The sequence below is a fragment of the Mycobacterium ostraviense genome, from assembly GCF_002705925.1.
Taxonomy (GTDB): domain Bacteria; phylum Actinomycetota; class Actinomycetes; order Mycobacteriales; family Mycobacteriaceae; genus Mycobacterium; species Mycobacterium ostraviense.
The window spans coordinates 2,201,960-2,312,185 of record NZ_NKRE01000001.1; the positions used below are offsets into that span (position 1 = coordinate 2,201,960).

Here is a 110,226-nt window from a genome sequence, read left to right on the forward strand (position 1 = left end):
GGTCACCGCTGTCGTCGGCGACGTGGTCACCGGCGTTGTCGGCGGCGTGGTGGGTGGAGTCGTCGGCGGCGTCGTGGGCGGCGTCGTCGGCAGGGTTGTCGGCGGCGTCGTCACTCCAGGTGACCAACCCGGCCAGGGCGGAATGATGACCGGAACCGGAAGCGGGATGGGTGCGGGCACGACACCGGGAGGCGCCGGGGCAGGTGCAACCGGCTCCCCGCCCGTCGCGGGCGGCGGCTGCTGCCGAGGAACCACCCCCTGGACGGCGGGGACGGTGCCTCCCTGGAAGCCTGCGGTGGGGTTGTCGGCAGGTGGCGGTGGGACCGGTGCCTGCTGTTCCGTCGGCAACAGTGGCATGAACTTGCCCGGCTGCGCGTTCTGGTAACCCTGGACCGGCTGCGACGCCGCGGTCGGCCGGATCGCGACCGCCACCGCCACCGCCAGCGAGGCGAATCCGATGATCATGAATGCCACCACGGCATTGCTGATCAGCAACGACCGGGAGTTGAGCCGCGGACGGCCCGCGGCGGCCGCCTCGTCGTCGCCATACTCGGCGTAATCGTCATAGTCGTCCGCATAGTCGTCCGCGTAGTCGTCATAGTCACCCGCTTCGGAGTACGCGAGCTGGGCGTCTGCTGTCTCACCCGCTGGCACCGCGGCCGGCGGCAGAAAAGTCGTCGCGTCCGCGGCCACGGCCGGCTGCGCCATCGTCGAACCCGACGCGCCCGCTGCCGCCCCGGCAACCAACGCCGCGCCGCGGGCCAGGGCGAACGTCGGATCGTCGGCAACCTGCACCCGCATCGTCGAGGCGGCCCGGATCTGGTCGGCCAGCACCGAGGTCTGCTCGGTAGAGCCACCCACCAGCAAAACCTCACCGGGAGCACCTGACTGCTTGTCGAGCCGGGCCATCAGCGTGTCGAATGTAGCCGTGGCATCACCCTCCACCGGCGCGGCAGCCAGCAGGGTCGGCGGCGCGTCGCCGGCACCCGCGACCGACAAGCTCGCCGTCTGGTCGCCGACCAGCAACACAGCCGAGTCCGAGCCCTGCGCGCCCAACAGCGCCGTGGCAGCCTCGGACTCCGATAACACCTCCACGTCGTGGACACCGGAATCGACCAAGGCCTGCCGCAGTTCGTCGGCCTTGCCGTGATCCGGCCAGCACAGCCGGGTGGCGACCAGCCGGTGGCCCTCGTCGGCCAGCAACCGGTCCGTGCCGGCCACCGTCTCGGTCAACACCGAGATCGGCTCTTCGGCCACATCGACCGAGGATTGGTCGATCACGGCGGCGCCCCCGGAGCCCGCCCCGACAAGCGCCAACCGCGCGACCGGACCCGCGACCGCGACCCCCAACACGACGTCCATTTACGGTCTCCTTCGGCTGGCGACCCCACGGCCAGCAATGTCCGGCATCATTAGACTGCGATACGGTCGGCAGTATTCATCTTTTCAGGCGACAAACGCAGCGTAACTGGATTCCCGAAGGGCTGGGTCACACCCGAAACCCCGCCACCTGCCGCGTCGTCCGAATGGAGGATACGTTCGCAATCCAACAACGCCGAGTGCCCGGCAGGGGGTTCCCTCGCCGCCGCGCCGACCCCGAGGCGCAACCGATCTCGATCCCAGGGAGGCATCGTGAGCCTGAGCAGCGACGACACGCCTACCGGCCCGATCATGGGTGCGCGGCCGCCGGCCCCGCCCGGGCAGGCCCGGGACTCGATACGAAGGTGGAATACCGCCCGGGACCTGACCGCCGGTGTGCTGGTGATCAGCGCGCTGTTCTTCCCATGGAATCTGTATTTCGGCTTCCGAATTCCGGGCAGCAGCAAAATTTTGTTCGGGGTACTGCTGCTGGTGACGCTGCTGTCGTTGACGGCGGCCGTCGTGCCGTATCTGGGTAAACCCGATCCTGGCCGGGCAGGCCGGATGCGTCTGGGCCTCAACATCCCGTATCTGCTGCTGGTGTTGGCGTTCGTCGTCTACGACGCGTTCCAAACAATCCGGTTCGGGGGCACCGTCAACGTGCCCGGCGGTGTCGGGCCGGGCGCCTGGCTGGGAACCGCCGGCGCGGTGCTCAGCGCGCAACCGTCGATCACCGGCGCGGTCGCCGACGACGACAAGCACCGCAACTGGCTGCTGGCCGCCCGAATCGTCGGCTATGCGTCGATGTTCGGCGCCGCCCTCAGCGCCGGTTTCAACCTTGTCTGGCGGGTGCGATATGCGTTGCATCCCGCGGGCGCCGCCTCCGGGTTCGGCAAGCAGAACATTGTGGTGATCGACACGGCGGTGGTCTACGGCATTGTCGCGCTCGTCGCGGTCCTGGTTGCCTCCCGGTGGATGCTGAAGGGCACCGAAGACTACCGACTGTCCACGATTGCGCTGGGAGCCTCGGCGCTGGTCGCCGGAGTCATCGTGTGGATCTTGCCGGCCGGCCGCGAAATCGACGCATTCCACGGCATCGCGCAGAACACCTCGACGGCCGGGGTCGGATACGAGGGGTTTCTCGCGTGGGCGGCCGGCGCCGCCATCTTCGCGCCGCTGACCTTGATGCGATCCCAGGGCGGCCGGCCGATAGCCAAGGCCGTCTGGCGTGCGGCGGCCCGAAACGGCTTGCTGCTCATCGCCGCGTGGTGCCTGGGTTCGGTGGTGATGAGGCTGACCGACCTCACCACGGCGGTGATGCTGGATTACCCCTACTCACGCTATGACACCATGACCCTGGCGGGCTTCGACCTGGTCACCGCGGTGCTCGCGATCTGGCTTCGGCTCAACCTGACAACCGGTGCGCTGCCCGGCCGGCTGATCTCGTCGCTGTCCGGATTCCTGTTCGCACTCAGCGTTTCTCGCGTCATCCTCGGCGTCGTCCTGGCGCCACGCTTTGCCAGCCCTCCCGGCGCCCCGGGCAACCCGGTCTATGGCAACAATCTGGCCCAGCAGATCAGCAGCGTCTTCGACGTGACGCTGTGCGGCCTGGCCCTGGGCATTCTCGCCGCCATCCTGATCGCCCGGCGGCAGCGCCCGCCGCGGCGAATGCGGCCACATCCGCGACGCCCCCGGTCCGATCGGCGCCGCACCCCACCGGACGGGCGGCCCGCGCTGCCGTCGGAAGCGGAGACGGCCCAGTTCCGGACATCGGACGCGGGCCATGACGCACCCACCATCGTCCTGTCCGGGCCGGGACCGTCCCCCCGGATCTTCCGGTCAGCCGAGACGACCGGGCCGGTGCGCCCGAAGATCTACCGTCCGCCGGGCGAATCGCGGTAATAGTCAGCGAAGGGCCGCGAACGCGAACTCACGCAGCCCCTCGCCCGGTGCCACGGCCGCACGGAAACCCAAAACCTCGGCGGCCCGGGTGGGGTCGGCGACGATGTGGCGCACATCGCCGCTGCGGTACTGCCCGGTGATGACCGGAGACATCGAATCGCCCCGGGCCTCGCACAACACGGTGGCCACCTCCAGGATCGAGATCGGCCGCCCCGAACAGACGTTGGCGGCGGTGAACCCGCCGCGGTCCGCCGCGGTCAGATCCGCGGCGGCCAGGTTGGCCGCGGCGACGTCGTCGACGTGGACGAAGTCACGCATCTGACCGCCGTCTTCGAAAACCCTTGGCGGCTCTTCCTTTTCCAGCGACGAGCGGAAGATCGCCGCCACCCCGGAATACGGGGTGTCGCGCGGCATGCCGGGACCGTAGACGTTGTGGTAGCGCAGGGCCACGACCGAGCCGCCCGTCGACTCCGACCACGCCAGCGCGTAGTGCTCCTGGGCCGCCTTGCTGGCCGCGTACAGGCTGCGCGGGCGCACCGCGGCGGATTCGTCCACCAGCCGCCACCTGACCGGATCCCCGCAGACCGGGCAGCGGTGCTCGAAGATACCGGCGTCCAGATCGGCCCGCCGCCGCGGCAGCGGGTCGACCAATCCGTGCCGGCCACAGTGGTAGCGGCCCTGCCCATAGACCACCATCGACGACGCCAGCACCAGGCGGCGTACCCCGGCGGCGAACATCTGGGCCAGCAGCACCGTGGTGGCCAGGTCGTTATGGGCGCCGTATTCGGGCGCGTCGGCGGCGTCTACCCCGGCACCCACCATCGCCGCCTGGTGACACACCAGGTCCACCCCGGCCAACAGCGGCGCCAGGGCATCGCCATCACGGACGTCCACTCGGTGACACCCCGGCGGTAACTGAGCGTCGGGCCCGTGCGCGGCCGGCAGCAGGGCGTCGACGCCGACCACCTCATGCCCGGCAGCGTTCAACGCGACGGCCACCCGGGATCCGATGAAACCGGCCGCACCGGTCAACAGCACCTTCACGGCAACTCGAACGGCAACGCGACACCGGCATGCAGCAGACACCGGGTGCAGGTGCGCTCCGCGGCGACCCGGCCGATCGCCGCCCGCACCAGCGCCTTGAGCATCTCGATGTTCTCTCCGAAGCTGGCGAACACGTCAGCCGCTTTCACACCCTCCCCGACATCGACACCCGCGTCGACATCGGTCACTAAAGCGATTGCCGCATAGCATAATTCGAGCTCACGAGCGAGGATGGCCTCCGGATAGCCGGTCATGTTGACCAGGTTGAACCCCGCGGCGGCAAACCACTGGCTTTCCGCGCGAGTGGAAAACCGCGGGCCCTGGATCACCACCAGCGTGCCGCCGTCGACCACATTGGGTAGCCCGGTGACCGCGCCGCGCAGCGTCGGACAGTACGGATCGGCAAAGGTGGCATGCACCCCGCCGGAGTCGAAGTAGGTATCGGCCCGGCCGCGGGTGCGATCGACCAACTGGTCGGGCACCACCACCGCGCCGGGCCCGAGCCGGGAAGTCAGGCTACCCACGGCGCACGGGGCGAACACCCGGCGCACCCCGAGGGCACGCAGCGCCCACATGTTGGCCCGGTAGGGCACGGTGTGCGCCGAGTACTGGTGGTGGAGGCCGTGCCGGGGCAGAAACGCGACGTCGTGGTCTCCGACGGTGCCGATGGTGATCGCGCCGCTGGGCCGACCGTAGGGGGTCTCCGGTTCGACGGTGCGCGCATCGGGACCGAAGAAGGTGTAGAAGCCGCTGCCGCCGATCACTCCGAGCATCCGCTCATTGTGGTCTATGCGTCGTGTATGCCCGGAAGTTGATCGCGGGTGCGGGACACCGGCAGGATGCCTTCGTGGCCAGTTTCACGCAGTGGATCGCCGGCGCTCGCCCGCGCACGCTGCCCAACGCGGTGGCGCCCGTCGTCGCGGGCACCGGCGCCGCAGCCTGGCTGCACGCTGCCGTGTGGTGGAAAGCGCTGCTGGCGCTGGTGGTCGCCGTTGCGCTGACCGTCGGTGTCAACTACGCCAACGACTATTCCGACGGCATCCGCGGTACCGACGACCAGCGCGCCGGCCCGGTGCGGCTGGTCGGCTCACGGTTGGCGGCCCCCCGTTCGGTGCTGACGGCGGCGCTGGTGAGCCTGACGGTCGCCGCGCTGGCCGGGTTGGTGCTGGCGCTGGTGAGCCAGCCGTGGCTGATCGCGGTCGGCGCCGCCTGCATCGCCGGGGCGTGGTTGTACACCGGCGGCGCGAAACCCTACGGCTACTCCGGTTTCGGCGAGGTCGCGGTGTTCGTGTTCTTCGGCCTGATCGCGGTGCTCGGCACCCAGTACACCCAGGCCTTACGGGTCGACTGGGTGGGGGTGGTGCTGGCCGTGGCGACGGGAGCGCTGTCGTCGTCGGTGCTGGTGGCCAACAACCTGCGCGACATCCCGACCGACACGGTGGCGAACAAGATCACCCTGGCAGTGCGTCTGGGCGATGCCCGCACCCGAGTCCTCTACCAGGGGCTGCTCGTCACGGCGGGGGCGCTGACGCTGCTGTTGACGATCGCGACGCCGTGGTGTGCCGTGGGTCTGGCGGCCACGCCGCTGGCCCTGCGTGCGGCAGCGCCGGTACGATCAGGCCGCCGCGGGCCCGCGCTGATCCCGGTGCTGCGTGATACCGGACTGGCGATGCTGGTGTGGGCGGTTGCGGTGGCCGCGGCGTTGGCGGTGGCCGCGTGAGCGTGCGCGCCGGGCCTGCCGGCATTCAGGCCGGGCATTTAGGGCGGGCGCTGTTGGCGCGGCGTGACCCTGGGCGCACACTCGACATGTGGATAACAGCTACCGAGGACGGGTATGACGGAGATCGCCACAGCCAGCGGGACCACGAGCGTCGGATTGCTCAGCGTCGGGGCGTACCGCCCCACGCGGGTGGTCACCAACGACGAGATTTGCCAGAACATCGACTCATCCGATGAATGGATCTACACCCGAACCGGGATCAAGACCCGCCGGTTCGCCGCCGCCGAGGAATCCGCCGCATCAATGGCGATCGAAGCCAGTAGGCAAGCGATCGCCGGTGCCGGCCTCGAGGGCAGCGACATCGACGGCGTGATCGTCGCCACCAGCACCCACTTTCTGCAGACCCCGGCATGTGCCCCGATCGTCGCCGCGGCGTTGGGCACCCAAGACGTTCCGGCATTCGACATCTCAGCCGGATGCGCCGGATTCGGATACGCGGTGGGTGTCGCGGCCGACATGATCCGGGGCGGCAGCGCCGGGACGGTGCTGGTGATCGGCACCGAGAAACTGTCACCCACGGTTGACATGCAGGACCGGAGCAACTGCTTCATCTTCGCCGACGGCGCCGCCGCGGTGGTGGTCGGGCAGACACCGACGCAAGGCATCGGACCGACCGTCTGGGGCAGTGACGGCGAACAGGCCACGGCGATACGGCAGGACATCGACTGGATCACCCACGCGGAGAACCCAACCGGACCACGCCCGTTCCTGCGCTTGGAAGGTACCGCCGTCTTTCGGTGGGCCGCATTCGAGATGGGCAAAGTCGGTCAGCGGGCGCTGGACGCGGCTGGGGTGAAACCCGACGAGATCGATGTGTTCATCCCGCATCAAGCCAATAGCCGGATCAACGAACTGCTCGCCAAGACCCTGCAACTGCGGCCGGATGCGGTGGTGGCCAACGACATCGAGCACACCGGGAACACCTCGGCGGCGTCCATACCGCTGGCGATGGCCGAACTGCTGGCGACCGGGACCGCCAAGCCGGGCGACCTGGCGTTGCTGATCGGTTACGGCGCCGGCCTCAGCTATGCCGCGCAAGTGGTCCGAATGCCTAAGGCGCCATAGTCATAGGGATAAGCGGGATTTCAGCTTTCGCCGGCCCGCTGGCCGGAGTTCGGATCGTCGGGATTCTCGCCCCGCAGCCGGGCCCGCAGCCGTTCGCGTTCGGCGCGCCTGCGCTCCCCCGCCACCGCCAGGGCGGCGGTGGCCCGCCGGCGCAGCGGAGTGAACATCCACATACCCAACGGCATCGCAATGGTCAGCCCGAACAGCGCGGCGACGACAACCGGGAATTCGGCGATGCCGGCCAGCCGCGCCACCCCGTAGATCGCCGCGGTGACCACGACCGCGAGCAGCAACCGGGCCGTAGCGTAGAGCGCCACGTCGACGACGCCGCGGTGCTCGGAGGTTTTCCCGGCGCTGTTGCCGTTAGGCGCTGCTGACACAGCCTGAGCCTACGGCGCGGGTATATTCGCTCACAGGAGGTGTCGAGTGCTTTACCTGCTCGTCGTTCTGGTATTGGGGACGCTGATCTACATCGGCTGGCGTGCGGCACGGTCGCAGACAACCCGGCCCAAGACTCGCGTTATCGGACCCGACGACGACCCAGAGTTCTTGCGCCGGTTGGGACAAGGCTGACTGCTGCCAGGCCGACCTAGATGAACGCCGGGTTGGTTCGCCGCTGATCGTTGGGAAACCCGTCGGCGACAACGGCGGCCAACTCCATCAACGCCTCGCGAGTCTCCCGCTTCAACCGCTCGAAGCGGATCTCGGCGCCCTCTTCGAGATGCGGGTCGAACGGCACCAGCCGCACGGCGCGGCACCGCCGCGCGAAGTGATCGACCACCTTCTGCATGTCGACCTTGCCGGACCGCGGCCGGACGGCGTTGATCACCGCGATCGATCCGCGTACCAGCTCGTCGTACCCGTGTGCATCCAGCCAGTCCAGCGTTGCCGAGGCGCTGCGGGCGCCATCGATGGATGCCGAGCTGACCACGATCAGCACGTCGGCCTTGGCCAACACCGCCGACATCGCCGAATGCAGCAACCCGGTGCCGCAGTCGGTGAGCACCAGGCCATAGAACCGCTCGAGGATCTCGAGGGTGCGAGCATAATCGTCGGCGCTGAACGCCTCCGACACCGCCGGATCGGTTTCCGACGCCAGCACTTCCAGCCTGCTGGGGCCCACCGAGGTGTAGCTGCGGACATCGCTGTAGCGCTCGATGCCGTCGGCGTCGCGCAGCAGATGGCGCACCGTGGCCGACGTCTCCACCGGCACCTTCTGGCTCAACGTTCCGCGGTCCGGGTTGGCGTCGACCGCCACCACCCGGTCACCGCGGATCGAGGCGAAGGTACCGCCCAGGGTGGCGGTGATGGTGGTCTTGCCGACGCCGCCCTTCAGTGACAGCAGCGCGATCCGATAGCAACCGCGCAACGGCCGGTTGACCGCAACCACCAGGTCGTTGTACCGGTTGACCCGCGGGCTTTCCCCCACGTTGATCAGCTTGCCGGACACCATGTAGAGCCAGCGGCGCCAACCCTCCGACGGCGGCGGTTTGACCTGCCGCAACAGCGTACTGGTGGACAGTTCCGGATACCGTGACGACGGCGGGCCCGCCGGCCGCTGCGCAGTCTCCGCCGGCGAGTCGGCCGGCTGGCCGCCCAAATATCCGTAGGGCTGCGCATCAGGAATCGGCGGCAACCCCTTGGCCGGCGTGGTGGCCGCCCACGCGAGCGGTTCGGCGCGGATCGGCGGCGGAGGCACGGCGTGTGTCTCCGATTCGGAGAAGCGTCGCCCGGTGCGGAACCCGGCGAAGGCCCGGGTCGGCGCCTCGCTGGATTCGCCGCCCATCTCGCCGGCCGGCAACTGTGTCGTCGGGCGATCCGGGTCTTGGCGTTCCTGTCCCAGTGGCGCCCCCACGCCCTCCGTCGGCTGGTCAGACACGTGCACATCCCCTCGTCGCGTTACTCGGTATTTGTACCCGCTGCCTGGTCACCCCACACCAGCATAGGAATGCAAACCGACGGTAACCAGGTTAACGAAGAACAGGTTGAAGACCATGGCCACGAACCCGGCGACGTTGACCCAGGCCGCCTTCCGGTCCCGCCAACCCGCGGTTGACCTGGCATGGAGGTAGGCCGCGTAGACCACCCACGCGACGAAGGACACCGTCTCCTTGGGGTCCCAGCCCCAGTAGCGGCCCCAGGCTTCCTCGGCCCAGATGGCGCCGAAGATGACGCCGAAGCCGAACACCGGGAAGGCGAAGATCGTGGTCCGGTAGGCGATCCGGTCCAGCGTCGAAGCATCGGGGAACCGCTGCACGAGACGCGCCAACGCCCCTTCGGTTTCGGGCTCACCCAGCCGCGAGGTCCGCAGTAAAAACAGGATGCTGGCGATGCCGGCGACCAGGAACACCCCCGAACCGAGACTGACCACCGAGACGTGAATGGGCAGCCAGTAGGACTGCAGTGCCGGCATCACCGGGGCGGCATTAGCGTACAGCCAGCGTCCGGACACCGTCAGCAGGATCAGCACCGGGACCAGCAGGAAGACCCACAGCGGCCGGTTCTGCGGGCGGCGCAGCATCACCGCGCCGGCGACCAGCCCGGACATGCAGGTCAGGTTGATGAACTCGTACATGTTTCCCCACGGCACCCGCATGGTGGCCAGGCCCCGCAGCACGATGCAGGCGCCCAGCAGCCCGATGCCGAGGTAGAGCACGGCCAGCCCGGCTCGCCCGACGCGTTCGTCGAACGGCCGCCGCGGACCGTCGGCCACGATGCCCGGGGTGGTGCTGTCGACGGCGACCGATCCGGCGGCCACCGCGACCGGTTCGAGTTTGCGGCCGCGGACGTAGGCCAGCTCGAAGGCCAGCAGCAGCAACGCCACCACCAGGGCCACCACGGCTGAGGTGAACGCCCAGTCGGAGTAGCGGGCCAGGCCGATGTTGATGTGCGCGGTGTTCATCTGACGTGCACCTGAGGGCTCCTTCGGGATGCTGCGGGCATCGGGGCCGCCGATTCGCCGAACCCGGCCAGCAATCGCTCGGTCAGCCGCTCGAACTCGTCACCCCAGCCGGAGTTGTCGGTCCGTGCCAGGCCGCCCAGCTCGACGTTCACCGTACCGGGGGTATCGGTGGCCGGCGTAAGCCGGACCCAGACCCGGCGCCGGCGCACCAGCAGCGATACCAGCAGCCCGGCCATCATCGTGACGGCGAACACCAGCACCCAGGTTTGGCCGGGGTCGTGCGAGACCTGCAGGTTGACGAAGGGCACGGCGCCGTCGAAGCGGACGGTGGTGCCGTCTTGATCGAGGCGCACCTGTTCGCCGGCGCGCAGGTTGACCCGCTTTTCCTTGGTGAGCCGGCCCTGTTCGATCAGCCGGGGATCCAGGCTGAACAGCGACTGCGGTCGCCCGATGTCCAGCCCGGTGTCGCCGCGGTAGATGTCGATGGCCACCGCGGGGGCGTCCAGCGCCGGGAAACGCGACGACAACAGGGTGCCGTCGAGCTGCTCGGTCGGTGCCAGCAGGCCCTGGATCGCGATTTGGTGCCGACGGCGTTCTTCGGCGGTGGGATAGCTGCCGGCCGGCGGGTCGATGCGCACCACCCCCGACGACAGCAGGGTCTGCGGGTTGTCGGGTCGCCATTGCACGGTCGACGTGCGGGTCTGGCCGTCGGGGAAGGTCACGGTGAAGCTGGGCGCGTAGCCGTGGCCCTGCAGATACACCCGGTCCCCGCCGACCCGCAGCGGATGGTTGACCTCCAGCCGGTAGGGCCGCCAGGTGTTGGCCGACGGGTCGTGGCTGCCCGGGTCGGCCTGGTAGTCGATGTCGGCGGCAAACGAGGTGGCCTGCCCGGACGGCAGGTAGTGGGCCGCGAAGTCGTTGACCCGGATGCAGATCGGGTGCAGCGACGTGCCGTCGACGGTGTTGCCGGCGCGGAACGAGTCGAACGCCGCCGGCGAGGCCGAGCAGAAGCCGGGACCGCCGTCGGCGATGACGATGACGTTGCCCTCGTAGCCGAAGAGTTTGCCGACGGCCACCGCGACCAGCAGACCCAGCAACGAGAAATGGAAGACGATGTTGCCGAATTCGCGCAGGTAGCCCTTCTCGGCGGCGACCTCGTAGCTGCCGTCTGTGTGCCGGACGATTCGGCGCCAGCCGCGCAGCCTCGCCGCGATCGTGCTGGCCAGCGTGTCCAGGTCGGCGGAGTCGGTGAGCCGGGCCTGGATGCTGGTGTGCTTGGGCAACCGGGCCAGGTTGCGCGGTGCGGCGACCGGGGTGGCGCGCAAGCTGCGGGCGTGCTCGATCATCCGCGGGGTCAGGCAGCCCACCAGGGACACGAACAGCAGCACGTAGATGGCGGTGAACCAGAAGCTGGAGAACACGTCGAAAGCCTGCAGCTCGTTTAGCCACGGGCCGATCGCGGGGTGGGTGCGCAGGTAGTCGTCGACCTTGCCGGCGTTGAGGCTGCGCTGCGGCAGCAGCGCTCCCGGTATCGCCCCCAGCGCGAGCAGAAACAGCAGCACCAGCGCGGTGCCCATCGACGTCAACGACCGCCAGGTGTTGCGCGCTTTGCCCGCGAGCAGACGCAGAATCGCACCAAACCGCTTGGTTTGGTGCGATTCTGCGTCTGCTCGCGCCGCTGCTCGTGCCGTCAAATCGGCAGCCTCACGTCGGACACCACCGCGTCACGCAGCCAGGCGACCACGTCGTTCCAGACGCCGGTGACCAGCGCCAACCCGACGGCGATCAGCAGTACGCCGCCGAAGACCTGAATGGCCCTGGTGTGCCGGCGCAGCCAGCCCAGGCCCGCGACCGCCCCCGCCGAACCGAACGCCAGCAACACGAACGGGATGCCCAGCCCCAGGCAGTAGGCGATCACCAGCACGATCCCGCGCGCCACGCTGGCGCCGTCGGTGGCCGAGGCGACGGTGATCACCCCGGTCAGCGTCGGCCCCAGGCACGGCGTCCACCCGAGCGCGAACACCGCGCCGAGCAGCGGTGCCCCGGCCGCCGTCGTCAACAGCCGCGGGCTGAACTTGACCTGACGCTGCAGGGCCGGGATCAGGCCCACGAACACCAACCCCATCACCACGGTCAGCACCCCGCCGGCCCGCTGCAGCAGCACCTGGTTGCTGATCAGCGTGGTCGTCATGCCCAGCACCGCGACCGTGCCCAGGACGAACACCGTGGTGAACCCGGCGACGAACAGCGCCGCCGACCCCGCAACCCGCCACCGGGCCGCGGGCTGCGTCCGTGGCTCCTCGTTGACGCCGACCACGCCCGCCAGATAGGACAGGTAGCCCGGCACCAACGGCACCACACAGGGGGAAGCGAACGAGACCAGCCCGGCCAGCATGCACACGCCCAGCGCCAGCAGCAGCGGGCCGGCGGCGGCGATCTCGGTGAAACCCGTCATTGCCGTCCCCGCGGGCTCACCGGTTCCTCGGCCGCTACCCGCTGCACCACCGGCTGCAGATCCTCGGCCAGCAACTCGCGCAGGAACACCGCCGCGACCCGATGCTGGCGATCGAGCACCAGCGTGGACGGAATGACGGTGGTGGGGTATTTGCCGCCGAACGCGATCAGGGTGCGCATCGCCGGGTCGTAGATGGACGGGAACGTGACGTGCCGGTCGTTGACGAAATCCAGTGCGGCGTCGCGACTGTTGTCGCGCACGTCGAGGCCGAGGAAGGACACCCCGGATCCGTGGGTGGCGTCGTACACCCGCTGCAGTTGGCTGACCTCGGCCCGGCAGGGTCCGCACCACTGGCCCCAGACGTTGACGACGACGACCTGCCCGGCGAAATCGTCGAGGGACAGCGTGCGCGCCGGGTCGCGCAGGTCCGGCCCGGACAGCGGCCCCGGACGGCCGCGGCTGGCCGGCGGGTCGTAGAAGATGTCGGTCTTGCCGCCGGGGGAGACGAATTCGAAGGTGCCGCCCTGGGCGACGGCATCGCGCCCGGAACAGCCGGTCAGCACGGCTGCCACCACCAGAGCAAGAGCGAGCCGGCGCATGCTCAGCAGCCTGCCGGTTCGGAGTACACCACGTCGACCAGGCGGTCGCCGTCATAGACCAGGGAGGTCACCGACGCCAGCGAGCATTCGCGGCGCCGCGGGTCGTGCCACAGCCGCCTACCGGTCACGTGCAGCCGCAGCGTCCACACCGGCAGTTGGTGGCTGACGCACACCACCTCGTGGCCGGCGGCGCGCGCCCGCGCCTTGTCCACCGCGGTCGACATCCGTTGGGCGATCTGGGTGTACGGCTCGCCCCACGACGGCGTGAACGGGTTACGCAGCTGCCACCACACCCGCAGGTCGCGCCACTGGCCGTCTCCGAGGCCGACACGCCGGCCCTCGAAGAAGTTCGCCGATTCGATCAGGTCATGGTCGGTGTCCACCGGCAGCTCGTGACGGGCGGCGATGGGCGCGGCGGTCTCCTGAGCGCGTTGCAGCGGCGAGGCGATCACCGCGACGACGTCGCGGCCCGCCAGGAAGTCGGCGACCGCGACCGCCTGCGCTCGGCCGGCATCCGACAGCTGGAAGCCGGGCAACCGGCCGTAGAGCACCCCGCTGGGGTTGTGCACCTCGCCGTGGCGCACCACGTGCACCCGGGTTTCTTCGGCCATCAGGCTCTGTCCTCTCGGGCGGCGTGGGAGGCCCGGCGGGCCGCAATAGGCAGCGCGTCGGCGATCCGCTCGAACGCGGCGTCGTCGAGGGCGGCCGAGACGAACCACGCCTCGAACGCACTGCACGGCGGGTAGACGCCTGCGTCCAGCAGGGCGTGAAAGAACGGGGCATAACGCCACGTCTGGCTGGCTCGTGCCGACGCGAAGTCGGTGACCGGCCGGTCGGTGAAGAACACGCTGAGCATGTTGCCGGCCCGGGGAATCTGGTGCGGCACCCCGGCGTCCGTCAGCGCCTCGGTCAGCAGCGCTGCCAATCGGTCGGCATTGGCGTCCAGCGCCGCGTACACCGCGTGGTCGGCCGCCCGCAGTGTGGCCAGCCCGGCCGCCATCGCGACCGGGTTGCCCGACAACGTGCCGGCTTGATACACCGGGCCCAGTGGCGCCAGCCGTTCCATCACCTCGGCCCGGCCGCCGAACGCGGCGGCGGGCAGCCCGCCGCTCATCACCTTGCCGAAGGTGAACAGGTCGGCGGCCACCGGATCCAGGCCGTACCAGCCACTTCGGCTGACCCGAAATCCCGTCATCACCTCGTCGACGATCAGCAGCGCGCCGTGTTCGGCGGTGATCGAGCGCAGCGCGGCGTTGTAGCCGGGCTTGGGCGGGACGACGCCCATATTGCCCGGGCTGGCCTCGGTGATCACCGCGGCGATCTGCTCGCCGTAACGGGCAAAGCTCTCCCGGACGGCGTCGACGTCGTTGTAGGGCAACACGATGGTGTCGGCCGCGGCGGCGCCGGTGACCCCCGGCGAGGACGGCAGGCCGAGGGTGGCCACGCCCGAGCCCGCGTCGGCCAGCAGCGCGTCGACGTGGCCGTGGTAGCAGCCGGCGAACTTGATGACCTTGGCCCGGCCGGTGTACCCGCGCGCCAGCCGGACCGCGCTCATGGTGGCCTCGGTGCCGGAATTCACCAGCCGGATCCGCTCGACGGGCGCCACCCGCCCGAGGATCTCGGCGGCCAGCTCGGTCTCAGCCGGTGTCGGCGCCCCGAACGACAGGCCGTTGGCGGCGGCCTTGGCGACGGCGTCGACGACGGCCGGGTGGGCATGACCGAGGATCATCGGCCCCCACGAGCAGACCAGGTCGACGTAGCGGTTGCCGTCGGCGTCGGTGAGCCGGCAGCCGTGCGCTTCGGTGATGAACCGCGGGGTGCCACCGACGGCCGTGAACGCGCGCACCGGGGAGTTCACCCCGCCGGGGATGACCGTGCAGGCGTCGGCGAACAGCTGCGCGGAGACGTGCGTCCGCGCGGTCGCCTGGTCTGTGCTGCCCATGACGACTAGTGTCCCAGCCGCGGCGCCCCGTTCAACTACAGGGTGTAAGAGTTCTACCCGCCGCGGGCGTAAGCACGCCGATGGCGGGGAAAGCATCCCCCATGGGCGTATGCAACCCGACCAGACTGGGCGCGGCATCCGTGGGCCTGGTGATGGCCGTGCTGGCCGGCGGCTGCGGCAGCGACAACCCGGTCATCGACTCGTCGAACCGCGGCTCGAACTCCCACACCACGACACGACGGTGCAGAACGCCTACATCGTGCCCCGCTTTCAACCAGGGTCGTGTGCGAGACAGGTGGGTGACGCCGCGCGCTCGCTTTCACGGCCACCAACAGTCGCAGCACCGAATCGGAACGCCTGCTCGCGATCGGCACCGACGCGACCGAGGCCGTCCACATCTCTCCCGCCGCGCCGCTGGAAATCCCCCCGCAGTCGTCGATCGCCGCCGGGCAACCGATCGAACAGGTCGGTAAGGGCGCTGCCGGCCAACCGTTCGCCGTCAGCGTGGACGGCCTGCGGGAATCCGCCAGGCCGGGTACGTCGGTGGATGTGACCCTTGTATTCGACTGTGTTCGACAACTACGGCGGCCTGACCGTGCGGGTGCCCATCGAGGCGTGTCCCAGCCAGCAGTAGCCCAAGGTCGAAAAACGATGGCATTTCATCCGGATTCGGCGCAGCGTGCATACGACCACCCGGCACGGGGTAACCCTGTGACGACAGACAGTGAAGCATTCGAGAGGGATGAGACTCATGACCGACCCCGCCGGGGAACGCACGACATCGAGCACCGGACAACGGCTGGTCGCATCGTTTGACAGTTACGACGCGGCTCAGGAGCTGGTCGATCGCATGTCCGACGGCGGATTCCCCGTCGAGCACGTTCGCATCGTCGGCGACGGCCTGCGCACCGTCGAACGAGTCACCGGCCGCATGACCAAGGGCAAGGCCGCGCTCGCGGGTGCGGCCAGTGGCGCCTGGATCGGTGCGCTGATCGGTCTGCTGTTCTTGCTCTTTGCCGTCGGCCCGTTATGGCTGTGGGTATGGGTGCTGTTGCTGCCGATTGCCTTCGGCGCACTCTGGGGCGCTATCTTCGGCTTCGCGGCACACGCGTCGACGGGTGGGAAGCGGGACTTCACCAGCGAGCAGACCCTGCTGGCGCGCCGTTACCACGTCTATGTCACCGCCGAGTACGCCGACCACGCCGCACGCTTTCTGCCGGCAGCGCAGAGCGCGGCTCGCTGAAGCCTGAGGTTGGCAGAGCCGCGTCGGCGCGGTGTACTACCTCTATGAGGAATCCCGGCCGGCTGTCGACGGGCGCGACGATTCCCGCACAAGAGCTGGAAACCATCACCGGCCAGCCCGTGGCGGTGCCGGCACCCCGCGGGCGTACCCATCTGCAGTTTCGCCGGTTTGCCGGGTGCCCGATCTGCAGTCTGCATCTGCACAGCTTCGCCGACCGCCACCAGCAGCTCAGCGACGCCGGCATCACCGAAGTGGTGTTCTTTCACTCGCCGGCCGACGCGCTGCGCGGATATCAGACCGTGCTGCCGTTCGCCGTGGTCGCCGACCCCGACAAGGTGCACTACCGCCGGTTCGGGGTGGAGCGGAGCTGGCGCTCCCTGGCCAGTCCCCGCGCTTGGTCAGCAGCTGTCCGCGGCTACCGCGCCGCGCGCCGGCACCGCCGTGACCCGGCCTACGCCGGCGTCGGATCTACCGACGGCACAACGCATTTGGGGCTGCCCGCGGACTTTCTCATCGATCCGGACGGCAGCCTGGTCGCGGTGCATTACGGGCGTCACGCCGACGACCAATGGTCGGTAGACGAGCTGCTGAGTATCGATCGGTCACTGGGGTAACGGCATGGCCAGCGAAGTGGTGGTGTACTGGCGTCCGGGCTGCCCGTTCTGTTGGCGGCTGCGCAGGGCGCTACGGCGGCGCCGGCTGCCCACCCGGGAGGTGAACATCTGGACCGATCCGGAGGCGGCCGCGGTGGTCCGCTCCATTGCCGACGGCAACGAGACCGTGCCCACCGTCGTCGTCGGCGATATCGCCATGGTCAACCCGACGGCCGGTCAGGTCATCGCCGCCGTCCGCAGCCGGGCTCCGGAGCTTCTCGACCAGGCGGCCGCGGCCGCCCGTTGGCGAACCATCTTCCGGAGTCCAAGCCGTTAGCCCGGCTCGCCCTCGATGCTCACGCCCCGCCAGAACGCCACGTGGTTCTTGATGTCACTGGCCCGCGGGCTGGGGTCCGGGTAATACCAGGCGGCATCGGGGTTGGTCTGGCCGTCCACCACGACGGTGTAGTAGTTGGCCACCCCCTTCCACGGGCAGATCGACGTGGTGGGGCTGTCGATCAAATACTCGCGGTGCACCGATTCCGGCGGGAAGTAGTGATTGCCCTCCACTGTGACGGTCTGCGGCACTTCCGCGAGCACGGTCCCGTTCCACACGGCGCGAATCATTCGCCCACCTCCCTGTCGGCTTCGATAGTGCACGGTTTCCGGAGCCGGCGCGACCGATTGCCCGCCTTGAGATGTGGCCCCGCACATGAGTTGGATAGTGGCATGCAACTTCCGCAACGGCTCGCCCGGTTCAACCGCCATGTCACCAACCCGATTCAGCGGATGTGGGCCGGCTGGCTACCTCCGTTCGCGACCATCGAGCATGTCGGACGACGATCGGGCAAGCCGTACCGCACCCCGGTCAACGCCTTCGAGGCGACCGTCGACGGCAAACCCGCGGTGGCTGTTGTGCTGACCTACGGCCCGGACCGGGACTGGCTGAAGAACCTCAGGGCGGCCGGTGGCGGGCGAATGCGGCGGCGCGCCAGGACTTTCGGCATCACCGATCCGCGGGTGGTGAGCATGGCCGAGGCGGCGCCGCAGGTCACTGCCGGCTGGCGGCCGATTTTCGCGCGGCTGCCGTTCGAGACCGCGGTGCTGTTTACCCGGACCTCCTGAGACCGGGAGATGCGGGTCACCGCGATCCGGGAGCGACCGGTCGCACTATACGGCAGTCCGGCCAACGCGGTCGTCAACTTCGCACAGCACACGGTCTCACTGGTGGCGGTGGTCAGCGATGTCGTCCGGAACGGAAAACCGGTGACCGGAGTGGCTTTCGACTCGATCGGACGATTCGCCCAGAGCGGGATCCTGCGCGACCGGATGATCCCTCGCGTCCTGTCCGCGGCGCCGGACGACCTGATTCGTGCCGGGCAAATCGACCCGGCCGCCGTCTTGGCATGCGCCCTGGCCGACGAGAAACCCGGCGGGCACGGTGATCGGGCGGCCGCGGCCGCCGCCCTGGAACTGGCGTGCTGGGACCTCAACGCCAAACTCGACGACGAACCCGCCTACGCGACCATCGCACGTCACTTCGGGCGAACACCGGCGCACGCGGTCGAGGTGTATGCCGCCGGCGGCTACTACCACTTGGGGCGCGGCCTGGCCGAGTTGCGCGACGAGATGCGCGGCTATCTCGACCAGGGCTACACCGCGGTCAAGATGAAGATCGGCGGCGCCGCGTTGGCCGACGACCTCGCCCGCATCGAGGCGGTGATCGACGTCGTCGGCGCCGGGCGGGTCGCCGTCGACGCGAACGGCAGATTCGACCGCAGTACCGCGACACAGTGGGCCACCGCGCTGGCGCCGTACGGCCTGCGCTGGTTCGAAGAGCCCGGTGATCCACTCGATTTCGAGCTGAACCGCGAGGTGACCTCCTGCTACAACGGCGCGGTAGCCACCGGGGAAAACCTGTTCTCGGTGCCCGATGTGACCAACCTGGTCCGCTACGGCGGCATGCGGTCGGGCCGCGACGTCTTCCAGATGGATGCCGGTCTGAGCTACGGGCTGGGCGAGTATGCCCGGATGCTCGAGGTGATCGAGGCGCACGGCTTCGATCGCCGGTTCGCCTTCCCCCACGGCGGCCACCTGATCAACCTGCACATCGCGGCGGCCCTGGGACTGGGCGGCTGCGAGTCCTACCAGGGAGTGTTCCAGCCCTTCGGCGGATATCCCGACGGGTGCGCGGTAACCGAGGGCCGGATCTCGCCGACGGACACGCCGGGCTTCGGGCTCGAGCAGAAACCCGGTCTTGCCGAACTGATCACCGAGCTGACGGCGTAGGAGCACCCGGATGAAAATCGCGATAATAGGTTGCGGCGCAATGGGTTCTATCTACGCCGCCAAGCTGGCCGCCGCGGGCAACGACGTCATGGTCATCGATCAGCAGCAGGCCGGCGTCGAGCAGATCGTCCGGCACGGGCTGCGGGTCACCGGGCCCGGCTACGAGCACCTGGTGCCGCTGCGGGCCGCCACCACGGCACCGGCCGAGGCGATGGACCTGATCGTGCTGGCGGTCAAGGCCGCCGACGTGCGAACCGCTGCGCGGGAAGCTCTTGCGATGCTGGGCGCCGATACCCCGGTCCTGACCATCCAGAACGGTCTGGGGTCGGCGGAGACCGTCGCCGACATCGTCGGGGACCGGCGGGTCGCGGTCGGGATCGCAAGCGGGTTCGGTGGGGCGCGGATCGCGCCCGGACACGTGCACCACAACGCCATGCGCGCCATGCGTTTCGGCGCGTATTCGTCGCTGCCTTTTGCGACGGTCCAGGCGATCGCGCGGGTCTGGACCGAAGCCGGCTTCGACGCCGCCGCGGTCACCGACATCGCCGCCATGCAATGGGAGAAGCTGATCTGCAACGTGGCCTACAGCGCGCCCTGCGCATTGACCGGGATGACCGTCGGCCAAGTGCTGGACGACGCCGAAATGGGCCCGGTCAGCCGCGCGGCCGCGACCGAGGCGTGGGAGGTGGCGCGGGCATCGGGTATCGCGGTGGCCGTCACCGACCCGGTCGCTCATGTCCGGGCCTTCGGCGCCGCGATGCCCGACGCCAAGCCGTCGGCGCTGCTAGACCACGAAGCGCGCCGGGTCAGCGAGATCGACGTCATCAACGGCGCGGTCCCGCGGTACGGCGCCCGCGTCGGGGTGGCTGCGCCGGTGAATGAGACCTTGACGGCGGTGGCCAAGTCGGTGGAAAGGCAATGGGGCGGCCCCTGATTCGCTACGTAGCGTCCCAGCGACTACGCGCACGGGAACAGCGCGGCCGCCTGGGCGGCCTGCGCCCACTGCTCGGCGAATAGCCGGCTTACCGCGTCCAGTGCCGGGGTCAGCGGTTCGATGGTCCGCGACACCAGGGCCCGCTCGTCGGTGGCGGCCACCGGATGCCAGTACACGCCATCGGCGGTGACCGTCACCTCCGGAACCAGCGATTCGCGGCGCAGCGACAACCCTTCGGACGCAACGCCTTCCAAGGCGATCGGCCGCACCAGCTGATCCTCGGCTGCGATGCCGATTGTGTCGAGGAACTCGTGAAAAGCGGCCAGTTCGCCGGGTGCGGGGGCGGCGACCGTCGCGGCCACCCGCACCCGGAAGCCCAGCGACAACGCGAAACGGATTCCGGCGACCGCCTTTTCCCACGAACCGGCGCCGCGGTGCGCGTCGTGCAGGTCCGGCGTGGCCGAGTCCAGGCTGATCTGCAGGGCGAGCCCATCCCGGGGCAGGGATTCCAGCGCCCGGCGCGCCCGGCCTTTGAACACCATCGCGTTGGTGAGGACGGTGGTGGGCAGCGTCTGCACACAGGCCGAGATGATCGTGGCGATGTCGGGCAGCAGGAACGGCTCACCGCCGGTGAGGAACAATTCCCGCACCCCCCACCGTGCGGCTTCACCGACAATGCGGCCGATGCGCTCGGCTCCGAGTTCGCGGTGCGGGGCCTGCGGCGACGACGAGACACAGCAGTAGTCGCAGGACAGATTGCAGTGAAAGTTGGTGTAGAGCCACAGCCGGACCCCGGGCAGCCGGTCGGCGCCCAGCACCTCGGCGGGATCGGGTGGATGACCGCGCCGCACTATCACCGTACCGGCTCCCGCCTCGTCCAGGTCCGCGCGAACCAGAGTGTTTCCGGTTCGGGCGCACCACTTTTCGGCGAGCTCTCGGTCGCGGTGACTGCTGACGGCAACTTCGGCGGTGGCGCCCTGCGCAAGCCCGCCCACCTGGCGCATCAAGTGCAGGATCACCATCGCGGGTCGATACCCTGCTCCTTGACGGCCTCGAACAACGGCTGGTATCCGTCCAGGTGCGGCGGCACCCAGCGGCGTAACCCCTCGAGTTCCAATATCTTTCGGTGCTCGGGGTTATCCCAGCTCATCGCCAGCAACCGGTCCAGCCATGGTCGGTACCGCTCGGCGGCCAAGGTGTCCAACGCGGTGAACATGCAGTGGCAGTAGCCGTCGGTGCGCCACACTTCGGTCAGCGATTCCCCCATCAGCTCCGCGGCACCCATAGCCGCCCACGTCGAGCTGCCGATGGCCGCCACGTCGGCCTCCCCGGCCAGCACGGCGTCCACCGCGTCCAGCTCGCTGCGGCCGGTGTCGCCGTGTTTGCCGATGTCGGTGTTGAATCGGGTGACGTGCAAGTCCGTCTCGGCGATGCCGGCGCGCCGTAGGTAATACAGCGGCAGGATCGCCGCGTGCGCGGAGTCGGCGGACCCGAGCGCAAGACGTTTTCCGGCAATGTCGCCCGCGCCGTGCACTCCACCTCCGGCGCGCGCCACGAAGACGGTGGTGTAGTCCACGTCGGTGTCCCGCTGGGCCAGCGCGGTGCAGTGCCCGCCCGTTTGCAGCACGGTGCGCACATAGGCGAGGTTGGTGTTCCAGGCGATGTCGATGTGGCCGGCGATCAGCGAGTCGACCAACCGCCCGTAGTTGGAGTAGAGCACGAAATCCATTTCGGTGTCCGGGTTTTGAGAGTCCCGAAAGTAACTTCGGATGCCCTCCCAGATCGGGACCACATTGGGCGTGTATGCCACAGCCCCGACAACCAGCGGTTCGGCTGACATATCCCTCCCTAGAACAGCGGCAGCCCGGTGACGGCCCGGCCGTAGAAGTCGTACAGCGCGTCGGCGGTCGGTGCCATCACCGCCCCGGCGCGAGCGTCGCGGAACGCCCGTTCGATAGGCAGATGCTTGGAGAACGCGGCACCGCCACACACCCGCATCGCCGACTCGGTGATGGTCAGCGCGGCGTCGTTGACCGACGCTTTGACTCCCAGCACATGCGTCAGTGTGGTGCCGTCGGGTGAACTCACCCGGTCGGCGACCTGCGCCAGATACGCCTCCTGCGCCGCCAGCCCGGTGCCCATCCGGGCGATCTGGGCGCGGATCGTCGGCAGCTCGGCCAAGCTGCCGCCGAGGTGTTCCAGCCGGGCGCTGGTCACGTGCTTGACCGCAGCGCTGGTGGCCGCGGTCGCCAAACCCAGGGACACGGCCGCATTTCCGAGGTTGAACCACGGCAGGACCGTTTGCATCATCATGCCGAACCCGCCGCCCGGCGGGCCCACGCGATAGGAACTCGGGACGCGAATGTCGACCGACATCGGCGCCGAGGCATTGCCGCGCAGACCCATACCGGTGAAGGTGCCGGTCACCCGCAGGCCCGGGGTGTCCGCCGGAACAGCGTAGAGATCGACGTCTCCGGCGACGCCGCTGACCGAACCGGTGGAGACGACGTAGACGTCGGCGAACCCCGCGGACGTCACCCAGCTTTTATCGGCCCGCACGACGACGTCGTCCCCGTCGACCGTCGAGGTGGACACCGGCGCCCAGAAGTGGGACCGAGAGCCCTTCTCGCTGAACGCCAACGTGCCCAGTCTTTTCCCGGAAGCCATGTCCGCCAACAGATCCGGCAAGCCGGGCGGGGGCGCTGCGGCGACGGCGACGGCCGCGGCCACATGCATCAGATAGATCATGGCGGTCGATCCGCAGGCAGCCGACAGCTGCGCCACTACCTGGGTGAATTGCCTTGGGCTGGCAGCCATTCCACCGACATCGGCTGGTAGCACCAGACCAAGGAGGCCGCTGGCCCGCAGGGCATCCACCGACTCCACCGGAAAGGAACAGTCGGCGTCCACTCGCTCGGCATGCTCAGCGGCGACGGCAACGACTTCCGGCACAACCCCCGGTGCGGTCATCACGCCCCTTTCGTCCGTCCCAATTTCGGCCCGGTTGCCATACTCACCACCGCCGCGCAGACGAAAACCACTGCGGTGGTGTTGGTTCCACCGAGCCACACCGAAGTCCCGGCTACCTGGACGTAGATGGAGGCTGCGGCCAGCGCTGCCACCGCGGCGGCCGCGATGGTGATGAGGCGCTGGCCGAGCTTAGCCGCTGCCAGCATCGCCAGTGCGACCGCGATCAGCACCACGGCTCCGCGCAGGTTGTATTCGCCGAGTGAGAATTCAAGCGGTCGTATGCCGACGTAAGCGGGCCAATGGCCGGCAAGACCGCGCCACACGGCGATCAGCCCGATCAGCAACAGCACGGTTGCCCAACCAGCCAGCAACCGCTGCGCTCTCAACACGACCGCCGATGGCGTGGTCGCGGCGCGCACCGCGTCGACGGCGGCGTACCGGGTCGACGCCACGAACAGCAAGACGACGTGGATCCCGAGCAGCATCGTGTACGCCCACGGCCATTCCCCGGGCGACTCGGCGACCGAGAGGCCGATCGCTAGTGACTGTCCGATGCCGATCAGGGCGGCCAGCCGCACCGCAGTCCCGGTCAGCAGCAACACCGCCAGCGCGGACTCGGCGACCAGCACCGCCCAACCGAAGGCGGTGAAGTACGGCAGCACCAGGTGCTCGACGGCCCAGCTGAACGGTGTGAACACCGGATGTTCGATCGCCAGATGGGTGAAGTGATACAGCCCGCTGTTGCTGCGCTGCCCGAAGTCCGGCGGCAGCTTCCAGACCACGTTGTAGAGCCAGATCAACCCGGCAAGCAGCCGCAGACCGGCCAGAGCGACCAGGCCGCCGGTCGGCGGCGGCGCTGCGGGTGAAAACAAGAAATCGGTTCCGCGACGCACGCCTGCCGTCCTCATGCGATGCAGTATCACACGCGGCGCAAGGGTCTGCGCGTCGCCACCCTTGCGACGAAGTACACCGCGACCACCACCAACCAGGACAGCAGGCTGAGCCACAGCTGGGTGCGCGCGGTGCGGTCGAACGCCATTTGCACCAGCACGGCGAGGATTCCGGCGGCCGTGAGAATCGACAGCGCCGGGAAGAACCACATCTTCACCCTCAGCTTCTCGGCGGATGTGCGGCTACGCAGCACAATTTGCGACAGCGCAATGAGCAGGTAGACGAACAAGATCACCGCACCCGAGGAGTTGAGCAGGAAGAGGAACACCGTGCCGGGCGCGAGCCACGCCATGACGACGCCACCGAACCCCACTGCCGACGAGCACAGGATGGCGAGGTGCGGTACCCCGCGCCGGCTGACCCTGACCAGCCGTGCCGGCGCCTCGCGCCGGTCAGCAAGCACGAACAGCATCCGCGACGCGGTATACAGGCCGGAGTTGAGGCAGGACAGCACCGCGGTGAGCACCACCGCGTTCATGAGCTGGTCCGCGCCCGCAAGTCCCATGTGCTTGAGGGCGGCGACATACGGCGAGGCGCCGAGTTCCACTGAATTCCAAGGTAATATCACGACCACCAGGAAAACCGAGCCGACGAAGAAGATCGCGATCCGCGCGACCACCGAGTTGGTCGCTCGTTGTACCGCGCGCTGCGGATCCCGGCTTTCGGCGGCGGCGATGGTGACCACCTCGGCGCCGACCATGGAAAAGATCACCACCACGATGGCCGCGAATACGGCGCCGACACCCTTGGGAAAAAACCCGCCATGCGCGCTGAGGTTGGCGAAATCCATGCCGTGGCCCGGCAGGAAGCCGAGCGCGAACACCGTGCCGACCCCGAGAAAGATCACGATGGTCGCGACTTTGATTCCGGCGAACCAGAATTCGAACTCCCCGAAGGACGACACCGAGAACAGGTTGGTCGCGGTCATCAGCACCATCAGGCACAGCGACAACAGCCACAGCGGCGCAGGAAACCAGTAGTTGAGGACTTTACCGCCGGCCACTGCCTCGAACCCGACGACGATCACCCAGAAGTACCAATACAGCCAGCCCACCGAAAACCCGGCCCAGCCCCCCAGGGCGGTGGCGGCGTAGTCGGCGAACGACCCGGTGGACGGGTTCGCGGTGGCCATCTCCCCGAGCATCCGCATCACCAGCACGATCAGCACCCCGCACATGGCGTAGGTCAGGAACGCCGCGGGCCCGGTCGCCTGGATCACCACGCCGGAGCCGACGAACAAGCCGGCGCCGATCACCCCGCCGAGCGCGATCATGTTCAGCTGACGCTGCGACAGTCCTTGGCGCAGTTGGGAAGTGGTACTCGAAGCCGGGCGGGCCGGCCCGCTCTCGATATCCGTGCGAGCCACCCGATGCGCTCGGTTCTGCGTCCGCCGCATTACCGGACGCTAGCAGTAGTTGTCAGCGACCGCCGCCAGTTGGCACGGCGCCTCGTGAGCAATCGTGTTCTCATGTGCGGTGCGCGCCGCGGCCCCTGCGCAGCAGCTTGTCGGCGGCCACGACGAGGGTGACAACCGTGGCGACGGCAAAGATCCGCATCCAGGCGGGCGCCCCGATCGGTGCCGTACCGAACACCGTGTTCATCGCGGGAAGATAGGTGATCGCAAGTTGAGCGACGGCCTGTACGGTCACGCCCACGATGATCCAGCGGTTGGAGAAGACGCCGATCCGCAAGGCCGAGTGGGTCAGCGACCGGCAGCTGAACAGGTAAAAGGCCTCAACCACCACAAAGAGGTTCAGCGCCGCGGTCCGGGCTGCTTCGACGCTGGCGCCTTTGCCGATTTCCCATTCGAACAGCCACCAGGCAGTGGCGACCAGCATGGTGGCGACGAGCAGAATCCGCGCCACCAGCCCGCGGGTCAGCAGCGGCTGGTCGGGATCGCGCGGCGGACGAGCCATGATGCCGGCTTCCTTGGGCTCGAACGCGAGCATCAGGCCGAGCGCGATCGCGGTGGTCATGTTGATCCACAGAATCTGGGTCGGCAGTATCGGCAGGGTGGCGCCGGCTGCGATCGCAACCAGGATCACCAGTCCCTCCCCGATGTTGGTGGGCAGCGTCCAGGTGATGAACTTCGTCAGATTGTCGAAGACCCCGCGGCCCTCTTCGACCGCGGCCTCGATGGTGGCGAAGTCGTCGTCGGTCAACACCATGTCGGCGGCGTCCTTGGCGACCTCGGTGCCGCCGAGGCCCATCGCAACGCCGATGTTGGCCTGCCGCAAGGCCGGTGCGTCGTTGACGCCGTCGCCGGTCATGGCAACCACATGACCCCTGGCCTGCAACGCCTGCACCAGCCGCAGCTTCTGCTCCGGCGAGACCCTGGCGAACAGCTTGGCCCGGTCCACGGCGTCGGGATACTCGTCGCTACTCAGCGCAGCCAACTCAGCACCGGTGAGCACCGCGCCTGCCGTCGGTTCTTCGTCGTCGAGCAATCCGACCTTGGCCGCGATCGCGGTGGCGGTACCGGCATGGTCACCGGTGATCATCTTGACCGCGATACCGGCGGTGTGACAGGCCGCCACGGCGGATGAGGCCGCGGCCCGGGGAGGGTCAAGCATTGCCTGCAGCCCGGTGAACGCCAGCGTGCCCGGTAGCGCATCGTCGTCGAACTCGCCGGGGTCGCTTCCGGCGCGGACGGCGGTGGCCAGTACCCGTAGACCCCGGGCACTGAGTTGGTCGGCGGCCCGCAACACCATCGCGCGGTCCAGCGGACTCAACGCGCCGTCGGCGCCCAGCTGCGTGCTGCTCAACTCGAGCATCCGCTCCACCGCGCCCTTGGCCAGCACCACGTGGTCAACACCGTCACGATGCAGGGTGGCCATGTACTGGCGCTCGGAGCTGAACGGGATGGCCGCCACCCGCGGCATGCCCGCGGCGACGCGCTCCACATTGAGACCAGCCTTGGCGGCAGCGACCAGCATCGCGCCCTCGGTCGGGTCACCGATAACGCTCCAGTGCCCATCGTCGTGGCTGAGCGCCGCGTCGTTGCAGCGCGCACCGGCGATCAGTGACCAGCGCAGTGCCGCATGGGCATCCACCGACACAGGTGCGCCGTCCGGGTCTTGCAGGACACCGTCGGGCGCATAGCCAGTGCCGGTCACCTCGACCATGCCGTCGGGAGTCCAGATCGCCTGGACGGTCATCTGGTTCTCGGTCAGCGTTCCGGTCTTGTCGCTGCAGATGACGGTGGTGCTACCCAGCGTCTCCACCGCCGGCAGCCGGCGAATCACCGCGCGGCGCTTGGCCATTCGGGCCACACCGATAGCCAGCGTGATGGTGACGGCGGCCGGCAGGCCTTCGGGGATGGCCCCGACCGCGAGGGCGATTGCGGCGGTGAAGGTTTCGACGGCATCCTGGCGGCGCAGCAATCCCGCGGCGAAGGTGGCCGCCGCCAGTGCGAGGATGGCGATGGTCAGGACCTTGCTGAACCAGGCGAGCTTCGCGGTCAGCGGCGTCATCAGGGTTTCCGCGGCACCGACCAGCCGATGAATTTCACCCAGTTCCGTTTCGGCGCCGGTCGCGACGGCGATGCCGGCGCCGCGGCCGGCGGTCACCAGGGTGCCGGAGTAGACCATATTGCAGCGATCCGCGACCGGAGTGGCCTCCGGTAGTGCGACCGCGTCCTTGTGGACCGGCACCGACTCTCCGGTGAGCGCTGATTCGTTGACGTGCAGTTCGGTTACCCTTACCAGCCGCAGGTCGGCCGGCACTTTGTCGCCGCTCTCCAGCAGCACCAGGTCCCCGGGAACCAGGTCCTCCGACGCCACGGTGTGCTCGTGGCCGCCACGAACCACCTTGGCTTGGGTGCGCACCATCGACCGCAATCCCTCCAGCGCGGCCTCGGCCTTGGATTCTTGGATGAAACCCACGATGGCATTGACGACAACCACGCCGAAGATCACCGCGGAATCGACGTATTCCCGCAGTCCCGCGGTAATCAGCCCCGCCGCGAGCAGAACGTAGATGAGCGGATGGTGAAACTGCCGCAGAATGCGCACCAACAAGCCGCCCCGCGCAGCCACCGGCAAGCTGTTGGGTCCAAAGCGTTCTAATCGCTCCGCCGCTTCGCCGCAGGACAGCCCGCGGTGCGGATCGGTCTCCAACAGCAGCACCACTTCGTGCGCTGCCAAACCGTGATGAGCCGCGGATTCCGGCACTCACCTCACCCCTTGCTACCCCTTGCGACCCTTGCGCGACCCTTGCGCGACCCTTGCGACCCTTGCGCCCCTTGCGCACTGACCAACCACGTGTTCGTTTCACATTGCCGACGCTGGCCGCCGAACCGCCGACGGGCCGGGCCGGCCGATCATGATACGGAGGCGACCTCCCACCCGCCCGGGACGACCATCACCGGTCGATGGGAGTGGTGCACGGTTCCCACGGCTACGCTGCCCAGCACCACGTCCCGCGCACCGGAACATCCCCGGGAGCCGACCACCACCAGAGCCGCACCGTGGTCGTCGGCGGCCGCCACCAGTGCTTCCGAGACGGCACGAGCGCGGAACCCGTGACCGCGGTTGACAGTCAACCGGAGAACGTCTGCGGCTGCCGCTCCCGAGGAATCGACCGGCGGTGCGGGCGCTGGGCCATCGCCGACTGATATCAGCAACACATCTCGCTGCGGGCACAGCCGCTTGGCCGCGGCCAACGCCGTAGCGGCACCGCTCGAGCCGTCCCAGCCGACGAGGATCGGCCCGTCGGCGAGCGCTTCGTACTCGGCCGACAGCATCGGATGCGGCACCACGACCACCGGCTTGGGGCAGTAATTCAGCACCATGTCGGATACGCTGCCCAGCACCGCTTGGGTCCCTCCGAGCCCGCGAGCCCCGACAACCACCAGGTCCGCCTGCACATCCTCGACCGCTTGCGCGATTCGCAGCCCCTCCGGACCCCAGGTCCGCTTCAGCAGCGGCTCGGCATGCCACCCGGCGGCGCGAGCCAGCGTCACGCCCATCCCGACTATTCGCTGGGCCTCGCACTCACCCTCGCGCTCGACCATTTCAGCCAGCTCGTTCGCGTCACGAGCCATGGGGCGCAGCCGCCGGCGCACCTTGTCACTGGCGAACGGCGGAACCCACAGATAGGTGATCCACCCGTGCGCCCCGGGAAACAACAATGCACCAGCAGCTATCGCGGCACTTGCCCCCGGCGAACCGTCGTATCCCACAATCGCATCCACCGGCACCGGTGCACCTCCTCGCCACGACGTTAGGCAGACGTCGGCCCCGGTGTCAGGAGGCGTTGGTCCCTAATCGTGTGGTCGCCGGTCACACGTCGGTCACGCAGCGGCCGTCGGCGCACCTCGTCCTGGCCGGCGGTGACACGAAAACCGTTGGACTCATGAGGGTTTGGCGACAATGTGCACCCGGTGGTCCTGCAGCAGCGGCTGCAGCACGTTCAGCTGGGTGGCGTCGGCCACCTGGAAGTCGACTGTGACGCCGGCGCGTTCCGCATTGCGCCTGGCTCGCTCGATGGCCGAGGGCGATCCGTCAATCCCGGTCACCGAAAACCCTTGTGAAGCATAGTGAATCGCGTGGAATCCGGGACCCGTGCCCGGGTCGAGCACCTCGCCGCGGATGCCGCCAAAGGCGACCAGTTGCTCGACGACCGGCTGCGGGCCGCCGATGTCCCACGGGAGCAATCCGTCGGTCAGTTCCGCGTCGCCGTACAACGGCTCGAAACCGGCAACGTTGGCCTCGGTTGTCATGGGATTCTCGCTTCCTTGTCGACGGGGGAACGCACGTCCACTTTGTATACGGTTGCGTTCACTAAAATCCCTCCATAGCCAACCTGTGTAATGAACGCAATCGTCTACAACAAGGTGACCTGGGGATGCCGCTGCCGATCGCGGGTCAGCGCGCTGACCGTGTGCCGGTTGGCCCGCCAAATATCGTGGCGGGCAAGGCAATCGGAGACCGGCTAATGCGCCGAGACAACCGCCAACGGCACCGGGGCCGGTGGCGACTGACCGTCGGGGCGCGTCCACAGCCCCCTGCGCTCGAGCAGCGGCAGCACGCCTTCACCGAACCAGTAGGCCTCTTCGAGGTGCGGATATCCCGACAGCACGAAGTGGGTGATGCCCAACTGCGCATACTCGGCCAGCCGGTCGGCGACCTCGTCATGGGACCCGACCAGCGCGGTGCCCGCCCCGCCGCGCACCAGGCCGACCCCGGCCCACAGGTTGGGCGCGATCACCAGTCGGTCGTTGTTGCCGCCGCGCAGCTCGACCATGCGGCGCTGTCCCTCCGACTCGCTGCGCGCCAGGTTGGCCTGCATCCGGGCGACGTCCGCCGGGTCGATACCTTCGAGCAGCCGATCGGCCTCCGCCCACGCCTGCGCGGAGGTGTCCCGGCTGATCACGTGAATCCGTAAGCCGTACTGCAGGGTTCGGCCGTGCTCGGCCGCCAGCCCGCCAATCCAGTCCAGCTTCTGCCCGACCGCCGCCAACGGCTCGCCCCAGGTGAGGTACACGTCGGAATACTTCGCCGCGACCGGCCCGGCGGGGCCCGACGATCCGCCGAAGAACACCCCGGGAACCGGGTCGGGCCGGTTGTTCAGCGCCGCGCCTTCGACACGGATGTGGTCGCCGGTGAAGGTCACCGGCTCACTTGAACTCCACAGTTGCCGCACCACCTGCAGGAACTCGCCGGTGCGGGCATACCGCGACTGTTTGTCCAAGAAGTCCCCGTAGGCGCGCTGCTCGTGCGGTTCACCGCCGGTGACGACGTTGAGCAGCAGCCGGCCACCGGACTGGCGTTGGAAGGTGCTGGCCATCTGGGCGGCCAGGGTGGGACTGGTCAGGCCGGGACGCAGGGCGACCAGAAACTTCAGCGTCTCGGTGCGCTCGACCAGCATCGCCGTCGTCAGCCAGGCGTCCTCGCACCACAACCCGGTGGGGGTAAGCACCGCCTCGAAACCGTTGGTTTCGGCGGCCGCACAGATCTGGTGCAGGTATTTCAGCGTCGCGGGCCGGTCGCCACGCATCGCGGTACCGTGCCCACCCGCAACCAGATTGCGTGAATCGCCGTACGTCGGCAGAAACCAATGAAAAGCCAGGCTCATCCGGGTCCTCTTTCTGCTACCAAGGTCAACGGCCGATCGTGCCCAACGACGCCGGGCCGCGCGGGTCGCTGACATTGAGCCGCCTTGAGCTGCCCTGGTCATCTCCGCTGCCCGACCGGGTGCTTTCCATGATTGAGGCCACACCACCGCCGCCCAAGGGCGAAAACCTCCCCAATCCGGGCGACGGGTGGTGCAAGAGTGTGCATTTGCCGCGTGACGACCCCGGGAATCCACGCAGGCCCGGTCCAGCGTCACGATTGGGCGACCGACCCGGCGTGGCTCGCCGGGAAAAACCCTGTGGGGGCGGCATTATGGCCCCGTGGCTGACCTGACCCGTCGCGCGGTGCTGCGGATGGGCGCTGGAGCCAGCGCAGGAGCCGCTGGCGTGTGGGCTCTGAGCGCCCTGCTGGATCCGCTCAAACCCCAGGCGGCGCCACCGCAGGCGCCCGCCCCGTTCGAGCCGCCGGCCGCCGGCAGCAGCTTGCCGACCAAGCTGTCCGGCTCATTCATCTCGGCAGCCCGCGGCGGTATCCAGACGAACTGGGTGATCGCCCTGCCGCCGGGCCAGACCAGGTTGTTGCGGCCGGTCATCGCCCTGCACGGCAAGGACGGCAACGCCGCCATGATGCTCGACCTCGGTGTCGAAGAGGGGTTGGCCCAACTGGTCAAGGCGGGCAAGCCGCCGTTCGCGGTGGTCGGTGTCGACGGCGGCAACACCTACTGGCACCGCAGGGCATCCGGCACCGACTCCGGCGCGATGGTGCTCGACGAGCTGCTGCCGCTACTGGCCTCGATGGGGATGGACACCACCCGGGTGGGGTTCCTGGGCTGGTCCATGGGTGGATACGGCGCGCTGCTGCTGGGTGCTCGGCTGGGCCCGGCGCGGACGGCCGGAATCTGCGCGATCAGCCCGGCCTTGTACACCTCGTTCACCGGCAGCGCACCGGGCGCGTTCGACAGCTACGACGACTGGGTGGCCCACAGTGTCATGGGTCTGCCGGCGCTGAACCAGATTCCGTTGCGGGTGGACTGCGGCATCGGGGATCGGTTCTACTTCGCCACGCGTCAGTTCGTCAGCCAACTGAAGACGGCCCCGGCGGGCAGCTTCTCCGCCGGCGGGCACGACGCGGAGTATTGGCGCGGACAACTGCCCGGCGAGCTGGCCTGGATGGCGTCCTGAAGCAAGCCAGATGACAGCTTCCCAGAAAGACTCAGCCGGCCCGCTCCGTTCAGCAGGGCGGCCCGATCGGGGGATCGGTTTCCGCCCGGACATCGAGGGCTTGCGCGCGGTCGCCGTGGTCGCCGTCGTGCTCTACCACGCCGGCATCCCGGCCGTTGTCGGCGGCTACATCGGTGTGGACGTCTTCTTCGTCATCTCCGGCTTCCTCATCACCGGCTTGCTGTGGCGCGAGGTGACCACCACCCGTACCGTCCGGCTGGGCCGCTTCTACGCCGCGCGGGCGCGTCGGCTGCTCCCCGCCGCGGCTACCGTCGGCGTGGCCACTGCGGTCGGCGCCGCCGCTCTGCTGCCGCCCCTGCAAGCGCGACGGGTCTTCGTCGACGGCATTGCCAGCGCGTTGTATGTCGGCAACTACCGGTTCGCCGGGCAAGGCACCGATTACCTGTCCGCCGACCAGCCGCCGTCGCCCTTCCAGCACTACTGGTCACTGGGCGTCGAGGAACAGTTCTACCTGGTGTGGCCGGCGCTGATCATCGGCACCGGGTGGCTGGTCCGACGTGTCGGTCGCGGCACCGGGTCGCGGGCCATGCCGTATGCCGGCGCCCTGGGTTTGGTGGCGGCGGCGTCGCTGGCAGCGGCGGCGATCTGGACTCGCACGTCGCCGTCGTGGGCGTTCTTCTCGCTGCCCACCCGCGCCTGGGAGCTGGCCGTCGGCGGGTTGGTGGCCCTCTCGATCGGTCATTGGCGGCGGCTGCCGCTGGCGCCCGCGGCCGTCGTCGGCTGGGGCGGTCTGGCTCTGATCCTGCTGACCTGCACCCAGCTGGGCCCGGGCACTCCCTATCCCGGCACCGCGGCGCTGCTGCCGGTGCTGGGCACCGCGCTGGTGATCGGCAGCGGTTGTGTCACCGGCGCGATGGGAGTCGGTCGGGTGCTGTGCCGCCCGGCCATGCGGGCGATCGGTCGGGTGTCGTACTCGTGGTACCTCTGGCACTGGCCGGTGCTGCTCCTGATGCCGCCGCTGCTCGGCGATTCCGCAGGACTGCCGGCCAGGCTGGCGGCCACCATCGTCTCGGTCGGGCTCGCGGTGATCACGCTGCATCTGGTGGAAAATCCCGGCCGGTTCGCCGCGGCGTTCCGCCGATCCGCCAAGGCGAGCCTGGCACTGGCCGGTGCGGCCAGTGGCGTCGCGGCGTGCGCATCCGCGGTACTGCTGACCGCGATACCGGTGCCGGCCGGCCACGGAGCGGCCGCCTCCGAGGCCAAGATTGCCGCGCTACCGTCGGCGGCCGCGAGCGCCAGCGCCCCGAGCCCGCAGGAGGCGGCAGTCCGGAGTCTCTTCGCCCAGGTGCGCGACGCCGTCGCAGCCGCCGCGGACCTGCGGGCGGTGCCGACGAATCTGAACCCGCCGCTGGCTGTGGCGCCCGGCGACAAGGCCCCCGTCTTCGTCAACGGCTGTTTGCGGTCCTGGCGTGACGTCGGTCAGCGCGAGTGCGCTTCGGCCGACACCGCGTCGGCGACGACCATCGCGCTGGTCGGCGACTCGCATGCCGCCATGTGGGACCCGGCTCTGCAGCAGGCCGCCGAGCAGCGGCACTGGCGGCTGGAGACGTTGGCCAAAGTGACCTGCCCGCTGCTGGACCTGCCGATCGTCAGCCCGTACCTGGGCCGCAGGTACACCGAGTGCGAGCAGTGGCGCGCCGAGATACTCGACCGGCTGCGGGCCGAGCGGCCGCGCCTGGTGGTGCTGGGCATGAGCCGCCGCTACCACGCGGACTTCAGCTTCGCGTCCTACGACCCGGCGTGGATCGATGCGCTGTTCCGGACGGTGGCCCAGCTGCGCAGCAACGGTTCGGCGGTGCTGGTGCTGGGCCCGGTCGCCGATCCGCAGTCTTCGGTGCCGACGTGCCTTTCCGCGCATCTGGACGACGCCCGCGGCTGCGCGCCCCGTCGGTCGGTGGCGGCCAACGGTGACGGCATCGCCGCCGAGCAGGCGGCCACCGCAGCCGCCGGCGGCCACTATGCGGATCTGACCGACCTTTTCTGCGGCACCGACCGGTGCCCGGTGATCGTGGGCAACACCCTGGTGTTCCGCGACGACAACCACGTGACGACCGAGTACTCGCAGCTGCTGACATCGGTTATCGGTGCGCTGGCCGATCGCGCCCTGGCCGCAGGGTGAAGTTGGTTTACGACACGGATGAATATCTTTGCGAATGAACCACATAACCGCGCAGAACGTGTTATCACTGAAAGAGTCTTGGAGGTTTCGAGATGAGTCCGTTGATCGTGATATTTATGACGGCGCTCACGCCAGTCGCCGGGCTCGGTCTTGTGCAATTGCAAGCGCGCCTTGAGCGTTGGGACTACGAAAGGCACGCAGAAGACTGAACGGCGACACTCAACACCTTGTGCGGCTGACGGTTTGGACGAAATCAGCCCGCTCATCGAAGTAACTGCGCCCGAATGAGCGGTGCGATCTTGTCCGCCAGATATTGATGCCCGGCATCAGTGGGGTGCACGCCGTCAGCGCCGATCAACTCGGGCCTGTCCACAAACCAGCCGTCGCCGATCGGATCGACGAATGCTGCTCCCGCGGCGTGCGCCGCGGCGTTCAGCACATCACGAATCTGCAGCACCGAATCGGGGACCTCGGCGGTGGGCCACGGCGGCCCGATCACCAGCAACCTCGCCGACGGCGCCACGCGGCGTGCCAGATCAAAAGTCCCGCCGGCCTTTCCGGCCAGCAGCTGCGGCTCGACGCCCTCATCGTTGCGCGAGCCGAAGAACACCACCAGCACATCGTCGGGCTTGACGGCCCTGGCGGTCAGATCCTCGAACACGCTGCCATGGTCACCGGACACCGCGTAACCGGCTCTGCCCTCGGCTGCCACATCGGCGGCAATCCGCTCACCGGTCCGAGCCAGCGCCTGCCAGGCGCGCGCCGTCCACGACGTGGAGCCCAGGCCTCCCTCGTCGGTGCCGGCGGTATAGGAGTCACCGATCACCGCGAGGTGGGTGAGCCGGAAATCCATGGTCAACGGGCGGTAGCCGGGGGTTGCCGGGGTTGCGCCGGCCATCAGAGTCAGACCAACGATGAACATGGCCACCCGACTCACTACCAACCTCCGCTGGGATACGGCGTCGTCATCGTACGGGGAATCTAGGCGAACCCGCCGTCGACGCGCTGCAACCGTCACACCGCGCGGGCCGAAACCGCTTCCCGCGCACCGTCGATCGGATGAAGCGTGGCGCTTGCCGACTCAGCGGATTCGCTTTTCCGGGGCACTGCCCTTACATCTACCATCCTGCGCATCCAGCAGCGCGCGGGCTCCTCGACGAAGTGATACAGCAAGATCGAGGCACCCACGGCGATCGCGAGCAGGCCGATGATGTTCCATTTCCACGGGTTGTCCTGCGGCGTCAGATCGAATTGAAGAACGGCCCAACCCCACCCGGTGTGCACCAGCTCATGCACCATGTACAGGCAAAATGAGATTTGCCCGCCATAAACCATCAGTCGCGTCGACAGCAGTCCCGGCAGGCTGCCCAGGCCGACCGCCAGCGTGATCACCAGCGGGACAAACAGCACGTCGACCACGCCGCCGCTGTCCACGACTCCGGTGATGGGATGCGCGTCCAGCCAGTACATGACGGCCACCATGACCGCAATCAGCAGCAGCGAAAGGTATCCGGCCACCCGGCGAGCACGATCGGACAGCCGCAACCGGCGCACCGCGGCGCAGGCCAGCGCGCCCGCGATGAACTGTGTGACGATGCGCGGCAGCCAACTCCACGGCGTGTAGAACTGGCCGCTGGCCAGCAACAGCAGCACCGGCGGCAACGACGCGGCGAACGCCAGCAACATCAGGCTGCGGGCGCGGGTAGCGCGCTCCATCCGCAAGATCACCAGGATGAGCAGACCGAACAGCAGGTAGGCCAGCCATTCGGCGCTGATCGACCAGGCCGGACCGTCCCAACTGGACCCGTCGAAGAACGGCTGAAACCACAACTGCACCAACAGGATCTGCCGCACATAGCTGATGGCGGTGAGATCTCTGACTTCCGGTAGCGGCACATGCCCCACGTGCAGGCTCAAGATCACCAGCAGTGCGGCCAGGTGCAAGGTGACCAGGTAGACCGGCCACACCCGGGCCAGCCGCAACCACAGGAAATGCACGGTGGCCCGGGTCGACCAGGACCGACCCATGCGGTCGATGTAGTTCCAGGTCAGCACAAAACCACTGAGAATGAAGAACAGGTCGACGCGCTGCGCACCGCAGTTGAGCACCGGCGCGAGCGCATCATGGAAATCCGGCGACGCATCGCCCAGCATCGGCCGGAAGTGAAACAGCACGACCCACACCGCGGCGATGATGCGAAGTCCGGTCAGCGACTTGATCTCCCCGCGGATCTCACCCCTGATGTCTGCGGTGATGTCTCCGGTGCGCACGACGCTCTTTCCGTCTGGACTCTGCTGTTTCGTCATCCGATTGCCCGACTCCCGGCCCGCAAGCTCACGACGGGCGGCCGGTGCCGGTGCCCCAGCTCGCTACCAGGCGCGCATTGTCGTCGGGCGTACGCCTGCTGCTTCGGCTGGGCGGGCGACCCACCTATTGCCCAGCCCGCCGACTGGCGATGGGCAGCCATCGCAGCCTAACAGCGAGACGGTCCCGACGGCACGCGGCGCATCCTGGGAGGTTGCCGTGGGATACCGCCGCCAGCCGCGAGCGACGTTGCTGGAGGCTCGGCAAGTACCGCGAAAATCGCTCTTAGCAAAGAGTTAGACGCGGCTTTCGGTCTCCTTATGTTTGCGGGTTACCGTTGGGGCCCAGACTGCCACGGGGAGTGAGGCCGCTCATGACTATCGCCGACGTCGCTGATCCGACGGGTCGACAGGGAAACTGGCTCTACGACTGCGCCGGCGCGCAGATTCGGGCGCACTGTCGTCACCTGGCCACGGTGCTGACCATCCGGGGAGACATCGACGCCGTCAACGTCGATGACGTCGGCACGTACCTTCGGCGGTTCATCCTCGGGGATCACCCCGTGGTCGTCGACCTGAGCGGCGTCAGCTACTTCTCTGCGGCCGGCATCTCACTGTTGCAGATGCTCGACGAGAACTGCCATGCCGCCGGTGTGCAATGGTCACTGGTCGCGAGCCCGGCCGTCCGCCAGCTGGTCGGCGACGACCGCGACGACGCACCGTTTCCGCTCACCGGCTCCGTCCACGAGGCGCTTCGCGACCTGGCCGACGTCATCGTCAGCCGACGTCAGCTGGTCCTGCCACTGATCAAGAAGACGGCTTAGTCGCCGGCAGGGGTGTCGACGGGGCCCTTGATCGGAGCTGGCCGGGCGCTGCGCCGCAACCTGACCGTCCCCACCACCGCGAGAATTCCGGCGACCGTCGCCAGCAACAACGTCAGCACCAACAGCTGCGGGTGATAGACCACCGACACGGTGACCGGTTCCCCGTCTGCAACCGGGCCGACGGCCACCGTCGAGCGGGTGTGCAGCCAGCTTGCCGCGGTGGCCACCACCGCGGCGACCGCCCCGGCCAGCTCGGCCAACGCCCGTTGCCGGGCGGTCATCGCGCCGGCCCGGTGTCGTCGTCGTCGACGTCCGCCTGGACAGGCTCGACGCGCTCGGTGACCAGTGGGGTCAGCGCGGCCCGCAGGTGACGATGCCGACGCGCCCAAGCCTGGGCGGTGCGCCCCCCGGTGAGCTTCAGACCGATGCCCACCCGGCCCCGCGGCACCCCGACCAGTTCGCCGAGCGCCCGCGCCGACTGCCACTTGGCCAACGGCTTGCCCGATGCCTCCGAATTCTCCGGCTCGGGAAACACCTTCACGATCTCGGACACCAGGATGGTCTCGGTGCCCTGCCGCAACGCGTCTTCGGTGAGCTCCACGGAGGTGTGGATGCGCGCCGCCTTCACTTGCACCGCCACGAACGCCGACACCATCACCAGGAAAATCGCCGGCGTCACCAGCCCAACCCCGCCGCCGCCGGACATTTCGATCAACATCATCGACACCGCCGCGACCGGGCCGGCCAACAGCCAATACCAGCTGGCACCGGGTTCGTAGAACAACGGCTTGGATTTGGTGTCCCCGCTGATGTCATGGAAGCCTCCGTCACGAAAGCCAACCCGCCGCGTGGGCGGCCCAGTAGGTGAGCACGATATCGGCCCCGGCGCGCCGGATGCTGGTCAACGATTCCAGCGCGGCGGCCCGTTCGTCGATCCAGTTGTGAGCCGCGGCCGCGCAAATCATCGCGTACTCCCCCGAGACCTGGTAGGCGGCCACCGGCACCGGCGAAGTGGCGGCCGCCGCAGACACGATGTCCAGGTACCCCATCGCCGGTTTGACCATCACGATGTCGGCGCCCTCCTGCAAATCCAGGTCGATTTCGCGCAGCGCCTCCCGCGCGTTGCCCGGCTCCTGCTGGTAGCTGCGCCGGTCGCCGGACAGGCTGCAGCCCACCGCATCGCGGAAGGGGCCGTAGAACGCCGAGGCGAACTTCGCGGCGTAGGCCAGGATCACCACGTCGGTATAGCCGGCAGCGTCCAGGCCGTCGCGGATAGCGCCCACCTGGCCGTCCATCATCCCACTCGGGCCCACCACGTGGGCACCCGAGTCTGCTTGTGCCACAGCCAATTCCACGTAGCGAGCCACGGTGGCGTCGTTATCGACCCGGCCGCGCTCGTCGAGGACACCGCAGTGCCCGTGGTCGGTGAACTCGTCCAGGCAGGTGTCGGCCATCAACACCGTCGCGTTGCCGAGATCCTTGGCCAGGTCCCGAAGCGCGACATTGAGGATGCCGTCCGGGTCGGTGCCGGCCGAACCGATAGCGTCCTTTGCCTGGTCCCGGGGGACGCCGAACAGCATCAGCCCGCCCACTCCGGCGGCGACCGCGTCGGCGGCGGCGCCGCGCAGCGAATCACGGGTGTGTTGCACCACGCCCGGCATTGAAGGGATGGGTCGCGATTCCGATATACCGTCGGCGACGAACATCGGTAGCACCAAATGCCTTGGCTCCAAGGAGGTTTGCGCCACCAAACGACGCATCGCTGGGGTTGAGCGGAGCCGGCGTGGCCGCTGCCGCGGGGAGCTCATGCGCGGCGACCCACTGCGCCCGGCTCCGCCGCGCTTGCGATCACCGCGGAGACCACTAGCGCCTGCGGCTCTTCTTGCGCGGCGGCGGCAGCGCGCCCTCGGCGCGCAATCGGGCGGCATGTTCGGCCAGGGCGTCGACCAGCGGACCCACCGCGGCGGTCTCCGGCTGAACATCCACCCGAAGCCCGAATTCGGCGGCGGTCTCGGCCGTCTTGGGGCCGATGCAGGCGATGATGGTGCGCGCGTGCGGCTTACCGGCAATGCCGACCAGGTTGCGCACGGTGGAACTCGAGGTGAAGCACACCGCGTCGAAACCGCCCGTCTTGATCATTTCGCGGGTGGCCGCCGGCGGCGGCGCGGCCCGCACGGTCCGGTAGGCGGTGACGTCCTCGATTTCCCAGCCACGTTCGCGCAGTCCCTCGGCCAGCGTTTCGGTGGCGATGTCGGCGCGCGGCAGCAGGACCCGGTTGACCGGGTCGAAAATGCTGTCATACGGCGGGAATTCGTCGAGCAGACCCATCGACGACTGCTCGCCGGACGGCACCAGCTCGGGACTGATCCCGAAGGCACGAACCCGGTCGGCGGTCGACTCGCCGACACAAGCGATCTTGACCCCGGAGAACGCCCGCGCATCCAGACCGAATTCGCCGAATTTCTCCCAGACGGCCCGCACCGCGTTGGTCGAGGTGAACACCACCCATTGGAACCGGCCATCAACCAGGCCCTTGACGGCGCGTTCCATCTGCGCGGGGCTGCGCGGCGGTTCGACGGCAATGGTCGGCACCTCGACCGGCAGCGCCCCGTAGGACGTCAACCGCTCGCTCATCTCGCCGGCCTGGTCCTTGGTGCGGGGCACCAGCACCGTCCAGCCGTACAGCGCCCGGCTCTCCCACCAGTTCAGCTTGCCCCGGTTGCTCACGGTCTTGCCGATGGTCACCACCAGCGGCCCGGCGAACGGGCCAGCGGGGTCGGCGCCGCCCAGGATGGCCGGATCGGTCAGTCCCTGCAGCGTGGTTTCGACGGAGCGCTGCTGGCAGGTGGTGCCGTGCGCGGTGACCACGCACGGTGTCGTGTCGGCCAGCTCGTGGTCGAGCAGGGTGCGTGCGGCGTCGGCCAGATGCGACGCGGTCGCCTGCAGGATCAGCGGTCCGGGGGCGGCGGCCAGCGCGTCCCAGTCGGTGTCATCGAGTTCGCCGCGCACGTCGGCCACCGTGTGCGAGGAGCCCAGCGGCAGCCCGGCATAGGTCGGGACCGCGCTGGTGGCGGCCAGCCCGGGCACGACCTCGAAGTGCAGGTGGGTGCGTGCCACGGCGTTCACCTCGGTGATCACCGCGTCCACCGACAACGGGTCGCCGGCCACCAGCCGCACCACGTCGGCACCCGAACGGGCCTCGGCGGTCAGCGTCTTGGCCACATCGGCGGGTTCGCCCAGCGCCGGGCGGATGTCGGGGCCGCTCGAGACTACCGCCGGGGCGCTCGGGGCGGACTCTCCCGCAGCCACGCCGACGTTCTCCCCCGCATGGGCGGCAGCCGGCGCCGGCCCGGATACCGGTGGCAGGTCCTTGCCGATCAGCGCCAGCACCGGTTCGGGTACATCGGGGTCGGTGAACACCAGAGCGGCGTTCGCCAACACCGCGGCAGCCCGTGTGGTCAGCAGACCCGGGTCGCCGGGACCAGAACCCACGAAAGTGATGCGGCCCGGAGTCGGCTTACGCCCTCGCGTCATCATTGTCGCTCCCACGTCACTCAAATTTTTCCTTGCGCGGGTCTTGCCGCGCTCCCCACATCAGTTCTCGAGCACCCAGTTCGAACAGCTCTGCGGCGACCGAGAGCCCCAGCTCCCGTGCCCGACCGGAGGTGCCGACGCCGGACGCGCGGATCACGTCGGATCCGTCCAGCGCCGCCACGCAGCCGCGCAGCGACAGCTCTTCGAAGACCCGCCCCTCCTCATCGATGGACTCGACCACCTCGGCGATCGCGCCCACCGGTGCCGAGCAACCGGCCTCCAGTTCGGCCAGCAGGGCTCGTTCCGCGGTGACCGCCGCTCGCGTGTCGGCATCGTCCAGCTCCGCCAGCACTGCCGCCAACCGGTGGTCAGCTGCGCGGCATTCGACGGCGAGCGCGCCTTGCGCCGGCGCTGGCAACATCTGCACGGGCTCCAACGTCTCGGTGACATCATCGAGGCGGCCCAGCCGGGCCAGACCTGCCCGGGCCACCACGATGGCGTCAAGATCACCACTGCTTACCCTGTTCAACCTGGTATCTAGGTTGCCTCTTAGGGGGCGGATTTCCAAACCGAGACCCAATGCTCTAAGCTGTGCGGCCCGCCGCGGGGAGGAGGTGCCGACCAGCGATCCGGCCGGCAACTCCCCAAGCACCAGCCCGTCGCGGGCCACCACCGCATCGCGGGGATCGTTGCGCGGCGGTATCGCCGCGATCGTGAACCTCGGATCTTCGGCGGTGGGCAAATCCTTGTGCGAGTGCACGGCCGCGTCGACGCGACCGTCTTCGATGGCCTCACGCAACGCGGTCGTGAAGACGCCCACCCCGAGCGTCTCGATCGGCGCTGACGACCGGTCGCCGGCGGTGCTGATGGTCACCAACTCGGCCGGGTGGCCGTTGGCGATGAGCGCGTCTCTGACCGTCGCGGCCTGGGTGGTGGCCAGCAAACTGCCCCGGGTACCTATCCGGATCACGTGTGACAATCAGCTACTCGCCAAACGGGTTCCGGTCGTGCGGCAGATCACCGGGATGCATGCCCGCGTCGAATCCGCTGGACACCGCCGGCAGTTCGCCTGCGGTGGCGACGGCAGCTACGGAGTTTATGGCAGTCTGATCGAGTTCGAAAAGCTCGCGCAGTGCCTCGGCGTAGCTGTCGCCGCCGGGAGCGCTGGCCAGTTGCTTGATCCGCACCGTGGGCGCGTGCAGCAATTTGTCCACCACCCGCCGCACCGTGCGGGCCACCTCTTCCCGCTCGGCGCGCTCCAGCCCGGGGAGCCGGTTCTCCAGGCGCAGCAACTCGGCCTCGACCACCTCGGCGGCGCGCTGGCGCAACGCGGTGACCGTCGGCGTCACCTCCGCCATCCGCTGCCCAACCAGGTAGGCGGCAACTTCGGCGGCGACGATGTGGCGGGCGGCGTCGACGTCGGCCGCCGTGGCGTGGGCCGACGGCTCGTGTTGGACGCGGTCCACGTCGACGACCCAGACGCCCGGCAGGCCGGCTACCGCCGGATCGACGTCGCGGGGCATCCCCAGATCGCAGATGACCAGCGGCTGCGTCTCTTCGTCTCGGCGGGCTTGAGCCAGCGCGTGGTGCACGTCGGCCAGCGAAACCACCGGACTCACCGCTCCGGTGCAGCTGACCACCACGTCGGCATCGGACAGCGCCTCGGCCAGGCGATCGAGTCTCATCACCTCGGCCGGTACGCCCGCTCCGCGGACCTTGCCCGCCAGCCGCTGCGCCCGCGGCAACGAGCGGTTGAGCACACGGATCCGCCCGATACCGGCCCGAGTCAGGTGTGCGGACGACAGCGCACCCATCGCCCCGGCGCCGACCACCACGGCGGTCTTGGCCTCCAGCCCGCCCAGGTGCCGTTCGGCGATGCCCAGGGCGACTGACACCACGGAAGCACCGGCAGCGTCGATTCCGGTTTCGGAGTGCACCCGTTTGCCCACCGACAGCGCCCGCTGGGCCAGTTCGTGCAACACCCGGCCGACGCTGCGGTTCGCCTCGGCGGCGGCATACGAGCGGCGCACCTGGCCCAGCACCTGCTGCTCGCCGATCACGGCCGAATCCAGACCGCTGGCCACCGCGAACAGGTGCTCGACGGCGGCCTCGCTGTAGCGGACGTAGGCGTGTCTGGTCAGGTCACCCATCGACATGCCGGAGTGTTCGGAAAGCACCTGGCCGATCACCGACAGGCCGCCGTGAAACGCCTCCACCACCGCATACACCTCGACGCGGTTACACGTCGACAGCACCATGGCCTCGGTGACCAGCGGTGATTCCAAAACCTTGTCGACGATCTTGACTTGCTCGGATTCGTCGATGCTGAGTTGTTCCAAAACGGAAACCGGCGCGCTGCGGTGCGAAACCCCGAAGAGCAGGATGCTCACGGCAGCATCACCTGGCCCGCTCCCTTGCGCGTTGAGAAGTGAACTGCTTTCTACGGTAGACGCTTGTCAGGTGGGCCACCAAATAATTGAGCGACCTGCCAGCGCCTTCTCAGCCGGCCAGGTCAGCGCGCAGCCGGGCTTCGTCGACTTCCCAGTAACTATGTTCGCGGCCATCGAGCAAGATCACCGGCAGCCGGTCGCCGAACTCGGCCCGCAGGCCGGCATTACCGGCCGCGGCAGCGGCGTCGACGTCGGTGCTGACCAACTCGAATCCCAGCTCCCGGGACAGCTCGGCCAGCTGCGCGTGTACCCGCAGGCAGATCGCGCAGCCGTCGCGGGTCAGCAGCTCCACCTGCCGGCGCCCGGACCGCGGTGCTGACGGCGTCATGGGCACCAGTGTGGCATTCCCGGTGCCGCGGGATGCGGGCTCGTCGGGTTCTCGAGGCACGGCGGAGCGCGCCTTCCGGGCGCGGGGTCGGTCAGGGCGCGGGTTCGGGGTCGGTGTCCCGGGCTTGCCAGTGGCGTCGGCCGGCGGGGTCCGAATCGTCGGCGTGGTCGAACGACCCGGATGCCGTCTCGTGGGGCGACGACATCGCTGATGGGGCTCCACCGGGACCGACGCCATCGCGCCGGTCCCCGGTGGCCGATGTGCCGTTGGGCGACAGCAGCAGGGCACGAACCAGCCGGCGAGGTCCGTAGGCCCGCAGCATCCGGCTCGCCGGGCGCGGCCGCACCCGCTGCGGCCACCAGAACCAGCGCCCCAGCAACGCGGCAATGGACGGCGTCATGAACGAGCGCACGATCAACGTGTCGAAGAGCAGGCCCAGGCCGATGGTGGTGCCGATCTGGCCGATAATCCGCAGATCGCTGAACACGAACAGGGACATGGTCACGGCGAACACCATGCCCGCGGCCGTCACCACTCCGCCGGTGCCGGCCATCGCGCGGATGATCCCGGTATTGAGTCCGGCTCCGATCTCTTCCTTGAGCCGCGAGATCAGCAACAGGTTGTAGTCCGATCCCACGGCCAGCAGCAGGATCACCGACATCGCCAACACCAGCCAGTACAACTCGATGCCGAGGATGTCCTCCCACACCAGCACTGACAAGCCGAAAGAGGACCCCATAGACACCAGCACGGTCCCCACGATGACGGCCGCGGCGACCACACTTCGGGTAATGAGCATCATGATGATCACGATCAGGCTGATCGCGGCCACGCCGGCGATCAGCAGATCGTAGGTGGCGGCCTCTTGGATGTCGTGGAACGTCGCCGCGGTGCCACCCAGATAGATCGCGGCACCCTGTAGGGGAGTGCCTTTGATGGCCTCCCGCGCCTCATCCTTGATCTGCTCGACCCGGGCGATACCGGCCGATGTCGCGGGATCCCCTTCGAGGGCAATGATGAAGCGCGCCGCCTTGCCGTCCGGCGACAGGAACATCTTCAGGCCGCGCTGGAAATCGGGATTCTTGAAGGCCGACTGCGGCAGATAGAAGGAGTCATCGATCTGGGCGGCGTCAAAGACCCGGCCCATTGCGCCGGGGTCCTTGCTGCCCGTATCGGACTGGTCGTAGAACGACTGCAACGTCCCGTGCCAGACGACCAGCATGTCCCGCATGATCGTCATCGTGTTGATCATCGGTGGAATCTGGGCGCGCATTTGCGGCAGGAGTTTCACCAGAATATCCATGTCCGTGACCAGATATTCGAGTTTCTCGCTCATCTGGTCGACGTTGTCGATCATGTCGAATATTGATCTGATCGACCAGCAGACGGGAATGTCGTAGCAGTGTTTGTCCCAGTAAAAGTAGCTGCGTATCGGCCGGAAGAAGTCCTCGAAATCCGCGATGTGATCCCGCAATGTGTTGGTGATATTCGACAGGTCATGAGTGAGGTGATCCATGTCGACGGTATTGTCGATGACTTCACCCATGAGTTCGTACATGGTGTGCATGGTGGCGATGGATACATCCATCGCCTTTACCTGTATCAGCATGTCGTCCATACGGGCCTTCATGAACTGCATGTTTTCGGTGTTCGAGACACCCTGCATGCTGATGATGAACGGTATCGACGTGTGCTTGATGGTTGTTCCCAACGGCCGGGTAATCGATTTGACTTGTTCGATACCGCGACTGTGGTAAATATTCTTGGCTATCTTGTCCAACACCAGCATGTCCACCGGATTACGCATATCGTGGTCGGTCTCGACCATCAGCACCTCGGGGTTCAACCGGGCCCGCGAAAAATGCCGGCCCGCCGCCGCATCCCCGACGTTGGACGGCATGCTGGCCGGCATGAATTTGCGCAGATCGTATGTCGTCTTGTAACTGGGCAACGCCAGCAGGCCGATAAACGCGATCACGCAGGTCGCGGCTAGAACCGGCCCCGGCCAACGGACGATTGCGGTGCCCACGCGCCGCCACCGGCGGGTGTTCAATCTCCTCTTGGGGTCGAAAAGCTTGAAGAAACTGCCGATGGCCAGCACCGCGGGCCCAAGCGTGAGGGCTGCGAAGACCGCGACAAGCATGCCTATCGCGCACGGCGGACCGAGTGTATTGAAATACGGAAGCCGGGCGAAGCTAAGGCAATACATGGCGCCGGCAATGGTCAATCCGGAGCCCAAGATCACGTGGGCAGTCCCATGGAACATCGTGTAAAAGGCGGTCTCGCGATCCTCGCCGGCGTTGCGCGCTTCGTGGTAACGCCCGAGCATGAATATCGCATAGTCCGTGGTCGCCGCAATGGCCAACAGCACCAGCAGATTGGTCGCGAAGGTGGAAAGACTGAACACGTTGCGATCGGCGAGAAAGGCAATGGTTCCCCGGATCGCCCCCAGATCAATCCCGACCATGATCAAGACCAGAAACGCGGTCACCACGGAGCGGTAAATGAAAAGCAGCATCACCGCGATAACCAGGCTGGTGATCGCGGTGACCTTGGCGATGCTTTTGTCCCCGGCCTCGGCCTGGTCAGCGTTGAGTGCCGACGGACCGGTGACGTAGGCCTTGACCCCCCGCGGCGGCGATGTGGTGTCCACGATATGCCGCACGGCATGCACCGACGCGTACGCTTCGGTTTCGTTGTCGCCGACGAGATACACCACGACATATGCGGCTTTGTCGTCCGCGCTCTGTGATCCGCCGGCGGTCAACGGATCACCCCAGAAGTCCTGAATGTGCGCGACGTGCCTGGTGTCAGCTGAAAGCCTTTTCATCAGCTCGCCATAAAATTGGTGCGCCTCGTCGCCCAGTGGCTTATCGCTTTCCAGCACGATGGTCACGGCATTATCGGAGTCGAACTCCTTGAACACCTGGCCCACGTGCCGGATCGCCTCGATCGACGGCGCGTCGCTGGGGCTCATCGACACCGAGCGGGCCTTACCCACCGCCTCCAGCTGCGGAACGGCGAGATTGACGATCGCGGTGAGCCCCAGCCACACCAACAAAATCAGCACCGAAAAACGGTGGATCAGCCGCGGCAGAAGCGGACGCTTTGGCGCAGCGGCGGCATCCGGTTCGCTCATGCCGATGTCACCTGACAAAAGGTCAAGGCTTTGGGTCTGGTGACCGACCTTTCGTCCTTGACGGTGCCGTTCACGATGATCCGGCAGCCGATGGTCTCGGCGGCGCTCTGCGCCATCAGATTCACACTGACCGCGGGCAACGTCGTGTTGACCGTCTGCGACCACGGCAGCGGCACGTCCGGTAGCTGCACCACGCGGGCGTCGGGGTCCAGGTAGGCGATCCTTGCGGTCGAGGCGGGGCCGAAAACTTCGTAGATCACTTGCTTCGGGTTAAACAGCGGAACATCGATATCAGCCTTGGCCGTCACGGCAGGATGCTCATGGGCACCAAAGACGCGGTGGAGACGATAGATACCCAGCGCTGCGACAATCGCCACCGCCGAAACGGCCAGCAGCAGCCACATTCGTTTCACAACGCTGGTAACCGGACTCATCCTCACCCTCGTGCTCCGCCACCGGGTCACAACATTGCGTGTTGGATCGGGTGCGCCGCCCCCCTGGCTCGCCCCCGATCAAGGGGCGTGGTCGAGAGCGCCCAGTGCGCGAATCTGAACCTCCCGAAATCTCCAACGTGCGCGCCTAATCCGATGTCTCGTTTGCGTTCGCAGCGTAGACGCTACCCGCCGCCCTGCTGAATGCATTTCGGATTTCCGATAAACCTCGTTACCGGCGCCCCGCGCGGCGGCCGGATCCGACGGGTCACAGCAGCTTCTCCAGGGTGATGGGCAAATCGGTGACGCGTCTGCCGGTGGCGTTGAATACCGCATTGGCGATCGCAGCGGGTACCCCGACGATCACCAACTCGCCGAGTCCCTTGACGCCTATCGGGTCGGCAATAGGGTCCTCGGCCGGCAAAAAGGTCGCGTCCAGCTCGGGAACGTCGGCGTTGACCGGAACCAGGTAATCCGACATGTTCGCGTTGACTATCCGGCCGTCGCGGTAATCCAGCTCCGTCCGCTCCAGCAGCGCCATCCCGATCCCGCCGACCATGCCCCCAATCGCCTGACTGTGGGCGAGTTTGGGATTGATCACCCGGCCGGCGTCGTAGCACGCATACATGCGGCGGATCCGCACGGTCGGCAGCAAACGGTCGACGACGACCTCGGCGAATACGGCTCCGTAGCTGTAGGTGGAGTATCGGCGGTCGGCGTCGTCGGGCGTCCAGGTCTGTTGTGAATCCAAACCGGCCCAGCCGCGGCGGCGCAACAAGTCCTGATACGACTCTCCGGGCTCGGATCCGGGCCCGGAGGCCATGGCGAACATGCGGCCGTCGACAACCGCCACGGCCTCCGGACGCAGGCCGCTCAGCGGGGATCGCGGATCGGTGACCGCCGTGCGAATGAACTTGTCGCGCAGCATGTTCGCGGCGGTGTACACCGCAGAACCCACGCTGGCCATGGTTCGGGAGGCCGAGTGCGGCGGTGCCGGCGGAAAACTGCTATCACCCAACGCGAATCGCACCCGGCTCAGCGGCATTCCGAGGGCATCTGCGGCGACCTGCGTCATCGACGTATAGGTCCCGGGCCCCATGTCGCTGGTTCCGCATTGCACTTCGGCGGTGCCGTCGGCGAAAACCTTTGCGATTGCCGAGCATTGGCTGCGATACGTGTAATAGGCGGCGGCGGCCACCCCGATCCCGACGAAGAGATCGCCCTCGCGGGTGGCGGCGGGTGCCGGATTGCGCCGGTTCCATCCGAACCTGGTCGCGCCTCGGGTCAGGCACTCGGTGAGCCGCCGGGTGGAAAACGGCATCCCGGTGGTCTGGTCGACATCGGGTTCGTTGCGCATCCGCAATTCGATCGGGTCCATGCGCAGGCGGTGCGCCAGATCGTCCATGGCGCACTCGAGCGCAACCGCTCCGGTGACCGCGCCGGGGCCCCTCATGAACCACGGCAGGCCGACATCCAACGGCACCACGCGATACGTCGAACGCATGTCGGGGACGCGGTAGAGCAGCCGCGGACTGCGGACGAGTCCGTCCTCGTAGTCGCCGTACCTGGCCGTCTCGGTATGCCCTTCGTGGATCATCGCCCTGAGGCGCCCGGATTCGTCTGCCCCGATCGCCATACGCTGCCGACTGGTGGGCCGGTATCCGATTGCGCTGTACATCTGCCGGCGAGTCAATACCAGCATGACGGGTCGTCGCATCCGCCGAGCCGCGAGAGCGGTTAGCACTTGATGCGGCCAGGTCCGGCTGGCACTACCGAACGAACCGCCCACGAACGGCGAGATCAGCCGGACATGATCGGTGGGTAGACCGAAGGCGTCGGCGTAGAACTTCTGGGCTGCGCTGATGTCTTGCACCTTGTCCCATACCGTGAGCCGATCGCGCTCCCAGGTGGCAATCGTCGCAGGCATCTCCATGGGATTGTGATGGTTGCGCGCGATGCTGAACCGCAGGTCCGTCATCACCGAGGTACGGCGAATCGCCTGGTCGGCGAACCCGCGGGAATAGTCGCGGATGAACCGGCCGGGTCGCCTGTCCGCTTGTGCCGCATCAATATCGGTCAGCGGCGGCCGACTCGAATACCGGACGTCGACCAGTTCGGACCCGTGGACCGCCGACTCGAGCGTGGTCGCGACCACCACGGCGACCGGCTGTCCGAAGAAGGACACCAGCCGGGTGTCGAAGGGCAGTTTCACCCCGGTGAAGTCGGTCAGCACGGCAAGCACGTCGGGCTGCCGCAACGCGCGACCGGTGTCCACGCGCTTGATCTCGCCGCACGCCACCGTGCTGCAGACCAGTGCGGCGTAGAGCAATCCCGGAATCTGGTTGTCGGCGGCGTAACGGGCCTTACCGGTCACCTTCACCGGGCCGTCCACCCGGCTGACCGGCTGGCCGGAGACGACCTGCGCGGCGGTGAATGCGTGGGTCATGGCATTGCCGCCACGGTGGCCAATTGCTTTTCGACAGTGCGCTGGAGAAGTTCGACTTTGAAACCGTTCTCCCGCAACGGTTGGGCACCGGCAACCGAAAGTTCGGCGGCGCGGTGGAACAGGCCCGCGTCGATCGGGCGGCCCTGCAGCTCCCTTTCGACGGCCGGTAACCGCCACGGCACGGTGGCGACCCCGCCAACGGCGACCCGCGCGCTGCGGATCGTGCCGGCGACGATGTCGAGTGCCACGGCCGCCGAGGCCAGCGCGAATTGGTATGACTGGCGATCGCGCACCTTGAGATATCCGGACCGGCGGGCCTCCGGCCCGAGAGGTACCTCGATCCCGACGATCAGCTCGCCCGGATCGAGGTTGTGCTCGCGGTGCGGAGAGTCACCTGGCTGGCGGAAGAGCTCCGCCAACGCAAATCGCCGCTGCCCGGCGGCCCCCCGACTCACGACGACGGCGTCCAACGCAACCAGGGCGACCGCGAGGTCCGAAGGGTGGGTAGCGCTGCAGTGCCGGCTGGTACCGAGGATTGCCTGGGAGCGGTTACATCCGTCGATCGCCGAGCAGCCGGTGCCCGGGGCACGTCGGTTGCATGCGGCCGACACGTCGCGGAAATACAGGCACCGCGGGCGTTGCAGCAGATTGCCGCCGATCGATGCCATGTTGCGCAGCTGAGCGGAGGCGCTGAGCTCGAGGGCCTGACTGATCACCGGGACTTGTTGCCGGACGACGGGATGAGCGGCAAGGTCGGACATCCGCACCAGCGATCCGACGCGGATCATTCCCGGCCGCACGTCGATCCAGCGGTACGGAAGCGCGTTGATGTCGACCAGCGAATCGGGGCGTTCGACGGTTTCCCTCATCAAGTCGACCAGCGTGGTGCCCCCGGCGATATAGCGGGCGCCGGCGGCCGCTGCCCGCAACGCCGCCTGCTCGTCGGTCGCTTTGAGGTAGCGGAACGGGAACACGTGCTACCGGTCTCGTGCCACAGCTGCGACCGCGTTCACGATGTTGGTGTAGGCACCGCAACGACAGATGTTGCCGCTCATCCACTCTCGTATCTCCGCGGGCGAACCCGCGTGCCCTTCGGCGATACAACCGAGGCCGGACATGATTTGCCCGGCGGTGCAATAGCCGCATTGGAATGCGTCCTCGTCGATGAACGCTTGCTGCAGCGGATGGAGTCGGCCGCCCGAACCGGCCAAGCCCTCGATGGTGGTGATCTGTGCACCCTCGTGCATGACCGCCAGAGTCAGGCAGGAGTTGATCCGCCGACCGTCGACCAGCACCGTGCAGGCACCGCATGCGCCGTGGTCGCAGGCCTTCTTGGTGCCGGGCAGTCCCGCTCGCTCGCGCAGCATGTCCAGCAGCGACGTGCGGGTGTCGACGGCGATTTCTCGAGGTTCGCCGTTGATCACGGCCCGCACCACAGCGGTGTGGATTTCGTCCTGGACAGTTCGCTCAGATCCGGCAACGGCAGTGACGGCGACGACCCCGCCCACGGCGACGGAGGCACCCACGAACGTCCGGCGATTGACTCGGGACCCAGGTCGGTCGTCCACGGATCCACTGTAGAAGTGCAGCTCGCAACATCGTTGATAAACTCGGATCCCGGCCCGTATTCGTCTCGCGCCAGCCTGGAAAACCTCCCCAACACATTTGCCGGATAGGGTTTATGTTGGCCGAAGTGTCGCCCACCGGCCGGGTACCGCGATTGTGAGAGGTTTCTGATGGGTTCCACTGATCTGGATGATCTGGGCACCTCGAATCGCGTCACTGGCGCCGACCTGGAGTCGGTGGCCGCAAACGCCAGCGCCGAACGCGCCCTCGACGGCCTGCGCGCCACCGCCGCTGCCGCCGCCGAGGATCGTCCGCAGCCGCCGATCGACCTGACCGCAGCGGCGTTCTTCGATGTGGATAACACACTGGTCCAGGGCTCGTCCGCGGTGCACTTCGGCCGGGGGCTGGCCGCCCGCCATTACTTCACCTACCGCGATGTACTGGGCTTCGTCTATGCGCAGGCCAAGTTCCAGCTGCTCGGCGTGGAGAACAGCGACGACGTCGCAGCCGGGCGGCGCAAGGCGCTGGCCTTCATCGAGGGCCGTTCGGTGGCCGAACTGGTGAACCTGGGCGAGGAGATTTATGACGAGTTCATCGCCGACAAGATTTGGCCGGGCACCCGCGAGCTCACCCAGATGCATCTCGACGCCGGTCAGCAGGTTTGGCTGATCACCGCGACGCCCTACGAGCTCGCGGCGACGATCGCCCGCCGGCTCGGCCTGACCGGCGCGCTGGGCACGGTCGCGGAGTCCGTCGACGGGATATTCACCGGCCGGCTGGTCGGCGACATCCTGCATGGCACCGGCAAGGCTCACGCGGTGCGGTCGCTGGCCATCCGGGAAGGTCTCAACCTCAAACGCTGCACCGCCTATTCCGACAGCTACAACGACGTGCCGATGCTGTCGCTGGTGGGCACCGCCGTCGCCATCAACCCGGATTCGCGGCTGCGCAGCCTGGCCCGCGAACGGGGATGGGAAATTCGGGATTTCCGGACTGCGCGCAAGGCCGCCCGGATCGGGGTGCCGTCGGCCTTGGCGCTGGGCGCGGCCGGCGGCGCGTTGGCGGCTCTGGCGTCCCGACGCCAATCACGCTGATAAGCTGCGCCGCTGAGCACACATTCGAGCAGAGAGCACAGCGGCATGACAGTCCCCCAGGAAGCCGAAGGACTCATCGGCAAGAACTACCGCGCCCCGGACTATTTCGAAGTCGGGCGGGAGAAGATCCGCGAGTTCGCGGCCGCGGTCAACGACGAGCATCCGGCGCACTACGACGAGGCGGCCGCGGCCGACGCGGGCTATCCCGCATTGGTGGCCCCGCCCACCTTCCTGGCGGTCGCCGGGCGGCGCGTGCAGATGGAGATCTTCACCAAATTCAGCATTCCGATCAACATCGCCCGGGTCTTCCATCGCGACCAGAAGTTCCGGTTCCACCGGCCGATCCTGGCAGGCGACAAACTGTTCTTTCATACTTTCCTAGACTCTGTGATTGAGTCACACGGCACAGTGCTCGCCGAGATTCGAAGTGAAGTCACAGATGCCGACGGCAAGCCGGTCGCCACCGGCGTCGTCACCATGTTGGGGGAAGCAGCGCACCACGAGGCTGAGGCCGATGCCACCGTGGCGGCAATTGCATCCATTTGAAACAAGTAAAAGCAAGAAGGTAGGGTCCGTTCAATGACGTCTCAGGGTGAAACGGGTGGCACGCAGCTCAAGCCACCGGTCGAAGCAGTCCGTTCCCACTACGACAAATCCAACGAATTCTTCAAGCTTTGGCTTGACCCGTCGATGACGTACAGCTGCGCGTACTTCGAAGAGCGCCCCAACATGACGCTGGAAGAGGCACAGTACGCCAAACGCAAACTTGCCCTGGACAAGCTGAACCTCGAGCCCGGCATGACGCTGCTCGACATCGGCTGCGGCTGGGGCGCCACCATGCGCCACGCCGTGCAGGAGTACGACGTCAACGTGATCGGCCTGACGCTCAGTGAGAACCAGTACGCCCACGACGTGGCGAAGTTCGAAGAGATCGACAGCCCCCGCCGCAAAGAGGTGCGGATCCAGGGCTGGGAGGAATTCGACGAGCCGGTCGACCGGATCGTGTCACTCGGCGCATTCGAGCACTTCGCCGACGGCGCCGGCGACGCCGGGTTCGAACGCTATGACACCTTCTTCAAGAAGTACTACAACTTGACGCCCGACGACGGCCGGATGTTGCTGCACACGATCATCATCCCCGATGCCGACGAAGCCAAGGAGCTCGGCTTGACGTCGCCGATGAGCCTGCTGCGCTTCATCAAGTTCATCTTGACCGAGATCTTCCCGGGCGGTCGGTTGCCGCGGATCTCGCAGGTCGATCACTACTCGTCCAACGCCGGCTGGAAGGTCGAGCGCTACCACCGCATCGGCGCCAACTACGTTCCGACGCTGAACGCCTGGGCGGATGCGCTCGAGGCGCACAAGGATGCGGCGATCGCCCTGAAGGGGCAGGAGACCTACGACATCTACCTGCACTACCTGCGGGGCTGCTCGGACCTGTTCCGCGACCACTACACCGATGTTTGCCAGTTCACATTGGTGAAATAGCGCCCACATTGTGCTTCGGTCGCGAGCGTAACGCCACGGCGAATTCCGGCCCGGATTTTCGCCCCGGCGTTACGCTCGCGCACGCCTAGCAGGCCGCGCCCAGTACGTCAGCCCAGGAAAATGTTGCGGCGCCCGGCCAACAGCCGATACAGCGTCTGCTGAATGGTTTCACGCACCTGATCGGTCAACTCGAAGGTGACCATCGGGTCCTCGGCGTCGGTGGTCGCGTAGTTGGCCGTGGAGATCGGCTCCCCGAATGCGATGCGCCATTTCGACGGCAGCGGCACCAGCCCGGCGGGGCCGGCCAACGGGAACAGCGGAGTGACCGGGAAATAGGGCAAACCGAACAGCCGCGCCAGCAATTTGACGTCGGTGAGCATCGGGTAGATCTCCTCCGACCCGATGATCGAGCACGGCACAATCGGCGCCTGGGTACGCAGCGCCGCCGACACGAAGCCGCCGCGTCCGAATCTCTGTAGCCGGTAACGGTCCTCGAAGCGCTTACCCAGGCCCTTGTAACCTTCGGGGAACACGGCCGTGAGCTCACCGGAGGCCAGCAGTCGGTGCGCGTCGGTGGTGCAGGCCATGGTGTGCCCCGCCTTGCGGGCGGCCTCGCCCACCACGGGCAGGTCGAACACCATGTCGGCGGCAAGCAGCCGCAGATCCCGGTGGGCGGGATGTTCGTCGTGCACCGCCACCGAAAGCATCAACCCGTCGAACGGCAACACTCCGGCATGGTTGGCCACCAACAGCGCGGCGCCTTCGCTCGGAAGGTTCTCGATTCCGCTGACTTCCACGCGGAACCACGACCTGAAGAAAAACCTCAGCAAAGGCCGAACGATCGCGTCATTGAAATGCGGGTCGAATCCGAATTCGTCGACGCTGTAATCACCGGTCAGTCGTTGCCGCAGGAATCCGGCGACCGCGGCGACACGCTGCGCAAGATCGCTGAGGGGCGCTTCGCCCGACCCGACAACGCCCGTCGCACCCGCGGCACGCCGATGCTCGTCGATTTCACGGACCACTGCAGCGATCTGTTCGGCCGATGCCCGGCCGTTCGGATCGGACAGCAACGACGGGTGCTCACGGGACGCGTCGGCGCGTTGACCGGCACGGCGGCGTGCCGCTACCCGACCCCGATTACTGTGCAGTGGAATGACATTCGCTCTGGTCTCACCCGCCACGATAGCTACCCAAATCTACCTGACCCCCACCCATGGAATTGGCTTCCGGGTTCCCCACCGTTGCGCTAACGTGATCGCGCGACCCTCCCAGGAGCGTACCCGATGCGGATCGATAATGGGAGTTAGGCCGCGGCCCCGAACGTAGTCATCGAAAGCCTCGGCCGTCGTCCACTTGGGCTGATAGCCAAGTTCGGAACGCATTCTGGTGGTGTCCATCACCCTGCCGTAACTCAAATAATCGAATTGCTCGCGGTTGATCTCGGTGTATCCGTTGGCCCGTCTCAGCGAATCAAGCGCCCACACCCCAAATCCCGGTACGGGCAACGGAATTCGGCCCGCCCGGCGGATCGCCTGCGACAGCATGATGATGCCGTCGGCACCGATGTTGAAGGTGCCGGCTTTGCCGGCCATCGCAGCCCGCTCCAGGGCACCCAGCGCATCCTGCTCGTGCAGCAATTGCAGTCGTGCGTCGCGGCCGAACATCGTGGGCACGAAGGGCCCGGCAAGATACCGCGACAGTGTGGTGTCCATCGCGGGGCCGATCATGTTGGCCAGCCGCAGGATGGTCACCGCGATATCGGGCCGACGCCGGCCCAGCCCGCGCGCATACCCTTCGATATCGAGACTGTCCTTGGCGAAACCCTCGCGGAAGGGTCGACGGCTGGTGCCGTCCTCGGTGAACACCACCGGGTCGTGTGGGCTCGAGCCGTAAACCTCGGACGTGGACTTCAGCACGACGCGGCGAACCGAGGGCGACTTCTGGCAAGCCGCGAACAGTTGCATGGCGCCCATCACGTTGATTTCCTTCAACGCCGCACTTCCGCCGGACCGTGGCGCGTAGGAAGCCGCCGCGGCGTGCACCACAGTGTCGACATCGCCGTTTCGAATCACCTTGGCAATGAAAGGATTTCGAATGTCGGCGCGGACGAACTCGGCTCGGCCCATGCGGCGCAGCATGTCCTTGCTGGGCGCGATCGCATCCACCGCGATCACCGAGTTGATCAACGGGTTCTGCGCCAGCCGGGCGGTCAGGTAGCCGCCCAGAAACCGGCACGCACCGGTAACCAGCACCACCTTGGGGTAGTGCACGGTGTCGTCATTGCGGCCGCCGATTCCTCCGGCGCCGCCCCCCTGGCCGCTCGAAGAGTTCACCCCGACAGCCTAGCGGCGACGAGAGACAGCAGCGTTACAAGCCGGTGACGGTACGCGTCAACTGGGGCCGGTCGGGGCTTACTTGCCGAGTTTCCTGCGCTGTACCCGGGTGCGGCGCAGCAGCTTGCGGTGCTTTTTCTTCGACATGCGCTTGCGCCGCTTCTTGATTACTGAACCCATGGACTCCGCTACCTGACCGTGACCGCTTGTCGATGACTACAAGGGACTACCAATGACTACAAAGGACCCAGTCACTTTACCCAGCCCGCCGCACCCAACACCAAACCGGCGCCGATCGGTGGCCGACACGGGCCTGCCGAGGCAGACCCGTGTCGGCCCGCTCGGACCTGCGGCGCCGTCGGCTAGCCGGCGAAGTACGAGGTCTGCAGCATGTCGTGGACGGCCTTGGCATGCACCCGGAATGACCGCCCGACCCGGACCGCGGGCAGCTCGCCGTTGTGCACCAGCCGGTACACGGTCATCTTCGAGACCCGCATCAGCGAAGCGACCTCGGCCACCGTGAGGAATTGAGTGCCGGCCTGCTGGCCTTCCCCCGTGCCGCTGTCCCGCACCGATTTTCCTGCGGAATCCCGTGCTGATGGCCCGTTCGTTGACGTCATCGCAACCCAATCATGTCAGGCACGCGCAATGCCAGCGGCTTCCCCTCCGCTGGCACCCACACGTGCATACAAAGAGGAGAATAGCGGGACTAGTGGGGTTATTGGTACTGGTGAGAGGAAATCAGTTCAAAATTCCCGAATTATTCCGATGTAATTCTGAGCTGCTCAGAGCGGCTTTTGGCGGCCTGGACGGCCGCGTCGACGACCCCCCGAAACCCGCCTTTCTCCAGCTCGCGCAGCGCGGCGGCCGTCGTCCCACCGGGGGAGGTGACCGACGCCCGCAGTTGCAGCGCCGTGGTGTCGACCCGCAAACCCGCCGGCTCACCGGCGGCCGGACGCTCTTGCTCCATCCGCTCCAGCAGCATCGCCGTCGACCCGGCCAGGGTCTGCGCAGTCAGCTCGGTGGCCACCTGACGGCTCAAGCCCACCGCGACGCCGGCGTCGACCAGGGCCTCGACCAGCAGGAAGAAATACGCCGGCCCGGAGCCGGACAACGCGGTCACCGCGTCCAACTGCTGCTCCGGAACGTTCAGCACGACGCCGACGGCTTCGAAGAGCGCGGACACTTCGTCCAGCTGTTGCGGGGTGACGAACCGCCCCTTGGCCAGCGCGGTGACCCCGGCTCCCACCAGTGCGGCGGCGTTCGGCATCGCCCGGACCACCGGCGTGCCCGCCGGCAGCTTGGATTCGAAGTAGGAGGTGGTGACACCAGCGGCGACCGTGACGAACACCTGCTCGACACTGTCGCTGCCGGCAGCCGTGGCCGCCGCCGCCAAGTCCCCCATCACCGTCTCGACGTCGGCCGGTTTCACCGCGACGACCACAAACGTCGCGTGCTCGATCGCATCGCTGACCGAGGTCAGCAGTACCGAGTAGGTGCTGGCCAGGTACTTGGCGCGCCCGGGAATCCGTTCGGCCACGACCAGGTCCTTGACCTGCCGGCCCGCGCGCAGCAAACCCGACAGCAACGCCTCCCCGATACTGCCCCCACCGATGATCGCGATTCTTGCCATGCCGCACAGCATCGCAGACCCCGGACCGCTAGCGAGCGGCCGGGACCATCGCCAATTGACGTGCTTGCACCACCAGGCGGCCCATGCTGTCGACGACGATGTGGTCCTCGTCGAACCAGTCGTGTCCGATCTCAATGCAGGTGGCGATGATCCGCAGCCAGCCGTCGGCGGGCAGTGCCCGAAGGAAGGCGGTGAGCTGGACGGTCGGCGCCCAGCCGGTGCGGTCCACGGCAAAGGTGACCGGCGCCGACAAATCCCCGCACATGAGCGCGAAAAGCGGATCAGGAGCCACCCCGCGCGGGCGCGCCCACATCCGGATGACCGGCGGCCGCCCGTCGGCGTTGGGCTGCAGCGTCGACAGCAGCGGCCGCACGTCGCAGCCTTCTCCCAGGTGCACCAGTCCGGCCAGCGGGTGGCCCGGTCCGATCGGCGCGACGTCGTCGGGAGGTTCGGGTGCCATCAGATCCACGACCGGGTTGGCCGACAGCAGCGGGGTCGCCACGCCACACCCCTGGTGCTCGGGTTCGCCCAGCGTGACGACGGCGTGCACTGCGGTGCGCCCACCCTGGGTCAGCTCGACATCGACCACGCCGATCCGGCGGCCACGCTTGCGGATCGACGTCACCAGTCGCATCGCACCCGGATCCGGCGCCCACAGGAAGTTGGCCGACACGACCACCGGTTGCAGTGCCGGGTGTGGTGCCGGGTGTGGTGCCGCCGCCGCATAAGCCATCCGGGCGGCATTGGCGCACAGCGCCATCATCGCGCCGCCATGCACCTTGGGACCGATCGTCCAGTGCCGGTTCAGCTCGCCGTGAAATACCGCGTCACCGGCAGCGGCGTCGACCTGCCGCAGCTCCATCGCGGTGGTGAACATCGCGCCCAAGAAGTTCATGTCACCGCAGCAGATGGGTCCGGGCGAACTGCAAGGACTCCACCAGCATGGCTTCCCGCTCACTCGCCGAACGCGCCGACGAGGTGGACACCTCCAGCACCACATGGCCGGTAAAGTCTCCACCCGCCAGCATCTGACACACCTCGGCGGTGGGCTGCGTGCCGTGGCCGGGCACCAGGTGTTCGTCGGCGGGCAGCCCGCTGCCGTCGCACAGGTGCAGATGGACCAGACCCCGGCCCATCCGGCGGGCCATATCCAGCGCATCGGTGCCCGCGGTCGAGGTATGCGAGAGGTCCAGCGTGTAATGGGCGTGATTGCCGTCCAGCGGGTCGTAGGACGGCGCGAACGCCGAAATCGCCGGACCCGGACCACCGCCGCGCCGGCGCATCCGTTCCCGTGACTGGCCGGCCCCGAAGAGCCGGTCCGCCCGGAACGGAAACATGTTTTCGACGGCGACCATCACGTCGCTGGACGCTTCCAGCGCAGCGACCTGCTCACCGAACCCCTCGGCGTAGCGCCGTTGCCACCGGAACGGCGGGTGTACCACGACCGTCTGCGCGCCCAGTCGTTCGGCGGCCCGCACGCTGCGCTCCAGCTTGGGAATCGGGTTGGAGCCCCATACCCGTTGCGAGATCAGCAGGCACGGAGCGTGCACGGACAGCACCGGCACGCGGTAGCGTCGCGACAGCCTCCTGACCGCGTCGACGTCCTGGCTGACCGACTCGCCCCATACCATCAGCTCGACTCCGTCGTAGCCGAGTCGGGCCGCGTACTCGAATGCGGCTTCGGCCCGCAGCGGGTACACCGAAGCCGTCGACAAGCCGACTTTGATTGCTGGACGCACTGTGTCTCGGCGCGCCTAGCCTGTTTGCAGGGATAGCACCAACGGTCCCCAGGTAATCAGCACACCGACCGCAACCGCGATCAACGTACTGGCGATGTCCTCGGTCTTACGGACTACTCGCACCGCGACCACCAGGCCGAGGATCACCAAGACCGAGAGCACCAATGCCACGATGCTGTTCCATCGCCACAGCTGGTCGAAGGCGATGAACAGACCGGCGCCGAACACGACGGCCAGAATTGACTGCAGCACCACCACGGCGCCACGCCACAGGGCCAGCAGCGCGCCGGGGGCGCGGCCGGAACCCGTCTTGTCGGCACGGTCGCTGTCGAGGCGCTCGGCGTCGAACACCGCCGGGGCCGCTCCGCCCCGCCGCCGGGCCACCTCGTCGGCCAGCGACTGTCCGCCAAACAGGGTCCGCTCCGCGGCGCCGTCCACATCGTGCAGGTAGGAACGCACGTAAGCCGTCTCGTCGGCGACCGGTTCGGCCTCGTCTACCGCAACGTCTATCGCGTCCACCGAGGTGTCGACGTAGTGCCCGACCGGGTCGGGACTCATGTGCTCGGCACCGGACTGCTGCTCCGAGATGTCGCTTTCTTCGGTGTGACGCAGGGGCCGCGGGTACTCGCTGCGCTCGGGGCCCGACTTGCGTCGGGTGATCGGCTCGGATCTGGGCCAGCGTGGTTCGGGCTCGGACCAGTACCTGGGCTTGGCCGGCTCCTCGGTTGCCGGTTCTGCGGCGACCGGCTGCGGTTGTGGAGGCGACGGCGGGGCGGGCTCGGCAACCTCGACTCGCGGTTTGCCGGGCTCTGGCTGCCTCGGCGGTTCGGACGGGGCAGCGCGCGCGGGAGTCTCGGCCTTGTCGCGGCGGTCTTCGCGAATGATCGGGATTTCGCCGGTCAGCTCGGCCACCGTGACCGAATCGCTATCGCCGCGCCGACGGCGCCGGCGCCGGGTCACGGCAGGGGCGCCGATGGTGCCGTTTCTGGCCAGTAGTTCGGCGACCGAGATCTGCTTGGTGTCCTCCGTGTCCGAATGTGGTCCAGTCATGGTTTGTTGCCTCTCGATCGGGGAGCGGCATTCCGATCTACTACCTGACCTCCAGCATCGCGCACCGATGTCGCCACCGGCGAAGTTTCCATGAAGGCGGTCCCGTCGGCCTCGCTGTCGAGTCGGCGCAAGATCACACCTTCCCGCAGCGCCCACGGGCAGATATCCACCGCTTCTATCGACAGCGCTCGCATGCTTGCCTCCGCGACCAGAGCCCCCGCTACGATCTGCGGCGCGCGCTCGGCGCTGACTCCTTCCAGTTCTGCACGGTCAGCGGTCGTCATCCTAGAGATGAAAGATATGAGTTGTCTGAGGCCGTTGGCCGTCAGCATCCGTTTCACCCGCGGTCCGGCGGCCGACGGCGCCGCCCCGGTCAGCCGTGCCAGCGAACGAAACGTCTTCGAGGTGGCGACCGCGAGGTCAGGACTGCCTGCCTCCAGAACGGCCACACTGGCGTCCGAGAGTTCGGCGTCGAGCCAGTCGCGCAGCATCGCCACCCGCCGCCGACCGGGCGGATCGTCGGGCAGCCATTCGCGGGTCAACCGGGCGGCGCCCAGCGGCAGCGACAGCGCTACCTCGGGCTCCTCGTCCACGCCGCTGGACAACTCCAGCGAACCGCCGCCGATGTCGAGGTTGACGATGCGCCCCGCACTCCAGCCGTACCATCGTCGCACCGCCAGGAAGGTCAGCCGGGACTCGTCGACCCCGCCCAGTACCTGCAACTCGACACCGGTTTCCTTGCCTACCCGGGCCAGCACATCTTCGGAGTTCTCGGCTTCCCGCACGGCGGAGGTGGCGAAGGCCATCAACTCGGCACAGCCGGAGCTCACCGCGATCTTGGCGAACTCGTCGATGGTCGACACCAGCTTGTCGGCACCGCGCCTGGTGATCTTGCCCGAGTTGTCGGTGGCTTCGGCCAGACGCAGCGTGGCCTTCGTCGAACTCATCGGCGTCGGATGCCCACCACGGTGAGCATCTACTACCAGTAGATGGACCGTGTTGCTGCCCACGTCCAGGACGCCCAATCGCACGGAATCAAACTAGCGGGCGACGACGCGGGTCGCTCAGCGACCCGATGACGACAACGCTTATCAGACGCGCGGTGGCGGCGGCCCACACAGCGGGGATCGTCGACTAACGTTGCAACCGTGGCAAACTCGCGCCCGCAGCCGGTGCACCCGGGGCAAGAGGTCGAATTGGATTTCCCCCGTGAGTGGGTGGAATTCTACGATCCCGACAATCCCGAGCACCTGATCGCGGCCGACCTCACCTGGCTGCTGTCGCACTGGACATGTGTGTTCGGCACGCCCGCCTGCCAAGGTACGGTGGCGGGCCGACCGGACGACGGGTGCTGCTCGCACGGAGCCTTCCTATCCGATGACGACGACCGTGCCCGGTTGGACGACGCGGTGCAGAACCTGACCGACGAGGACTGGCAATTCCGCGAAAAAGGCCTGGGCCGCAAGGGATATCTGGAACTCGACGAGCACGACGGGCAACCGCAGTACCGCACCCGAAAACACAAGGACGCCTGCATCTTCCTGAACCGGCCGGGCTTCAAGGGCGGCCCCGGTTGTGCGTTGCACACCAAGGCCCTGAAAATGGGTGTGGCGCCGCTCACGATGAAACCTGACGTCTGCTGGCAGTTGCCGATCCGGCGCAGTCAGGAGTGGGTGACCCGGCCCGACGGCACCGAGATTCTGAAAACCACCGTCACCGAATACGATCGCCGCGGCTGGGGTTCCGGCGGGGCCGACCTGCATTGGTATTGCACCGGCGATCCGGCCGCCCATATCGGGACCAGACAGGTGTGGGAGAGCCTGGCCGACGAGCTCACCGAACTGCTCGGCGTCAAGGCGTATGCGGAACTGGCCGAAATATGTAAACGCCGCAGCCGGTTAGGGCTGGTGGCCGTCCACCCCGCGACGCGCGCGGCGCCGAGGTAGCGGACGGGCCCGGGGGAGTTTGCCGCAACGGCGCTATCCGGCGTCCGCAGCACGGCGCACAGTCAGCGCACGGATCCCTCGGTGTAGGCCACGATCATCCGCAGCGCGCTGGCCCGCAGGTACGCCTCGACGGCCGCGCCGGCGGCAACAGGGTCGCGGGCGAGCACCGCCTCGGTGATCGCTCGCAGATCGGCCAAAACCGGTTCGGCATCGTCGTAGGCCCCGGTCAGCTCGTGTTCGCGGCCGCCGAATGCGTGTTCGACCCAGCGATACAGCAACCCCAGCGCGCGGTTGCGGCTGCTGTGGATGAGCACCCGGAAGTAGCCGAGATCGGCTGCCTGCCGGCCGGCCGCGCCATCCGCGTCCCGCAGCGCTGCCAGCGCGTCGCGTAACGCGTGGGCATCGTCGGGGGTGTGTCGCTGCGCGGCCAGGCGGCCGATCAACGGACCTAACGCCGCGCGGATCTCCAGCAGTTCGGCGAGGAAATCCGGACCCAGTCTGCGTACCAGCGCCTCGACAACGGCGGGATGAGTGAGCCCCTCAGGATCGCGTACCACGCTGCCGCTGCCGTGTCTGACCTCAATCAGGCCCATCTGCTGCAGCCGGGCCAGCCCCTGCCGCAGCGACGTGCGGTTGACCCCGAACCGCGCCGCCAGGTCACGCTCCGGCGGCAGCGTCGACCCCGGCGGGAAGACCCCGTCCAGGATGGCGTCCGCGATCGACGCGGCGATCTGTTCGTCGACGCGCTGACGGTCCGGCGGCTGAAAGGCACTTGACTGGTTCATTGGCTCAACCAATATAGTGGACGAATCAATCGGAGGTGGAGCACGTGGACGACGAATTGCTATCGGCGGTAGCCCCGCGCTGGCAAGGTAAAGCGGGACGGCTGGAAGTCTGGTACGCCACCCTGTCCGATCCGTCGACGCGTGCGGGTCTGTGGGTCCATTGCGAAACGGTGGCCCCGACAACCGGATCGCCCTACGGGCACGGTTGGGTCACCTGGTTTCCGCCGGAGGGCCCGCCGCGCACCGAACGTTTCGGGCCGGCACCGGTCCAGCCCGCCGCCGGCTCGACATGGTTCGACGCCGCCGGCGCCCGGGTGGCGCCCGGGAGGCTGACCGGGCAGGCCGGATCACTGGCCTGGGACCTGGCCTGGAAGGATGCCGGCGCGCCGCTGTGGACGTTTCCCCGGGCGGCGTGGGAGCGCGAGTTGCTGCCGGGCGCACAGGTGGCGCTCGCCCCCACCGCCGACTTCACCGGCTCGCTGAGCCTGGGTTCCGAAGGCACCACCACCCATCCCGTCACCGGCTGGCGCGGCGGCGTCGCACACATCTACGGGCACGGCAATGCCAAGCGCTGGGGGTGGATCCACGCCGACCTCGGCGGCGGCGACGTCGTGGAGGCCGTCACCGCGGTGTCGCACAAGCCGGGACTGCGCAAGCTTGCGCCACTGGCATTCGTCCGGTTCCGCATCGACGGAAAAGACTGGCCGGCAAGCCCTTTCCCGTCCCTGCGGATGCGCACCACGCTCGGCGTGGCGCACTGGCAGCTGGAGGGACGCATCGGCGGCCGCAAGGTGCTGATCCGCGTCGATCAGCCCCCGGACAGGTGCGTGAGCCTGGAATACACCGACCCGGACGGGGGCAAGGCGGTGTGCACCAACACCGAACAGGCCGACATCTACGTCGAGGTCGACGACCGGCGTTGGTCGGTGTTGGGCATCGGGCATGCCGAAGTCGGATTGCGCGGAGCCGACGCACCCGCCGTCAACGAAAGGACCCCGTGATGAGTTTTCTCCTGGACCCGCCGCTGCTGTTCGCCAGCGGAGCGCTCATCGAGCGCAGGGTGCCCGAAGACCGTCGTGATCTCGCCGAAGCCGCCGTGCTCGGGGTCTTCTTCGCCGGCTCGTTCGGGCTCTACAACAACGTGCCCGGGCTGGGGTTCTTGTGGCGCCCGTTCCGCTCGCAGAACGGCCGTGACTTCATGTGGAACAGCGGCGTGTTCGCCGTGGATACCGCGGAAGCGGGGTGGCCGTTGCACGCCGCCGCCGGCGGCATCTTCGGGACCTATCCGTTCTTCATCAAACTCGGTCGACGGTTCGGGCGCCGACGATGAGCGGGCTGGCCGACCGGGCCGTGGCCGCGTTCGGCACGGCGTTGCTACCACCCGAGCACGGGGGTCCGGCGCCGGCTCAGTTCGTTGAGCGCGTCGGGCGGTACGTCGAACAGCTGCCGGCGACGCAACGGTTGGCGGTGCGCGCCGGTGTGCTGTCGCTGGCGGCCGCGAGCTACCTGACCACGGGCCGGTCGTTGCCGCGATTGAGCCCGGCGGACCGGGCCCGGGTGCTGGGCCGGGTCGCCGCCGTCGGTCCGGACATGGGTGCGGCGGTGGCGGGCCTGAAAGCGATCGTGCTGCTGGCCAATGGCGCCGACGCCTACGCCGACGAGCTGCTGGGCCGCGCGCAGGGGCATGACCCGGCGCGCCCGGATGCGGCGCTGACCGTCACCTCGTCGACCGATAGCCCTTCGGTGGTGACCACCGATGCGGTGATCGTCGGCTCCGGGGCCGGCGGGGCCATGGCCGCGCGCACGCTGGCGCAGGCCGGCGCCGGCGTCGTCGTGCTCGAGGAGGGGCGGCGCTGGACGGTCGAGGAGTTCCGCACCACCCACCCGATCGACCGCTATGCCGGCCTGTACCGCGGCGCCGGGGCCACCATCGCGCTGGGCCGACCGGCGGTGGTGCTGCCGATGGGCCGGGCGGTCGGCGGCACCACCGTGGTCAACTCCGGCACCTGCTTTCGGCCGCCCGATGCCGTGCAACGGCGCTGGCGCGACGAGTTCGGGCTTGACCTGGCCGGCCCGGACCGGCTGGCCCGCCACCTCGACGAGGTGGAGCGCACGCTGCAGGTCGCGCCGGTTCCGCTGGACATCATGGGCCGCAACGGCAACCTGTTGCTCGATGCCGCCACCGCGCTGGGCTGGCGGGCAGCGCCCATCCCGCGCAACGCGCCCGGCTGTGGCGGCTGCTGCCAGTGCGCGATCGGCTGCCCCCGCAACGCCAAGTTCGGGGTACACCTCAACGCGCTGCCGCAGGCCTGCGCGGCCGGGGCGCGGATCGTCTGCCGGGCGCGGGTGGAGCGGGTGTTGCACGAGCACGGACGCGCCCGCGGCGTACGCGCCCGCCGGCCCGACGGCACCGCGATCGACGTGCTGGCAGACACCGTCGTCGTCGCCGCCGGCGCCACCGAGACACCGATGTTGTTGTGGCGCAGCAGTCTTGGCGGCCATCCCCGGCTCGGCCGGAACCTGGCGCTGCATCCGGCGACGATGCTCGCCGGCCGCTTCGACGACGACGTGTACGCCTGGCACGGCGTGCTGCAAAGTGCGGCGGTCCACGAGTTCCACGAATCCGACGGGGTGCTGATCGAGGCGACGGCCACACCGCCGGGCATGGGCTCGATGGTCTTCCCCGGCTACGGCGCCGAACTGCTCGGCTGGCTGGATCAGGCGCCTCGGGTCGCCACCTTCGGTGCGATGGTGGCCGACCAGGGCGTGGGGTCGGTCCGGTCGGTGCGAGGGGAGGCGCTGGTGCGCTACGACATCGCCCGCGCCGACATCGCCAAGCTGCGAGTCGCCATGGAGGCCATCGGCCGGCTGCTTTTCGAGGCCGGGGCGGCCGAGGTACTCACCGGCCTGCCCGGCGCCACCGCGGTGACGTCGCTGCCCGAGCTGCGAGAGGCGGTGCGGCACAGCGACCCCGCAAGCCTGCACCTGGCGGCCTTCCATCCGACCGGGACCGCGGCCGCCGGCGCCGACCCGCAGATCTGCCCCGTCGACCCGACCGGCCGGCTGCGCGGCGTCGACGGTGTGTGGGTTGCCGACGCATCGATCCTGCCCAGCTGCGCGGAGGTGAACCCGCAGGTGTCGATCATGGCGCTGGCGTTAGCCGTCGCCGACAACATCGCCGGCGCCCACCGCTGAGCGCGACAATCTGGGCTGAAGAGCCAACCAGCCAGCGTATTTCATCTTCTCCGAACAACTGCCGATAGCGCGTCCCGGACAGTGAGACCCGCCGGCTACAGGCACTGTTTGGAGGATGATCCATGTCATTCGTGATCGCGGCGCCCGACCCGTTGCTGGCCGCAGCGGGCGACCTCATCGGGATCGGCTCGGCAATCAGCTTGGCCAACGCGTCTGCGACAGCCCCAACAACTAATTTAAGTTGCTGGCCGCCGCCGGGGATGACGTGTCGGCGGCGATCGCCACGCGGCGATTCACTGTGGGCCTAGGCACCGGCGGCGACGGCGATGATGGCGGCGACGGCGGCGACGGCGGGGCCGCTGGAACGTCCGGCGTGGGTGGATTGCTCGGACCCACCAGTGGCATCGGCCCGCTGGGATCGGGCGGCGCTGCTGGTGCGGGCGGCGCGGCCGGTGCCGCTGGGGTGGCCGGTGTCGGCGGAGCCGCCGGAACCGGGTTGTTCGGGGGCACCGCCGGGAGCGACGGCACCGATGGCACTGCCGGTGTCGCCGGCAAAGCCGGTCAGCCCGGCCCACCAGGGACCTGGCCGAAACTATTCTAGACCTGATCAGCCAAAGCTGGTGTGGCCCTTGGGTCTTAGAATTCCTCGTGTTGGCGTCACATGGTGCCTGTCGGCGAACACCCAGCCGCCCAGGCAAACTCGCGGGGCGTGATTACCTTCGGCTTTCCGCGGCAGAGCGGCACCGGGATCGATACCAACCCGCCGAGCCCGGCATTGAGGTTAGCCCTCGAGCTTGTAACCGAGTCCCCGCACCGTCACCAAGTGCACCGGATTGGCGGGGTCGGCCTCGATTTTGGACCGCAGCCGCTTGACGTGGACGTCGAGCGTCTTGGTGTCGCCGACGTAGTCCGCACCCCAGACCCGGTCGATCAGCTGGCCGCGGGTCAACACCCGCCCGCTGTTGCGCATCAGGTATTCCAGCAGATCGAACTCCTTGAGCGGCAAGGTAATGACGTCGCCGTTCACCGAGACGACGTGGCGCTCGACGTCCATCCGTACCGGCCCGGACTCCAGGATGCCGTCGCTGGATTCGGCGTCGTCGTCGCCGCCGCGGCGAAGCACCGCGCGGATTCGTGCGATCAACTCGCGTGCCGAATACGGCTTGGTCACGTAGTCGTCAGCGCCCAACTCGAGTCCGACCACCTTGTCGATCTCGCTGTCGCGAGCCGTCACCATGATCACCGGGACGCTGGACCGGGCACGCAACTGCTTGCACACGTCGGTGCCCGACATGCCCGGCAGCATCAGATCGAGCAGCACGATGTCGGCGCCGGACCGGTCGAACTCGGCCAACGCCGACGGACCATCGGTCACCACCGTCGCCTCAAAGCCCTCCTTGCGCAACAGAAACGCCAACGGATCGGCCAACGACTCCTCGTCCTCCACGATCAACACATTTGTCATCAGCGCCGCTCCTCCTCATTGCTTCGCACTGCATCGTCGTCGACGCGGGTCATCAGCGCCGCTCTCCCCCGCAAGCGGGCGGTACCCCCACCTCATTGCTTCGCACTGCATCGTCGTCGACGCGGGTCATCAGCGCCGCTCTCCCCCGCAAGCGGGCGGTACCCCCACCTCATTGCTTCGCACTGCATCGTCGTCGACGCGGGTCATCAGCGCCGCTCTCCCCCGCAAGCGGGCGGTACCCCCACCTCATTGCTTCGCACTGCATCGTCGTCGACGCGGGTCATCGACTCAGCTCTTCCTCTCGTTGTGACCTGTTGGGTCGCGCCTCGCGCGCCCGCGGTTGATCAGATAGTTCGCTGTCATCGCACTCCGCCGCCGGAATCGACAACGTGAACGTAGACCCGGTGCCCGGTTTGCTCCAGACGCCAATGCTGCCGTTGTGGTTGGCGGCCACGTGCTTGACGATGGCCAGCCCCAGCCCGCTGCCGCCGGTGGCCCGTGAGCGGGCCTTGTCGCCCCGGAAGAACCGCTCGAATACCCGCTCCTGGTCCTCGAGGGCAATCCCGATTCCGCGGTCGGTGACGGCGATCTCGACATTGTCACCGCGGCGGCGCCGGCTGATCGAGACCAGCGACCCGCGCGGTGAATAGGCGATCGCATTGGAAACCAGGTTGGCCAGCGCGGTAACCAGCAGGGTTTGGTCACCGAGCACCCGTAGCCCGCTGGGCGCATCGGTACGAACCTCGATATCGGCAGTGTCCGCGGCTACTTTGTGACGTGAAATCGCTTCGGACACAATGGTATCGACGTCAACGTCGGCCACATTGTGCAGTCCCTCGGCGCCCTGCAGCCGGGACAGCTCGATCAGCTCCGCGACCATGTCGCCCAGTCGATTGGCCTCGATGAGCACCTTCTCAGCGAACCGTCGAACGGTGTCGGGGTCATCCGGCGACGCGAGGAGTGCTTCGGCAAGCAGGGCCATGGCGCCAACCGGGGTCTTGAGCTCGTGACTGACGTTGGCGACGAAGTCGCGCCTGGTCGCCTCCATCCGGGCATAGTCGGACTGGTCATGGACGAAGACCACGACGAACCTGCGGTCTTCCTCGCTCAGCAACCGGGCGTGCCCATGCACCAACAGTCCGGAGCGGCCGGCCGCGCGCTTGGCGGGTGACAGATCGAACTCGACGTCGTCACCGCCCAGCGCCTGCTGAGCGGCCCGCCAGGCTTGGTCGTCGAGCTGCCGGTCGCGCACCAGGCCGAGCTCCCTGGCCCGATGGTTGAGATAGACGACGTCGCGATGGGCATCTACCACCGCCGCACCCATCGGCATCAGGGCGACGATGCGCTGCAGCATCTGCGCGACGGTGATCCCGGCCCGCTCGGTGGCCGCTTGCTGGCGGCGCCGCACGACCCGCTGCGACAGGTGGTTTCCCGCCGCAACACCTACGGCCAGCGCTAGCGCGGACAACACCCCGGCCAGCAACAGTGCCGAGAACACAGTCACAAGCAAAATCCTACAAACTCCGGTGAACGCGACCCTAGCCGAGCGAGGCCGAAATCGGACAAGTCACACCAATCGCCATAGGTGTTCGGCTGCCGTTCACGCGTTGTTCAGCGAACAGGCCTACCAGCGCCGACGATCAGACTTTGGCCGCGCCCTGGCTGGCCACCGCGGCAGCACCGGCGGCGGCGGCCTCCGGATCCAGGTAGCGACCGCCGGGCTGCACCGGGCGCATTTGGCGGTCCAGGTCGTAGCGCAACGGAACGCCTGTCGGGATGTTCAGTCCGACGACGTCGTCGTCGGACATCCCGTCCAAGTGCTTGACCAGCGCGCGCAACGAGTTGCCGTGCGCCACGATCAACACCGTCTTGCCCGATCGCAGGTCGCCGACGATGACGTCGGTGAAGTAGGGCAGAAACCGGGCCACCACGTCGGCCAGGCACTCGGTCAGCGGGCCACCGCCGATATCGGCGTACCGGGGGTCGGCATCCTGGCTGAACTCGCTGCCCTTCTCGATCGGCGGCGGCGGCGTGTCGTAGCTGCGCCGCCAGGCCATGAACTGCTCTTCGCCGTAGCGCGCCTTCGTCTCCGCCTTGTCGAGACCCTGGAGTGCGCCGTAGTGGCGTTCGTTCAGCCGCCAGCTGCGCCGCACCGGAATCCACAGTCGGTCAGCGCGGTCCAGCGCCAGATGCGCGGTGGTGATGGCGCGCCGCAACAACGACGTGTAGAGCACGTCGGGCAGCAAGTCGTGTTCGGCCAGCAGCTCGCCGCTTCGGACGGCCTCGGCCTCGCCCTTTTCGGTCAGGCCGACGTCCACCCAGCCGGTGAACAGGTTGAGGGCATTCCAGTCGCTCTCGCCGTGGCGCAGCAGTACCAACGTGCCAGTGTCTCCCATGCCGGCAAGTTTCTCACGCGCCGTCGCCGGCGTCATCGTCGTCGATCAGATGCGCAAAGGCCTGCAGGTTCTTCAGCGATTCGCCGCGCGCCACCCGCCATTCCCACTCTTTTTGAATCGACGAACGAAAACCCAACTCCAGCAACGTGTTAAAGTCCGAGTCCACCGCCTCGAGCACCTGCCCGAGCACTCGGTCGATCTCCTCGGCGTCGACCGAGGCCAGCGACATCCGGCCCACCAGGTAGATGTCGCCGACGTTGTCCAGCGTGTAAGCGACCCCGTAGAGCCGGCGGTTGCGGTTGAGCAGGAACCGGTAGACACCCTCGTGGTTCTCGTCCGGTTTGCGACACACGAAGGCCTCGACGCGCACCGAGTGCTCCCCGATGCTCAAGATGGTGTTGGTCTTGAGCTTGCGTTCACCCGGCAACTCCACGATGATTCCCGCCGGCCCGCCATGTGCGCCGGGATGTCGCGAGTAGTTCAGCCGACTGGCCTGCAGCGCCTGCTCGATCACCTGCGCCACGGTCTCGGCGGCATCGGGGCCCTGCGGGGAAGATGTCACGCGCCCACCCCGCGACGAGCCGTCCAGCGGCGCGGTTTGCGCGCCGCAACCAGGTCGCGCACCCGGCGCCGGCGCCCCGCGGTGAAGTCGCCGATCGCCCGCCGGTAACTGGCCAGCAGTGCGTCGGTGGTGTGGTCCCACGAGAACCCGGCCGCGTGCTGGGCAGCTGCGCGACTCATCGCCCAGCCCGGCGGGCCGGCATTGCGACGCAGCAGCTGCTCGATAGCGTCGGCCCACCGGTCCACGTCATGTCCGGATACCAGCGTGCCGGTGATCCCGTCGCGCACCGCGACCGGCAGCCCCCCAACCGCCGCCGCGACCACCGGCGTACCGCAGGCCTGCGCTTCGATGGCCACCAGACCGAATGACTCCGAATAGCTCGGCACCGCGACCAGGTCGGCGGCGTGGAACACGGTCGCCAGATTCGTGCGGGACTGTGGCGGCAGGAACGTCACTCGCTGCGCGATACCGAGTTCGCCCGCCAGTTGCGCCAGTCCCTCCGGCGCGGCCAGTCCACTGCCCGACGGCCCGCCGGCGACGACGACGCGCACTCCCGGGAGCTTGGCGACGGCGCGCAGCACGATGTCGGGTGCCTTCAGCGGCTGGATCCGTCCGACGAAGGCCACCACCTGCCCGTCGAGCGACAACCCCAGCGCGGCTCGCGCCGCCCGCCGGTCGCCGGGTGAGAACACGTCCAGGTCGACACCGGGATGAACGACGTCGACGCGCGCCGGATCCGCATGATGGATCGAAATCAGTTGTCGGGCTTCGTCTTCGGTGTTGACAATGAGCCGGTCCGCCTCGTCGACAACCTGCTGTTCGCCGACGATGCGCAGCGGCGGCTCGGGGGCGTCACCGTCGGCCAGCGCCGCATTCTTCACCGCGGCCAGGGTGTGAGCGGTATGCACCAGCGGCACCGCCCAGCGATCGCGGGCCAACCAGCCGACCTGGCCGGACAGCCAGTAGTGCGAGTGCACGATGTCGTAGTAGCCCGGTTCGTGGGCGGCTTCGGCGCGCAGCACCCCGGCCGCGAACGCGCATAACTGGGTGGGCAGGTCGTATTTGTCCAGACCCTCGAAGGGCCCGGCTACCACGTTGCGCACCAGCACGCCCGGCGCCACCTGCACCACCGGCGGATCCGTCGAAGCGGTGGCCCGGGTGAAGATCTCCACCTCGATACCGCGCCGCGCCAGGTGCAGCGCACTTTGCAGCACGTAGACGTTCATTCCGCCGGCATCGCCGGTGCCCGGCTGGGCCAGCGGCGAGGTGTGCAACGCCAGCAGGGCGACCCGGCGTGGGTCTGCGTCTCCGGCTGGCCGGGGCCCGTCGCTGTGGCGCACACTGTCATCTTTACAGGACGCGTTCCGCGGCCAGGCCCACGTACGGGCATAAGCGGCGCTAAGCGAGCGCCCCCGGCTCGGTCCCCGGCAGCGGGATGTCCAGTGCCCCGGCACGACGCATCGCGCCGAACGGGTCCGCGTACAGCCCGCCCAGCGACACGATGCCGGCCCCGGCTTCTTGCACTCGGTTGCCGAATGCCGTGACCCGGATGTCCCGCGGCGGCAGCACCGAGCATGCGGCGAAGGCCTTCTCCACCTGCTCCATCCCTTCCGGGTACTCGGTGAACGCCTGGCCACCCACCACCAGTTCGTCGGGGTTCAGCAGGTCGCGCAGCAACGCGACCGTCTCGCCGAGCACCCGGGCCCGCTCCCCCAACAAATCGCTGGCCTGTTGGTTACCGGCTCGTGCCGCCCGGAGCAGGTCGGTGACGGCGCCGGCCGAGCCGTTGGTGCGGGTAGCCGAGGCAGCCGGAAGGATCCGCAGCCGGCGCGCGGCCGCCAACACCGCCTCGTCGCTGACGGTGGACTCGAGCTGTCCGGTGCCGCCCAGCAGCTCGGAGCGGGCCGGCAGGCCCGCAATGGTGCCGGGCCCGCTGGCCGGGCAGTGCACCCGCCCGTCGATCACCAGCGCATACCCCACGGTCTCGCGGGCATAGACGTACAGGCTGGTCGACGAGCCCGACGCGAACCGTCGCATCCCGAGCAGCAGCTCGGCACCGGCCATGGCATCCACGTGGGATGCCACCGAGACGGGCAGGCCCAGCGCGTCGGCCAGCACCGGCCCGACCGGTGCCCGCTGCCAGCCCAGCCGGGGGTGGTCGACGTGGCCGGTCGCGCCGTCGACGGTGCCGCCGATCGCCACTCCGACCCACAGCGCCCGCCGCCGATGCCAGCGCCTCAAGTAGCGGCAGGCACTGTCGGCCAGCGACCCGAGCGCCGCCCCCGCGGGACTGAGCGGTGTCGGCGTCTCGACCGCGTCGAGCGTGCGACCGAAGAGGTCGGCGGCCACGATGCTGGTCGTGCGCGCACCGATGTGGATGCCCAGCGTTACGAACGGCTCGTGGTTGACCTCCACGGGGACCCGGGGCCGCCCGATCGCCCCGGAGACCGCCAAGTCGGCGCGTTCACGCAGCAGACCGGCCTCGAGCAGCGCAATGACCTGGCGGTTCACTGTCGCGATGCTCAGCGAGGTGACACTGGCGATGACGTCGCGGCCAACGGGGCCGCGTAACCGCACCGCCCGGAAGACGGACGCGGCCGCGGAGTCGGCCAGGTGCAGCGACGGCGGCACGACCTGTCGGTACGGCCGCGGCCGGCCACCACGGGCGGGGCGATGGGTGAGAGTAGTCGAGTGCACTGGTTTCCTTATTCCGAGTTCAACTGGCCGGGTCCCTGGCCGCGCTTGCTGACGTGAGTCAGGCGCGACAAAGTACGCGGCAACAACAGGCGCCCGCGCAAAGACACGCGGTCGTCGTGTTGAACCAGGCGCTGCAGTACACACCGAGAATTTAGCACGTTTATTAGAGTGGTCCCGATGACGACTCCCGACGCGCCGAACCGGGTTGCGGTGGTTACCGGCGCCAGCTCCGGTATCGGCGAAGCAACCGCGAAAACCCTTGCGGCCCAAGGTTTTCATGTAGTCGCGGTGGCCCGTCGTGCGGACCGGATCACCGACCTGGCACAGCGGATCGGCGGGACCCCGGTTGTGGCCGACGTCACTGACGACGCGGCCGTGGCGGCGCTGGCCGCGGGACTGAACCGGGTCGACGTACTGGTCAACAACGCCGGCGGCGCAAAGGGCCTGGAGCTCGTCGCCGATGCCGACCTGCAGCACTGGCGCTGGATGTGGGAGACGAATGTGCTCGGCACGCTGCGAGTGACCCGCGCGCTGCTGCCCAAGTTGATCGAATCGGGCGACGGGCTGATCGTCACCGTCACTTCCATTGCGGCACTTGAGGTTTACGACGGCGGCGCCGGCTACACGGCCGCCAAGCACGCCCAAGGCGCGTTGCACCGCACGCTACGGGGCGAGCTGCTGGGAAAGCCGGTCCGGCTGACCGAGATCGCCCCCGGCGCGGTGGAGACGGAGTTCTCGCTGGTCCGCTTCGACGGTGACCAGCAACGCGCGGACGCGGTCTACTCCGGCATGACGCCGCTGGCGGCCGCCGACATCGCCGAGGTGATCGGGTTCGTGGCCTCGCGGCCGTCGCACGTCAATCTGGACCAGATCATCATCCGGCCGCGCGATCAGGCCTCAGCGACGCGCCGGGCTAACCACCGGGACCCGCGCTAGGTTCCGGCGTACCGGACAAACTGGGCGCGGTCGACGGCGTGGCCGGCGCCGTAACCGGGATCTGGGTGCCCGGGGGGCGTGAGGTCGGGCGTGGCAGTGCCGACATCGATACCCAGGTGTCCCAGTCCACGGCCCAGTCCCAGATGTCCCCGTCGGCGTAAGACAGCTGGATCGAGCTTCCGGTCACCTCGACCGGGTCACCGTAGATGGCGGTGTGGAAGTACTGTTCGGCGTCACCGGTCGACAGGTTGATGCAGCCGTTGGTGACGTTGCTGTTGCCCTGCGCGCCTGCGCTGGCCGGGTTGGCGTGGATGAATTCGCCGTTGTTGGAGATGCGCACGGCCCAGCGTTCGTGCACATTGCTGTAGCCGGCCGCGGGGTTGGACATGTAGAAGTCCGCGTATTTCTCGGTGACCACGTGGATCCCGTTGCGGGTGACGTTGCGCGCCTTGTCAGCTTCGCCGTAGCTGCACGGGAAGTCCATGATGACGCCCTCGTCGGTGACGACCTGGATGCGGTGGGAGGTGACTTCGGCCTTGACGACCTGCCGCCGCCCGATCTGGATGCTCAACGAGAAATCCTGGGCGCCGTAGGCCCCGTTGCCGAACGGCAGCCCGTAGAGCTTGGCGTCGACGTTGACGGTGGCGCCCGCCGGGTAGTACTCGCGGGGACGCCAGTGCACCCGAGCGCCCTTCGCCTCGTCCGGCAGCCAGGCCCAGCTGCCCTCGACGGGCGGGTTGGTGGTCACCGTGAGCGCCCGCTCGACGGAAGCCTTGTCGTTGATCGGCGCGTCGAACTGGATGATGATCGGCGCCGCGATCCCGACGGTCTGGCCGTCGGCCAGCTGGAAGCCGCCGTCGATCTTCTTCTTGGGCGTGACGGTGGTGAATTTGCCGGCGACCGGAATCGCCTTGCCGTCATGGCCGACGGCCGCGCCGCTCCAGCTGTAGGTGGTGTCGTAGCCCAGCGGCTCGGTGATCGTGTACACCGTGCGGTCCTGGTTGTAGGTACCGCCAACCACCTTGCCGGCCGGGTTGGTCAGCGCCACTTGCTGGAACCAGCCGTCGCCGACCTCCACGCTGATCGGGGCGATCGGCAACACGTCGTCGGCCGCATCGGCCGGCCGGAAGGTCAGATGGGGGGCAGCCGGCGGCTTCTTCTCGGATTGCCTGGTGACCCCACCCGCGCAGGCGGCCAGCACATTGGGCGCCAACACCCCGGCCCCCAGTGCCATCAAAGCCATGCGCCGGTTGATCGGCCCTGGACCTTGGGGGGTGCTGGAGGTGCTCACAGGAATCAAAGATACCGGGCCCAACCGTCCATAACCGGCTGTAAGCGCCGACGGACCCGCCACGGCAACGGTGCGGCGAGCGTATCGGACACGAAAGTAGCAGCTACAACCGGCAACCGATCAGGATCGGTTCGGGTTGCAATGTGATACCAAACACATCACGGACGCCGTCGCGTACCGTGCGGGCCAGTAGCATCACGTCGGCCGCCGTCGCGGTGCCCCGGTTGGTCAACGCCAGCGCGTGCTTGGTGGACAGCCGGCACGGGGCGGTCTCCCCGGTGAGGGCCGGATCCGGATACCCCTTGCCGAACCCGGCGTGCTCGACCAGCCAGCCCGCGGCCAGCTTGACACCGCCCGGCGCCGGATAGTGCGGCACCGGACCGTCCACCGCCGCCGCCAGCCGTTCGTAGGCGTCCGGTGCGACCACCGGGTTGGTGAAAAACGACCCCACGCTCCAGGTGTCATGGTCGGTCGGGTCGAGCACCATGCCCTTGCGCGCCCGCAGTGCCACGACGGCCGCGCGGACGGATTGCGGATCGGCACGCTCGCCGCTGGCCGCACCCAGCGCCGCCGTCAGTTCGCCGTAGCGCAACGGCGCGCTGCGGCCCGAGGCATCCAGCGCGAACTCCACCTCCAGCACCACGGCCGGCAACCGCAGCCCGTCAGCCCGCTTGAGCACGCTGGTGCGGTAGCCGAAGCCCAGCGCATCGCCTGGTACCCAGTGCACTTGCCCACTGCTGCGGTTCAACAGCCGTACCCGGCTGATGACGTCGGAGACTTCCACGCCGTACGCCCCGACGTTCTGCACCGGTGTCGCACCGGCCGATCCGGGTATTCCCGACAGACATTCCAACCCGCCCAGACCGTGGTCGATGGCCCTGAGCACAACGTCGTCCCATACCGCGCCCGCCTCGGCGCGCACCAGGTTGCCGTCGACGGTGATGCGGGCATTGGCCAGCCGCACCACGGTCAGGTCGGCCACGGCATCGCCGATCACCACATTGGATCCGCCAGCAAACACCAGCACCGGCTCACTGTTTTCGGCTCGGACCTCGGCGTCCAGCTGGCGCAACACCGCTACCACCTGATCGCTGGTGGCGCAGGTGATTACGCGCCGCGCCACGGGTCCCACCCGCAACGTCGTCAGGGGCGCCAGCGGCACCGACTCCTCGACACACGCGCCGGCAAAGCGTGAACCAATCACGGCCCGTAACGGTAGCCTGACCAGCTATGCCGCGTTCATTCGACATGTCGGCCGACTACGAAGGCAGCGTCGAAGAAGTTCACCGGGTTTTCCACGATGAGGAGTACTGGCGGGCCAGGCTGGCGGAAACCCCGGTCGACATTGCGACCCTGCACTCGATGCGCGTAGGCGGTCAGTCGGGAAGCGAAGGCACCATCGAGGTGGTCACGCTGCAGACCGTGCACCGGCACAACCTTCCGGGTTTGGTCACCCAGTTGCATCGGGGCGACCTGTGCGTGCGGCGCGAGGAAATGTGGAGCCCGGTGACCGACGGCATCGCCACGGCATCCATCGCCGGATCGATCGTGGACGCTCCGGCCAACCTGTGGGGCACCGCCGTGCTGGCTCCCAACGCCGACTCGGGCGGCGCCCGGCTGTCGCTGCAGGTAACCATCCAGGTACGCATTCCGCTGATCGGCGGCAAGCTGGAGAGCATCATCGGCACCGAACTGCGCCAGCTGGTGACGTTGGAGCAACGCTTCACCACGCAGTGGATCGCCAACAACGCCTAGCCACCGGCGTGGGTGTCGGCGGCTCCTAAGCTGGCCGGTATGCGGATCGCGTTGGCGCAAATCCTCAGCGGCACCGACCCGGCGGCGAACCTGCTCCTGGTGCGTGAGTACGCGGACCGGGCTGTCGACGCCGGCGCCGAGCTGGTGGTGTTTCCCGAGGCGACGATGTGCCGGTTCGGGGTGCCGCTGACACCGATCGCCGAGCCCCTCGACGGCCCCTGGGCCAGCGGTGTGCGGCGGATCGCGACCGAGGCCGGCATCACCGTGGTCGCGGGCATGTTCACTCCCGCCGATGACGGGCGGGTGATGAACACGCTGGTCGCGGCTGGTCCGGGGACGCCGAATCAGCCCGACGCGCACTACCACAAGATTCATCTCTACGACGCGTTCGGCTTTGCCGAGTCGCGTACCGTCGCCCCGGGACACGAGCCGGTGGTGATCACGGTCAACGACGTGCGGGTAGGTTTGACCGTTTGCTACGACATCCGCTTCCCGGCGCTCTACACCGAGCTGGCGCGGCGCGGCGCTTCGCTGATCGCCGTGTGCGCGTCCTGGGGCTCGGGTCCCGGCAAACTCGACCAGTGGACATTGCTGGCCCGGGCCAGGGCGCTGGACTCCACCAGCTATGTCGCCGCCGCGGGTCAGGCCGACCCGGGCGGTACGCCCACCAGCTCGGGTGCGCCCACCGGCGTGGGCGGCAGCCTGGTGGCTTCGCCGTTAGGGCAGGTGGTGGCGTCGGCCGGCGCCGAGCCGCAACTCCTGGTCGCCGATATCGATGTCGAAAACGTGACCGCGGCCCGCGACAGCATCGCCGTGCTGCGCAACCACTCAGATTTCATTCACATTGATAGGGCACAATCGCGTAGGTGACGAACCCGCAAGGGCCACCCAACGAGGGCCCGTCGACATGGTCGCGTCCCGGCAATCCAGGTCCTTTTGGCCGGCCTCCAGCGCCTACCGATCCCTCCGGCGGACAATTGCGTCCCGGCGGGCCTGGTGGCACCCATGCCCAGGATCCGGCTACTCAGGCCGGACCGGGGGCCGGCCAAGCAACCCAGCCGACCGAGCACTTGGCTGCAGCCAGCGCCGGTGCACAGCGACCGGCGCCACCGCCGGCGGCCGCGGCCGCGACCAGGACGACTCCGCTGGCCAAGCCGCAAGGAGACGCCGAATCGGGAAAACCCCAACGGAAACGCCGCTGGCGTCGCGACCCGTTGTCCATCTTCCTCCTCCTGATCATCGTGTTTTCGCTGGTCGTCGCTGGGCTGATCGGAGCCGAGCTGTACGTCCGTCATGAAGCCAACAGCAAGATCGCCGAAGCGGTGGCATGTGAGGTCAAGGACAAGGCCAGCGCTTCCTTCGGTGTGGCTCCGTTGGTCCTGTGGCAGCTCGCGACCAAGCATTTCACCAACATCTCGGCGGAGACGGCGGGCAACCAGGTTCGTGATGCCAAGGGCATGAAGCTGCAAATCGACATTCGGGACGTCCAGCTCAGAGACACCCCCAATTCCCAGGGCACGGTGGGTGCGCTCGATGCCACCGTCACGTGGACGTCTGAGGGCATCAAGGAATCGTTCCAGAACGCGATACCGGTGCTAGGTCCGTTCGTTTCCAACACCGTGACGACCCATCCCAGAGACGGCACAGTCGAAATGAAGGGCTTCCTCGACAACATCGTGGTCAAGCCGCAGGTGACCGGAAACGGACTGCAACTGCCGATTGTCACGTTCAACGCGCTGGGCTTCACGCTGCCCAAGGAGTCGGTGCAATCGATGATCGACGACTTCTTCAACAAGCTGACCAAAGATTTCCCGTTGGGTATTCATTGGGACAGTGTGCAGGTCACCGATACCGGTGTGGTTGCTCACCTATCGACCCGCAACGCCACCATCCCCGCCGGCGGCGAGCAGGATCCCTGTTTCGCCAACCTCTGAGGCCCGTCAGTCGGGGCTGAGCCCATCGAGAACCGAACGGGTTCCGGACAGGCCCAGTCGGGTGGCGCCGGCGCGCAGCATGGCGACGGCGTCGGCGGCGGTGCGGATGCCGCCACTGGCCTTGACCCCCAGACGACCGCCGACGGTGTCGGCCATCAGTGCGACGGCGGCCACCGTCGCCCCGCCCGCGGGATGAAACCCCGTCGACGTCTTGACGAAGTCGGCGCCGGCGCCTTCGGCGACCCGACATACGGCTCTCAGCAGGTGCTCCCCGGCCCGGTCCAACAACACCGCCGACTCGACGATCACCTTCAGCGCGGCCCCGGCCGTCGCGGCGCGCACCGCCTCGATGTCCGTCCGCACCGCAGCCAGGTCTCCGGCCAGCGCAGCGCCGATGTCGATCACCATGTCGATCTCGACTGCTCCCGACGCGACGGCCTGCGCCGCCTCGTGCGCCTTGACCGCTGACAGGTGCTTGCCCGACGGGAAACCCGTCACCGCCGCGATCCGCACCCCACCGGCGCCGAGCGCGGTGCGCGCGGCCGGCACCATCGACGGCGAGACACACACCGCGTAGACGCCCAGCTCGGCGGCTTCTCCGACCAGTGCCGCCACGTCGGCAACGGTCGCCTCGGGCTTGAGTAGCGTGTGATCGACAACCGCCGCCAGCTGCCGCCGGGTCGGCGGGCCCGGCATCAGAACTGCTCTTCGGTGCCACCCGGATTGCACCCGGAGGCGAGCATCTGCTCGTCGTCGACGACCGGCCGCCACGGCTCGAGGTTCCAGCTGATCTTCCCGGGTTCTGCGACCTCGGCCAGCTGCCAGTGACAGTCGAACTGTGCCCGCATGCCGGGTGTGTCGGCGTCTGGGGCCAGGCCGAGCACCTCCGCCCAGGCCTGGTCGGCGGCTGCGGCGCTGCTGCCGGGGTCGCGGGAAGCCGCGCGACCGGATGGCGTCGGGTAGACCCGCAGGCTGCTCAGACGCCCCGAATATGCCCATTGGGTGTGGTCGACGAACCGCGGCGAATGTACCGGGTCAGTTTGTTCAACCGCACCGCCGCCGGAGCCGGCTTCCGCGGGAACAGCGCACAGCACGCCGACAAGCACCACTGCCGGCGCGGCCACCAGGGCTTTCATCCGGTCAGCGGGACTTACCCTGGATTTCCAGAAGCTTGGGCCGCACGTCGACCAGATAGACTCCGGCCGCACAGGCGGCGATTGCCATCCCGAGCACGCCGAAGACGAAACCGAGGATGGAAGTCAGCGCCACCGCCGCCCCAAGGATCACCAACCACACCGGCTTGGTCAGCTTTTCTGCGGCGGTATAGGCGTCCGGTCGCTGCAGCGCCGCATGCACGAAGGCATACACCGCCGTCACCAGGACGGCGATCTGCAAGACCAACATGACGGTACCCACAAGGTGGCTCACGCTTAAAGAGTATGCGGGCACCGCCCAAAACGTCGACTCCGAGTCGCCCAGCGGGGCGACTCGGACCTACAAAAAAGTCGACTCCGAGTCGCCCAGCGGGGCGACTCGGAGTCGAGTCGAGGGTCGCCGGCCTACTTTTGGGTGACCTTCTTGGCCGGAGCCTTCTTGGCAGGCGCCTTCTTGGCCGGAGCCGCCTTCTTGGCCGCAGCCGGGGCCTTCTTGGCCGGAGCCTTCTTACCTGACTCCGCCTTCTTCGGCAGCTCGATGCCGACCAGCTTGGCGGCACGCTCACCGACGGCGCGGGTCTGCGACGCGACGGTGCCCAGCGCCTCCTGGGTCAGCTCGACGGCCTGGTCCACGTAGCCCTCGGCACGAGCCGACGCATCCTCGAAGACCGGCTGGCTGCGCAGCCGCTCGAGGGCGGCCTCGCCGCGCTGGACCAGTTCGTTGTACCGGTTGGTGGCAGCCTCGAGGTAGCCCTCGGCAGCCTTGCGCAGCTCCTCGGCGGTAAAACGCTCACGGAGTTCGCTGAACTGCTCGGGAAGGTCCTCCTGCAATTTGGTCAGGCGGGCGCGACTCTCCTCGACGCGGGCCTCAACGCGGGTACGGGTGTCGGTGCGGGTCTCTTCGGCACGCTCGCGCAGGTTGGCGATCAAGTCGTTGACGGTGGCCAGAGCCAGATCGGCGGCACCAAGCGCGGCGAGCAACGGAGCCCGCAGGTCCTCGATGTTCGGGTTTTCAGCCATGGTGTTTCCTTTCATCAATTGTTTCGTTATTGGTGTTATCGCATCGTGATATGAAGTTGGAGCAAGCGTCGGCTCCTCTGGCGGAGTAGTCAAGACCCGCGGATTGACCTGGCACGCGACTTGCTGAAGACCTCCTGATGTGTCGGGTCGGTTGGTGATCGAGTTCGTCGTTGTCCGGGCCGCGTTGTCGGGTCGGTCAGGCGGCTTGCCCGAAACAGAATTCCCCGTCCCTCTTGGGTTGCCCGGCGGCCGTCGATCTAGACCTCACCTGACGTCGGATCTGACGGCCGACAAGCTGATCATTCGTCAATGTCGGATGGGCTCGAACACTCCTCACGGGTGGCTTCGTTCTGATGGGTGAACGAGGCGTAGATATCCAGCAGGATCTGCTTTTGACGCTCGGTGATCGCCGTGTCGGTGATGACGGCGTCACGGACTTGGCTGGTCTCGCTGGGCTCGAGAATCCCGGCCCGCACATAAAGAACCTCGGCGGAAACCCGCAGCGCCTTTGCGATCTGGGCCAGAACGTCTGCCGACGGCTTACGCAGGCCACGCTCTACCTGGCTCAGGTACGGATTGCTGACACCGGACCGCTCGGCAAGTTGCCGCATCGAGACCTGCGCCGTTTCGCGTTGTGTCCGGATGAAGCTGCCGATGTCGGAGGCTCTGGAAGTCACACTGGACACCTTCGCGCCGAACTTCTCCTCCGGCGGCATTGGTGCGCTCCTTACATGCTGTTTGATCTTGACGCACTCAGGGTACGGACCGGTGCTTGCTTTTGCAAGCGCTTGTTAGCACCCCTAGAAGAAGAGCTGAGCGATGGCGTAGATGGCCAGCCCCGCCAATGCGCCTACCACAGTGCCGTTGATCCGAATAAATTGCAGGTCGCGGCCCACATGTAATTCGATTCGCCGACTGGCTTCCTCCGCGTCCCAACGTTCGATCGTGTCGGTGATGATCGCTGTGATCTCCACCCCATATTGCGAAACCAGGTGTTGGGCGGCCCGAACCATCCAGTCGTCGACCTTGTCGCGCAACTCGGCATCGTCGCGCAGTGATTCGCCGACCCGGATCGCCGTGTCGGCGATCCGGGTGCGCACGCTGCTGGACGGGTCGTCGACGCCCTCGAGCACCAGCCGTTTGAGCGTCTTCCATGCCGCCGCGGCGGCGTTGGCGACCTCGTCGCGCGCCATCAGCTGTGCTTTGACCGCATCGGCACGCGCGATGGTGGCCGGGTCGTTTTGCAGGTCGTCGGCGAACTCGAACAGAAAGCGCGTCGCTGACCGGCGCAGCTCGTGATCGGGATTACGGCGAACCTTATCGGTGAAGTCCATCAACTCGCGATGGATACGGTCGCCCACCAGATGGTCGATGAATCGCGGCGACCAGGTCGGCGAATCGCGTTCTACCACCCGCTGAATGACCACCCCGGCATTCAGCGACCATTGAAATGCGCGGTCGGCCAGCAGCTGGATCAGCGCCTCCTGCCGGTTCTCGGACAGCACCGTCTGCAGCATCCGTCCTACCGGCGGGCCCCACTGCGGCTCGGCGATGCGGCGCATGATCATGCGGTCGATCAGCTGGTGGATCTCGTCGTCGTTGAGCAGCTCCACTAGTACTCGCAGCACCGTGGCCGTCTCGGCTGCCACCCGACGGGCGTGCGCGGGATCCGACAGCCACTTCCCCAGCCGGCTGGGCACTTGCGCGTCGCGCAGTTTGGTCTCCACCACCGGCCCGGACAGGAAGTTCTCCCGGACAAAAGTGCCCAGGCCCTCGCCCAGCTGGTCTTTCTTGCGCTTGATGATGGCGGTATGCGGGATCGGAATGCCCAGCGGATACTTGAACAGCGCAGTGACCGCGAACCAGTCGGCCAGCGCTCCCACCATGCCCGCCTCAGCAGCCGCGCCGACGTAGCCAACCCACAGTGGTGCCGTGCCATCCGCCTGCGCACATCTGCAGGCGAGAAACACCACCGTGGCGCCAAGCAGAAAACTCAACGCCACCAATTTCATCCGCCTCAGCGCCCGCCGGCGCTCGGCGTCCGCCTGCGGATCGGCCCCGGCGAACGACTCCGCCAGGGACAGCCGGCGCACCCCGGCCGGCGGCGTGCTCACCTCAAGCCTCGGCGGCGAACCCGACGCGTCGACTCTGTGTGCCACCACACCATCATCCGCTATCGCGGCGACTAGTTAGTGCGACGGCACTCTTCCCGAGCTTCACGCACAGATAGCCGATGAGTCATATGAGCCCCCGCACGCCGTAGTATCGACTGCGTCTAGTGAATGGGAATCGGCAGAGAGTGACAGAGCATATCCCGGCCGTGACGGGCAAAACGGATGGGCGCAAGCGGCGCTGGCACCAGCACAAGGTGGAGCGGCGCAACGAACTCGTCGATGGGACAATCGAGGCCATTCGCGTCCGCGGCCGCTTCCTGAGCATGGACGAGATCGCGGCGGAGATCGGCGTTTCCAAGACGGTGCTCTACCGCTACTTCGTCGACAAGAATGACCTGACGACCGCGGTGATGATGCGGTTTGCGCAGACCACGTTGATTCCGAATATGGCCGCGGCGCTGTCATCGAACCTCGACGGCTACGAGCTGACCCGCGAAGTCATCCGTGTTTATGTGGAAACGGTGGCGTCCGAACCCGAGCCGTACCGGTTCGTGATGGCCAACAGCTCGGCCAGCAAGAGCAAGGTGATCGCCGACTCCGAGCGGATCATTGCCCGCATGATCGCGGTGATGCTGCGCCGCCGCATGCAGGAGGTCGGCATGGACACCGGCGGGGTGGAACCGTGGGCGTATCTGATCGTCGGCGGCGTTCAACTGGCCACCCACTCCTGGATGTCGGCGCCGCGAATGACCAGCGACGAGCTGATCGACTACCTGACGATGCTGAGCTGGAGTGCGTTGTGCGGGATCGTGGAGGCCGGCGGATCGCTGGAAAAGTTCCGCGAGCAGCCACATCCAACGCCGATCGTGCCGCCATGGCGACCGGTGGAATAGGTGCACCGCGCGGCAGGGCCGTGCCGGTCCGGATCCAAGGGCGGTTGCCATGACCGTTGCAGACTGTTCGCAACGGCTAACATGCTTGAGGGGCATCCGGGGGGAGACCAGGGTGCGCTGAGCCACGCCCTGTGAAGCAGAAAGGCCCGACCGCTATGTCTGTGCAGCTCACGCCGCATTTCGGAAACGTCCAAGCCCACTACGACCTGTCCGACGACTTCTTCCGGCTGTTTCTGGACCCCACCCAGACCTACAGCTGCGCATACTTCGAGCGAGACGACATGACGCTGGAAGAGGCGCAGCTGGCAAAGATCGACCTTTCGCTGGGAAAGCTCAAGCTCGAGCCCGGGATGACATTGTTGGACATCGGCTGCGGCTGGGGTGCCACCATGCGGCGAGCCATCGAAAAGTACGACGTCAACGTCGTGGGCCTGACATTATCCGAGAACCAGGCGGCCCACGTCCAGCAGATGTTCGACAAGTTGGACACCCCCCGCACCAGGCGGGTGTTGCTGGAAGGGTGGGAAAAATTCCACGAGCCTGTCGACCGGATCGTCTCGATCGGCGCTTTCGAGCACTTCGGTCGTCAGCGCTACCCACGCTTTTTCAAGATGGCTTACAACGTACTGCCCTCTGACGGCGTGATGCTGCTGCACACTATCGCCCGCCCGACCTTCAAAGAGGGTAGAGAGCGCGGCGTAAGGCTGACCCACGAAATTGTCCACTTCACCCAGTTCATCCTCGCCGAGATCTTCCCTGGCGGTTGGCTGCCAACCATCCCCTCGGTCGAAGAGCACGCAGCTGCGGCCGGATTCAAAGTGACCCGGGTTCAGTCGTTGCAGCTGCACTACGCAAAGACACTGGACACTTGGGCAGCGGCGTTGGAAGCCAACAGGGAGAAGGCGATCGCGATCCAGTCCGAGAAGGTCTACGACCGCTATATGAAGTACCTCACGGGTTGCGCGAAACTGTTCCGCGAGGGCTACACCGACGTCGACCAGTTCACGTTGGAGAAGTAGCGTCGCTCCGGCACGTCGCTACACGTCAATACGTGTAGAAACCCCGACCGGATTTCTTACCCAGCTGGCCTGCCTCGACCATCCGCAGCAATAGCGGCGGCGGTCCGTACAGCGGCTCCTTGAACTCCTCGAACATCTTGTCCGCGATCAGCTTGAGCGTGTCGAGGCCGACGAGGTCGGACAAGCGCAACGGTCCCATCGGATGCGACAGCCCGGCAACGACGGCCTTGTCGACATCTTCGACCGTGGCGAACCCGGCTTCGACCATCCGTATCGCCGACAACAGATACGGCACCAGAAGGGCGTTCACCACGAAACCGGATCGGTCGGTGCAGCGCACCACCTGCTTGCCCAGGACGGTGCCGGCAAACTCCTCGATGCGTGCGGCAGCGGCCTCGTCGGTGACCAGCGTGGTGACCAACTCGACCAGCGGCAGCACCGGGACCGGATTGAAGAAGTGCAGACCCAACACTCGCTGAGGGTTCTTCGTGGCCGCGGCGATTCTCATGACCGGGATGCTGGAGGTGTTGGATGCCAGCACCGCGTTGGGATCGGTGACGACTCGGTCGAGTTCAGCGAAGATCGCGGCCTTGATGGCTTCGTCCTCGACCACGGCCTCGATCACCAGTTGCCGGTCGGCCAGGTCACTCAGGTCCGTGGTGAAGGTCAAGTTGCTCAGCGCGCGGTCCCGCTCGCGCTCTGTCACCTTGCCCGCGCTGACGCCTCGCTCCAGCGATTTCACGATGCGGTTGCGTCCGGCGGTGACCAGCGCCTCGGTCGTCTCGAACACCGTCACTTCGACGCCCGCGCGGACCGAGACCTCGGCGATTCCGGACCCCATCTGGCCGGCCCCGATCACCCCTACCCGCTGGATCGCTGCGTCACTCACTGTTACCTCTTCCGAATCGGATTGTCCTGCACCGCAGTAGGCCCCGCCCAGGTTGGCTGGGCAGGGCCTACGCTGTCAACTTCTCCTGCGAGCAGACACAGACTCGCATCAACTGCGCAGCAGAAGTGCGAGTCTGCGACTGCTCGGCCAGCTCAGTGGAACTGGCCCTCTTCGGTCGAACCGGCCAGCGCCGTGGTCGACGACGTCGGGTCCACCGTGGTGGCGATCCGGTCGAAGTAGCCGGCACCGACCTCGCGCTGGTGCTTGGTGGCGGTGTAGCCGCGCTCCTCGGCGGCGAACTCGCGCTCCTGCAGCTCGACATAAGCGCTCATCTGGTTGCGGGCGTAGCCGTAGGCCAGATCGAACATCGAGTAGTTGAGCGCGTGGAAACCGGCCAGCGTGATGAACTGGAACTTGAAGCCCATCGCACCCAGCTCCTTCTGGAACTTGGCGATGGTGGCGTCATCGAGGTGCTTGCGCCAGTTGAACGACGGCGAGCAGTTGTAGGCCAGCAGCTGGTCGGGGAACTCGGCCTTGACACCCTCGGCGAACCGCTTGGCCAGCTCCAGATCCGGAGTAGCCGTCTCCATCCAGATCAGGTCGGCGTACGGCGCGTAAGCCTTGGCGCGGGCGATGCAGGGCTCCAGGCCGTTCTTGGTGCGGTAGAAGCCCTCGGCGGTGCGCTCGCCGGTGATGAACGGGCGGTCGCGCTCGTCGACGTCGGAGGTGATCAGCGTGGCCGCCTCGGCGTCGGTCCGGGCGATGACGACGGTGGGGACACCGGCGACGTCGGCCGCCAGCCGCGCCGAGGTCAGCGTGCGGATGTGCTGCTGGGTGGGTATCAGCACCTTGCCGCCGAGGTGGCCGCACTTCTTCTCCGAGGCCAGCTGGTCCTCCCAGTGGGTGCCGGCCACACCGGCGGCGACCATGGCCTTCTGCAGCTCGTAGACGTTGAGCGCGCCGCCGAAGCCGGCCTCACCGTCGGCGACGATCGGCACCAGCCAGTTGTCGACGGAACGGTCGTTCTCGACCTTGGCGATTTCGTCGGCGCGCAGCAGCGCGTTGTTGATGCGCCGGACGACCTGCGGCACCGAGTTGGCCGGGTACAGGCTCTGGTCGGGGTAGGTGTGGCCCGACAGGTTCGCGTCGCCGGCGACCTGCCAGCCCGACAGGTAGATGGCCTTCAGGCCGGCGCGCACCTGCTGGACGGCCATGTTGCCGGTCAACGCGCCCAGCGCGTTGACGAAGTCCATCTCGTGCAGCTGCTCCCAGAGCACCTCGGCGCCGCGGCGGGCCAGCGTGTGCTCCTCGACGACGTGGCCCTGCAGGGCGACGACATCCTGGGGGGTGTAGGTGCGGGTGATGCCCTGCCACCGGGGGTTGTGGTCCCAATCGTGCTGGATTTGCTCAGCGCTCTTCGGGGTGCCAACCACAGACATTGGACTGCTCCTAACGGTCACTCAATTTGCTGGACTGCTGAGACCACGGCGCGACCGCGACGGTGCGGAGGGCCCAGCTTCACTGGTGTGCTAATCCGACCATGGCACAGCCAGCTAACCTGGTCTACCCATTTCATTTGCCAAGTTCAGCAATGACTTTCGGCGATTTTGCTAATTTTGCAAAGTCGCCACTCAACTGAACCGTTACAGAACCTACCCGCCGGTAACGGTAAAGCCGCAGGTCAAGACGCGGATTTGCGGTAACGGGCCGGTACTAGCGGGCGAAGATGGCTGCGACGGCTTTCGTCTCATCGCCAACCGCATATGTGAGCGTTGTAACAGTACGGTCAGCCAGCCCGGAACCGAATTGTTCGGTCGAGCCGGGCGGATGAACGTGCGAGATGATCTCCAGCTTGTCGCCCAGCGCCACCGGCGCCTCGTGCTCGATGGTCACCCGCAACGGCCCCGCCAACAGGTCGGTGTGGCCGGCCAGGTAGTCCTCGATCACGCTCCAGTACACGGAGTTGTTCATGTGGTCGAACAAGTCGATGTCGGTGACCCGGACCGGGAACTCGTGGATTTCGGTGGCGTCATCACGGCTGCCCGGCTTGAGATAGCCCTTCCACCGCAGCCGGTCAACCGAAGTTGTCTTGTGCAAACCCGCCAGGAAGTCGTCGGCAATGCGCGCCGGCATCTCGGTTTCCCGGTTGACGTGGATCCAGAACGCTTCGGATTCGATCAGCCCGCCTTTGCGTCCGTCTATACGAACACGCATCTCGCACCACCGGTTGGAGGTTCCCGAACACCACCGTCGGCACCGCAGCATGTCCTGGAACTCGATCGGCCGGATCATGTCCACCATGGTGCGCCGGACTATCCACAGCGGATGGGTCTCCTCGAAGCCCATCTCGCGCAACTGGTCCTGGCCGATGTCCTGGATGTGCCGGCACGCCGCGTCCAGCCGCAACCGGCCGGTGCGGTCGATGTCGCCGACCCGCAGTGGCCACTCGCGATCGAACACGCTGGGGTGACCGTCCGGCACCGGCATCAATTCTTTGTCCAGGCTCACGGCTCTACTCCCCGTTCCTCCTCGTGCGAACCCCAGGTTGACCCTGAAAGCCTGATGCGAATCATGCCAACGACGCCTTGAAAACACCAATCGGAACACTGGGGGGCGCCCATATGCGAACTCTGCGAAACATGGCTTAGCACAGCCGGTACGCTCGGTGAAGTGTCCAAGACGTTCGTCGGGTCCCGGGTCCGCCAGCTGCGCAGCGAGCGCGGGTTCAGCCAGGCGGCGCTTGCCCAGATGCTGGAGATCTCGCCGAGCTACCTCAACCAGATCGAGCATGACGTCCGGCCGCTGACCGTGGCGGTGCTGCTCCGGATCACCGAGGTGTTCGGCGTGGACGCGACCTTCTTCGCCTCCCAAGACGACACCCGGCTGGTCGCCGAGTTGCGGGAGGTCACCATGGACCGCGACCTGGATATCGACGTCGACCCGACCGAAGTCGCCGAGGTGGTCAGCGCACATCCGGCCCTGGCGCGGGCGATGGTCAATCTGCACCGGCGGTACCGGATCACCACCGCACAGCTGGCCGCCGCCACCGAAGAGCGCTTCTCCGACGGCAGCGGCACCGGGTCGATCACCATGCCGCACGAAGAGGTACGCGACTACTTCTACCAGCGGCAGAACTACCTGCATGAGCTGGACACCGCCGCCGAGGACCTGACGATCCAGATGCGGATGCACCATGGCGATCTGGGCCGCGAGCTGACCCGACGACTCACCGAGGTGCACGGGGTGCACATCAACAGGCGGATCGACCTCGGCGACGGCGTGCTGCACCGCTACGAACCCATGTCCAAGACGCTGGAGATCAGCAATCACCTCGCCCCCGGTCAGCAATTGTTCAAGATGGCCGCCGAGCTGGCTTTCCTCGAGTTCGGCGACCTGATCGACACCCTGGTCGAAGAGGGCAAGTTCACCAGCGACGAATCCCGCACGCTGGCCCGGCTGGGGCTGGCCAATTACTTCGCCGCGGCCGCGGTGCTGCCCTACCGTCAATTCCACGATGTCGCCGAGAATTTCCGCTACGACGTGGAGCGCCTGTCGGCGTTCTACTCGGTGAGCTACGAGACCATCGCGCACCGGCTGTCGACATTACAACGGCCGTCGATGCGCGGCGTGCCATTCTCCTTCATCCGGGTTGACCGCGCCGGCAACATGTCGAAACGCCAGTCCGCCACGGGTTTTCACTTCTCCTCCAGCGGCGGAACCTGCCCGCTGTGGAACGTCTACGAGACGTTCGCCAATCCGGGCAAGATCCTGGTGCAGATCGCCCAGATGCCCGACGGCCGCAACTACATGTGGGTGGCCCGCACCGTGGAGCGACGCGCCGCCCGGTATGGTCAGCCCGGCAAAGCCTTCGCGATCGGACTGGGTTGCGAACTTCGCCACGCGCACCGACTCGTCTACTCGGAAGGACTCGACTTGTCCGGGGATCCGAACACCGCCACACCGATCGGCGCAGGTTGCCGAGTATGCGAACGTGACAACTGTCCGCAGCGGGCCTTCCCCGCGCTCGGCCGCGCGCTCGACCTCGACGAGCATCGCAGTACCGTGTCCCCCTACCTGGTCAAGCAGCCATGACCGGGGACCAGGTCGCGCGCATCCCGTCGGGCCGGTTACGCCAGCTGGGGCCGATCAACTGGGTTCTCGCGAAGCTGGGAGCACGTGCGGTCCGAGCGCCGGAAATGCACCTGTTCACCACACTGGGCTACCGCCAGTCGCTGTTCTGGGCCTGGCTGCTCTACGGCGGCCGGCTGCTGCGCGGCCGGCTGCCCCGAATCGACACCGAGTTGGTGATCCTGCGGGTGGCGCATTTGCGATCATGCGAATACGAGCTGCAACACCATCGCCGGATGGCGCGCGCCGCCGGGTTGGACGCGCAGACACAGGCCACGATCTTCGCGTGGCCCGACGTTCCGGTGGGCGACGGGCCCCGAAAGGTACTCAGCGCCCGGCAGCAGGCGCTGTTGAAGGCGACCGACGAGTTGATCAAGGACCGGTCGATCACCGCCGAAACCTGGCAGCAGCTGGCGAGTCACCTCAAACAGCGGCAGCTGATCGAATTCTGCATGCTGGCAACCCAATACGACGGGCTGGCGGCGACGATAACGGCGCTCAACATTCCGTTGGACAACCCGCGCTAGCGGTTCAGATATCAGAAATAGAGGTCGGCCAGCACCGCCAACGTCAGCGCCACGGGCAGAATCGGCAGGCCGAACGCGAAGGCCGCCCACAAGTGGTTGCTGCGCCAGCGCAGCAGCAAGCCGCCCAGCACGGCACCGACGGCCAGCACGCCCGACAGCATCAGCACCACCATGCTCCAGCTGCTCACCGTGGTGAGGTCCTCGCCGATCGAAATGGCCACCAGCCACAGCACGTAGCCGGTGGCCAGACCGCCGATGCCACCCGCGAGGGTCTCGGTGCGAATCATTGAGGTGACTCAGAAGTTGATCATGTGCCCGGTCAGGCCATGGAAGCACTCCTGCAGCGCCTCCGACATCGTCGGGTGAGTGTGGACGTTACGTGCCAGTTCGGTGGCCGTCAGATCCCACTTCTGTGCCAGGGTGAGTTCGGGCAGCAGTTCGGACACGTCGTGGCCGATCAGGTGCCCGCCCAGCAGTTCCCCGTGCTTGGCGTCGGCCACCAATTTGGCGAAACCACTCGGGTCGCCCAAGCCGTGCGCCTTGCCGTTGGCGGTGAACGGGAATTTCGCCACCACAACGTCATAACCTTCGTCGCGGGCCTGCTGTTCGGTAAGCCCGAAGCTGGCGACCTGGGGTTGGCAGAACGTAGCCCGCGGCAACATCCGGTAGTCACCCAACTCCAAAGTCTCTGCGCCGGCGATGGTTTCGGCCGCGACCACGCCCATGGCCTCGGCGACATGGGCCAGCATCAGCTGCCCGGTGACATCGCCGATGGCGTAGATGTGGCCGACGCTGGTCTGCATGTACTCGGTGATGCCGATGGCCTTGCGGTCGGTCAGCGCAACGCCGGCCTTGTCCAGCCCGTAGCCGTCGACATTGGGCGCAAAACCGATGGCCTGCAATACTTTCTCGGCCTTGAGCTCCTCGGTTTTGCCGTCCTTGCTGACCACCACCGTGACCTCGGAGCCGTCGTCGGTGATCGATTCGCACTTGGTACCGGTGAGAATCTTGACGCCCAGCTTCTTGAATTGCTTCTCGATCTCCTTGGAGACCTCGGCATCTTCGTTGGGCAGTGCCCGCGGCAAGAATTCCACGATGGTCACGTCGACGCCGTAGTTCTTGAGCACGTAGCCGAACTCCATCCCGATGGCGCCGGCGCCGGCGATGATGATCGACTTCGGCAACTCCCGGGACAGTATTTGTTCCTCGTAGGTGACCACGTTGGCCGACAGCGACGTGCCGGGCACCAGCCGGGTGCTGGCGCCGGTGGCGATGATGGCGTTGTCGAAGGTGACCTCTTGGGTACCGCCGTCGTTGAGATCGACCGAGAGCGTGTTGGCATCGGCAAACCTGCCGTAGCCGTGGATCTCGGTGATCTTGTTCTTCTTCATCAAGAAATGCACCCCGGCGACGCGACCCTCGGCCACCTTTCGGCTCCGGTCGAAGGCGATGCCGTAGTCGAAGGTGGCCTCACCGCTGATGCCGAAAGCCTTGGCGTCCTTGGTGAAGATGTGCACCAGTTCGGCGTTGCGCAGCAACGCCTTGGACGGAATGCAGCCGACGTTGAGGCAGACGCCGCCCCAGTACTTCGGTTCGACGATTGCAGTGTTCAGACCGAGCTGCGCGGAACGAATAGCGGCCACGTATCCGCCCGGACCGGCTCCGAGGACGACGACGTCATAGTGAGTCACGGGCACTACCCTAATGGCTCCAATGCCTGGACCGGGACCGAGTCACGGCAGTCGCGATAGCGATCACCACAGATCACCACAGCCGTTGACACCTATGGCGGCGACTGGCATAGCCGGCACGATCCGCTCGATGTGTGAAAACCGATCCGCAACGCGGGGCGACGAAGTCGCTGGCAGCCGCCGGAAGACGCTGCAAGTCGTTGGAAATCGGTCGTGACGATGCGGCAGTCGCCGGTCACCCCGAACGGTGCGCGCCGTCCGATCGGCCGCGACGCTACTTAAATTTCGTTCGTCGATTCGACGCGGCACCGGGGGCCGCGACTTTAGAATTGACGCAATCGAAAGAAGTGGGCGCAATGGGGTTTACCGATATCCGAGAGCATCGTTTTGGCCGGGCCGATCACCGGTCTGGCCCGGGGACACCGGCACCGAGGACACCGGCACAAACATGGCCACGATGCTCGCGGTAAGCGCGCTGCCGCCGCGGTCGTTCACTACGATCGAACGATGTATTGCGACGCTGCCGCCCATTGAGGAGGTTTGGGCGACGCTGCCCGGCGCCGCGGCGACGGCTCAACTGAAGCGGCGGGAAAACCTGCTCGATGTCGGGACTCTTTCCTGTGCAGCGATCGAACTCCTGCATGGCATCATTTCCAGCCTGGGCATTTACCACGCGATCATTCGCCATCCGCCCTCCGTGAAAGCCAGCACCAAGCAGACCCTGATAGCGGGCGGGCTCAACGGCACCGTGCTGCTGGTCAACAAGACGATGACGGTGCGGCTGGACCACCAGCACTTTCTGTTCACCGGGGCGGGCGATTTCACCATCAATCGCCGGTTGTTACACCGCGTCGCCGCAGAACTGGGCCTTGCCAGACGTGCGGTGAAAGATTGCCGGATCAATCCGGCGGATTACGGTCCCGAATCAGAGCTAGGGCTATTGAAAGGTATGGTCTCGCCTTTCATCTCACCCGCGATATCACGGCCCACATTGCAAGGGGTAGTGCTCATTGCGCCAACGGAGGTTGATCGGGCCGAAGGGCACATGGTTGCGATATCGCTCTCGCCATTTGAGAGTCTGGTTGTGCGGCTCGCCGACTTGCCTGCATTGGTACAGCACTACGCGGCGCTCGCATATCCCGACCTCAACAGGATCACGCTTGGTGCCGAACTCGGCGGGGTCGGAAGGCTTCGCGGATAGTCGGCCAAGCGCTGACTCCAGGATGGTGTTTGTCGAAGGTGACCGTGGCTCACGATTCCCAGCACCGGGTCGCTGCTTAGCCACATCCGCAACACCGGCCTCTGTCGGAGGTGCCGCTCGGCGTCCCCACCTGCGCGACAACCTCATTCGCAGCACGGCGCGACCGAAACTGCCGCTCACAGCTGGGCACATCGGGTGCCGACCGGCGCAGAGACACATGTGACAGTCGTGGTCAATGCGACGAGGCCCCGACGATGAATCCGCCCGAACCGGCTCCGAGACGGCCACGCGATAGCGAGTCACGAGCACTGGCTTGATGGCCCGCTACGCAGGGAGCTCAACTCCCTATTGCAGTAGCACCATACAATCATACAGTATACGATACACACTACTGGTCGCCTATTCGTCGTGGCCAACGGCCGCCTCACGGCAACGCCAGTCAGGCGCGGCAGTGGAGCATCGCGCAAGCCTGCTGATCAGGGTGCTGGCGTGATCGGGTTTGCCGGGACCACGCCCGCCGGGGCGGTGGTGCAGGCCGGCGGGTTGACCACGATCGGCGGTGGTGAGTCGGGTGGTGGCGCGCGGGTGCCAATGCTGCCGGCCGGTTGGGAGCCGGGTTTGCTCGACGCTGCGCACACCTTGCCCGTGAGCGCCTAATACGGGATGACGCCAACCAGACAGTGGCCTACCCGCTCGCAGTAGTAGTAGCCGTACAGCGTTGCCGCCGCGGCGACAGAGGCAAACGGCCCCGACATCACCCCAAGCGACAACGCCGCGATCATGGGCCGGCCCTGCACCATCGACAGAATCAGGCCGCCCACGGTGCACGCGACCACATAAACCAGGACGACAAAGACGGCCGCCGTCTTATCCAGGGTGTGATACCACCAATAGAACAGACTCAGCCCGATCTCGGCCGCAGCGAACCACGCGCCGAGGATGACCAGCAGCAACTTCCACCACTTCAGGTACTGGTAGCGGCCGGGCACCTGCACCGGTGTGGCAGCCGACTCGCCCGCCGACGCGTCAGTGGATGCCTCCGCGACCGGCGGGGTCGACGACGGGCTTTGCGGTTCCTCCTTGGGCTGCGTCGTCGTCGAGTCCGCCTTCTCCGCTTGGGCGGCCACCACGGGCAAGGGCTGCGAGCCGGTGTCGAAATCGGGCACAAACGGCGCCGTCCCCGGGTCCGAAACGTGATCTTGGTCAACCTCTTTGTCAGCCACCGGTTGCCACCTGGATCGCCACAAGCACTCCGAACCAACCCGGCGCCATCGCGAGGATGAAGGCGCCCAGCGTCGTCACCCAACGACGCCCGGAAAACAGGATGATCGCCAGCCCGAGCACGCTGGGAATCCCGACGACCAGCGCAATGACGATGTCCGGCCGCATCGGCGTATGGACCAAGACGGTTCCCGCCACGCCCGCCAGCAAGCCGACCGCGTTACCAACCAGCATGGCGCTCGTCAGCAGCCGCGCACGTGGAAGGGGAATCACGTTGTACGACCTTACTGCGGTTACGCCCCAGTGGTCCGGCACGCTCCCGGCGCGTTGTCGGCGACAACCTCACCACGTACCGGCGGCCGCTCGCCCCGCGCGTAAGCCAGGCCGGTGATCACCGGAACAGCTTCTACCAGGGCCTTCTCTTCGTCGGTGAAGACCCGGCCGCGACTGAGAAAGCGCACACCCTCGGGGGCTTCCAGGCTGAACCCGCTGCCGCGGCCCGGCACCACGTCGATAACCAGTTGGGTGTGCTGCTCTCGATACTGAGCCTGGTACTGCGGACCGGAGATCCATACCGGCACGCCCGCTTCCGTCACATCGAGCACGCCGAGCAGGACGTCGCGGTCACCGACGAGGAAGTCCCCTTGCGGGTAGCACATCGGCGAGGACCCGTCGCAGCAGCCGCCGGACTGGTGAAACATCAGCGGACCGTGCCGGTCGTGCAGCCGGGCCAGCAACTCGGCGGCCGACGCGGTGATGACCGCGCGGGTGGGCGGGTTCATCACGACAGCCCGAGCATCACAACAGCCCCATTGTCAGAACAATCCCAGCGCCTTGTCGGAATAGGACACCATCAGGTTCTTGGTCTGCTGGTAGTGGTCGAGCATCATCTTGTGGCCCTCCCGGCCGAAGCCGGACTGCTTGTAGCCGCCGAACGCCGCGTGCGCGGGATAGACGTGGTAGCAGTTGACCCACACCCGGCCGGCCTGAATGTCGCGCCCGGCCCGGTAGGCGGTATTGCCGTCGCGGCTCCACACACCCGCTCCCAGACCGTAGAGGGTGTCGTTGGCAATGCCGATCGCATCCTGGTAGTCGGTGAACGACGTGACCGCCACCACCGGGCCGAAGATCTCCTCCTGGAAGATTCGCATCGCGTTGTTGCCGGCGAAGATGGTGGGCTGCACGTAGAACCCGCCGGCAAGGTCACCTCCGAGGTCGGCGCGCTCGCCGCCGGTGATGACCTTGGCTCCCTCCTCCTTGCCGATCTCGATGTAGGACAAGATCTTCTCGAGCTGGTCGTTGGAGGCCTGCGAGCCCAGCATCGTCTCGGTGTTCAGCGGATCGCCTTGCCGAACCGCCTTGGTTCGGATCGCGGCCAGCTCCAGGAACTCGTCGTAGATGTCGGCCTGGATCAGGCTGCGCGACGGGCAGGTGCACACCTCGCCCTGGTTGAGCGCAAACATGGTGAAGCCCTCCAGCGCTTTGTCCTGGAAATCGTCGTTGGCGGCCATCACGTCGGAGAAGAAGATGTTGGGGCTCTTGCCGCCGAGTTCCAGGGTGACCGGGATCAGGTTCTGGGAGGCATATTGCATGATCAGCCGACCGGTCGTGGTCTCGCCGGTGAAGGCCACCTTGGCGATCCGGTTGCTGGACGCCAGCGGTTTTCCGGCCTCGAAGCCGAATCCGTTGACGACGTTGACCACACCCGGCGGCAGCAGGTCAGCGATCAGCGACATCAGATAGAGCACCGAGGCCGGCGTCTGCTCGGCGGGTTTGAGCACCACCGTGTTGCCGGCGGCCAGCGCCGGCGCCAATTTCCAGGCGCCCATCAGGATCGGGAAGTTCCACGGAATGATTTGGCCGACCACTCCGAGCGGCTCGTGGAAGTGGTAGGCGACGGTGTTCTCGTCGATCTGGGAGAGCGTGCCCTCCTGGGCACGGATCGCCGCAGCGAAATACCGGAAATGGTCTGCGGCCAGCGGAATGTCGGCGGCCAGCGCTTCCCTGACCGGTTTGCCGTTGTCCCACACTTCGGCCACCGCCAGCGCGGCCCGGTTTTCGTCGATGCGGTCGGCGATCTTGTTCAGGATCGCCGCCCGCGCGGCGGGCGCGGTCTTGCCCCACCCCGGCGCCGCGGCGTGCGCGGCGTCGAGCGCCTTGTCGACGTCGGCCTCGTCGGAACGCGGTATCTCACAGAACGGCTGGCCGGTCACCGGCGTCAGGTTTTCGAAGTAGCGGCCCTGGGCGGGTGCGACCCATTCGCCGCCGATGAAGTTCTCGTACCGGGATTCATACGACATCAGCGCACCGGTGGAACCCGGACGTGCAAAGACGGTCATCTGCTCGGCTCCTCTGTCAACCTCAGATCAACGATGTAACACAGTTCACAGTAGCGCTGTTGCAGTGAGGTACCGGATTCGTCGTCAGATACGCCGCCCGGCACGGACGCCTCGGCCGACGATGTCGTTGAGGGTGGCCAGGGCTGTCTCCAACGGCACACCGCTGGCCTCTTCAATCCCGGCGCGAACCACGCCCCACCCCATCTCGAACAGCACCGCCGCGGTGGTGTCCGGATCGATGTCGGCGCGCAGCGTCCCGTCGCGGCGACCTTCCTCGAGGATCTCGCTGAGCAGCGCCCGGATGCGGCTGCGCTGGATGTCGGCAGCCAGTGCCGCGGGCCGGCCGTCAACCAGGTTCGAGTCGCCGAGCAGCGAGGCACGCAGCAATTCATCGTGACCGTAATGTTCGGCGGTCACCTGAACCAGGGCGGCGAGCCGGCGGGGCACGCTGCCCTCGGCATGAAGGGCAGCCGTGGCCCGCGTCACGAAGCGCTCTACCGAGGCCTCGATGACCGCGAGGTACACCGATTCCTTGGAGTCGAAGTGCAGGTAGAGGCTGCCCTTGCCGGTGCCGGCCCGACGGGTGATGTCGTCGACGGTGGTCCTGCGGTACCCGAAACGCCGGAACTGCTCCTCAGCGGCCGCCACCAGACGCTCGCGCGGTGGGGGGCTCGCGGCGACCGGTGCCATGTCGCTCATCATAGCGATTGACGATTACTGACCAGACTTGTAGTTTGGTCAGTCAATCTTGAATTCGTGAGGTAGCGACATGTATCCGCGTCAGCCGTCGGTGTACCTGAGTGAGGACCATGAGGTCTTCCGCGCGACGGTGGCCGCCTTCGTGGCGCGGGAGATCCAGCCGCACGCCGCCGACTGGGAGGCCGCGGGCGTCTTCCCTCGCGACCTGTATGTCAAGGCAGCGAAGACCGGGTTGCTGGGATTGCGCTACGAGCCGCGCTGGGGCGGCAGCGGCCTGGACTATTTCGCCACCGTGGTGCTGTGTGAGGAGCTGGCCAAAGGGGACTCGATCGGCACCGCGGTCGGGCTGATGGCCCAGTCGGAGTTCGCATTGTCCGCCCTCGCCGACGAGGCATCGGACGAGCTGAAGGCCGCCTATCTGGAGCCCGCGATCCGCGGCGAACTGATCGGCGCCATCGGCGTGTCCGAGCCGGGCGCTGGCTCCGATGTCGCCGCGATCTGCGCCAGGGCGCGCCGCGACGGCGACGAGTATGTGATCTCGGGCCAGAAGACGTTCATCTCTAACGGCACCCGGGCCGACTTCCTCACCCTGGCCGTGCGCACCGGCGAGCCGGGGCCCCGCGGTATCTCGCTCGTGGTGTTCCCCACCGACACGCCCGGGTTCTCGGTTGGCCGGCGCCTGGACAAGCTGGGAGCACGAGCCTCCGATACCGGCGAGCTGTTCTTCGGCGACTGCCGCATCCCGGCCGCGAACCTCATCGGTGAGGAGGGGCGGGGAATGCGCTATATCCTGGCGCACTTCGCCGGTGAGCGCCTGGTGATCGCCGCCCTCGCGGTCGGGGCGATGGAGCACCTGATCACGATGGGCCTCGACTACGCCGGCGCGCGCCACGCGTTCGGCGACGCGCTGTGGAACTTCCAGACCTGGCGTCACCGGTTCGCGGACATGGCGACCCGGCTGGAGGCGACTCGACTGCTCACCTACCAGGCCGCCGACCTATTGAACCGCCGCGATCCGGCCGCCGAGGTGGCGGTGTCGATGGCCAAGCTGGCCGCCGCGCAGGCCGCCCAATTCGTGGCCGCCGAAGTGCTGCAGCTGCACGGCGGCTTCGGACAGATGGAGGAGTCCCCGGTACCGCGTTACTACCGCGACGTCGCCGGATTCTCGGTCGGCGCCGGCACGTCGGAGATCATGCGCGAGCTCGTCGCCCGCGCCCTGACCACAAGGAGCAGCCGTGACTGATCGCGTGCACGCAATCGACGCCTGGATGACGATCGCCGGGCCGGGCACCGCCGACCGCTGGCCCGACCCGTTTTGGCACATCTTCGCCAAATACGGTGTGGCCGAACGGTTCCGGCGCGGTTTCACCCTCGATGAGGTGCTGGCCGAGATGGACGCGGCCGACGTCGAGTGGGGCGTCGCATCGTCGTTCAAGTTCCTCGACACCTGGGTCGTCGACAACGACGAGACTGCCGCCTACGTCGCCAAAGCACCGGACCGACTGATCGGCTGCTGCACCGTCGACATCCGCGACCCGGTGCCGGCGATGCGGGAGCTGCGCCGCTGCGTGGAGGAGCTGGGCATGCGGGCGGTACGCCTGGAGCCCTACCAATACGGCGACGGCCGCACCACCGCGCCGCCGCCCACCGACCGGATGTACTGGCCCATTTACGTCGCGTGCTGTGAGTACGGCATCCCGGTGGCCATTCAGGTCGGTCACACCGGCCCGCTGCTGCCCTCGGAATGCGGGCGGCCGATCTATCTCGACGAGGTCGCGCTCACCTTCCCCGAGCTCACCATCGTGGGCACGCACGTCGGCAACCCATGGGAGGAGGAGATGATGATCCTGGCCTGGAAGCATCCGAACGTCTATGTCGAGACGTCGGCCCGCCCGGCCCGGCGCTGGTCGCCGTCGCTGCGCGAGTTCGCCGGCGGCTGGGGCCAGGACAAGCTGATCTGGGGTACCGACTACCCGCTGCTGCCGTTCGACCGCACCGTCGACGACGTGTACGACTGCGGCTTCTCCGACACCGCAACCCGAAAGATCTTGCGCACCAATGCCGCCCGAGTCTTCGGCCTCGATGCGTGATGGACGTCTTTCTCACCGACGAGCAGCGTCGGCTGCGGGCCGAGGTGCGAGCCTGGCTCGACGAGGCCTATCCCCCGCAGCGCGTCGCTGCGCTCGAGCACGACCGCGAATACCCCGAGGAGTTCTGGGCGGCGTGCGCGACCCGGGGTTGGTGCGGCATCCCGGTGCCGGTCGAGCACGGCGGGCGGGCCGGCACCGTCACCGACTTGTGCGTGTTCGTCGAGGAGGTCGCCAAGACGACGATCTCGCTGGCGACTCTGTACATCACTGCGACGATCTTCGGTTCCCACGCGCTGGAAATCTGCGGCTCACCCGCCCAGCGCGAGCGGTTGCTGCCCGCCGTCGCGGCGGGCGCGGTGCGGTTCGGGCTGGCCATGTCCGAGCCAGGGGCCGGGTCGGACTTCGCGGCGATGACCACCACAGCCACCCGGGTCGACGGCGGATGGCGCATCGACGGGCGTAAGGGTCCCTGCAGCGGCGCCGAGCGGGCCGAGGTACTGATCACCGCGGCGCGCACCGCGACCGATCCCGGCTCCAGCCACCGCGGTATCAGCCTGTTCCTCGTGGAGCCGCCCGTCGACGGGCTGCGGTTCGAGCGGCGGGATTTCGCCGCGATGCGGGGTCTGCCGGTCGACGACGTCGTCTACGACTCGGTGATCGTCGGCGACGACGCAATGCTCGGCGCCGAGGGTGAGGGATGGCGCAACCTCGGGCGGCTGATGGGCCCCGAACGGCTGGCGAATGCGGCGCAGGCCGTCGGTGTCGCGCAGGCCGCGGTCGACGACGCGGTCGGCTACGCCCGCCAGCGCCGCCAGTACGGCAAGCCCATCGGGGGATTCCAGGCGGTGGCCCACCCGCTGGCCACCGCCCACGCCGAGATCGCCGCGGCCCGTCTGCTGGTCTACGGCGCCGCCCGAAAGTGCGATGCCGACGGTCCCAGTCCGCTGGAGGTGTCGATGGCGAAGATGATGGCCAACAACGTCGCGGTACGGGCCACCGACGCTGCGCTGCAGACGGCCGGGGCACGCGGCTACGAGGAGGAATCGCCGTTCATGCGGCGGTTCCTGGAGGCCCGCGGCTGCGAGCTCGGCGGCGGGACCAGCCAGATCCAGCGCAATATCATCAGCCGCCACCTGGGGCTGCAATGAGCGCGGTGTTCCAAGGACCGGGCGTGCTCAGGGCGGACACGTTTTGCGGACCGGTCGCAGCGCAGGAAGGGAGAACCGTCTGATGAACACCGAGGTCGAGGTTGACATGACCGGCGCGGTGGCCACGGTGACACTCAACCGTCCCGAGCGGCTCAACGCGATCTCCATTCCGATGGTCGACCGGCTGGTCAACGCGCTCGCCGAGGCCGCCGCATCGCCGGCGCGGGTGGTGGTGCTGGCCGGAGCCGGGCGGGCGTTCTGCGTGGGAGCCGACCAGGCGGAGATGACCGAGCGCAGCGCCCAGGAGTGGGAACGGATCGTGCGCCGCTACCTCGACCCGGTCCGCGAAATCGTCGCGATGGACAAACCGGTCATCGCCGCGCTGCACGGCGACACCGTCGGCGGCGGCCTTGGCCTCGCGATGGCGTGCGACCTGCGCCTCGCGGCCGCCGGCATCCGCCTCGGCTCGCCGTTCACGCCGATCGGGCTGGCCGGCTGCGACATGTCGGCCGGATGGTTCCTGCCGCGCCTGGTCGGTCTGGGTGCGGCCAGCGAGCTGATGTTCACCGGTCGGCTGGTGTCGGCCGAGGAGGCGCTGGGCCTCGGCCTGGTGCACCGGGTCGTTCCACGTGAAGGCCTCGCCGAAGAGGTGCGGCGGTGGAGCGAACAGCTCGCGACGGGAGCGCCGATCGCGCACGCATGGACCAAGCGGGCCCTGCACCGTTCGTTGGGGGTCGACATGGACGGCGAGTTCGAGTTCGAGATCTTTGCCCAGGTCCAATGTCTGCAGACCGCCGACCACCGCGAGGGCGTGGCCGCCTTCCAGCAGAAGCGCCGCCCGGAGTTCACCGGTGAGTGAGCTCGGCGCCGAGCAAGAGGCGTTCCGCGCCGAGGTGGCCCGCTTCGCCGCCACCGAGATCGCGCCGCACGCCAGCCGGTGGGATGCCGAAGACCGTTACCCCACCGAGCTTTTCGCGCGGCTCGGCAGTCTGGGGTGGCTCGGTGTCGGGTTCCCCGAGGAGCATGGCGGCTCGGGCGGCGGACCGGTCGAGCGCTGCATCCTGATCGAGGAGCTGGCCCGGGCCTCGGCCGGGGTCGCGCTGGGTGTCTATGTGCATGTCGCGCTGGCTGCTGCTGCCCTCGCCGACGTCGCCGCGCCCGCGCTGCGGGAGCGGTACCTGCCCCGCCTGCTGGCCGGGCAGGCCACCGGCGCCTGGGCGTATGCCGAGCCCGACGCCGGCGCCGACGTCACCCGGGTGCGCCTGGCAGCGCGCCGTGACGGTGGCAGCTACCTGCTCGACGGGTCCAAGCTCTACATCACCAACGGCACTTTCGCCGACGTCATCGTCGTCGTCGCCCGCACCTCCGGCCAACCGGGCCGGCTGCGCGGCTTGTCGGTGCTCGTGGTCGACGGCGACTCGCCGAGGTTGACCCGGCGGCCGATGGCGAAGGTCGGCATGCATCCCTCGGAACTGGCCGAGCTGCATTTCGATGGCTGCCCGGTGCCCGGCGACCGGCTGGTCGGCGATGCGGAAGATGGCTTCCGCCAATGCCTTTCGGTACTGTCGCGCGGCCGCGTCTATGGCGGCGCACTGGCCCTCGGGCTCGCCGGTGCTGCGCTCGGCGCCGCCACTACCCACGTGGCGCGCCGGGAACAATTCGGCGCGCCGTTGGCCGCGCTACAGGGCGTGCGATTCACACTCGCCGACATGGCCGCTCGCCTACGCGGCGCCCGCGCGCTGGTCTACGGGGCGGCGGCGACCCTGGCGCCCGGTTGCGACGCCGGCACCGACGCGTCGATCGCCAAACTGGTGGCCTCCGAGGCTGCCACCTGGATCGCCGAGCGGGCCATGCATCTGCACGGCGCCCACGGCTTCATGCTCGACAGCCCGGTGCAGCGCTACTACCGGGACTGCAAGGTCCTCGAATACGGCGAAGGCGCCAACGAGGTGCAGCGCGAACTGATCGCCAAGGCACTCACCGCCGGATTCCGCCCGTGACCAAGGGAGAGCAACCATGAAGGTCAAGGCCGCGGTGATCGAGGCACCCGGCTCGCCGCTGCGCATCGAGGAGCTCGACCTGGCCGAGCCCGGTCCCGGCGAGGTGCGGGTGCGGATGCGGGCGGCGGCCATCTGCCGCAGCGACCTGCACGTCGCGCAGACCGGTGAGGGTCTGCGCTTCCCCGCCGTCCTCGGCCACGAAGGCGCCGGCGTGATCGACGCCGCCGGCGAAGGGGTGCGCGTCGCCGCCGGGACACCGGTCGTTTTGTCGTGGACGCCCCGTTGCGGCGGCTGCCCGCGCTGTCTGGAGGGCCGCCCGCAGCTTTGTCAGCGGCTCTCCACCAGCCCACCGGGTGGCTGCTTGTCGCGAGGCCCGACGGTAATGGGCGCATACATGGGTTTGGGCTGTCTTGCCGAGGCGGTCGTGGTGCCCGAGGCGTGCGCCGTGCCCATGTCGGCCGGCGCCGACCTGGAGCGGCTGTGCCTGCTCGGCTGCGGTGTCACCACCGGATTCGGCGCCGTGGTCCATGCTGCGGCCGTGAAAACCGGTGACACCGTTGCCGTCTTCGGTTGCGGTGCCGTCGGGCTGTCGGCTGTTCAGGGCGCACGGATCGCTGGTGCCCGCCGCATTTTCGCGGTCGACCCGGTTGCTGCCCGGCGCGCGCTGGCGGCCGAGCTGGGTGCCACCGACGTTGTCGACGCGGCCGATGCCGTCGGCGAGATCGTCGACCGCACGGCCGGCGGCGCCGATGTCGCGCTCGAAGCGACCGGCGCACCGCACATCATGGCACGGCTGCTCGACGCCGTCCGGCCAGGTGGCACCGCGGTCGTCGTCGGCCTGCCCTCCTTCGCGGCCACCATCACCGTGTCTCCATTCCACCTCCTGATGGAAAAAGCCCTCACCGGTTCGATCTACGGCTCCGCCGACCCGTGGCGCGACTTTCCCCTTCTCGCCGACCTCTACGCCCAGGGGCGGCTGCGTCTCGACGAGCTCACCGGCGGCCGGTTCGGTCTCGACAACGCCAACGACGCCCTGACGGAACTGGCCGAATATCGCTCCCCCCGCCCGATTGTCACCTTTCCCACCGACGCGACCTGAACACGAGCATCGCACCTGGGGACTGGCGCGACAGCGGCTGCTACCACAATGGCCTCCGTGACCACCGACCCGTACCTGTGGCTGGAGAACATCACCGACGAGGACGCGCTGGACTGGGTGCGCGCACGCAACGAGCCGACCATGGCCCGGTTCTGCGGCGGCGAGTTCGAGGAGATGCGGGCCGCGGCGCTCGAGGTGCTCGACACCGATACCCGGATCCCCTACGTGGTGCGCCGCGGCGAATACCTGTACAACTTCTGGCGCGATGCCGCCAACCCCAGGGGGCTGTGGCGGCGCACCACGCTGGACAGCTACCGCACCGACAACCCGGAATGGGACGTCCTGATCGATGTCGACGAACTCGGACGAGCGGACGGCCAGAAATGGGTGTGGGCCGGCGCCGGCGTCATCGAACCCGACCATACCCGCGCGCTGATCGCTCTGTCTCCGGGCGGCTCGGATGCGTCCGTCGTGCGTGAATTCGACATGCTGACACGTCAATTCGTCGACGGCGGATTCGAGTTGGCGCAAGCCAAGTCCCAGATCGCCTGGCAAGACCCGGAAACCGTACTAGTGGGCACCGACTTCGGCGCTGATTCCCTCACCGAATCCGGCTACCCTCGGGTGGTCAAGCGATGGCGCCGGGGCACCCCGCTGGCCGAGGCGGAGACGGTGTTCGAGGGCGCCCGCGCCGACGTACGCGTCATGGCGTCAGTGGATCGCACCCCCGGCTTCGAGCGCACCATGATCGCGCGGGCACTCGACTTCTGGAACGACGAGGTCTACGAGCTGCGCGGCGCAGAGCTGATCCGGATCGATGCGCCCACCGACGCCAGTGTGTCCGTGCACCGCGAGTGGCTGCTGATCGAACTTCGCACCGACTGGACGGTAGCTGCCACCACCTACCCCGCGGGCGCCCTGCTGGCCGCGGACTACAACGAATTCCTCGCCGGCACAGCGCAATTGCGTGTGGTATTCGAACCCGACCCACATACCGCCCTGTATCAGTACCTGTGGACCCGCGATCGGCTGCTGATCGTGACGCTCGCCGACGTCGCCAGCCGCGTCGAGATCGCCACCCCGGGCAGCTGGCAGCGACAACGGTTGGCGGGCATCCCCGCGGCCACCCACACCGTCGTCGTCACCGCCGACAACCACGGCGACGAGTTTTTCCTCGATTCCGGTGGATTCGACACGCCGTCGCGACTGCTGCGCGGCACCGACGACGGACAACTCGCTCCGATCAAGTCCGCACCGGCTTTCTTCGATGCCGAAAACATCACGGTGGCACAGTATTTCACCGAGTCCGACGACGGGACGGCCATTCCGTATTTCGTCGTGCGGCCCGCAGCCGCCGACGGACCCGGCCCCACGCTGCTAAGCGGCTACGGCGGCTTCGAGACGTCCAGAACACCCGCATACGACGGCGTGCTGGGCCGGTTGTGGCTGGCCCGCGGCGGCACCTACGTGGTGGCCAACATCCGCGGCGGCGGCGAGTACGGACCCGGCTGGCACACCCAGGCGATGCGTGCTGACCGGCACAAGGTGGCCGAGGACTTCGCCTCAGTCGCAACGGATTTGGTGAAACGCGGTATCACGACCGTGGAGCAGCTCGGCGCCCGGGGCGGCAGCAACGGCGGGCTGCTGATGGGCATCATGCTGACCAAGTACCCGGAGAAGTTCGGCGCGCTGGTCTGCGATGTGCCGCTGCTGGACATGAAGCGCTATCACCTGCTGCTGGCCGGAGCCTCCTGGATGGCCGAATACGGCGACCCCGACAACCCCGACGACTGGAAATTCATCTCCGAATACTCGCCGTACCAGAATATTTCGGCGGACCGGAAGTACCCGCCGGTGCTCATCACCACCTCCACCCGCGACGACCGCGTCCACCCGGGCCACGCACGCAAGATGACGGCCGCCCTGGAGGCCGCGGGCCATCAAGTCTGGTACTACGAGAACATCGAGGGCGGGCACGCCGGCGCGGCCGACAACGAGCAGCTGGCCTTCAAGTCGGCGTTGAGTTACTCCTTCCTGCACCAGATGCTGGGCGAGCGCCGGTAACCCTGTCAGCGGGTCAGGAGCGCGGACGTCTAGCACCACCCATCTTTGGGCACCCCTGTTGTCATGTCTGCGCAACTGCCCGGAGTACTTCAGTCGCTTGCACCCGTCTTGGACCGTGACGGTTACGCGGCGATCATCGTCCTGGTCGGGGTGGAGGGCTTCGGCGTACCCCTGCCCGGCCAAACTATCCTGATCGCGGCCGGGTTGTACGCCGGCACCGGGCAGTTGAATCTCGTCGCCGTGCTGGCGCTCGCATGCTGGCGGCGGTCGGCGGTGACAACACCGGCGACGTCATCGGCCGGTGCGGCGGGCGGCGGTTGTTGCGCCGCTTGGGTCGCTACCTGCTGCTCACCGAGCAGCGGGTGGCCGCGGCCGAGCGTTTCTTCTCCAGACGCGGCGCCGTCGTGGTGGCCGGTGCACGGTTCATCGACGGGCTGCGCCAGGCCAACGGGATCGTTGCCGGGGCGGCCCACATGGGTTGTGGCGTTTTCTGGCGTTCAATGCCCTGGGGGGCGTCGCGTGGGTCGCCCTGTGGGTGTTGGTCGGTTATCTGGCCGGTGATCACATCGGGGCGATCTACGCGGATTTCCAGCGCTACGAGAAGTACGTATGGGCAGCGTCGGCCGTCCTTGTCGTCGCCCTGCTGGTCCGTTGGCTTGTCAAACGGCGATCCGGGCACGACACGGAAGCGCAAGAAGCACAAGACGTCCCGTGCGCCTCGCACTGACGAGCGCTTGACATTGGAGTCCCCCAGCGGCTTCGCTTCGGCTATGTCTATTTCCCGGTCTGTTTCCCGGTCTGTTTCCCGGTCTGGTCCGCGGCCGACACCCGACTTCGAAACGCTGCTCTACTCGACGGCCGGCCCGATCGCCACCATCACGTTGAATCGCCCGGAACACCTCAACACGATCGTCCCGCCCATGCCCGACGAGATCGAGGCAGCTGTCGGGTTGGCCGAGCGCGACCGAGACATCAAGGTCATCGTGCTGCGCGGCGCCGGACGCGCCTTCTCCGGTGGGTACGACTTCAGCGGCGGCTTCCGGCACTGGGGCGAGGCCATGATGACCGCCGGCAAGTGGGATCCGGGTAAGGATTTCGCAATGGTCACCGCCCGCGAGACCGGTCCGACGCAGAAGTTCATGGCCATCTGGCGGGCGTCGAAGCCGGTGATCGCGCAGGTGCACGGCTGGTGCGTGGGCGGCGCCAGCGACTATGCGTTGTGCGCCGACATCGTGATCGCCAGCGAGGACGCCGTGATCGGAACCCCCTACAGCCGCATGTGGGGGGCCTATCTGAGCGGGATGTGGCTGTACCGCCTGAGCCTGGCCAAGGTCAAGTGGCACGCGCTGACCGGCCGGCCGTTGACCGGTGTCCAGGCCGCCGAAGTCGAGCTGATCAACGAGGCGGTGCCCTTCGAACGGCTCGAGACGCGGGTCGCCGAAATCGCCGCCGAGCTGGCACGAATCCCGTTGTCGCAGTTGCAGGCCCAGAAGCTGATCGTCAACCAGGCCTACGAGAACATGGGACTGGCGTCCACCCAGACGTTGGGCGGCATTCTCGACGGCCTGATGCGCAACACCCCCGAGGCTCTGGACTTCATCACGACCGCCGAAACCCAGGGGGTGCGGGCCGCGGTCGAGCGCCGCGACGGCCCGTTCGGCGACTACAGTCAGGCTCCTCCGGAGCTGCGACCCGACCCTAACCACGTCATCATCCCTGATGGCACTGCATAGTGAGCTGGGCTATGAATGTGACTGAATGCCGCCTTCGGCGCTATGCCCGGGGCCCGTAAGTGTTACGGTAACAACTATGTCTCGGCTGATTTCTAGCCTGCGCGCAGGCGTCGTTTTTCTCGCGTTGGGTGTCGCCGCAGTGGTTGCCCCGAGCACCGCAACGGCGGACTCCACGGAAGACTTTCCGATCCCTCGCCGAATCATCGCCACCACCTGCGACGCCGAACAAATACTCGCGGCCACCAGGGACACCAGCCCGGTGTACTACGAGCGGTACATGATCGACTACAACAACCATGCTCAGTACCAGCAGGCGACCCAGGACAAGGTGCACTGGTTCTTCTCGTTGTCACCGGCGGACCGCCGGGATTACTCCGAGCACTTCTACGATTCCATCGATCCGCTGTGGTGGGGCTGGCGCAACCACATGAAGATCTTCTTCAACAACAAGGGCGTTGTCGCCAAGTCCACCGAGGTGTGCAACCAATACCCGCCCGGCGACATGTCGGTGTGGAACTGGGGGTAGCCACCGGCGTACGTCGAGATCGACGGCAGCGCAACGTGCACTCCTAGCTTCGCTGCGGCTCAGACCTGTCTTGGCTCACTCTTCTCGGGATTCGCGGTAGCCGTGGCGGGTTGAGCTGTTGTTTTTCGGGTCTGGGCTGCTGGATCTGTGCACTAAATTTCGTGGGCGGGGCTGTCCTGGGTGGTCAATGTGGGCGTCGTCTAGACCGTCTTGGGTGCGTCCGGGGTGTGGATCGTGTGGTTTTGGCGACGTGGATTGGGTGCGGTCGAGCACGTGCCACGCAGCGGCGCAGACTTGTCGTACCCGGCTGCGATGATGTCGTTATGTCGTCGAGTGCAGCCGCTGGTGCTGTGATGGCCGGTCCTGGCGAGCGTCTTGAGGTGCTGTTTGCGGAGTTGGCGGAGTTGGCCGGTCAGCGCAACGCGATTGATGGGCGCATCGTGGAGATCGCCGCCGAAATGGAGCGCGACGAGCTGTGCGGGGCGACGGGTGCACGGTCGGTGGCGGCGTTGCTGGCCTGGAAGCTCGGCTCGTCGTCGACAAACGCCCACACGATCACCACCGTGGCGCGCCGGTTCGAGGAGTTCCCCCAGTGTGTCGCGGGCATGCGGGAGGGCTGGTTGTCGCTGGATCAGGTCGGGGTCATCGCCGCCCGGGCCGGTGCGGGATCTGATGCGCATTACGCGCAGCTGGCCCGCGTCGCCACGGTCAACCAGCTGCGCACCGCGGTCAAGCTCGAACCGCGACCCGAACCCGATCCTCGGCCGCAGCCGCAGCCCTCGATCACCAAGACCACCGATGAGCAGTTCAGCTGTTGGCGGATCAGACTTGCCCATGACGACGCGGCGAAGTTCGACGCCGCGCTGGCGTCTTATCGTGATGC

At 67.5% G+C, this 110,226-nt stretch carries 110 protein-coding genes and 3 pseudogenes; 43 read left to right on the top strand and 70 right to left on the bottom strand.

All coding sequences use genetic code 11. The annotated features are described in order from the left end of the window. The coding region (locus CDN38_RS10025) for a DUF7159 family protein (protein ID WP_099318927.1) at window positions 1-1,362 on the bottom strand (1,362 nt) is incomplete at its 3' end. A gap of 309 nt (window positions 1,363-1,671) precedes the next feature. On the opposite strand from CDN38_RS10025, the gene CDN38_RS10030 reads away from it, so the two are divergent. Continuing rightward, window positions 1,672-3,261 carry a DUF7937 domain-containing protein gene (locus CDN38_RS10030; protein WP_408633067.1) on the top strand — a complete coding sequence of 530 codons (1,590 nt, stop codon included), beginning with the start codon at window positions 1,672-1,674 and terminating at the stop codon, window positions 3,259-3,261. Between the two features lie 3 nt (window positions 3,262-3,264). On the opposite strand, the gene CDN38_RS10035 is transcribed toward CDN38_RS10030, so the two are convergent. After that, window positions 3,265-4,305, bottom strand: a complete 1,041-nt coding sequence (locus CDN38_RS10035; RefSeq protein ID WP_075513220.1) for an NAD-dependent epimerase/dehydratase family protein — start codon at window positions 4,303-4,305, stop codon at window positions 3,265-3,267. Continuing rightward, window positions 4,302-5,078 carry an S-methyl-5'-thioadenosine phosphorylase gene (locus CDN38_RS10040; RefSeq protein ID WP_201258309.1) on the bottom strand — a complete coding sequence of 259 codons (777 nt, stop codon included), beginning with the start codon at window positions 5,076-5,078 and terminating at the stop codon, window positions 4,302-4,304. Before CDN38_RS10040 ends, CDN38_RS10035 begins: the two co-directional genes overlap by 4 nt. 74 nt (window positions 5,079-5,152) lie before the next feature. On the opposite strand from CDN38_RS10040, the gene CDN38_RS10045 reads away from it, so the two are divergent. Continuing rightward, the gene (locus CDN38_RS10045) at window positions 5,153-6,025 is read left to right on the top strand and encodes a 1,4-dihydroxy-2-naphthoate polyprenyltransferase (RefSeq protein WP_075513307.1); all 873 of its coding nucleotides are present in this window, start codon (window positions 5,153-5,155) and stop codon (window positions 6,023-6,025) included. 114 nt (window positions 6,026-6,139) lie between these two features. Next, on the top strand, window positions 6,140-7,150 hold the full coding sequence (locus CDN38_RS10050) for a beta-ketoacyl-ACP synthase III (RefSeq protein WP_075513222.1): 1,011 nt from the start codon (window positions 6,140-6,142) through the stop codon (window positions 7,148-7,150). A 20-nt stretch (window positions 7,151-7,170) separates the two neighbouring features. Here CDN38_RS10050 and CDN38_RS10055 read toward each other — a convergent pair whose 3' ends face one another. Then, entirely contained in the window at window positions 7,171-7,530 is a 360-nt protein-coding gene (locus CDN38_RS10055) for a DUF4229 domain-containing protein (RefSeq protein ID WP_099318928.1), read from the bottom strand. Between the two features lie 46 nt (window positions 7,531-7,576). Between CDN38_RS10055 and CDN38_RS10060 the strand changes: the two genes are divergently transcribed. Next, window positions 7,577-7,723, top strand: coding sequence for a hypothetical protein (locus CDN38_RS10060; protein WP_099318929.1), 147 nt, complete (start codon window positions 7,577-7,579; stop codon window positions 7,721-7,723). Window positions 7,724-7,739: 16 nt separating this feature from the next. Here CDN38_RS10060 and CDN38_RS10065 read toward each other — a convergent pair whose 3' ends face one another. The 8 genes from CDN38_RS10065 to CDN38_RS10100 all read right to left on the bottom strand — a co-directional run bounded on the left by CDN38_RS10065 (window position 7,740) and on the right by CDN38_RS10100 (window position 15,280). After that, the gene (locus CDN38_RS10065; protein ID WP_082277399.1) at window positions 7,740-9,029 is read right to left on the bottom strand and encodes a MinD/ParA family ATP-binding protein; all 1,290 of its coding nucleotides are present in this window, start codon (window positions 9,027-9,029) and stop codon (window positions 7,740-7,742) included. A gap of 48 nt (window positions 9,030-9,077) precedes the next feature. Beyond that, complete coding sequence (gene ccsB, locus CDN38_RS10070; protein WP_075513225.1) at window positions 9,078-10,052, bottom strand: c-type cytochrome biogenesis protein CcsB; 975 nt, start codon at window positions 10,050-10,052, stop codon at window positions 9,078-9,080. Further along, window positions 10,049-11,629: a cytochrome c biogenesis protein ResB gene (locus CDN38_RS10075; protein WP_075513308.1), complete on the bottom strand. Its 1,581-nt coding sequence runs from the start codon at window positions 11,627-11,629 to the stop codon at window positions 10,049-10,051. The genes ccsB and CDN38_RS10075 overlap by 4 nt, the downstream gene beginning before the upstream one ends. A 113-nt stretch (window positions 11,630-11,742) precedes the next feature. Further along, on the bottom strand, window positions 11,743-12,507 hold the full coding sequence (locus CDN38_RS10080) for a cytochrome c biogenesis CcdA family protein (protein ID WP_075513226.1): 765 nt from the start codon (window positions 12,505-12,507) through the stop codon (window positions 11,743-11,745). Further along, complete coding sequence (locus CDN38_RS10085) at window positions 12,504-13,106, bottom strand: TlpA disulfide reductase family protein (protein ID WP_075513227.1); 603 nt, start codon at window positions 13,104-13,106, stop codon at window positions 12,504-12,506. Before CDN38_RS10085 ends, CDN38_RS10080 begins: the two co-directional genes overlap by 4 nt. 2 nt (window positions 13,107-13,108) lie before the next feature. Further along, entirely contained in the window at window positions 13,109-13,717 is a 609-nt protein-coding gene (locus tag CDN38_RS10090; protein ID WP_075513228.1) for a histidine phosphatase family protein, read from the bottom strand. Continuing rightward, a complete protein-coding gene (gene hemL / locus CDN38_RS10095) occupies window positions 13,717-15,048 on the bottom strand; it encodes a glutamate-1-semialdehyde 2,1-aminomutase (protein WP_075513229.1) in 1,332 nt (443 codons plus the stop codon). The genes CDN38_RS10090 and hemL overlap by 1 nt, the downstream gene beginning before the upstream one ends. 31 nt (window positions 15,049-15,079) lie before the next feature. Then, window positions 15,080-15,280, bottom strand: coding sequence for a hypothetical protein (locus CDN38_RS10100; RefSeq protein ID WP_075513230.1), 201 nt, complete (start codon window positions 15,278-15,280; stop codon window positions 15,080-15,082). 519 nt (window positions 15,281-15,799) lie between these two features. Between CDN38_RS10100 and CDN38_RS10105 the strand changes: the two genes are divergently transcribed. The 3 genes from CDN38_RS10105 to CDN38_RS10115 are packed head-to-tail and all read left to right on the top strand — an operon-like array spanning window position 15,800 to window position 17,221. After that, entirely contained in the window at window positions 15,800-16,291 is a 492-nt protein-coding gene (locus CDN38_RS10105; RefSeq protein ID WP_075513231.1) for a YflT domain-containing protein, read from the top strand. 44 nt (window positions 16,292-16,335) lie between these two features. Continuing rightward, window positions 16,336-16,905, top strand: a complete 570-nt coding sequence (locus tag CDN38_RS10110) for a peroxiredoxin-like family protein (RefSeq protein ID WP_075513232.1) — start codon at window positions 16,336-16,338, stop codon at window positions 16,903-16,905. Window positions 16,906-16,909: 4 nt separating this feature from the next. Then, complete coding sequence (locus tag CDN38_RS10115) at window positions 16,910-17,221, top strand: glutaredoxin family protein (protein WP_099318932.1); 312 nt, start codon at window positions 16,910-16,912, stop codon at window positions 17,219-17,221. On the opposite strand, the gene CDN38_RS10120 is transcribed toward CDN38_RS10115, so the two are convergent. Continuing rightward, window positions 17,218-17,511, bottom strand: a complete 294-nt coding sequence (locus tag CDN38_RS10120; protein WP_075513234.1) for a DUF427 domain-containing protein — start codon at window positions 17,509-17,511, stop codon at window positions 17,218-17,220. The two genes, CDN38_RS10115 and CDN38_RS10120, sit on opposite strands and share 4 nt — an antisense overlap. Before the next feature lie 102 nt (window positions 17,512-17,613). Here CDN38_RS10120 and CDN38_RS10125 point away from each other — a divergent pair, with 102 nt between their 5' ends. From CDN38_RS10125 to CDN38_RS10135, 3 genes are read left to right on the top strand one after another with little or no spacing between them, the layout of a single operon-like run. After that, complete coding sequence (locus CDN38_RS10125) at window positions 17,614-18,009, top strand: nitroreductase family deazaflavin-dependent oxidoreductase (RefSeq protein ID WP_075513235.1); 396 nt, start codon at window positions 17,614-17,616, stop codon at window positions 18,007-18,009. A 9-nt stretch (window positions 18,010-18,018) separates the two neighbouring features. After that, entirely contained in the window at window positions 18,019-19,173 is a 1,155-nt protein-coding gene (locus tag CDN38_RS10130; protein ID WP_099318933.1) for an enolase C-terminal domain-like protein, read from the top strand. A gap of 10 nt (window positions 19,174-19,183) precedes the next feature. Next, the gene (locus CDN38_RS10135; protein WP_075513237.1) at window positions 19,184-20,107 is read left to right on the top strand and encodes a ketopantoate reductase family protein; all 924 of its coding nucleotides are present in this window, start codon (window positions 19,184-19,186) and stop codon (window positions 20,105-20,107) included. Window positions 20,108-20,130: 23 nt separating this feature from the next. Here the strand turns inward: CDN38_RS10135 and CDN38_RS10140 are convergent, their stop codons facing one another. The 9 genes and pseudogenes from CDN38_RS10140 to CDN38_RS10180 all read right to left on the bottom strand — a co-directional run bounded on the left by CDN38_RS10140 (window position 20,131) and on the right by CDN38_RS10180 (window position 31,105). Continuing rightward, window positions 20,131-21,126 carry an Rv1681 family radical SAM protein gene (locus CDN38_RS10140; protein ID WP_099319367.1) on the bottom strand — a complete coding sequence of 332 codons (996 nt, stop codon included), beginning with the start codon at window positions 21,124-21,126 and terminating at the stop codon, window positions 20,131-20,133. Further along, window positions 21,123-21,947 carry an Rv1680 family SBP-like protein gene (locus CDN38_RS10145; RefSeq protein WP_075513239.1) on the bottom strand — a complete coding sequence of 275 codons (825 nt, stop codon included), beginning with the start codon at window positions 21,945-21,947 and terminating at the stop codon, window positions 21,123-21,125. The genes CDN38_RS10140 and CDN38_RS10145 overlap by 4 nt, the downstream gene beginning before the upstream one ends. A gap of 8 nt (window positions 21,948-21,955) precedes the next feature. Then, window positions 21,956-23,077 carry an Rv1679 family acyl-CoA dehydrogenase gene (gene fadE16, locus CDN38_RS10150; RefSeq protein ID WP_075513240.1) on the bottom strand — a complete coding sequence of 374 codons (1,122 nt, stop codon included), beginning with the start codon at window positions 23,075-23,077 and terminating at the stop codon, window positions 21,956-21,958. Beyond that, the gene (locus CDN38_RS10155) at window positions 23,077-23,985 is read right to left on the bottom strand and encodes an Rv1678 family membrane protein (protein WP_075513309.1); all 909 of its coding nucleotides are present in this window, start codon (window positions 23,983-23,985) and stop codon (window positions 23,077-23,079) included. The genes fadE16 and CDN38_RS10155 overlap by 1 nt, the downstream gene beginning before the upstream one ends. 11 nt (window positions 23,986-23,996) lie before the next feature. Then, entirely contained in the window at window positions 23,997-25,424 is a 1,428-nt protein-coding gene (locus tag CDN38_RS10160; protein WP_099318934.1) for an amino acid permease, read from the bottom strand. Window positions 25,425-25,494: 70 nt separating this feature from the next. Next, on the bottom strand, window positions 25,495-28,200 hold the full coding sequence (locus CDN38_RS10165; RefSeq protein WP_075513241.1) for a cation-transporting P-type ATPase: 2,706 nt from the start codon (window positions 28,198-28,200) through the stop codon (window positions 25,495-25,497). A 149-nt stretch (window positions 28,201-28,349) separates the two neighbouring features. Then, window positions 28,350-29,228 carry a universal stress protein gene (locus CDN38_RS10170; RefSeq protein WP_075513242.1) on the bottom strand — a complete coding sequence of 293 codons (879 nt, stop codon included), beginning with the start codon at window positions 29,226-29,228 and terminating at the stop codon, window positions 28,350-28,352. 210 nt (window positions 29,229-29,438) lie between these two features. After that, window positions 29,439-29,750 (bottom strand): annotated as a pseudogene (locus tag CDN38_RS10175) (class I SAM-dependent methyltransferase); the annotation flags it as partial. A 212-nt stretch (window positions 29,751-29,962) separates the two neighbouring features. Further along, on the bottom strand, window positions 29,963-31,105 hold the full coding sequence (locus CDN38_RS10180) for an LLM class flavin-dependent oxidoreductase (protein WP_075513243.1): 1,143 nt from the start codon (window positions 31,103-31,105) through the stop codon (window positions 29,963-29,965). Between the two features lie 352 nt (window positions 31,106-31,457). Here CDN38_RS10180 and CDN38_RS10185 point away from each other — a divergent pair, with 352 nt between their 5' ends. After that, on the top strand, window positions 31,458-32,285 hold the full coding sequence (locus tag CDN38_RS10185) for an alpha/beta hydrolase (RefSeq protein WP_075513311.1): 828 nt from the start codon (window positions 31,458-31,460) through the stop codon (window positions 32,283-32,285). A 10-nt stretch (window positions 32,286-32,295) separates the two neighbouring features. Next, window positions 32,296-34,464: an acyltransferase family protein gene (locus CDN38_RS10190; protein WP_099318935.1), complete on the top strand. Its 2,169-nt coding sequence runs from the start codon at window positions 32,296-32,298 to the stop codon at window positions 34,462-34,464. Between the two features lie 262 nt (window positions 34,465-34,726). On the opposite strand, the gene CDN38_RS10195 is transcribed toward CDN38_RS10190, so the two are convergent. Both CDN38_RS10195 and CDN38_RS10200 read right to left on the bottom strand, forming a co-directional pair. Beyond that, complete coding sequence (locus CDN38_RS10195; protein ID WP_099318936.1) at window positions 34,727-35,386, bottom strand: Rv0518 family GDSL lipase; 660 nt, start codon at window positions 35,384-35,386, stop codon at window positions 34,727-34,729. Between the two features lie 92 nt (window positions 35,387-35,478). Beyond that, on the bottom strand, window positions 35,479-36,696 hold the full coding sequence (locus CDN38_RS10200) for an acyltransferase family protein (RefSeq protein ID WP_438502291.1): 1,218 nt from the start codon (window positions 36,694-36,696) through the stop codon (window positions 35,479-35,481). Window positions 36,697-37,142: 446 nt separating this feature from the next. Between CDN38_RS10200 and CDN38_RS10205 the strand changes: the two genes are divergently transcribed. Continuing rightward, a complete protein-coding gene (locus CDN38_RS10205; RefSeq protein ID WP_075513246.1) occupies window positions 37,143-37,592 on the top strand; it encodes an STAS domain-containing protein in 450 nt (149 codons plus the stop codon). Here CDN38_RS10205 and CDN38_RS10210 read toward each other — a convergent pair. From CDN38_RS10210 to CDN38_RS10265, 12 genes and pseudogenes are all read right to left on the bottom strand, one after another. After that, a complete protein-coding gene (locus tag CDN38_RS10210; protein ID WP_075513247.1) occupies window positions 37,589-37,873 on the bottom strand; it encodes a hypothetical protein in 285 nt (94 codons plus the stop codon). The two genes, CDN38_RS10205 and CDN38_RS10210, sit on opposite strands and share 4 nt — an antisense overlap. Beyond that, on the bottom strand, window positions 37,870-38,403 hold the full coding sequence (mce1N, locus tag CDN38_RS10215; RefSeq protein WP_099318938.1) for a transport-regulating membrane protein Mce1N: 534 nt from the start codon (window positions 38,401-38,403) through the stop codon (window positions 37,870-37,872). Before mce1N ends, CDN38_RS10210 begins: the two co-directional genes overlap by 4 nt. A 16-nt stretch (window positions 38,404-38,419) precedes the next feature. Next, complete coding sequence (gene hemB, locus CDN38_RS10220) at window positions 38,420-39,400, bottom strand: porphobilinogen synthase (protein WP_082277393.1); 981 nt, start codon at window positions 39,398-39,400, stop codon at window positions 38,420-38,422. Between the two features lie 55 nt (window positions 39,401-39,455). After that, window positions 39,456-41,126, bottom strand: a complete 1,671-nt coding sequence (locus CDN38_RS10225) for a bifunctional uroporphyrinogen-III C-methyltransferase/uroporphyrinogen-III synthase (RefSeq protein WP_099184991.1) — start codon at window positions 41,124-41,126, stop codon at window positions 39,456-39,458. Window positions 41,127-41,142: 16 nt separating this feature from the next. Beyond that, a complete protein-coding gene (hemC, locus tag CDN38_RS10230) occupies window positions 41,143-42,096 on the bottom strand; it encodes a hydroxymethylbilane synthase (RefSeq protein ID WP_023370472.1) in 954 nt (317 codons plus the stop codon). A gap of 13 nt (window positions 42,097-42,109) precedes the next feature. Further along, entirely contained in the window at window positions 42,110-43,516 is a 1,407-nt protein-coding gene (locus CDN38_RS10235; RefSeq protein ID WP_023370471.1) for a glutamyl-tRNA reductase, read from the bottom strand. A 50-nt stretch (window positions 43,517-43,566) separates the two neighbouring features. Next, window positions 43,567-43,904, bottom strand: a pseudogene (locus CDN38_RS10240) (glutaredoxin family protein). Window positions 43,905-43,995: 91 nt separating this feature from the next. Further along, a complete protein-coding gene (locus CDN38_RS10245; RefSeq protein ID WP_023370467.1) occupies window positions 43,996-47,043 on the bottom strand; it encodes an MMPL/RND family transporter in 3,048 nt (1,015 codons plus the stop codon). Further along, window positions 47,040-47,483 (bottom strand): MmpS family transport accessory protein, encoded by a 444-nt coding sequence (locus CDN38_RS10250; RefSeq protein WP_023370465.1) that lies wholly within the window; start codon window positions 47,481-47,483, stop codon window positions 47,040-47,042. The genes CDN38_RS10245 and CDN38_RS10250 overlap by 4 nt, the downstream gene beginning before the upstream one ends. Window positions 47,484-47,742: 259 nt before the next feature. Continuing rightward, window positions 47,743-49,920, bottom strand: coding sequence for a xanthine dehydrogenase family protein molybdopterin-binding subunit (locus CDN38_RS10255; RefSeq protein ID WP_099318939.1), 2,178 nt, complete (start codon window positions 49,918-49,920; stop codon window positions 47,743-47,745). After that, window positions 49,917-50,894, bottom strand: a complete 978-nt coding sequence (locus CDN38_RS10260) for an FAD binding domain-containing protein (RefSeq protein WP_075513257.1) — start codon at window positions 50,892-50,894, stop codon at window positions 49,917-49,919. The genes CDN38_RS10255 and CDN38_RS10260 overlap by 4 nt, the downstream gene beginning before the upstream one ends. Before the next feature lie 3 nt (window positions 50,895-50,897). Then, window positions 50,898-51,488 (bottom strand): (2Fe-2S)-binding protein, encoded by a 591-nt coding sequence (locus CDN38_RS10265; protein WP_180276315.1) that lies wholly within the window; start codon window positions 51,486-51,488, stop codon window positions 50,898-50,900. Between the two features lie 168 nt (window positions 51,489-51,656). Between CDN38_RS10265 and CDN38_RS10275 the strand changes: the two genes are divergently transcribed. From CDN38_RS10275 to cmaA2, 3 genes are read left to right on the top strand one after another with little or no spacing between them, the layout of a single operon-like run. Then, window positions 51,657-52,580, top strand: coding sequence for an HAD family hydrolase (locus CDN38_RS10275; RefSeq protein ID WP_075513258.1), 924 nt, complete (start codon window positions 51,657-51,659; stop codon window positions 52,578-52,580). Window positions 52,581-52,625: 45 nt separating this feature from the next. Next, a complete protein-coding gene (locus CDN38_RS10280) occupies window positions 52,626-53,126 on the top strand; it encodes an FAS1-like dehydratase domain-containing protein (RefSeq protein WP_075513259.1) in 501 nt (166 codons plus the stop codon). Between the two features lie 33 nt (window positions 53,127-53,159). Further along, window positions 53,160-54,068, top strand: coding sequence for a cyclopropane mycolic acid synthase CmaA2 (gene cmaA2, locus CDN38_RS10285; RefSeq protein ID WP_075513260.1), 909 nt, complete (start codon window positions 53,160-53,162; stop codon window positions 54,066-54,068). Window positions 54,069-54,175: 107 nt separating this feature from the next. On the opposite strand, the gene CDN38_RS10290 is transcribed toward cmaA2, so the two are convergent. The 9 genes from CDN38_RS10290 to CDN38_RS10330 form a co-directional block, all read right to left on the bottom strand. Further along, on the bottom strand, window positions 54,176-55,252 hold the full coding sequence (locus CDN38_RS10290) for a lysophospholipid acyltransferase family protein (RefSeq protein ID WP_075513261.1): 1,077 nt from the start codon (window positions 55,250-55,252) through the stop codon (window positions 54,176-54,178). A gap of 15 nt (window positions 55,253-55,267) precedes the next feature. After that, window positions 55,268-56,404 carry an SDR family oxidoreductase gene (locus CDN38_RS10295; RefSeq protein ID WP_075513262.1) on the bottom strand — a complete coding sequence of 379 codons (1,137 nt, stop codon included), beginning with the start codon at window positions 56,402-56,404 and terminating at the stop codon, window positions 55,268-55,270. Between the two features lie 78 nt (window positions 56,405-56,482). Continuing rightward, window positions 56,483-56,584 carry a 30S ribosomal protein bS22 gene (locus CDN38_RS10300; RefSeq protein ID WP_003402602.1) on the bottom strand — a complete coding sequence of 34 codons (102 nt, stop codon included), beginning with the start codon at window positions 56,582-56,584 and terminating at the stop codon, window positions 56,483-56,485. Between the two features lie 182 nt (window positions 56,585-56,766). Then, complete coding sequence (locus CDN38_RS10305) at window positions 56,767-57,024, bottom strand: helix-turn-helix domain-containing protein (protein WP_023370446.1); 258 nt, start codon at window positions 57,022-57,024, stop codon at window positions 56,767-56,769. A gap of 140 nt (window positions 57,025-57,164) precedes the next feature. After that, window positions 57,165-58,037 (bottom strand): pyrroline-5-carboxylate reductase, encoded by an 873-nt coding sequence (gene proC, locus CDN38_RS10310; protein WP_180276316.1) that lies wholly within the window; start codon window positions 58,035-58,037, stop codon window positions 57,165-57,167. 28 nt (window positions 58,038-58,065) lie between these two features. Further along, window positions 58,066-58,923 carry a thioesterase family protein gene (locus CDN38_RS10315; protein WP_075513314.1) on the bottom strand — a complete coding sequence of 286 codons (858 nt, stop codon included), beginning with the start codon at window positions 58,921-58,923 and terminating at the stop codon, window positions 58,066-58,068. A gap of 10 nt (window positions 58,924-58,933) precedes the next feature. Then, window positions 58,934-59,776 carry a sugar phosphate isomerase/epimerase family protein gene (locus CDN38_RS10320; RefSeq protein ID WP_075513265.1) on the bottom strand — a complete coding sequence of 281 codons (843 nt, stop codon included), beginning with the start codon at window positions 59,774-59,776 and terminating at the stop codon, window positions 58,934-58,936. A gap of 15 nt (window positions 59,777-59,791) precedes the next feature. After that, entirely contained in the window at window positions 59,792-60,826 is a 1,035-nt protein-coding gene (locus tag CDN38_RS10325) for an Rv0497 family membrane protein (RefSeq protein ID WP_075513266.1), read from the bottom strand. After that, the gene (locus CDN38_RS10330; protein WP_075513267.1) at window positions 60,823-61,857 is read right to left on the bottom strand and encodes a Ppx/GppA family phosphatase; all 1,035 of its coding nucleotides are present in this window, start codon (window positions 61,855-61,857) and stop codon (window positions 60,823-60,825) included. The genes CDN38_RS10325 and CDN38_RS10330 overlap by 4 nt, the downstream gene beginning before the upstream one ends. A 117-nt stretch (window positions 61,858-61,974) precedes the next feature. On the opposite strand from CDN38_RS10330, the gene CDN38_RS10335 reads away from it, so the two are divergent. Continuing rightward, window positions 61,975-62,772, top strand: a complete 798-nt coding sequence (locus tag CDN38_RS10335) for a DUF3109 family protein (protein ID WP_075513268.1) — start codon at window positions 61,975-61,977, stop codon at window positions 62,770-62,772. Between the two features lie 62 nt (window positions 62,773-62,834). Here the strand turns inward: CDN38_RS10335 and CDN38_RS10340 are convergent, their stop codons facing one another. Next, on the bottom strand, window positions 62,835-63,557 hold the full coding sequence (locus tag CDN38_RS10340) for a FadR/GntR family transcriptional regulator (RefSeq protein ID WP_075513269.1): 723 nt from the start codon (window positions 63,555-63,557) through the stop codon (window positions 62,835-62,837). Between the two features lie 44 nt (window positions 63,558-63,601). On the opposite strand from CDN38_RS10340, the gene CDN38_RS10345 reads away from it, so the two are divergent. The 5 genes from CDN38_RS10345 to CDN38_RS29990 all read left to right on the top strand — a co-directional run bounded on the left by CDN38_RS10345 (window position 63,602) and on the right by CDN38_RS29990 (window position 67,353). Further along, the gene (locus CDN38_RS10345; protein WP_075513315.1) at window positions 63,602-64,558 is read left to right on the top strand and encodes a tocopherol cyclase family protein; all 957 of its coding nucleotides are present in this window, start codon (window positions 63,602-63,604) and stop codon (window positions 64,556-64,558) included. Continuing rightward, entirely contained in the window at window positions 64,558-64,887 is a 330-nt protein-coding gene (locus CDN38_RS10350) for a hypothetical protein (protein WP_075513270.1), read from the top strand. Before CDN38_RS10345 ends, CDN38_RS10350 begins: the two co-directional genes overlap by 1 nt. Next, window positions 64,884-66,752: a GMC family oxidoreductase gene (locus tag CDN38_RS10355; protein WP_075513271.1), complete on the top strand. Its 1,869-nt coding sequence runs from the start codon at window positions 64,884-64,886 to the stop codon at window positions 66,750-66,752. Before CDN38_RS10350 ends, CDN38_RS10355 begins: the two co-directional genes overlap by 4 nt. A gap of 122 nt (window positions 66,753-66,874) precedes the next feature. Next, entirely contained in the window at window positions 66,875-67,060 is a 186-nt protein-coding gene (locus CDN38_RS30665) for a PE family protein (protein WP_233026842.1), read from the top strand. Beyond that, the gene (locus CDN38_RS29990) at window positions 66,994-67,353 is read left to right on the top strand and encodes a hypothetical protein (RefSeq protein WP_075513272.1); all 360 of its coding nucleotides are present in this window, start codon (window positions 66,994-66,996) and stop codon (window positions 67,351-67,353) included. The genes CDN38_RS30665 and CDN38_RS29990 overlap by 67 nt, the downstream gene beginning before the upstream one ends. Before the next feature lie 180 nt (window positions 67,354-67,533). Here CDN38_RS29990 and regX read toward each other — a convergent pair whose 3' ends face one another. From regX to CDN38_RS10390, 6 genes and pseudogenes are all read right to left on the bottom strand, one after another. Continuing rightward, window positions 67,534-68,217 (bottom strand): two-component sensory transduction protein RegX, encoded by a 684-nt coding sequence (regX, locus tag CDN38_RS10365; protein ID WP_036416774.1) that lies wholly within the window; start codon window positions 68,215-68,217, stop codon window positions 67,534-67,536. Window positions 68,218-68,497: 280 nt separating this feature from the next. Beyond that, on the bottom strand, window positions 68,498-69,721 hold the full coding sequence (locus CDN38_RS10370; RefSeq protein ID WP_099318942.1) for a sensor histidine kinase: 1,224 nt from the start codon (window positions 69,719-69,721) through the stop codon (window positions 68,498-68,500). Between the two features lie 136 nt (window positions 69,722-69,857). Next, complete coding sequence (locus CDN38_RS10375; protein ID WP_075513317.1) at window positions 69,858-70,613, bottom strand: phosphoglyceromutase; 756 nt, start codon at window positions 70,611-70,613, stop codon at window positions 69,858-69,860. Then, window positions 70,614-71,175 (bottom strand): annotated as a pseudogene (locus CDN38_RS10380) (type III secretion system chaperone family protein); the annotation flags it as partial. Further along, window positions 71,172-72,515 carry a D-inositol-3-phosphate glycosyltransferase gene (gene mshA / locus CDN38_RS10385; RefSeq protein WP_161951705.1) on the bottom strand — a complete coding sequence of 448 codons (1,344 nt, stop codon included), beginning with the start codon at window positions 72,513-72,515 and terminating at the stop codon, window positions 71,172-71,174. The pseudogene CDN38_RS10380 and the gene mshA, both read right to left, overlap by 4 nt. 58 nt (window positions 72,516-72,573) lie before the next feature. Next, a complete protein-coding gene (locus tag CDN38_RS10390; protein ID WP_075513273.1) occupies window positions 72,574-73,872 on the bottom strand; it encodes an ROK family transcriptional regulator in 1,299 nt (432 codons plus the stop codon). Between the two features lie 177 nt (window positions 73,873-74,049). On the opposite strand from CDN38_RS10390, the gene CDN38_RS10395 reads away from it, so the two are divergent. Next, a complete protein-coding gene (locus CDN38_RS10395) occupies window positions 74,050-74,808 on the top strand; it encodes an SDR family NAD(P)-dependent oxidoreductase (protein ID WP_075513274.1) in 759 nt (252 codons plus the stop codon). Here the strand turns inward: CDN38_RS10395 and CDN38_RS10400 are convergent. Together CDN38_RS10400 and CDN38_RS10405 are read right to left on the bottom strand one after the other, a co-directional pair. After that, window positions 74,786-76,099 carry a L,D-transpeptidase gene (locus tag CDN38_RS10400; RefSeq protein WP_075513275.1) on the bottom strand — a complete coding sequence of 438 codons (1,314 nt, stop codon included), beginning with the start codon at window positions 76,097-76,099 and terminating at the stop codon, window positions 74,786-74,788. The genes CDN38_RS10395 and CDN38_RS10400 overlap by 23 nt on opposite strands. A gap of 103 nt (window positions 76,100-76,202) precedes the next feature. Next, window positions 76,203-77,327 (bottom strand): UDP-N-acetylmuramate dehydrogenase, encoded by a 1,125-nt coding sequence (locus CDN38_RS10405; protein WP_075513276.1) that lies wholly within the window; start codon window positions 77,325-77,327, stop codon window positions 76,203-76,205. 2 nt (window positions 77,328-77,329) lie between these two features. Between CDN38_RS10405 and CDN38_RS10410 the strand changes: the two genes are divergently transcribed. The 3 genes from CDN38_RS10410 to CDN38_RS10420 are packed head-to-tail and all read left to right on the top strand — an operon-like array spanning window position 77,330 to window position 79,788. Next, the gene (locus tag CDN38_RS10410; protein WP_075513277.1) at window positions 77,330-77,854 is read left to right on the top strand and encodes a DUF2505 domain-containing protein; all 525 of its coding nucleotides are present in this window, start codon (window positions 77,330-77,332) and stop codon (window positions 77,852-77,854) included. Between the two features lie 39 nt (window positions 77,855-77,893). Then, window positions 77,894-78,724, top strand: coding sequence for a carbon-nitrogen hydrolase family protein (locus CDN38_RS10415; protein ID WP_075513278.1), 831 nt, complete (start codon window positions 77,894-77,896; stop codon window positions 78,722-78,724). Continuing rightward, window positions 78,721-79,788 (top strand): LmeA family phospholipid-binding protein, encoded by a 1,068-nt coding sequence (locus tag CDN38_RS10420; protein WP_075513279.1) that lies wholly within the window; start codon window positions 78,721-78,723, stop codon window positions 79,786-79,788. Before CDN38_RS10415 ends, CDN38_RS10420 begins: the two co-directional genes overlap by 4 nt. Window positions 79,789-79,794: 6 nt before the next feature. Here CDN38_RS10420 and deoC read toward each other — a convergent pair whose 3' ends face one another. From deoC to CDN38_RS10450, 6 genes are all read right to left on the bottom strand, one after another. Next, a complete protein-coding gene (gene deoC / locus CDN38_RS10425; RefSeq protein WP_075513280.1) occupies window positions 79,795-80,484 on the bottom strand; it encodes a deoxyribose-phosphate aldolase in 690 nt (229 codons plus the stop codon). Continuing rightward, complete coding sequence (locus tag CDN38_RS10430) at window positions 80,484-80,924, bottom strand: DUF2599 domain-containing protein (protein ID WP_075513281.1); 441 nt, start codon at window positions 80,922-80,924, stop codon at window positions 80,484-80,486. The genes deoC and CDN38_RS10430 overlap by 1 nt, the downstream gene beginning before the upstream one ends. Window positions 80,925-80,928: 4 nt before the next feature. After that, window positions 80,929-81,216 carry a DUF2516 family protein gene (locus CDN38_RS10435; protein WP_075513282.1) on the bottom strand — a complete coding sequence of 96 codons (288 nt, stop codon included), beginning with the start codon at window positions 81,214-81,216 and terminating at the stop codon, window positions 80,929-80,931. Window positions 81,217-81,347: 131 nt separating this feature from the next. Beyond that, window positions 81,348-81,962: a heparin-binding hemagglutinin HbhA gene (hbhA, locus tag CDN38_RS10440; protein WP_036398732.1), complete on the bottom strand. Its 615-nt coding sequence runs from the start codon at window positions 81,960-81,962 to the stop codon at window positions 81,348-81,350. Window positions 81,963-82,261: 299 nt separating this feature from the next. Then, on the bottom strand, window positions 82,262-82,678 hold the full coding sequence (locus CDN38_RS10445; RefSeq protein WP_075513283.1) for a helix-turn-helix domain-containing protein: 417 nt from the start codon (window positions 82,676-82,678) through the stop codon (window positions 82,262-82,264). An 84-nt stretch (window positions 82,679-82,762) separates the two neighbouring features. Next, complete coding sequence (locus tag CDN38_RS10450) at window positions 82,763-84,124, bottom strand: DUF445 domain-containing protein (protein WP_075513284.1); 1,362 nt, start codon at window positions 84,122-84,124, stop codon at window positions 82,763-82,765. A gap of 137 nt (window positions 84,125-84,261) precedes the next feature. On the opposite strand from CDN38_RS10450, the gene CDN38_RS10455 reads away from it, so the two are divergent. After that, the gene (locus tag CDN38_RS10455) at window positions 84,262-84,969 is read left to right on the top strand and encodes a TetR/AcrR family transcriptional regulator (RefSeq protein WP_075513285.1); all 708 of its coding nucleotides are present in this window, start codon (window positions 84,262-84,264) and stop codon (window positions 84,967-84,969) included. A 155-nt stretch (window positions 84,970-85,124) separates the two neighbouring features. After that, window positions 85,125-85,988, top strand: a complete 864-nt coding sequence (pcaA, locus tag CDN38_RS10460; RefSeq protein ID WP_075513286.1) for a cyclopropane mycolic acid synthase PcaA — start codon at window positions 85,125-85,127, stop codon at window positions 85,986-85,988. A gap of 25 nt (window positions 85,989-86,013) precedes the next feature. On the opposite strand, the gene CDN38_RS10465 is transcribed toward pcaA, so the two are convergent. From CDN38_RS10465 to CDN38_RS10475, 3 genes are all read right to left on the bottom strand, one after another. Next, window positions 86,014-86,877, bottom strand: a complete 864-nt coding sequence (locus CDN38_RS10465; protein ID WP_075513287.1) for a 3-hydroxybutyryl-CoA dehydrogenase — start codon at window positions 86,875-86,877, stop codon at window positions 86,014-86,016. A 152-nt stretch (window positions 86,878-87,029) separates the two neighbouring features. Beyond that, window positions 87,030-88,316, bottom strand: a complete 1,287-nt coding sequence (aceA, locus tag CDN38_RS10470; RefSeq protein ID WP_075513288.1) for an isocitrate lyase — start codon at window positions 88,314-88,316, stop codon at window positions 87,030-87,032. 274 nt (window positions 88,317-88,590) lie between these two features. Then, entirely contained in the window at window positions 88,591-89,385 is a 795-nt protein-coding gene (locus tag CDN38_RS10475; protein WP_036411682.1) for an acyl-[acyl-carrier-protein] thioesterase, read from the bottom strand. 162 nt (window positions 89,386-89,547) lie between these two features. Here CDN38_RS10475 and ramB point away from each other — a divergent pair, with 162 nt between their 5' ends. Together ramB and CDN38_RS10485 are read left to right on the top strand one after the other, a co-directional pair. Continuing rightward, window positions 89,548-90,969, top strand: a complete 1,422-nt coding sequence (gene ramB / locus CDN38_RS10480; protein WP_075513289.1) for an acetate metabolism transcriptional regulator RamB — start codon at window positions 89,548-89,550, stop codon at window positions 90,967-90,969. Continuing rightward, the gene (locus CDN38_RS10485; RefSeq protein ID WP_075513290.1) at window positions 90,966-91,532 is read left to right on the top strand and encodes a carboxymuconolactone decarboxylase family protein; all 567 of its coding nucleotides are present in this window, start codon (window positions 90,966-90,968) and stop codon (window positions 91,530-91,532) included. Before ramB ends, CDN38_RS10485 begins: the two co-directional genes overlap by 4 nt. A gap of 11 nt (window positions 91,533-91,543) precedes the next feature. On the opposite strand, the gene CDN38_RS10490 is transcribed toward CDN38_RS10485, so the two are convergent. Both CDN38_RS10490 and lpdA read right to left on the bottom strand, forming a co-directional pair. Beyond that, complete coding sequence (locus CDN38_RS10490; protein WP_075513291.1) at window positions 91,544-91,819, bottom strand: hypothetical protein; 276 nt, start codon at window positions 91,817-91,819, stop codon at window positions 91,544-91,546. A 9-nt stretch (window positions 91,820-91,828) separates the two neighbouring features. Further along, window positions 91,829-93,223: a dihydrolipoyl dehydrogenase gene (lpdA, locus tag CDN38_RS10495; protein WP_075513292.1), complete on the bottom strand. Its 1,395-nt coding sequence runs from the start codon at window positions 93,221-93,223 to the stop codon at window positions 91,829-91,831. A 448-nt stretch (window positions 93,224-93,671) separates the two neighbouring features. On the opposite strand from lpdA, the gene CDN38_RS10500 reads away from it, so the two are divergent. Next, on the top strand, window positions 93,672-94,424 hold the full coding sequence (locus CDN38_RS10500) for a hypothetical protein (RefSeq protein WP_075513293.1): 753 nt from the start codon (window positions 93,672-93,674) through the stop codon (window positions 94,422-94,424). A 408-nt stretch (window positions 94,425-94,832) separates the two neighbouring features. Then, on the top strand, window positions 94,833-95,081 hold the full coding sequence (locus tag CDN38_RS29390; protein WP_267888313.1) for a PPW family C-terminal domain-containing PPE protein: 249 nt from the start codon (window positions 94,833-94,835) through the stop codon (window positions 95,079-95,081). Here CDN38_RS29390 and CDN38_RS10505 read toward each other — a convergent pair. From CDN38_RS10505 to CDN38_RS10525, 5 genes are all read right to left on the bottom strand, one after another. Beyond that, on the bottom strand, window positions 95,078-95,647 hold the full coding sequence (locus CDN38_RS10505) for a hypothetical protein (protein ID WP_075513294.1): 570 nt from the start codon (window positions 95,645-95,647) through the stop codon (window positions 95,078-95,080). The two genes, CDN38_RS29390 and CDN38_RS10505, sit on opposite strands and share 4 nt — an antisense overlap. Beyond that, a complete protein-coding gene (locus CDN38_RS10510) occupies window positions 95,640-95,918 on the bottom strand; it encodes a putative holin (protein ID WP_082277395.1) in 279 nt (92 codons plus the stop codon). The genes CDN38_RS10505 and CDN38_RS10510 overlap by 8 nt, the downstream gene beginning before the upstream one ends. A gap of 20 nt (window positions 95,919-95,938) precedes the next feature. After that, a complete protein-coding gene (locus CDN38_RS10515; RefSeq protein WP_075513296.1) occupies window positions 95,939-96,427 on the bottom strand; it encodes a DUF779 domain-containing protein in 489 nt (162 codons plus the stop codon). Between the two features lie 33 nt (window positions 96,428-96,460). Continuing rightward, on the bottom strand, window positions 96,461-97,984 hold the full coding sequence (gene exaC / locus CDN38_RS10520) for an acetaldehyde dehydrogenase ExaC (RefSeq protein WP_075513297.1): 1,524 nt from the start codon (window positions 97,982-97,984) through the stop codon (window positions 96,461-96,463). Between the two features lie 84 nt (window positions 97,985-98,068). Next, window positions 98,069-98,674 carry a TetR family transcriptional regulator gene (locus CDN38_RS10525; protein WP_161951707.1) on the bottom strand — a complete coding sequence of 202 codons (606 nt, stop codon included), beginning with the start codon at window positions 98,672-98,674 and terminating at the stop codon, window positions 98,069-98,071. Between the two features lie 79 nt (window positions 98,675-98,753). On the opposite strand from CDN38_RS10525, the gene CDN38_RS10530 reads away from it, so the two are divergent. From CDN38_RS10530 to CDN38_RS10580, 11 genes are all read left to right on the top strand, one after another. After that, window positions 98,754-99,926 (top strand): acyl-CoA dehydrogenase family protein, encoded by a 1,173-nt coding sequence (locus CDN38_RS10530; protein WP_075513299.1) that lies wholly within the window; start codon window positions 98,754-98,756, stop codon window positions 99,924-99,926. After that, a complete protein-coding gene (locus CDN38_RS10535) occupies window positions 99,919-100,773 on the top strand; it encodes an amidohydrolase family protein (RefSeq protein WP_082277397.1) in 855 nt (284 codons plus the stop codon). The genes CDN38_RS10530 and CDN38_RS10535 overlap by 8 nt, the downstream gene beginning before the upstream one ends. Then, the gene (locus CDN38_RS10540; RefSeq protein WP_075513300.1) at window positions 100,773-101,921 is read left to right on the top strand and encodes an acyl-CoA dehydrogenase family protein; all 1,149 of its coding nucleotides are present in this window, start codon (window positions 100,773-100,775) and stop codon (window positions 101,919-101,921) included. The genes CDN38_RS10535 and CDN38_RS10540 overlap by 1 nt, the downstream gene beginning before the upstream one ends. Window positions 101,922-102,003: 82 nt before the next feature. Next, the gene (locus CDN38_RS10545; protein ID WP_075513301.1) at window positions 102,004-102,780 is read left to right on the top strand and encodes an enoyl-CoA hydratase/isomerase family protein; all 777 of its coding nucleotides are present in this window, start codon (window positions 102,004-102,006) and stop codon (window positions 102,778-102,780) included. After that, window positions 102,773-103,921, top strand: a complete 1,149-nt coding sequence (locus CDN38_RS10550; protein ID WP_075513302.1) for an acyl-CoA dehydrogenase family protein — start codon at window positions 102,773-102,775, stop codon at window positions 103,919-103,921. The genes CDN38_RS10545 and CDN38_RS10550 overlap by 8 nt, the downstream gene beginning before the upstream one ends. Before the next feature lie 16 nt (window positions 103,922-103,937). Next, window positions 103,938-105,020: a zinc-binding dehydrogenase gene (locus CDN38_RS10555; RefSeq protein WP_075513303.1), complete on the top strand. Its 1,083-nt coding sequence runs from the start codon at window positions 103,938-103,940 to the stop codon at window positions 105,018-105,020. 48 nt (window positions 105,021-105,068) lie between these two features. Next, a complete protein-coding gene (locus tag CDN38_RS10560) occupies window positions 105,069-107,084 on the top strand; it encodes a prolyl oligopeptidase family serine peptidase (protein ID WP_099318943.1) in 2,016 nt (671 codons plus the stop codon). 478 nt (window positions 107,085-107,562) lie between these two features. Further along, entirely contained in the window at window positions 107,563-107,811 is a 249-nt protein-coding gene (locus CDN38_RS29995) for a DedA family protein (RefSeq protein WP_201258311.1), read from the top strand. 43 nt (window positions 107,812-107,854) lie between these two features. Then, complete coding sequence (locus CDN38_RS10570; RefSeq protein WP_075513305.1) at window positions 107,855-108,817, top strand: crotonase/enoyl-CoA hydratase family protein; 963 nt, start codon at window positions 107,855-107,857, stop codon at window positions 108,815-108,817. A 76-nt stretch (window positions 108,818-108,893) separates the two neighbouring features. Next, window positions 108,894-109,343: a DUF5078 domain-containing protein gene (locus CDN38_RS10575; RefSeq protein ID WP_075513306.1), complete on the top strand. Its 450-nt coding sequence runs from the start codon at window positions 108,894-108,896 to the stop codon at window positions 109,341-109,343. A 323-nt stretch (window positions 109,344-109,666) separates the two neighbouring features. After that, window positions 109,667-110,226: DUF222 domain-containing protein (locus CDN38_RS10580; protein ID WP_142361353.1), on the top strand; the 560-nt coding region annotated here is incomplete at its 3' end.

Excerpts from the sequence above, each read along its gene's own strand:
- CDN38_RS10030 (WP_408633067.1), top strand. The coding sequence starts at position 1,672 with ATGGGTGCGCGGCCGCCGGCCCCGCCCGGGCAGGCCCGGGACTCGATA.
- CDN38_RS10040 (WP_201258309.1), bottom strand. The coding sequence starts at position 5,078 with ATGCTCGGAGTGATCGGCGGCAGCGGCTTCTACACCTTCTTCGGTCCC.
- CDN38_RS10050 (WP_075513222.1), top strand. The coding sequence starts at position 6,140 with ATGACGGAGATCGCCACAGCCAGCGGGACCACGAGCGTCGGATTGCTC.
- ccsB (WP_075513225.1), bottom strand. The coding sequence starts at position 10,052 with ATGAACACCGCGCACATCAACATCGGCCTGGCCCGCTACTCCGACTGG.
- CDN38_RS10075 (WP_075513308.1), bottom strand. The coding sequence starts at position 11,629 with ATGGGCACCGCGCTGGTGCTGCTGTTTCTGCTCGCGCTGGGGGCGATA.
- CDN38_RS10080 (WP_075513226.1), bottom strand. The coding sequence starts at position 12,507 with ATGACGGGTTTCACCGAGATCGCCGCCGCCGGCCCGCTGCTGCTGGCG.
- CDN38_RS10085 (WP_075513227.1), bottom strand. The coding sequence starts at position 13,106 with ATGCGCCGGCTCGCTCTTGCTCTGGTGGTGGCAGCCGTGCTGACCGGC.
- CDN38_RS10090 (WP_075513228.1), bottom strand. The coding sequence starts at position 13,717 with ATGGCCGAAGAAACCCGGGTGCACGTGGTGCGCCACGGCGAGGTGCAC.
- hemL (WP_075513229.1), bottom strand. The coding sequence starts at position 15,048 with ATGGGCAGCACAGACCAGGCGACCGCGCGGACGCACGTCTCCGCGCAG.
- CDN38_RS10105 (WP_075513231.1), top strand. The coding sequence starts at position 15,800 with ATGACCGACCCCGCCGGGGAACGCACGACATCGAGCACCGGACAACGG.
- CDN38_RS10110 (WP_075513232.1), top strand. The coding sequence starts at position 16,336 with ATGAGGAATCCCGGCCGGCTGTCGACGGGCGCGACGATTCCCGCACAA.
- CDN38_RS10115 (WP_099318932.1), top strand. The coding sequence starts at position 16,910 with ATGGCCAGCGAAGTGGTGGTGTACTGGCGTCCGGGCTGCCCGTTCTGT.
- CDN38_RS10120 (WP_075513234.1), bottom strand. The coding sequence starts at position 17,511 with ATGATTCGCGCCGTGTGGAACGGGACCGTGCTCGCGGAAGTGCCGCAG.
- CDN38_RS10125 (WP_075513235.1), top strand. The coding sequence starts at position 17,614 with ATGCAACTTCCGCAACGGCTCGCCCGGTTCAACCGCCATGTCACCAAC.
- CDN38_RS10130 (WP_099318933.1), top strand. The coding sequence starts at position 18,019 with ATGCGGGTCACCGCGATCCGGGAGCGACCGGTCGCACTATACGGCAGT.
- CDN38_RS10135 (WP_075513237.1), top strand. The coding sequence starts at position 19,184 with ATGAAAATCGCGATAATAGGTTGCGGCGCAATGGGTTCTATCTACGCC.
- CDN38_RS10145 (WP_075513239.1), bottom strand. The coding sequence starts at position 21,947 with ATGTCAGCCGAACCGCTGGTTGTCGGGGCTGTGGCATACACGCCCAAT.
- fadE16 (WP_075513240.1), bottom strand. The coding sequence starts at position 23,077 with ATGACCGCACCGGGGGTTGTGCCGGAAGTCGTTGCCGTCGCCGCTGAG.
- CDN38_RS10155 (WP_075513309.1), bottom strand. The coding sequence starts at position 23,985 with ATGAGGACGGCAGGCGTGCGTCGCGGAACCGATTTCTTGTTTTCACCC.
- CDN38_RS10160 (WP_099318934.1), bottom strand. The coding sequence starts at position 25,424 with ATGCGGCGGACGCAGAACCGAGCGCATCGGGTGGCTCGCACGGATATC.
- CDN38_RS10180 (WP_075513243.1), bottom strand. The coding sequence starts at position 31,105 with ATGAGCCTGGCTTTTCATTGGTTTCTGCCGACGTACGGCGATTCACGC.
- CDN38_RS10185 (WP_075513311.1), top strand. The coding sequence starts at position 31,458 with ATGGGCGCTGGAGCCAGCGCAGGAGCCGCTGGCGTGTGGGCTCTGAGC.
- CDN38_RS10190 (WP_099318935.1), top strand. The coding sequence starts at position 32,296 with ATGACAGCTTCCCAGAAAGACTCAGCCGGCCCGCTCCGTTCAGCAGGG.
- CDN38_RS10195 (WP_099318936.1), bottom strand. The coding sequence starts at position 35,386 with ATGTTCATCGTTGGTCTGACTCTGATGGCCGGCGCAACCCCGGCAACC.
- CDN38_RS10205 (WP_075513246.1), top strand. The coding sequence starts at position 37,143 with ATGACTATCGCCGACGTCGCTGATCCGACGGGTCGACAGGGAAACTGG.
- CDN38_RS10210 (WP_075513247.1), bottom strand. The coding sequence starts at position 37,873 with ATGACCGCCCGGCAACGGGCGTTGGCCGAGCTGGCCGGGGCGGTCGCC.
- hemB (WP_082277393.1), bottom strand. The coding sequence starts at position 39,400 with ATGAGCTCCCCGCGGCAGCGGCCACGCCGGCTCCGCTCAACCCCAGCG.
- CDN38_RS10225 (WP_099184991.1), bottom strand. The coding sequence starts at position 41,126 with ATGACGCGAGGGCGTAAGCCGACTCCGGGCCGCATCACTTTCGTGGGT.
- CDN38_RS10245 (WP_023370467.1), bottom strand. The coding sequence starts at position 47,043 with ATGAGCGAACCGGATGCCGCCGCTGCGCCAAAGCGTCCGCTTCTGCCG.
- CDN38_RS10255 (WP_099318939.1), bottom strand. The coding sequence starts at position 49,920 with ATGACCCACGCATTCACCGCCGCGCAGGTCGTCTCCGGCCAGCCGGTC.
- CDN38_RS10275 (WP_075513258.1), top strand. The coding sequence starts at position 51,657 with ATGGGTTCCACTGATCTGGATGATCTGGGCACCTCGAATCGCGTCACT.
- CDN38_RS10280 (WP_075513259.1), top strand. The coding sequence starts at position 52,626 with ATGACAGTCCCCCAGGAAGCCGAAGGACTCATCGGCAAGAACTACCGC.
- cmaA2 (WP_075513260.1), top strand. The coding sequence starts at position 53,160 with ATGACGTCTCAGGGTGAAACGGGTGGCACGCAGCTCAAGCCACCGGTC.
- CDN38_RS10300 (WP_003402602.1), bottom strand. The coding sequence starts at position 56,584 with ATGGGTTCAGTAATCAAGAAGCGGCGCAAGCGCATGTCGAAGAAAAAG.
- CDN38_RS10305 (WP_023370446.1), bottom strand. The coding sequence starts at position 57,024 with ATGACGTCAACGAACGGGCCATCAGCACGGGATTCCGCAGGAAAATCG.
- proC (WP_180276316.1), bottom strand. The coding sequence starts at position 58,037 with ATGGCAAGAATCGCGATCATCGGTGGGGGCAGTATCGGGGAGGCGTTG.
- CDN38_RS10325 (WP_075513266.1), bottom strand. The coding sequence starts at position 60,826 with ATGACTGGACCACATTCGGACACGGAGGACACCAAGCAGATCTCGGTC.
- CDN38_RS10340 (WP_075513269.1), bottom strand. The coding sequence starts at position 63,557 with ATGAACCAGTCAAGTGCCTTTCAGCCGCCGGACCGTCAGCGCGTCGAC.
- CDN38_RS10350 (WP_075513270.1), top strand. The coding sequence starts at position 64,558 with ATGAGTTTTCTCCTGGACCCGCCGCTGCTGTTCGCCAGCGGAGCGCTC.
- CDN38_RS10355 (WP_075513271.1), top strand. The coding sequence starts at position 64,884 with ATGAGCGGGCTGGCCGACCGGGCCGTGGCCGCGTTCGGCACGGCGTTG.
- CDN38_RS30665 (WP_233026842.1), top strand. The coding sequence starts at position 66,875 with ATGTCATTCGTGATCGCGGCGCCCGACCCGTTGCTGGCCGCAGCGGGC.
- regX (WP_036416774.1), bottom strand. The coding sequence starts at position 68,217 with ATGACAAATGTGTTGATCGTGGAGGACGAGGAGTCGTTGGCCGATCCG.
- CDN38_RS10375 (WP_075513317.1), bottom strand. The coding sequence starts at position 70,613 with ATGGGAGACACTGGCACGTTGGTACTGCTGCGCCACGGCGAGAGCGAC.
- CDN38_RS10395 (WP_075513274.1), top strand. The coding sequence starts at position 74,050 with ATGACGACTCCCGACGCGCCGAACCGGGTTGCGGTGGTTACCGGCGCC.
- CDN38_RS10410 (WP_075513277.1), top strand. The coding sequence starts at position 77,330 with ATGCCGCGTTCATTCGACATGTCGGCCGACTACGAAGGCAGCGTCGAA.
- CDN38_RS10415 (WP_075513278.1), top strand. The coding sequence starts at position 77,894 with ATGCGGATCGCGTTGGCGCAAATCCTCAGCGGCACCGACCCGGCGGCG.
- deoC (WP_075513280.1), bottom strand. The coding sequence starts at position 80,484 with ATGCCGGGCCCGCCGACCCGGCGGCAGCTGGCGGCGGTTGTCGATCAC.
- CDN38_RS10430 (WP_075513281.1), bottom strand. The coding sequence starts at position 80,924 with ATGAAAGCCCTGGTGGCCGCGCCGGCAGTGGTGCTTGTCGGCGTGCTG.
- hbhA (WP_036398732.1), bottom strand. The coding sequence starts at position 81,962 with ATGGCTGAAAACCCGAACATCGAGGACCTGCGGGCTCCGTTGCTCGCC.
- CDN38_RS10445 (WP_075513283.1), bottom strand. The coding sequence starts at position 82,678 with ATGCCGCCGGAGGAGAAGTTCGGCGCGAAGGTGTCCAGTGTGACTTCC.
- pcaA (WP_075513286.1), top strand. The coding sequence starts at position 85,125 with ATGTCTGTGCAGCTCACGCCGCATTTCGGAAACGTCCAAGCCCACTAC.
- aceA (WP_075513288.1), bottom strand. The coding sequence starts at position 88,316 with ATGTCTGTGGTTGGCACCCCGAAGAGCGCTGAGCAAATCCAGCACGAT.
- CDN38_RS10485 (WP_075513290.1), top strand. The coding sequence starts at position 90,966 with ATGACCGGGGACCAGGTCGCGCGCATCCCGTCGGGCCGGTTACGCCAG.
- CDN38_RS10490 (WP_075513291.1), bottom strand. The coding sequence starts at position 91,819 with ATGATTCGCACCGAGACCCTCGCGGGTGGCATCGGCGGTCTGGCCACC.
- CDN38_RS10500 (WP_075513293.1), top strand. The coding sequence starts at position 93,672 with ATGGCCACGATGCTCGCGGTAAGCGCGCTGCCGCCGCGGTCGTTCACT.
- CDN38_RS10515 (WP_075513296.1), bottom strand. The coding sequence starts at position 96,427 with ATGAACCCGCCCACCCGCGCGGTCATCACCGCGTCGGCCGCCGAGTTG.
- exaC (WP_075513297.1), bottom strand. The coding sequence starts at position 97,984 with ATGACCGTCTTTGCACGTCCGGGTTCCACCGGTGCGCTGATGTCGTAT.
- CDN38_RS10525 (WP_161951707.1), bottom strand. The coding sequence starts at position 98,674 with ATGGCACCGGTCGCCGCGAGCCCCCCACCGCGCGAGCGTCTGGTGGCG.
- CDN38_RS10530 (WP_075513299.1), top strand. The coding sequence starts at position 98,754 with ATGTATCCGCGTCAGCCGTCGGTGTACCTGAGTGAGGACCATGAGGTC.
- CDN38_RS10540 (WP_075513300.1), top strand. The coding sequence starts at position 100,773 with ATGGACGTCTTTCTCACCGACGAGCAGCGTCGGCTGCGGGCCGAGGTG.
- CDN38_RS10545 (WP_075513301.1), top strand. The coding sequence starts at position 102,004 with ATGAACACCGAGGTCGAGGTTGACATGACCGGCGCGGTGGCCACGGTG.
- CDN38_RS10555 (WP_075513303.1), top strand. The coding sequence starts at position 103,938 with ATGAAGGTCAAGGCCGCGGTGATCGAGGCACCCGGCTCGCCGCTGCGC.
- CDN38_RS10560 (WP_099318943.1), top strand. The coding sequence starts at position 105,069 with ATGGCCTCCGTGACCACCGACCCGTACCTGTGGCTGGAGAACATCACC.
- CDN38_RS10570 (WP_075513305.1), top strand. The coding sequence starts at position 107,855 with ATGTCTATTTCCCGGTCTGTTTCCCGGTCTGTTTCCCGGTCTGGTCCG.
- CDN38_RS10575 (WP_075513306.1), top strand. The coding sequence starts at position 108,894 with ATGTCTCGGCTGATTTCTAGCCTGCGCGCAGGCGTCGTTTTTCTCGCG.